The sequence below is a fragment of the Novosphingobium panipatense genome, assembly GCF_900182875.1.
GTDB lineage: Bacteria > Pseudomonadota > Alphaproteobacteria > Sphingomonadales > Sphingomonadaceae > Novosphingobium > Novosphingobium panipatense.
In genome coordinates this window covers 336878-449004 of record NZ_FXUI01000002.1, presented here as the reverse complement: position 1 = coordinate 449004, position 112127 = coordinate 336878, and the positions used below count along the sequence as shown (strand labels likewise).

Here is a 112127-nt window from a genome sequence, read left to right as displayed (position 1 = left end):
CGGACGCATGCCGCTGCCGCCGTACATCGCGGGAAAGCGTGACACGGATGAGGCGGACGCGACGGACTACCAAACCATGTTCGCGCGCGAGAAGGGCGCGGTGGCCGCTCCGACGGCGGCGCTTCACTTCACGCCCGAACTGGTCGATGCCCTTGCTGCGACCGGGATCGCGCAGGAGACGCTGACGCTCCACGTGGGTGCTGGAACCTTCCTGCCGGTCAAGGCGGACGATACGGCGGAGCACCAGATGCACGCAGAGTTCGGCCGTATCGATGCAGCGACGGCCGACCGACTGAACGCCGCCCGCGCCGCAGGCGGCCGGCTGATCGCCGTGGGCACCACCTCGCTACGCTTGCTGGAGAGCGCTACCGGCGAGGACGGCATCATACGGCCTTTCGAGGGCGATACCTCGATCTTCATTACGCCCGGTTGTCGCTTTCGCGCGATCGATGGCCTGATGACCAACTTCCATCTGCCGAAGTCAACGCTGTTCATGCTGGTGTCGGCGCTGATGGGGCTGGAACGGATGCAGGCCGTCTACCGCCATGCCATTCAAGGCGGCTACCGCTTTTACAGCTACGGGGATTCGAGTCTGCTGATACCCTGACCGGGTTTATTTATCCGACAAATAAGGTGCGCAAGGGGCTTGGAACGAAGCCGAGTTCGTACCATTCATTCAGCCATGCAGCCGATCCTCGAAATCCGTGGCCTTCAGAAGACCTATGCCAATGGCTTCACTGCGCTGAAGGGCGTTGACCTCACGATCCGCAAGGGTGAGATCTTCGCCCTTCTCGGGCCTAATGGCGCAGGCAAGACAACCCTGATCGGAGCCGTCTGCGGACTGGTGAGGCCGACCGGCGGATCGATTGCCGCCTTCGGGGAGGATATGAGCCGACACTGGCGCCGGCTAAGGGCGCGCGTCGGCCTTGTCCCTCAGGAACTTGCCACCGACATGTTCGAGCCGGTGCTGCGATCGGTCACTCATTCACGAGGCCTCTTCGGTCTCCCTCCGGCCCCGGCTCTCATTGAGGAAATTCTGCGCGCTTTGAGCTTGTGGGACAAGCGCAACGAACAGATCCGCACACTCTCCGGCGGCATGAAACGGCGCGTCCTCATCGCAAAGGCGCTGGCGCATGAGCCCGAACTGCTTTTCCTGGACGAACCTACGGCGGGCGTGGACGTGGAACTGCGGCGCGACATGTGGAAGCAGATTGCAGCGCTTCGTGAACGCGGAACGACGGTGATCCTCACCACGCACTACATCGAGGAGGCCGAGGAGATGGCGGATCGCGTCGGGATCATCCGCAAGGGAGAGATCCTGATGGTGGATGACAAGGCCGCGATGATGGACCGGCTTGGCCGTACCGAGGCCCTGATCACGTTGGCGCAGCCGCTCGCCGATCTGCCCGAGGCGATCGCCGCTTATCCCCTGTCGTTGTCAGAGGACGGGCGGGTGCTGTGCTATCGCGGCGGCGGCGGCGAAGGTGGTGGGGCTGGCACGTCCGAGGTCGCGGAGGTGACCAAGGAACTGACCCGGGCCGGCATAGACTACACCGCGATCGACATCCACGAGTCCAGCCTGGAAGATATCTTCGTGAACTTACTGGAAGGGCCCGAGGCGCCGGCGGCGGGTGACCGGGGGGAAGCTCTATGACTGTTTTCAACGCACGGTCCGCCTGGACGATTTACAAGCAGGAACTCCTTCGGGCCTTCCGGACCGCCATGCAGTCGATCCTGGCGCCGGTCTTGACCACGACCTTGTACTTCGTCGTCTTCGGCGCTGCGATCGGCAGCCAGATGAGCGGCGGCGTGGGCGGTGTGAACTACGGCGCGTTCATCGTGCCCGGGCTGCTCCTGCTCACGATCCTCGGCGAAAGTGTTTCGAACGCCAGCTTCGGCATCTACATGCCGCGGTTTACCGGCGCCATCTACGAGCTTCTTTCGGCCCCGGTCGGTGTAGCGGAAACGCTTGTAGGTTTCGTGGGAGCAGCAGCTACCAAGTCACTGATATTGGCGGCGATCATCCTTGTAACCGCGACATTCTTCGTGGACTACTCTATAGCCCATCCGTTCTACGCTTTTCTCTTTATCCTCTTGATTTCGGCAAGCTTCTCGCTCTTCGGATTCATCCTGGGGATCTGGGCGGACAGTTTTGAGAAGCTCACGATTGTACCGCTTCTCATCCTGACGCCGCTGACCTTTCTTGGCGGCACCTTCTATTCCATCCAGACCCTGCCGGAGCCCTGGCAGTCTGCCGCCATGGCAAATCCTGTGGTGTACCTCGTGAACGGCCTGCGTTGGACCTTCTACGGCACCTCCGACGTTGCGATCGGCCTGTCCCTCGGCCTCACACTTCTTTTCCTCGCCCTTTGCGTCGGCGGCATCACCTGGATCTTCCGGACCGGGTGGCGGCTGCGCACTTAACCGATACGTGGCGTTCATGACGAAGCACTGCCGGATTCTTGCTGCCCTTCCGCTCATCACGTTCGCTGTCTGCGCGCATGCGCAGGAGCCAGCGTTGGAGGTGGGGCTCGTTCCCGTTCCTCCGCCGCCTCTGGTTCTGGACCTGGCTGACTATCCCGCTTACGTCCCCTTTGTGGCGGCAGGCCCTCCGCGCCTGCCGCAGCCGGTACGCGCGATGCTCGAGGCCGGCATGAAAACCGACGACAGCGCCGCAGTCTCCGCGCTGGTGAAGTTCGCAATCCAGACCAATCCTTATGACAAGGACGAGATTCGGGATCTGCACCGCGCATACAACGACCGGCGTGCCCGCGAACTCGCAGCCATGACCGCAGCCAAGATCGCACGCATACGGGCCTCGGGGGTGCTGGAGTTGTGGGAGGGGCAGGTCGAGATGGGCGCGTTCCGCTCCACCGGCAACACCAGCAATTTCGGCGTCACCGGCGCAGCCAAGCTGGACCGCAAGGGCATCAACTGGGAGCACATGCTTCAGGCGCGCGCCGACTACCAGGAGGATCGGGGGCAAGTCACGAGGTCGCAGTACTCCGCCAGCTACCAGCCTCGGTACACGCTGGATGAAGGCTTCTTCACCTACGGGCGGGCACAGTTCGAGCGGGACAAGATCCAGGGTTTCGCCGCCCGATACAGCCTTGCTGCGGGGCTTGGTTATCGCATCCTGGATCGCCCCGGAATGACTCTGGCGCTGGAAGCCGGCCCCGCCGCACGACACGTGAACTACGTTGACGGACTGGACACGACGACATGGTCGACGCTGAGCTCGGTTGATTTCGATTGGACTCTTAACCCCACGATCAAGCTGACGCAGGACGCGAGCGCCTACGTCGGGTCCGACAACAGCACCTTCACATCGCTGACGGGGCTGGAGGCGGGGATGGCAAAAGGTCTCAAGGTAAAGTTGTCCTACTCGATCGAGCACGAAACGTCGCCGCCGCCAGGCGCACTGAAAACGGATACGATATCGCGCTTTTCATTGCTTTACGGGTTCTGAAGAGCAGATAGCGGATTTAGGCGCCGTCGGGGTTTCCACCTTTTGCCGAAATGCTTTAGTGCGCGAGGCATGAAGCCACGTTTCCAGTTCTCCGTCGAAGCAACAGACGGAAAGGCCCGCACCGGCATCATTGCGATGCGCCGGGGCGACATACGAACTCCCGCCTTCATGCCCGTGGGCACCGCGGCGACAGTGAAGGCCATGAAGCCCCAGGATGTTCGCGCCACGGGTGCGGACATTCTGCTGGGCAACACCTACCACCTGATGCTGAGGCCAGGCGCAGAACGTGTTGCCCGTCTTGGTGGCCTCCATAAGTTCATGAATTGGGACCGCCCGATCCTCACGGACAGCGGCGGTTATCAGGTGATGAGCCTGTCGGAACTGCGCAAGATCACCGAGGAAGGCGTGACCTTCGCCAGTCACATCGATGGTTCGCGGCACATGCTCAGCCCGGAACGCTCGATGGAGATCCAGCGCCTTCTGGGTTCCGATATTGTGATGTGCTTCGATGAATGTCCGAAAGTGGAGCAGCCACGCGATGTCATCGCCCGCTCCATGGAGATGTCGATGCGCTGGGCGAAGCGGAGCCGTACGGCCTTTGACATGGGCGGAGACCATGCGGCCAGTTCGGCACTCTTCGGGATTCAGCAGGGGGCGCTTGATGAAGGGCTGCGCAAGGTGAGCGCGGATGCACTTACGGCGATCGGTTTCGACGGCTATGCCATCGGCGGACTGGCTGTGGGCGAAGGGCAGGAGGCGATGTTCGCCACCCTTGATTTCGCGCCCGGCCAGTTACCCGTCGATCGTCCGCGCTATCTGATGGGTGTGGGCAAGCCGGACGACCTCGTAGGCGCCGTCGAGCGCGGCGTGGACATGTTCGATTGCGTGCTGCCAACGCGTTCGGGCCGCAATGGGCAGGCCTTTACGTGGAATGGCCCGCTCAACATGCGCAATGCCCGTCATGCCGAAGATACCGGACCAATCGACGAGCGCTGCTCCTGCCCCCCGTGCGGGACCTATACCCGCGCCTACCTGCATCATCTCATCAAGGCCGGGGAGATGCTGGGCGCCATGCTGCTGACCGAGCACAACCTGTCCTTCTACCAGCAACTCATGCAGAACATGCGCGACGCGATCGCTGGGCAACGATTTGCCGCTTTCGCATCGGACTTCCGGAGAGACTATCTTCGCACCGGCTGAGGCTTCTCACCACGCGCAGCGGGGAAAAGTCAGGCGGCGATGGCCAGCCCCGGCTTTGCCCCGTCATCGTGAGCGACCTCAAGCATCGTCTCGACATAGGCTACGAAGCGCCCTGTCATTTCATCCAGGAAACCTGCACCGATCTCGCAAGCATGGCGCTGTGCGGTCTTGAGGTCGTGGTACCATTTGCCGGTGCGGTGGGGGGTAACGAAACGGTAGCGAGTCATGATGCTTGGCTAATGCCGGAAGCTCTTTGAAGTTCCTGTGATTTGCGGCGAAGCGGCCGATTATTTCATCAACCGGATAAAGAAAAAGGGCGATCCCGAAGGACCGCCCTCTTGCTTGTTTCCCCAAGGGAAAACCGGATCAGCGCGAGTAGAACTCGACGACCAGATTCGGTTCCATCTTCACCGGGTAAGGCACTTCGTCAAGCGTCGGAACGCGAACGAAGGTCACCTTGTCGGTGCCGTCCTGTGCGACATAGTCCGGAACTTCGCGCTCGGGCAGGTTCTGCGCTTCGAGGACGAGAGCCATTTCCTTGGCCTTGTTGCCCAGGCTGATGACATCACCGACCTTTACGCGGCGCGAGGCGATGTTGCACTTCACGCCGTTGACGCGAATGTGGCCGTGCGACACAATCTGGCGAGCCGAGAAGATGGTCGGCGCGAACTTGGCGCGGTACACGACCATGTCCAGACGCTGCTCCAGCAGACCGATCAGGTTCTGGCTGGTGTCGCCCTTCATGGACGAAGCTTCTTGGTAGGTGCGCTTGAACTGCTTCTCGGTCACGTCGCCATAGTAGCCCTTCAGCTTCTGCTTGGCGCGCAGCTGGATGCCGTAGTCGGACAGCTTGCCCTTGCGGCGCTGGCCGTGCTGGCCCGGGCCGTAGCTGCGGCGGTTGACCGAGCTCTTGGGGCGACCCCAGATGTTCTCGCCCATGCGGCGGTCGAGTTTGTACTTGGCGCTTTGGCGCTTCGACATATGTCGTCCTTCAATCTGCTTGTTGCGCCGCCACCGTGGCGGTGCAATCCTTGGTTTCCCGGGGCGCACCATCCGGCCTAATACGCCGGGTGCGGCCGCCGCTTCACCGGGGTGCGGGGCCGAATGGAAAGCCTGCAAAGCAGGCGCCACGTGAAGGCGTCGCCCTTAGCCATTTGCCGCGCGGAGTCAAGGCAAAGTGCCCAATACGGGCATGAGTGGCGGATTAAGGCTGCTGCCGGGGGCGGCGCTTGCCGCCAAGTGCACTCAGAACACCGCGCATGGTGCGGATCTCAAGGCTGTTCCAGCCCGGCTTGGTGAGCATGTTGCGAAGCGTGCGCCGAGTCGCTGCGGCCCGGCTCTCGGGAAAGAAGTAATTGGTCGGCTCAAGAAGCTGCTCGAACTGGCCGATCATTCCTTCGAGTTCATCCTGTGGAGCAGGGGGAAGCAGCTCCTCCACCGTCGGCTGTGCGAGTTGAGCGCCTTTCGACCATTCGTACGCGCAGAGGATGACCGCCTGCGCGAGGTTGAGCGAGGCGAAGGCCGGATTGATCGGCACCGTCAGGATCGCGCGGGCCAGCGCCACATCATCCGTTTCCAGCCCGGATCGCTCGGGGCCAAACACGTAGGCCGAGCGACCGACCGCCTGATGAACTTCGCGGGCCGCTTCTTCCGGGGTCACGACAGGCTTGGTGACGCCCCGCTTGCGCACTGTCGTCGCGTAGACGTGAGCGCAATCGTGGACAGCATCGGCAAGTGTCTCGTAGACCTCGGCACGCTCGAGAACGTCATCGGCACCGGCGGCCGCGGGACCGGCGGCCGGGTTGGGCCAGCCATCGCGGGGAGAGACGAGGCGCATCTCGGTAAGGCCGAAGTTCAGCATGGCGCGTGCGGCCTTGCCGATGTTCTCGCCCAGCTGAGGGCGAACCAGGACGATGACGGGCTGCTGCACTTCAATTGACGCCGACATCACGCACCGTTCCTGCAAATTCTTCAAAATCCCGAGCCTCATTGAAGGCCCGGTACACACTGGCGAACCGGATGTAAGCGACGGAATCAAGCTGCCGAAGCCCCTCCATCACCAGTTCGCCGATCACGCGCGATGGAATCTCGGTTTCGCCCGATGTCTCGACCTGCCGCTGAACGCCGGAAACGAGCCTGTCGACTTTCTCGCGGTCGATACCCCGCTTTCGGCAGGCGAGCGTCACGGACTGCTCGATCTTGGCCCGATCGAACGGTTCGCGCCGCTCCTGCCCGGCCGCATCGTTGCTTTTTACTACAACGATTTCGCGCAGTTGTACGCGTTCGAAGGTGGTGAAGCGCGCGCCACAGCTGGAACACTGACGACGCCGACGGATGGCGGTGGCATCCTCGGTCGGCCGGCTGTCCTTTACCTGTGAATCGTCGTGAGCGCAAAAAGGACAGCGCATTCAGGTACTTTCTGTAGATGCCTTAATCAGGGCGTACGCGCTTGTAGAACTGGTAGCCGGCGCCCGCAGCGAGGCCGAGGCCAAGCGAGACGAAAGGCAGCAGTGCACCCGCGACCGCTCCCGCAGCGCCCCAGATCAGAACCGGCTTCGTCGACGGATGGGAAAGTCCATCCTTGAGCATGCCGGCGAGTTCCTGGCGAGCGTCGTTGACGAAGTCGCCATTCTGGTTGGGGCGCTGCGGGTCGATCATGAGCTTAGTCCTCGTAGATGGGGAAACGGTCACACAGAGCTTCAACGCGCTCACGCACATTCTGCTCCACCTGAGCGTCGCCTGCCTCGCCGTTCTTGGCAAGACCATCGAGCACGTCCGCAACCATGTTGCCGATTTCGCGAAACTCTTCGGGTCCGAAGCCGCGCGTGGTGCCGGCGGGCGAGCCGACGCGGATGCCGCTGGTCTTCATGGGCGGCAGCGGATCGAAGGGGATGCCGTTCTTGTTGCAGGTGATGCCCGCACGCTCGAGCGCCTCGTCCGCATCCTTGCCGGTGACACCGAGGGGCGAGAGATCGATCAGCGCGAGGTGCGTGTCTGTGCCGCCAGAGACGATCGCGGCGCCACGCTCGGCCAGCGTCTCGGCCAGAACCTTGGCGTTCTCGATCACCCGTGCGGCGTAATCCTTGAACTCCGGACGCAGCGCTTCGCCGAAGGCCACTGCCTTCGCGGCGACGACGTGCATCAGCGGGCCGCCCTGCAGGCCGGGGAACACCGCCGAATTGATCTTCTTGGCCAATGCCTCGTCATTGGTAAGGATCATGCCGCCGCGGGGACCCCGCAGGGTCTTGTGCGTGGTGGTGGTCGCGATGTGTGCGTGGGGGAAGGGCGAGGGGTGAAGACCTGCCGCGACAAGACCGGCGAAGTGCGCCATGTCGACCTGGAACAGCGCGCCGACGCTGTCGGCGATCTCACGCATGCGCTTGAAATCGATGACACGTGGGTAGGCGGAGCCACCTGCGATGATGAGCTTGGGCTGGTGCTCCTTGGCGAGCGCTGCAACCTCGTCGTAGTCGATCAGGTGGGTGTCCTTGGTGACACCGTACTGGACAGCGTTGAACCACTTGCCCGAAAGGGCAGCCCGGGCGCCATGCGTGAGGTGTCCGCCGGCATCGAGGCTCATGCCCATGACCGTGTCGCCGGGCTTGACGGTGGCAAGCAGCACAGCGCCGTTCGCCTGCGCGCCCGAGTGCGGCTGGACATTGGCGAAGCCGCAGTCGAACAGTTGCTTGGCGCGTTCGATCGCAAGCGTTTCCACCTCGTCCGAAGGCTCGCAGCCCTGATAGTAGCGCTTGCCGGGATAGCCTTCGGCGTACTTGTTGGTCAGGACCGAACCTTGCGCTTCAAGAACGGCCTTCGAGACGATGTTCTCGGACGCGATCAGTTCGATCTGCTTGCGTTCGCGGTTCAGTTCCTTGCGGATGGCCTTCGCGACATCGGGATCGCTCTGCGCGACCGTGTCGGTGAAGAAGCCGGGGGAACGGATGGCGGTGTCGACGGTCATGGTTCTGGACCCCTTCAGAAGGACGGGTTGGAAAGTTTCTCGACGCGGCCGGCATGGCGGCCGCCACCGAACTCGGTGGAGAGGAAGGCGTCGAGGCACGCCTTGGCCATGTCGACGCCAGTCAGGCGTGCTCCCATGGCGATGACGTTGGCATCGTTGTGTTCACGCGCGAGCGCGGCGGACAGAGGCTCGCCAACAAGGGCGCAGCGGCATGCCGGATCGCGGTTGATGGCAATAGAGATGCCGATGCCTGAGCCGCACAGCGCAACGCCGTACTGGACGGTGCCGTCCGCCACGACGGACGCCAGTTTGTAACCATAGTCGGGATAATCGACCCGATCCGCTGTGTCCGGTCCGAGGTCCGCGACCTCGTGACCGGCTTCTATGAGATACTCACGCAGTTCGGCCTTCAGTTCGACGGCGGCGTGGTCCGAGGCGATCGCGATACGCATGGCGAGGGTCATTCCTTCTCGCAGGGATTCGTTTGCGGCTCCTTAGGCGCGCCGGCGCCATATTGCCAGTCTCGCAAGCGGGGAGGCCGGCCTTCAGCGCGTGGCATGTTGCTTCGTGTTGAACAGGCGGTGCTCTGAAGAGGGCGCGCGCAACTTTTGTGGGCTTCGAGGAATTCACTCTCCGTGAGGCGCCGGGCCGGCGCCGCTGAACTGGAGGAGCGCTCCATGAGCCGCACGAACGAACAACGAGCGAAGCAGGAAACCAAGGCGGCCGTTGCCAAGGTGAAGAAGACCGGCAAGGCGGCGGGCGGCGCCCGCGGCGGGATCACCGCGCCGGTGACACCATCAGCCCAGCTGGCTGAAATCGTCGGCCCGGACAAGCTGCCTCGCAGCGAAGTGGTCAAGAAAGTCTGGGACTACATCAAAAAGAACGATCTGCAGAATCCAAAGGATCGTCGCGAGATCCTTGCCGATGGAAAGCTGGAGAAGATTTTCGGCGGTAAGAAGGCGAGCATGTTCCAGATGAACAAGCACCTGTCCAACCACCTGACTGCCTGACGCACGCTACAAAAAAGCCCCGCTGAGGCGGGGCTTTCCTGTTACTGGTCGAGGAAAGAGCGCATTTTGCGCGAGCGGCTCGGATGCTTGAGCTTGCGCAGGGCCTTCGCTTCGATCTGGCGGATGCGTTCACGGGTGACCGAGAACTGCTGGCCGACTTCCTCCAGCGTGTGATCCGTGTTCATGCCGATGCCGAAGCGCATGCGCAGCACGCGCTCCTCACGCGGGGTGAGCGAGGCAAGGACGCGGGTGACCGTCTCCTTGAGGTTCGCCTGGATAGCGGCGTCCACCGGGATGATCGCGTTCTTGTCTTCAATGAAGTCGCCCAGATGCGAGTCTTCCTCGTCGCCGATCGGCGTTTCGAGGGAGATCGGCTCCTTGGCGATCTTCATCACCTTGCGCACCTTCTCGAGCGGCATCGACAGACGCTCGGCCATTTCTTCCGGCGTGGGCTCGCGGCCCTGCTCGTGGAGGAACTGGCGGCTTGTGCGGACCAGCTTGTTGATCGTCTCGATCATATGGACCGGGATGCGGATCGTGCGAGCCTGATCGGCGATCGAGCGCGTGATCGCCTGTCTGATCCACCAGGTGGCATAGGTCGAGAACTTGTAACCGCGGCGGTACTCGAACTTGTCGACCGCCTTCATGAGGCCGATGTTGCCTTCCTGAATGAGATCGAGGAACTGCAGACCGCGGTTCGTGTACTTCTTCGCGATGGAGATCACGAGGCGCAGATTTGCCTCGACCATCTCCTTCTTCGCGATGCGCGCCTCGCGCTCCGCCTTCTGGACCATGTTGACGATGCGGCGGAACTCGGGGAGCGCCATGCCGGTGGCGGCAGCAATGTCCGAGACCTCAAGGCGGATACGCTCGACCGCGTCAGCCTCGTTCTCCGCGAAAGCGGCCCACTTCTTGTCCTTCTTCGCCGCGTCGGCAAGCCAGGTGTCGTCCAGTTCACGGCCGACATAGGACTCCAGGAAGTCCGCACGCTTCACCTTGTGACGCTCCGCAAGGCGCAGCATCTGGCCGCCCAAAGCAGTCAGGCGGCGGTTGAAGGCATAGAGGTTGTCGACAAGGTATTCGATCTTGGTCGCGTGGAACTGCACGGATTCGACCTGAGCGGTCAGGTCTTCGCGCAGCTGCTGGTAGCGGTCTTCCTTGGCGGCCGGGAAATCGATGCCGAGCGCAAGCGCTTCTAACCGTTCACGCTGCAGCTTCTCGAAGTTCTGAAACAGCTCGGTGATGAGCGCGAACTTTTCAAGCGCCTCGGGCTTGAGTGCAGCTTCCATCTGAGCCAGCGAGAGGGTGTTGTCCTCTTCCTCTTCCTCGGCCTGGCGCTTCGGGATCGGATTGCCGTCCTCGTCCACTTCCTCCGAGCTTTCGTCGTCGGAGTCATCTTCGTCCTTGAACGAAGGTCCGGCAGTCGCCTCGGAAATCTCGCCGTCGTCGCCTTCGCCGTCCTCGTTGAGGTTCTCGGGCTGCGGCTCCTTGGAAAGCATCGCGTCGAGATCGAGGATCTCGCGCAGCTGCATTTCGCCATTGTTGAGGGCTTCGGACCACTGGATGATGGCGTGGAACGTGATCGGGCTTTCGCAGAGCCCCAGGATCATCATGTCGCGGCCGGCTTCGATGCGCTTGGCGATGGCGATCTCGCCTTCGCGGCTGAGCAGCTCCACCGCGCCCATTTCGCGCAGGTACATGCGCACCGGGTCATCGGTGCGTTCGACCGTTTCCTTCTTCTTGGCCGGATCGACCATGACACGGGGCGAGACTTCGTCGCCGTCGTCGGCGTCGTTATCGTCGCTTTCGCGATCGTCGTCGCCCTGGCCGTCGGCGTCCTCATCGCTTTCAACGATGTTGATGCCCATTTCCGAGATCGCGGCCATGATGTCCTCGATCTGGTCGGTGGTCATCTGGTCCTGGGGCAGGGCCTCGTTAAGTTCGTCGACGGTGATGACGCCGCGGCGTTTGGCACGGGCGATCATCTTCTTGATCGAGCCTTCGTTGAGGTCGATCAGCGGCGCGTCCATGCCGTCGGTGTCCGCGCCGTTGGTGTCGTTCTTGCTCATTCTTCCGCCGTTATCCCGTGCCGTCGTTGTATAATTATACAATCACGACGCATGTCTGGTCGCCATTTGCCTGAGGCGGCTGTCAAATTCCAGCTTTCTCTTGAGCAAACGTTGCTGTTCCGCAAACGCGGCTTCGGAAAGTTCCGATTCGAACCGGGCCGTTGCCTGCGCCAAGGCCGCTTCAAGCACGGGTCGCTCGACCAGAAGGTCAACGGCCTGAGCCAGTTCGGCTGCGGCTTGTTCCTGTTCCGTGCCCTGGATCAGGAAGCCGAAGCGGAGGCCCGCGTACTCGGCAACCGTGGGTTCATCCAGGCCATTGTCTCGCAATATGGTAGTGAGAGCGTCGCTTTCAAGCGCAGCCGTATCGCCGCAGCATTCGACGAGGATCTCGAAGCGGGGATCGAGGCCCGGAGTGCGGGCCAGCGCCTCGGCATGGCGCGGCAGCAGGCACGGCCAGCGGATGAGGCCGGCGATGACGGCGGCGGACAGCGCGTCGCGCGATCCGCTGGCCTGTCCGTAGCGCGTGTTGAGGCGCGTGATCGATTCGGGTGACGACGGGGCGGAGAAGGAGGCTGGACCGAATCGGCTAGAGCCCGGTCGAGCCTGACGCGGCTGAAATCCGGCCGCGCCCCGCGACTGCCAGGTCTTCTCCCGGCGTGGAAAAGCGAACTCCGAATACCGGTCCTGCAATGCACGGCGGTAGAGGCTGGCGATGTCGGGATGTTGAATCGTGTCCACGTGCGCCATGAGCCGCGCTTTCAGGCCAGCCTTGTCCTCCGGCGTCACCAGCGGCGTCGCGTCGCGCTCGAACTCCCACAACACTTCGACGAGGGATTTCGCCTCACCAAGCAGTTGCTCCAGGGCGCGAGGCCCGCGCGCCTTGATGAGATCGTCGGGGTCGAGCCCTTCCGGGAGGCGGACGATCCGCAGCGAATGAGCGGGACGGAGCAGGGGCAACGCGCGGGAGATCGCCCGCATTGCCGCACGCTGGCCCGCTGCGTCACCGTCGAAACAGAGTATAGGCGTTTCCACATGCCGCCACAGCATCTCGATCTGGTGCTCGGTCAAGGCCGTGCCGAGAGGTGCGACGGCGTCGGGTATGCCTGCTGCGGCCAGCGCGATGACGTCCATGTAGCCTTCCACCACGATCATGCGGCCGGATTGGCGTGCCGCAGGCGCAGCCCGATGAAGGTTGTAGAGGGTGCGCCCCTTGTCGAAGAGCGGCGTATCGGGTGAATTCAGGTACTTGGGAGCGTCGGTCTTGCCGGCTGCGAGGATGCGCCCCCCGAATGCGATAACTCGCCCGCGAGCGTCTTCGATCGGCAGCATGAGACGACCGCGAAAACGATCGTAGGGATCGCGCTCCTCCACCGCGATCCGCAGTCCCGCCTCGATCAGCATAACTTCCGGAAAGCGGGAAAGCGCCTCCTTGAGGGCCTGACGCCCTTCGGGAGCATACCCGAAGCCGAAACGCTCCAGCGTGTGCGCGTCGAACCCGCGTGTGGCGAGATAGGCGCGGGCCTGCCCTCCCTCGGGCCCGACGAGACTTGCTTTGAACCAATCCTGCGCCGCAGCCATCACGTCATGCAGCGTGTCACGCTTTTCCGCTATTCGCGCAGCCTTCGGATCAGGCGCGGGGACATCCATCCCGGCCTCTGCCGCAAGCTCCTTCACTGCGTCCATGAAGGGAAGGCCCTGGTGATCGGTCATCCAGCGGATGGCATCGCCATGGGCACCGCAGCCGAAGCAGTGGTAGAAACCCTTCTCGTCGTTGACGGTGAAGCTGGGGGACTTCTCGTTGTGGAAGGGGCAGCAAGCCTTGTACTCGCGTCCCGCCTTCTGAAGTCGCGTGGATCGACCGATCAGCGCCGAGAGCGTGACACGAGACCGAAGTTGGTCGAGCCATTGAGGAGTCAGCACGAGGCTTGCCGCCGTTCTAGAATCTGGCGTTTAGGATCAGGAGAGGGCCGCCTTCACCCAGCCACTGGCCTTGCTCATGTCAAGGACTGTGCCGTGGCGGGCCTTGAGCTCGGCCATCACCTTGCCCATGTCCTTCATGCCGGCTGCGCCCGTCTCGGTCTTGATGGCTTCGATAGCCGCCTTCGTTTCCTCTTCGGAGAGCTGGGCGGGAAGGAAGGTTTCGATCACCTCCAGTTCGGCCTTCTCCTCCGCGGCCTTCTCCGGGCGTCCGCCCTGCTCGAACAGCTGGATCGATTCGCGGCGTTGCTTCACCATCTTCTGCAGCACGTCGATGATAAGTTCATCGTCGTCGGGCTGGGTGTCGGCTGTGCGCAGCTCGATGTCGCGGTCCTTGATCTTGGCGAGGATGAGGCGGACGGTGGCGAGGCGCTGCTTTTCGCCGGCCTTCATGGCCGAGATCTGTGCGGCCTTGATCGAATCACGAAGCATTGGTTTCCTGCAGGTCTGGAGTGGATGGAAAGCGTGTTGCATTGAAACTAGCAACCTGCGCTCCATTTTGCACGGGTGTGCCTTGACGCGATGCACAACCGTCTCTAGCGGCAGCGTCTTAGCACACAACGTCAGAAACGCCGTCAACGGAGCGACCCACCATGGCCGACGCCGCATCTTCGCTTGCGCCCAGACCCGAAGGGGCAACGGGCGTTCTCGTTCTCAGTGACGGACACGTAGTCTGGGGTCGCGGCTTTGGAGCCGTGGGCGAAGCCGTGGGTGAAGTCTGCTTCAACACGAGCATGACCGGCTACCAGGAAGTCATGACCGATCCCTCCTATGCGGGCCAGATCGTCACGTTCACCTTCCCGCATATCGGTAATGTCGGGGTGAACGACGAGGATCTGGAGTCGATGGTCGATGGTGCCGTCGGCTGCGTCGTCCGTGAGGACGTGACGCTTTCCTCGAACTTCCGCGCCGCCGGCGAATATGGGGAGTGGCTGGCAGGCAAGGGCAAGATCGGCCTATCGGGCGTCGATACCCGCGCGCTGACCCGTCGCATCCGCATGGCCGGTGCTCCCAACGCCGTGATCGCGCACGACCCGGAAGGCAACTTCGACATCCCCGCGCTCGTAAAACGTGCGCAGGAATGGCCGGGTCTCGAAGGCATGGACCTCGCGAAGATCGTCAGCCGCGAAATCCAGGAGGGTTGGGAAGGCTCGGTCTGGAAGCTCGGTGCCGGGTTTGGCTCCGGCGACGGCGACGAGCGGCCGCATGTGGTTGCGATCGATTACGGCGCGAAGGACAACATTTTCCGCAACCTCGTGAAGGCAGGCGCTCGCGTAACGGTGGTTCCGGCCGAGACGTCGCTCGAAACGATCCTGTCTCTGGAACCAGCAGGCGTGTTCCTGTCTAACGGCCCCGGCGATCCGGCAGCAACCGGCGTCTATGCTGTTCCTGTCATCAAGGCTCTGCTCGAACGCGACATTCCCGTGTTTGGCATCTGTCTGGGGCATCAGATGCTCGGCCTCGCGGCTGGTGCAAAGACAAGCAAGATGTTCCAGGGGCATCGCGGCGCCAACCATCCGGTGAAGCGCCATGCCGATGGTGTGGTGGAGATCACTTCGATGAACCACGGGTTCGCGGTGGATAATACCTGTCTGCCCGACAATGTGGAAGAGACGCATGTCTCGCTCTTCGACGGAACGAACTGCGGCATTTCGATCCGCGGCAAGCGCGCGTTCGGTGTTCAATACCACCCCGAAGCGAGCCCCGGCCCGCAGGACAGCTTCTACCTGTTCGAGAAGTTCGTGGGCATGCTGCGCTGATGGTCACTGCGGGCCGAACTTCCCGCACGGCCTTCGGGCGGTGCCCCGCATCGGCGATCATTGCCGGTGCGGCCAAGGGAGCTTTCGACCCGGCAGGGCGGATTGCTTATGGAAACGGCCTTCTGACAACCAGGAAGGTGCCTGAGCAATGACCGCAATCATCGACCATATGATCGCCTACTATGTCGCTGGTCCCGCCAACGACCTCGACATCGCGACGCGGTGGTATCCTTATGGCGAACTCGGCCTCATCATTGAGGACAAGTTCTCCATCGCGAGCCGCAAGTTCGGCCCGAAGGTCCGTAAGCACGCGAAGGAAGCCGGCAAGACATTCCTCGACACCATGATCGCCAAGGGCGCGTGGGAGACGAAGGAAAACGAGTACGGCGGCCGAATGCACCAGTTCCAGTCCGGCACGTTCAAGGACGCCCTCCGCGAGCAGCAGGAAAAAGACCCCATCATTCAAAAGGCGAAGGCAGATCCCGGCTATTGGGATAAAGCCTTCGCCGATCTGTCAGCCTAGGCTGGTAGATCTATACCAAGACACTCAGGACACCCAGGACAGCCAATGCCAAAGCGCACAGACATTTCCTCGATCCTCGTTATCGGTGCCGGCCCGATCATCATCGGACAGGCCTGCGAGTTTGACTACTCGGGGACTCAGGCGATCAAGGCGCTCAAGGAAGAGGGCTACCGGGTTGTCCTGGTGAACTCCAACCCCGCGACGATCATGACCGATCCGGACATGGCGGACGCGACATACGTCGAGCCGATCACGCCCGAAGTCGTGGCGCGCATCATCGAGAAGGAGCGCCCGGATGCGGTACTCCCCACGATGGGCGGGCAGACGGCGCTGAACTGCGCGTTGGCGCTCTTCAATGACGGCACGCTCGACAAGTTCGGGGTGAAGATGATCGGCGCCGACGCCGATGCCATCGACAAGGCGGAGGACCGTCAGCGCTTCCGCGATGCGATGGACAAGATCGGACTGGAAAGCGCGCGTTCCGGTGTGGCCCACAGCCTTGATGAGGCTTTCGAGGTGCTGGAGCGTACCGGCCTTCCTTCCATCATCCGTCCGAGCTTCACACTCGGCGGAACCGGTGGCGGCATCGCATACAACAAGGCCGAGTTCGAGGCGATCGTACGCTCGGGCCTCGACGCTTCTCCCACCACAGAGGTTCTCATCGAGGAGTCTTTGCTCGGCTGGAAGGAGTACGAGATGGAGGTCGTGCGCGACAAGCACGACAACTGCATCATCATCTGCTCCATCGAGAACGTCGATCCGATGGGTGTCCACACGGGCGACTCCATCACCGTAGCCCCTGCGCTGACGCTGACGGACAAGGAATACCAGATCATGCGCACGGCCTCGATCGAGGTCCTGCGAGAGATCGGCGTCGAGACGGGTGGTTCGAACGTGCAGTTCGCCGTCAATCCCCAGGACGGCCGCCTGATCGTGATCGAGATGAACCCGCGCGTGTCGCGTTCCTCGGCCCTCGCGTCGAAGGCAACGGGCTTCCCGATCGCCCGCGTGGCGGCCAAGCTGGCAGTGGGTTACACGCTCGACGAGATCATGAACGAGATCACCGGGGCGACTCCGGCAGCGTTCGAGCCGACCATTGACTACGTCGTGACGAAGATCCCGCGCTTCGCCTTCGAGAAGTTCAAGGGCGCCAAGAATGAACTGAGCACGGCGATGAAGTCGGTCGGCGAAGTCATGGCCATCGGACGCAATATCAAGGAGTCGATGCAGAAGGCTCTGCGCGGGCTTGAGACCGGTCTCGACGGGTTCAACCGCGTAACCGCTCTGGAAGGCGCAGGCCGGGACATGATCACGGCCGCCCTGTCCAAGCGGACGCCCGAGCGGCTGCTCAATGTCGCGCAGGCCATGCGCGAGGGCTTCACCGTGGACGAGGTCCACGCGATCACGCACTATGACAAGTGGTTCCTGCGCCACATCGAAGAGATCATCGCTGAGGAATCGAAGATCCTGGAAGCCGGTCTGCCCAATGACGCGCAGGGGCTCCGCAGGCTCAAAGCCATGGGCTTCTCGGACAAGCGTCTGGCGACGCTGGCGGTCCGCTCGGTGGGTGTGGCCGGAGGTCTAGGCGAAACTCAGGCCAAGCGGTCAGGGCTTCTTCATGACGCTCTTCGCGCGATGGCGGGTGCAACCAGCGAGAAGGAAGTCCGCCAACTGCGCCGCAAGCTCGGTGTAACGCCCGTTTTCAAGCGGATCGACTCCTGCGCGGCCGAATTCGAGGCGGTCACCCCGTACATGTACTCGACGTACGAGAGCCCGATCTTCGGCGAGCCGGAAGACGAGGCGATGCCGTCGGACCGGAAGAAGATCGTCATCCTCGGCGGTGGCCCCAACCGCATCGGTCAGGGCATCGAGTTCGACTACTGCTGCGTACACGCCTGCTTCGCTCTTGCCGAAGCCGGCTACGAAACCATCATGGTCAACTGCAACCCGGAGACGGTGTCCACCGACTATGACACGTCCGACCGTCTCTACTTCGAGCCGCTGACGGCCGAAGACGTGCTCGAAATCCTGCGTGTTGAGCAGCAGAAGGGTGAACTCGTCGGCGTCATCGTGCAGTTTGGTGGCCAGACTCCGCTGAAGCTTGCGCAGGCCCTAGAGGATGAGGGCATCCCCATCCTCGGCACCTCTCCGGACGCGATTGACCTTGCAGAGGACCGCGAGCGTTTCTCCGCCCTCGTAGACAAGCTCGGTCTCAAGCAACCGGCCAACGGTATCGCGCGCAGCCGCGACGAGGCCGTCGCTGTCGCCAACCGGATCGGTTATCCCGTGCTTATGCGCCCCAGCTACGTGCTGGGCGGCCGCGCAATGGAAATCGTCGATAGCGAGCAGCAACTCGATGACTACATCACGACGGCGGTGCAGGTCTCGGGCGACAGTCCAGTCCTCATCGACCAGTACCTGCGTGACGCCATCGAGTGCGACGTCGATGCGCTTTGCGACGGTGAGCGCGTGGTGGTGGCCGGCGTCATGCAGCACATCGAAGAGGCGGGGATTCACTCGGGCGACAGCGCCTGTACTCTTCCTCCGTACAGCCTTTCGGCAGAAGTCATAGCCGAGATGGAACGTCAGGCGGAAGCGCTCGCCTTTGGACTGGGCGTCCGTGGTTTGATGAACATCCAGTTCGCGTTGAAAGATGGGGAGGTGTACCTCATCGAAGTCAATCCTCGTGCGTCACGCACGGTGCCTTTCGTCGCCAAGGCGATCGGCCAGCCGGTGGCGAAGATCGCCGCGAGAGTCATGGCGGGCGAGAAGCTGGATGCCTTCCCGCCGTTCAAGCGGGATCTTCCCTACATGGCGGTCAAGGAGGCGGTATTCCCCTTCGCTCGGTTCCCGGGCGTCGACCCTGTCCTCAGCCCGGAAATGAAGTCCACGGGCGAAGTCATGGGTATCGATGCCAATTTCCCGTTCGCCTTCGCCAAGGCGCAGCTCGGGGCCAGCATGAAATTGCCGGTGGAAGGGACGGCCTTCGTCTCCGTAAAGGACAGCGACAAGGCAATCATTCTCCCTGCCGTTCGCACGCTGGTGGAGCAGGGCTTCCGGATTGTAGCCACGGCAGGCACGCAGAAGTACCTGGCAGAGGCCGGGTTGCCCGTCGATCTGGTCAACAAGGTTGCAGAAGGACGCCCGCACATCGTGGACAAGATCGTGGATGGCGAGATCGCGTTGATCTTCAATACCACCGAAGGCTGGCAGAGTTTGGTGGACTCCCAATCGATCCGGGCCTCGGCGCTCACCGGCAAGGTGCCGATCTTCACCACGGCGGCGGCAAGCGCGGCGGCGGCGGAAGCAATTGCGGCTATCCGCGGGAGCAAACTTGAAGTGCGCTCGTTGCAGGACTACTATAGCTGAGTTCGATCTTGCCTCCCTACATCGCTGCAGATCGCTCCGGCCGAAAGGTCGGAACAGGAGACTAGTCGCAAGACAGGTCCGGCGGCAGGGGGAGGCAACAGGAGGAAGTAGATAAGAATGGCAAGTGTCGAAAAGCTGCCGATGCTCGCGGAAGGCTACGAGAGGCTGACCGCCGATCTGAAGGCGCTGCGCGAAGAACGTCCCAAGGTCGTGGATGCGATCGAGGAAGCGCGTGCCCACGGTGATCTTTCCGAAAATGCCGAATACCACGCGGCCAAGGAACGTCAGGGCCAGATCGAAGCCACGATAGCCGATCTTGAAGACAAGATCACCCGCGCCCAGATCATCGACCCGACGTCGCTGTCCGGTGATAAGGTGATCTTCGGCGCTACCGTCACTCTGCTGGATGATGACGAGAAGCCGGTGAAGTATCAGATCGTCGGTCCCTACGAGGCTGACGCGAAGGTTGGGCGCATCAGCTATAATTCGCCGCTCGGCAAGGCCCTCATCGGGCGCAAGGTTGATGAGGAAGTCGAAGTTACCGTGCCTTCGGGGGACAAATTCTACCTGGTTCAGAAGATCGAATTCGTCTGATTTTTACGGGTCAGACTAAGAAAAAGGCCGGCTTTCGCCGGCCTTTTTTGTTTCTGGAAGCTCGATCAAGCGTCCGGCAGATCCGGTTCCAGAAGACGGTGCAGATGCACGATCACGTACTTCATTTCGGCATCGTCAACAGTGCGCTGAGCCGCCGACTTCCACGCGTCCTGGGCTGATGCGTAGTCAGGAAAAACGCCGACGAGGTCGAGCTCCTTGAGGTCCACGAACTCCAGGCTGCGCGGGTCCTTGACCCGGCCGCCCATGACGAGATGAAGCTTCTGCATGTGAAAGAGCCGCTTTCTTTATAGGGAGGATGGCGGCGATATAATTTTAGCAGGGGCAGGGGGCAAGTGCGCAACATGCATCCTGTCCGCAGAATAAGAGAACCTCGGCACCTGCCGCATCCCTTTTCAGGCCTACGTGCGCTTTTTCAAATCCTCGACGAAGTGCAGAACCTTTGCAGATCGATCGGCAGCTACGTCGCCAACGCGATGCGCGGCATCCGCAGCCGCATCACCGAAACGACTGGCACGCTTTGCCGTTGCACGGCCAAGGGTTCCGGCTGTGGCGGCCGCGGCAAGACCATACTTCTCAAGGTTATGAACGGCAACGTCGCCCGCCTTCTCGGCCGCTTCGGCGAATCTTGCCGCCTGCCGGCGGGTATCCACTCCCAGATCGTGCGCGTGCGAGCCCATTTGCCGGCCCAGCGCCACGCTCGCGGTTGCTGCTGTTTCCGCCAACCCCGTAGCCTTGTTCACAATGCGTCGGCGAACCCGACGCGGGAGGAGCGCGCTCACGGCGACACCAAGAGCTATGCCGCCGGCGACCGTCAACGCGGGGTGCTTCCTCACGAAAGCGGCAACCTTCTCGGAAGGGCGCTGCTCGGTCGGCCGTGGAGCAAGGGCTACAACGTTAGAGCCGGGAAGGGCCTCTGCACCTTCACCTGCGGGATCGGTGTTGCTCATGGAACCTCTCCTTACTTTGAGACGCGGTTCACAAGATCATGAACCAGACGCATTACGGGATCACGCACAAACCAGATCACGATAGCGACCAAGGTTCCCCCCACTGCGGCAGGGTGTTCCTCAACGACGGCGACGGCTTCATCGAAGACCGCCTGCGCCTGCTCCATCGCCTCGTCAGCGATACGGCCGCCAACGCCGCGATCGGCCAGATCCGCCTTGAAGGCCTGATAGTGGCCTTCAAACTGTGCCTTTGCCGCGTCGCGCGCGACGCGGTCTGCCATGACTTGCGCTGCCAGATTCGGCATTACCCTCGTCCCTCGTTCAGTTCCTGGTGCCGATGATGGCCATCATCCGCTTCAATCGTGCGCGCGCGTTGAAAGCACTGATGATCGCAATCGCCAGAAGCAGGCCGGTCACCACCGCCATGGCGCCCCAGGGGCCGATCAGCGGACCGAGTGCTATCACGGTTCCTACGATGAACGCCATCATCGCAAAGAACGCCACCACAGCCGCAACCACCAGCAGAAGCGCGATTGTCCGGCTTTCCGTGCCGGCATAGGCGGCACGGGATTTCTGATAGGCAAGTTCAGCCTGAGCCAGTGTTTTCGCTTCGTCTGCCAGTTGACGCAGATCCTGCGCCAACGACAGGTTATGGTGGTCTTCCGCCACGGCGGCGAGCGAGGGTACGGGCTCGTGCACGGGGTGTGTCAGGCCAGCCAATTGACGTTACTTGCCCTTGAACAAGCGAGCCAGCACGAAGCCGGTCGCCACCGCCATGCCCACTGCAAGGCCCGGGCTCTTGCGAACGAACTCGCGCGCTTCCTCACTCAGTTCGTCGAGCGACTTCTCGTCCAGCCGGGTGCCGGCATCAGCGAGTGTTTTCGAGGCGCTGCGGACGTACTCACCGTACTTGGCGCCCACCTTCTCGTCGATCAGACCGGCGTTCTCATCGATCAGGCGCGACAGGCCGACGATTGCCTGGCTTGCCTTGGCCTTGCCGTCTTCCGCATAACCGGTCGCCTTGACCTTCGCGTCGGACGCGAAAGCATTGGCCTTGTCCCGGGCATCACCGCTGCGGGTCTTGCATTCGCTGGTGAGTTCGCCGGCAAGAGCCTGTGCTCCAGCCTTGGCTTCTTCTACGGCCTTGCTGAAGTGATTCTTGGCGTTTTCGGAGCCAGTTCCGGTGGAGGTGGTGGGGTCTACCATGCGGTTATCCTTCCTATTCTGCCTCTTGCACATGCAACCGTAAGCGCAAACTTGTCCTAGGCGATGTGCGGACAGAGTAACACAACTTCTAGTCCCTGCTGCAACGCAACTTGTCACATGAAGTTCCCCTGCTAAGACCGCCTCCGGACGGAAAGCGCGCTATGCGCCCGAACGAGGAGACCTGCTTCAATGACCGCGATCATCGACATCCACGGCCGGGAAATACTGGACAGCCGCGGCAACCCCACCGTTGAAGTGGACGTGCTGCTGGAAGATGGCAGCTTTGGCCGGGCCGCGGTGCCGTCGGGCGCATCCACGGGCGCGCACGAAGCAGTCGAACTGCGGGATGGCGATCAGGCCCGGTACCTGGGCAAGGGCGTCTTGAAGGCTGTCGATGCGGTCAACACTGAGATCGCCGAAGCGCTTGTGGGCTACGATGCGGAAGACCAGCGCGACCTCGACCTGGCGATGATTGAACTCGACGGCACGGAGAACAAGGCTCGCCTCGGTGCGAACGCGATCCTCGGCACCAGTCTTGCGGTCGCAAAGGCTGCGGCGAATGCGCGGGGGCTGCCGCTCTATTCTTACATCGGCGGCGTTTCCGCGCACGTGCTGCCGGTTCCGATGATGAACATCATCAACGGCGGCGAACACGCGGACAATCCGATCGATTTCCAGGAATTCATGATCATGCCCGTTGGGGCGGATTCGCTGGCCGAAGCTGTGCGTTGGGGTGCGGAGATCTTCCATACTCTCAAGAAGGGGCTTCATGAAAAAGGCCTCGCCACCGCTGTGGGGGACGAGGGCGGTTTCGCGCCGAACCTCGCCAGCACGCGGGACGCTCTCGATTTCGTCATGGCTTCCATTGAGAAGGCCGGCTTCAAGGCGGGTACGGACATCCATCTGGCGCTCGATTGCGCATCGACCGAGTTCTTCCGGAACGGCAAGTACGAGATCAGCGGCGAAGGGCTTTCGCTGGAGCCGACGGCTTTCGCCGATTACCTGGCGGATCTTTGCGCAGCTTATCCGATCATCTCGATAGAAGACGGCATGAGCGAGGATGATTTCGAAGGTTGGAAGGCCCTGACCGACAAAGTCGGCGGCAAGGTGCAACTCGTTGGTGACGATCTCTTTGTGACAAACCCGAAGCGTCTCACCATGGGGATCGAAAAGGGGCTGGCAAACTCGCTGTTGGTGAAGGTGAACCAGATCGGTTCTCTCACCGAAACGCTCGAAGCTGTTTCGATCGCCAACCGCAACGGCTACACGGCGGTCATGTCGCACCGCTCGGGTGAAACCGAGGATGCGACCATCGCTGATCTCGCGGTCGCCACCAACTGCGGGCAGATCAAGACCGGGTCGCTTGCCCGCTCCGACCGGCTTGCCAAGTACAACCAGCTCATTCGCATCGAAGAAGAGCTGGGCAAGGCGGCGCGCTACGCAGGCCGTAGCGCTTTCGGCCGCCTGAGCATCTGAACCATCGAAGCGGGTGACCGGCGCCACGGAGCGGCCTGGTCACCTGCCACCCTCATCAGCGGTGCCCGATGCTTGCCTTTGCTGTATCGTCCAGCAGCACGACCGAGCGGGATGCTGAAGAAAAATACTCGAGCATCGCGGCATAGCCGCGTGCGCTCAGCTTGACGTAGACGCGGCGAGCGTCGGCAGGATCGGCCTCGCGGACGAGAAGCCCCTGTTTTTCGAGTATCGTAATCCAGCGCAGAGCGGTTGTGGATGGAACGGCCGAGCCGATGCACGCGCTGGTGACGGAGACGCGTCGCCGCTCCTTGGCTGCGATGAAGAGGTCCAGCAGAATATCCCAGGCCGGTTCACCAAAAAGCTCTTCGGAGCGGAAGATCTTCGTGCGTCGTCTCCGATCGTCATAGTTTTGCCGCGCAAGTTCAACCCAGATGGGATGATCCTGGCAGGCTCGCGTCCTCGCCTCTTCGGAGGCTTCGCCGTTCGCTGCGGGATGATCCAGCAGGACCGCGCGGCTTTCTCCGATTTCTAGCTCACGCGCCATGGCCAGCAGTTCGTTGGCTACCCCGATCAGGCGAATAGCCTTTGCCCGGTTGCGCATAAGCTGGTCTCTGTTCTCCATCAGTTAGGATCACCAGAAGCGGGCCACGTAAACCTTGATGCCAAGGCACGTGGCAGTTGTCCCCATGTGGCGTGAACGTCCCCAAACCGCAGCCGTCAGGCTGGCCCCTGTGATTTGTCTACTTCATCCGCCACACAGTAAGCATAGGCAAACATCCGCATGTCCGTCTTGCGCAGGCTAATCCGAACCGGAGGTTTCTGGAGGTAAATTGTACTCGCGACTCAGGGCTTCGATCGCTGCGTCTAGATGTGCGGGCGCAAAGAGGGCGCCGAGTGCCTGCATACGGTCGAGAACCGACTTCATGTCCTCGACGAGCGACTTCGCTAGTGCTTCCTTATTCACTCAAAATTCTCCAGCCGATGACTGTCTTCAGCCACCGCGCCCATTGCCATGAGCCATGATTTGCGACCGGTCAGTGAACCTGACCCTTGATTCTGACGATTTAATGTCCGTTTCAGAGTAAAAACGAAAGTGTGGTGAAGCGTTACCGCCTTCGATCCCATTGTCGAACCGGATCTGCACATCTTTCATGAAGGACGCGAGAGGGAATCAATTCGTCTCTACGCCGCTTATACTTACCGGAGCGTGTATTCATCGTTGAAAGATAGTAGGTGTATTTGCGTAGTACTCCGGTCCGCTCGCCGCTCTGCAATGGCAGTACGGCGAGCGAAGAGGCGGCGTCAGGCGCCGAATCGTTCCTTCAGTGCGTGCAATGCGATTGCGGCCTTGGCGGCTTCGCCGCCCTTGTCCTTCTGCGCGGCGTCGGCTCGTACAAGCGCCTGATCCTCATTCTCGACCGTGAGGATGCCGTTGCCGATGGCGATCCCATCCATCGTCAGTGCCATAATGCCGCGAGCGCTTTCACCGGCCACGATCTCGAAATGGTACGTCTCTCCACGGATGACCACGCCGATGGCCACGTAGCCGTCATAGTCGCCCGTGGTCTCCGCCAGCGAGATGGCGGCCGGTATCTCCAGTGCGCCCGGAACCGTGATGACGTCCGCCGTGTGACCGGCCTGCTTCAGGGCCGCCTTGGCGCCTGCGATCAAGAGGTCGTTGAGGTGGTTGTAGAAGCGGGCTTCAACGATGAGAAAACGCGCCATTCAGTTTGATCCTTCAGAAGCCGGGGCCGTGATAGCGCGCTCGCCGACGATGTTCAGGCCGTAGCCCTCCAGGGCTACCAGGGAGTGATGAGTGTTGGTCAACAGGATCATGTCATGGATGCCGAGCTCCGCAAGGATCTGGGCTCCGACACCATAATCGCGCAGCTCTTCGAGGTCCGGGTTGCCGCCGTCGCGAAATTCACGCTTGATTTCGATCGAGCGCGAGATGAGGTTGTTCATTGGCCGGCTGATTACGACGATGACGCCGGAGCCTTCTTCAGCGATCATGTTCATGGAACGCTGCAGCAATTCGGAACGGTCGCCGATATCCTCGCCAAAGATGTCGGCGAAGAAGGACAGGGTGTGCATGCGGACCATCGTCGGCTTGGTCGGATCGATGCGGCCCTTGACGAGGGCGACAGTCTCGTCCCCGGTTGCGCGGTTATAGTAGGACCGTGCGACCCAGTCCCCGCCATAACGGGAGTGAAACGCCAGCTCATTGCGCTTTTCGATCATGCGATCATGGCGGCGGCGGTAGGCGATCAGGTCGCGGATCGTTCCAATCTTGAGATCGTGCAGGCGCGCAAAGCCGATGAGGTCATCCATGCGCGCCATCGTGCCGTCCTCCTTCATGATCTCGCAGATCACGCCAGAGGGGTTGAGCCCAGCCAGGCGCGAAATGTCGACCGCGGCCTCGGTGTGCCCGGCGCGGACCAGAACGCCGCCATCGCGGGCACGCAGCGGGAACACGTGGCCCGGCGTCACGATGTCGTTCCGGGTCTTCGTGCCGTCGATCGCGACCGAAATGGTGCGCGCCCGATCGCCTGCGGAAATACCCGTCGTCACGCCTTCGCGCGCTTCAATGGAAACCGTAAAGGCCGTCTCATGACGCGTGCCGTTGTTCTGGCTCATGAGGTTGAGACCCAGTTCGTCCACGCGCTGGCTGGTGATGGCGAGGCAGATGAGGCCGCGGCCGTGGGTTGCCATGAAATTGATGGCGGAGGGCGTGGCCATCTGCGCCGGGATGATCAGGTCGCCCTCGTTCTCCCGATCCTCGTCATCGACGAGGATGAACATGCGGCCATTCCGCGCTTCGTCGATGATTTCCTCGATCGGGACGAGCACTTCGCGGTCATCGTTGGCCAGCAGAACGCGCTGGAGCTTGCCGAGAGTCTCGGCAGTCGGATTCCAGTCGGCTTCAGTGCAGTCCCGCAAGGTGTTGGCATGAAGCCCTGCCGCGCGTGCGAGGCTTGCCCGGCTCATGCCGCCATCGGTTATCAGCCGTCGCACCTGATCAATCACATCGGAAGCCATTGCAATGTCCAATCACACATTATGATGTGAGACGGCTAGGCTTTCATCACATTTTGATCAAGAGCCTTTGAACTTGGGTGACCGTTTTTCGAGGAAAGCGGCCACAGCTTCCTCGTGGTCTTCGGTCGCATGCGCAGCGGCCTGCATCGCGGATGCCATTTCCAAAAGGCTGGCGAGATCCACTCGGCGCCCCTCCCAAAGGAGGCGTTTCGTCATCCGGACGGCGTGGGGTGGATTGACGGCGATGCGGCGGGCGAGGCTTCGTGCCTCCTCCAGCAAAGTCGCGTCCGGGACGACACGACTGACGAGTCCGCAGGCCAGAGCCTCATCCGCGTCGATCGCGTCCCCGGTAAGGGCCATTTCGGCCGCTTTGGTCCATCCGATCACACGCGGCAGGAGCCACGATCCGCCATCGCCTGCGATCAGGCCCAGCTTTACGAAGCTCTCCGCAAAGCGCGCGCTCTGTCCGGCTATGCGCAGGTCGCACATGCAGGTCAGATCACAGCCTGCTCCGACGGCGGCGCCATTTACGGCTGCGATGACGGGAACTTCGAGGCGGGAAAACGCAAGAGGAAGCCGCTGGATGCCACGTTTGTAGGCAAGGCGGGTCGCCGCCGCAGTCCCCGCGTTCAGCGCGCCACCCGGCCTCATCTCCTTGATGTTGCCGCCGGAGGAGAAGCTTTTGCCTGCACCGGTGAGGATCGCGACGCGGGCACGCGAGTCGGCCTCAAGTCGCTCCAGGCTGGCGAGCAGGGCATCTATCACTTGCATATCCGAGATCGGATTACGCAGTTCAGGGCGATTCAGCGTGAGCAGGACGATCCCGTCGTCATCGCAATCGTACAATACGGCATCGGTCATTCATCGGCCTCCGCAGCGGGCAGGCTGGTCCTTTAGCATGGTGGCGCCCATGCAAAAGAGCCGGGCGGCACAGGCCACCCGGCTTTTTGGACGTCGGGATGCGAAAGCGTCAGGCGTCCTGCTTCTTCGCGCCCATCATCTTGCTGATATCCACCTGCCCTGTGGCGAGGCCACCCATGAAGCCACCATCGACCGGTAGAACCACGCCGTTCACGACGCCAGCCAGGTCGGAGTTGATGAGGATCAGCGGTCCTGCCTGCTCTTCGGGAGTCGTGTACCGGCCGAGCGGCTCTGCGGCAGCATCCACTACGTCCTTGCCGGACGTCGCGTGGAAGGTCGCCATCATCGGGGTCTGCGTGGGTGAGGGGAGGGAGCAGTTGATCCGTATGCCCTTTTTGATGAGTTGCGCGCCCATGAACTGAGTCCACACGATGACCGCCTCCTTCGAGAAAGCGTAGCCTTCGCTCACCTGGTCCGCGTTCGCTTCACACCATTCAAGTCCCGCCTGAAATCCCTGGGTCGCAAGAAGCTGCATGTGCACGGGTATGCGGCGGCTCCACCCCAGCCCGCCCGTCGACGCGATAGAGACGATGGCGCCCTTGTCACCCATGAGAGGAATGACTTGTTCGGTGAGATGGCGCGTACCCAGAAAGTTGACCTTCATCGTGTCCATCGAGGGAAACCCGCCCCCGCCGGGAAGGCCCGCGCAGTTGAACAGCGCGTCGATCTTGCCGCCTACGCCTGCGACGGCGGCTTCAAGGCTGCCGGGATCGCGCAGGTCGATCTTCGTGAAGGATGCCATTGGCACCGTGCTTTCCTTGAAATCGAAACCATGGACTTCCGCCCCCAGCTCGACGAGCAGCTTTGCGGCGGCTTCACCCATGCCGGAGAAGCAGCCGCTGACGATCACGCGCTTGCCCTTGTAGCCGAGAACATCACTCATCCTATCGATCCTCTCATTGGGGGCGGGAGTGGGCCCGACCTGCCGTTCGTGCAGGTTAGCTACGGCGGGTCAGGGCAGGGGTTCAACTGCCCGGAACGCTTATCGCGGGCACGATGCGGTGAGCCGCCGTCGCTGCCCACCGCTTCGGCCTCCGGCTTTAGGGACTGCCGTCTGCGCGTGTGCGCTCCGCGTGCGCCCGGTGGCGCTTGCGCTTGTCGAGCTGATGGATGGTGGGGACATTGTCGTCAATGACATCGGCAAGTGCCGCGCCGCGCTCTCCTGCGGGGCGAGGTGGCCCGGCCGTCGTGTCACAGAAGGTCTGTCGTTCGATCTCGGCGTTGAGCAACGCACCCAGGAGGATGCCGTAGGCGGAAAGAAACAGCCACATGAGAAAGACGACGACGGCCGAGAGCGAACCGTAGGTGGCGTTGTAGTCGCTTATGTAGGCAACGTAGAGCGAGAAGCCAAACGAAACGGCCAGCCACAGAAGCGTGGCGAGCAGCGCACCCGGGATGAGCCATCGCCACTTGGCCGGCCTGCGATCCGGGCCGTAGCGCATGATAAGGGCGAAGCCGGCGCTGCCGAGCGCGATCGCGGCAGCCCAGGTGAGCCACTTGAAGAGGAACTGCGTCGATTCTCCGAGGAAGGTCGTGGTCTGCATCTGCAGCCACGCGAACACGACACCGGACAAGCCGCCCGTGATCGCCAGGAGGATCGCCGCCAGCGTGAGCCCGCCTGTACGCATGGTCAGCGCAAAGAGGTTACGGGTTTCGCGCTCCTCGTTGATGATGTTGAGGGCACTCACCATGCCCCCCGCCGCGCGCATGCCGCCATAGATGGCGAATACAAGGGCGATGATGAGGGCAAGACCGGTCACCCCGGAATTAGTGGAGATGATGCGCAGCAACTGTTCTTCAAGGAGCCGTGCAACGTCGGGTGGCACGACATCGACGAGGCTGGCGATCTGCTTACGTACCATTCCAACGTCCGCGACAAGTCCGTAGACCATGACAGTCGCCGCGATCAGTGGGGTCAAGGCAAGGAAGGTGTAGAAGGCGAGGCCTGCCGACAGCAGGCCAAGCTCATGGAAGCCGATCATGACCCAGACTCGCTTCAGCACCCGTGCCCAGGCCGCGCGGGGCATGTTCCAAGGAGCCTGTGCGTCGCTGCCCGGGACCGGCTTTGCCCCTCCCTTTGTGTCTGCGCCTTGTATGTTATTCATGGTTCCCCTGTGTGAACAAGGGAACTTTCGTTGTACTAAGGAGATACGCAAATTCAGGAGGGGCCGTTAAAGTCGGCCTGGAGAAGGGGTAATTCGCTGCAGTGTCCATGTTCAGGCTAATCAACCACCCGCCGTATCGTTCCAATCTTCGCCGGAACGGATGCGCGGCAGGCGCGGTGGCGGTGGTACTCATGCTTGCAGCCCAGTCGGGAGCGGCGCGCGCGCAAGCCGCGCCTGCTTCCCAGCCCGAGCAGATGGCCGGAACGCAGACTGCAAACGGAACAGGTGCGACGCTGGAAGCCGGCAACGTTCCCGTTCCCCCTCCACCCGCCACCTCGGCCCTGCCCCAGGTCGAGCCAGTCATAACGGATGAGGAGTTCAATTCCTCGGTCCCCACTCTGGATGGATCCGGAGATCCCGAACTCGACAAACCGCTAGAGACGATTGAAGCGTTCGAACGGCGGTTGGCCGAACAGCAGGCCGACGCGGAGCCCACCGCCGGCCAGGCTCCTCCTGCCGGTGACCCGGCCCTTGCGGATCAGGATGCAGTGGAGGAAATCGGCGATACGCCCATTCGCGACGCCGAGCTTACTGCACCCCTGCCGCCCCTCGACCAGTTTGAGATCACGCCGGTCCAGATTGCTGAAGAAGACGGTGAAGACACCGATCTGGAAGTCCGATACCGGGTCGATCTGAAGGGGCTCGAACTCGCGGACAACGAAACCGAGGCGAGCCTGGAGGATGAATTCGAATCCCTTTCCGCTCTGAAGGAAGGTGATGGAAAGGCGACGAATACCGCCATGATCTCCGCCAGACTGACTGAGGACAGCCAGCTTCTCGAAACAGTGCTGGCGGCGGAAGGGTGGTACAGTCCGGTCATCCGCACGCGGCTCGATCCCCCGGCGCAGGAGGGCGACAATGCGCTTAACGCGGTCATCCAGGTCAACCCGGGCAAGCGTTACGTGTTTTCCGACGTCATCGTGAACGCCGATCCTACAGTACCGCCCGATCTGATTGCCTCAAATTTCCCGCTCAAGATCGGAGAGCCGATCGTGGCCGAGCGGGTGCAGGGCGCCGAGGCCCGTGTAGCCGTTGCTCTGCCGGAGAATGGCTATCCCTTCGCCACCGTGGGACAGCGCGATATCCTTCTCGATCAGGATGACGGAACGGGCGTTTACACCCTTCCGGTTACCGTCGGGCCGCGAGGCCGCTTCGGCGGTTTCACCACGGACGGTGATCTGGCGTTCGGCGCGGATCACATCCAGGTTCTTGCACGCTTCAAACGCGGAGAGCTCTACGACAGCCGGAAGGTGGATGATCTTCGCAGGGCGCTGGTGGCGACCAGCTTGTTCTCGACCGTATCCGTGGAGGCGCAGAAGACGGGTGAACCCGTTGGAGACGGCACGGAGTACGTGACGCTTCACGTCAAGCAGGAGGCCGGGCCGCCGCGCACGATCGCGGGTTCCGTCGGCTACGCTGCGGGCGAGGGTATCACCGCTCAGGCCACCTGGACGCATCGCAACATGTTCCCGCCTGAAGGCGCGCTGATCGCCCACGCCATCGCCGGCACGCGGCAGCAGGGCGCGGGCGTGACGTTCCGCCGCTCCAACGCCGGCAAGCGCGACCGCACCTTTGAAGTGGTGGCAGAGGGGTTCCACAACGATTACGATGCGTACAGCGCGTACACCGGCCGCCTGGCGGCGCGCATCGCTCGCGATTCCACGCCTATCTGGCAGAAACGCTACACGTACGCGTTCGGTGTGGAACTCCTCGCCACCGCCGAAACGGATTACGATGCCACCACTAACAGTCGCAAACGTCGGACCTATTATGTAGCGGGTCTCAATGGCCAGGTCGGCTTCGATACTTCAAATGATTTGTTGAACCCTACCAAGGGCTATCGGTTCACCGCGCTGGTGCAACCCGAAGCGACTGTGCGCGGCGGTTTCGATCCGTACGTGCGTGCGCGGCTGGATGCCTCCACTTACGTTCCGCTGGGCGACAACTTCGTGGTGGCGGGTCGGCTGCGCTTCGGCACGATCCAGGGCGCCGGCCTGTTCGATATCGCCCCATCACGTCGGCTCTATGCGGGCGGCGGCGGTTCGGTCCGCGGGTTCGCCTATCAGGCCCTTGGAGAACAGGCGCCGGACGGGAGCCCGGTCGGCGGCCGCAGTCTCAATGAAGGATCGATCGAGGCGCGTTACCGCTTCGGCAATTACGGAGTCGTCGCCTTCGTGGATGCGGGTCAGGCGTATCGGCAGACGACGCCTCGATTCAATGACCTGCGCTACGGCGTCGGCATCGGTGGGCGTTTCTATACCAACTTCGGGCCTATGCGTCTTGACGTCGCGACACCACTGAACCGCCGCCCGGGCGAATCACGCTTCAACATTTACGTGTCGATCGGGCAGGCGTTCTGATGGCTCACGAAGGGAACAGCGAGGGCATGGGGCCGAATACCGAAGCCGCAGATATCGAAGTGGTGGAAGCGCGTCCCTCGCGATGGCATCGTGTCAGGGTCCGGGCCGTCAAGACGCTGGCCTTCATCGTTCTTGGCGTCACTGCGTTCCTCGTAGCCCTCGTCCTCGGGATCAACACAGGGCCGGGGCGCCGTTTCGTAGCCGATCAGATCGCCGCGCTCGAATTCGAGAACGGGATGCGCATCTCGGTCGCGCGGATCGACGGGTCACTGTATGGCAAGATGATTCTGCGGGGCCTTTCCGTCCGCGATCCGCGCGGCGAGTTCCTCTACTCCCCCGAAATCCACGTGGACTGGCGCCCGTTCGCCTATCTCGAAAACCACGTCGACGTACGCAGCGCGACAGCGCAGCGGGTGGTTCTGCGCCGCACGCCGCACTTCCGCGAAACGCCGCCCAGCGACGCTCCCCTGTTACCCGACCTCGACATCGACATCGGTGATCTTCGCATCGATCGCTTCATCGCTGAGGCGCCGGTTTCCGGTGAACGCCGCATCATGACCGTTGCCGGGCGGGCGCACATTGCGGACGGCCGGGCGCAGGTCAACGCGAAGGGCGGAACGATAGCGATCAACGGCAAGGGCGGGGGCGATCGCTTCACGGCGGTTCTCGATGCGGTGCCGGAGCGCAACCGCCTTGACCTCGATGTCGATCTTGATGCTCCTGCAGGCGGTCTCATCGCAGGTCTTGCCGGTTTCACGCAGGCTGTGAAGCTCGACCTGAGCGGCAAGGGCGACTGGGCAGCCTGGAACGGAAGCCTCAACGCCAACCTCGGCACGGGCGAACTCGCCCGGCTGGCCCTCACCGCGCGGAACGGGACTTTCGTGATCAAGGGCGCCACGCGGGTGGCCCGGCTTTTCACCGGGCCGACCGCCAACCTGCTGGGCCCGGTCACCAACATCGATCTTACCGCTGCCTTCGAACAGCGCCGCGCGAAGCTCTCGGGGATGCTTTCGAGTGATGCCTTCAACCTGACGCCCGAAGGGGTCGTAGACCTCGGAGAGAGCCGCTTTGACGACCTGCGGCTCGCTTTCGTCCTGCTGAAGCCTTCCGCGATTGCCGAGAACCTGAGCGGTGCTGGGCTCGCCGCGAACCTGGCGCTCGACGGCGCTTTCACCACGCCTACCGTCAAGTACGAGCTTGTAGCCCGACGGATCATAATGAACGACATGGGTCTGGAGAACCTGTCTGCCAAGGGTGCCGCGAAAGTGGATGCCGAGCATATCATGATCCCGGTGGCTGCACGTGTCAGTCGGATCACCGGGCTTGATACCGTCGCCGGCGGCACTCTCGCGAATGTGACGCTGAATGGTGATCTGGCGATCGACGGCCCGCGCATCCTCTCGGACAACATGCACCTGCGTTCCGACCGCATCGATGCTGGGCTGATCCTGCTCGCTGACATGAGCAAGGGGCTCTACACCGGCGCTATCGACGGCAGGATCGACAATTATCGGCTCGACAGTGTCGGCATCTTCAACATCAGCACGAACATGGATCTCAAGACCGAGGGGCAGGGCTTCGCGCTGCAGGGCACCGTCCGTGCCCGCTCCACCCGGCTGCTGAACCAAAGCCTGCAGACCTACCTCGGCGGGAATTTCTCGGCCTCGTCCAACGTAAAGTACGGTTCGGATGGCGTCGTGCATTTCTCCGGTGTGCGCATGACTGCGCCTTTGCTGCGTGTGACCAGCGGACAGGGAAGCTGGTCACCCGACGGACGCATCGCGTTGGCGGCCAAAGGCAATTCCTCGCAGTATGGTGCGCTGGGGGTGCGCGTGACGGGGACCATCGCCAACCCGGATGCCTACGTCACCGCTGAGCGGCCGGGCCTCGGCATCGGACTTGCCAATCTCGACGCCCGGATCAAGGGTGCTCCGGGAGGCTATCGCCTGAACGCGAAGGGTGACACCGACTACGGTCCGTTGCGGGCGGATGTGACCCTTGGCCTCGGCAGGACGACATCTGTCCAGATCAACAGCGCGAACCTGTCGGGCGTAGACTTCGCGGGTCGGATCGCGCAGACGCCTAGCGGTCCGTTCGCCGGGCAGCTCACGGCCAACGGCAACGGCGTGGGCGGCCTGCTGCGGCTGGATGCCGAGGGCAAGTACCAGGCCGTGAACTTCAATCTGCGTGCGCGGAACGCCGTGTTTGATGGTCCCGCCAAGCTTGCGATAGGCTCGGCGATTATCGATGGACGAGCCATTCTGTACGACCAGCCCTATGTGGTTGCCGACGCGCAGATCGCGGGAACCAGCCTGGGCGCTGTCGATCTGGCAGCAGCCCGCGTCCTCGTGAACTATCGGGATGGGCGGGGTGCGGCAAAGGCACTTGTCGAAGGTGTGAGCGGTGTTCCGTTCCGTCTGGCTCTGAACGCGGACATGCAGCCGGAGCTCTGGCGCGTGGCCCTGCAGGGACGCGTGCGCGGCCTGGACGTACGGACATCGACGCCGGCCCGAATTATCCCCAAGGATGGCACTTACGAGCTTCTGCCGACGACGATCGCCTTCGGCGGCGGCAACGTGAAGCTGGCGGGAGAGTACGGTTCCGGTGTGAAGATCCAGAGCCGCATGGAGGGTGTTGATCTGGCCATCCTGAATGCCTTTGCTCCCGGCTACGGCATCGGTGGCAAGGTAAGCGGCAGCCTCGACTTCGAGCAGCCGACGTCGACCGCCTTCCCGCGCGCCGACGCTCGCCTCACTCTCACCAACTTCACCCGGACGAGTTCGTCGACGGTCAGCCAGGGCGTGGACGTCAACCTCGTCGGCAAACTGCTGGCCGATGGCGGCGAAGCGCGCGCCGTGTTCCGCCGGCGCGGCACGGTGATTGGACGCCTGGTCACGAGTCTTCGCCCGCTGCCTCCGGGGCAGGGCTCCTGGACTACCCGCTTGCTCGAAGCGCCTCTGGCAGGCGGCATTCGGTACAATGGTCCGGCTGAAACGCTCTTCTCCTTCGCGGGGCTTGCGGGGCAGACGCTGAATGGTCCGGTCGGTCTGGCGGCCGACTTCTCGTGCCGTGTGTCGGATCCGTGCATCAACGGCGTCGTTCAGGGCCGTGACGTGGTCTACGAAAACCAGGCTTACGGCACACGCCTTACGCGAATTGCATTCTCCGGCAAGTTCACCGGCAACTCGCTCGAACTGACATCCCTCACCGCGAGGGCGGGCGATGGCAGTGTCAGCGCAAGCGGCCGAGTGAGCCTTGCCGCCGATGCGGGCTACCCGATGGATCTGAGCGTCAAGCTAGACCGCGCCCGCCTCGCCCGCAGTGATGCCCTTTCGGCGACGGCGACAGGCGATCTTCGACTGACGAAGGCTGCAGGTGCGCCCGCACTTCTGTCAGGCGAGATCCGACTGCCCGAAACCCGCTATCAGATCGTGCGCGAGGGCGCGGCGCAGGTGCCACGCTTAACCGGCGTTCGCTTCAAGCCGCCCAAGGGGCCAAAGCGCATCACGGGTGATGAACCGGCGCCAACTGCGGCCAGCGCCTTCGGTCTCATCCGTCTTGATATTCGCCTTCGCGCCCCGGAAAAGCTGTACGTGTCCGGCATGGGCCTGGAATCGGAGTGGAGCGCGGACTTCGAGGTGACCGGTACCAGCGCAGCGCCATCGGTCGGCGGCGAGGTAGAACTGGTACGGGGCACCTTGGGCTTCGCAGGACGCTCCTTCGAGCTGACGGACGGGCAGATATCGTTCACAGGCGGCCAGACGATCGATCCGACAGTCCAGATCACCGCGACCGAGGACATTGAGGACGTGACGGTCAATGTGAACGTCACTGGGCGCGCGATGAACCCGCAGATCGACTTCTCTTCCACCCCGAGCTTGCCTGATGACGAAGTCCTGTCCCGAATTCTGTTCGGCAGTTCGATCGCCAATCTTTCGGCCCTGCAGGCAGTCCAGCTAGCGTCATCCCTCAACTCGCTGCGCGGCAGCGGAGGGGGCCTGAACCCGCTGGGTGAGCTGCGCTCTGCCGCCGGGATCGATCGGCTTCGCATCCTTGGCCCGGACGAGGCGAGCGGTCGTGGCACCGCAGTCGCGGCAGGTCAGTACCTGACGGACGACATCTACGTCGAGTTGATCACGGACGCCCGCGGCTTCACCGCCACGCAGCTTGAGGTCAGCGTGACGAAGTGGCTCTCCGTGCTCAGCCAAGCCGGCGGCTCGGGCGTCAACAGCCTCAACGTGCGCATCAGGAAGGATTACTGATGCGCCGGGCTTGGCCTCTGGCGCTTGCGCTTGCCCTGCTTGGCGGGTGTAAGCGCGAGCCTACCTTCGACGAGCGCTACGACGCAGCCAGCAAGACAATCGTGTCTCGTGCAAAGCAGATCGACGCCGAAGTCGCCGCCACGGGCGCGCCGACACAGGCAGTCGATCCCGCCGGCGAGGAACCCGTTGACGAACTCTGAAGCAGGCTTAACTTGAGAGGTGCCGCAAGGGGCATGGCCGGGGCAAAAGGGGCTTCATGATACTGGAAGGCAGCGATCACCGGCAGACGGCGCGTGGACCGGTGCTGCTTCAGGCGCGATGCCGCAAGTCCAGCTGGAGCGTCTTCCCGGTGGAGGTGGGCAACATCTCGAATGGTGGCTGCAGCATCTTCGGCAACACGGACAAGCTGGGAGTGGATGAGATGGTTCAGCTGACGTTCGCGAGTCTCAAAGGTATCGTGGCGGACGTACGTTGGTTGGGCAGCAACCAGGCGGGGATTGAATTTCGTGATCCGCTCGAAGACCACGTCGTTGAGGAGTTGCGGCGGACATACGGCCTCGTCTCCCGCTAAGGCTCAGGCAGGGCCGGCCCGATCCTCAATCACGTCATCGTGACGTGAACCTTGGTCTCCTGGTTGTCGGATCGCAGACGGTCCAATGTTCCCGGTAGATCGGCAAGGGGCACACAGTTCGTTACGATCGTCTTCGGGTCGACGTGACCTTTGTCCATCTGATCGGCTATATAGAGAAACTCCTTCATGGAGTATCCGACCAAGAACTGCAGGTTCACGCACTTGTAAGCGGCCAGCGCCGGTATCATCATGTCGGGCTTGGTGCAGAAGCCCAGCGAAACGACGCGGCCGAACGGCCCCGCGTGCAGGATGGCTTTGGCAAGCATTCCCTCCGCTCCGGCACATTCGAACACTACGTCCGCCGTTCCTCCCAACTTTTCAATGACTTCGGCCACGTCCTTGTCACCATAGGTGACGAAGTGATCAGCGCCCATCTGCAGCACGAGGGATGCGCGCCTCTCTGATCGTGAGAGCACGACGATCCGGCCGGCGCCAAGACGTCTAGCCCAATAGATCGCATAAAGCGCGACGGTGCCAGCCCCCAGCACCACCACGTTGTCTCCGGGCTGCATCCGTGCATGCCTGACGCCGTAGAGGCTTATCGCCAGAGGTTCGATCAGCGCCCCGTCCGTAAGTGAGAGCACCGAAGGCAGCTTGACCGCGAGCGATTCGGGAACCCGGGCAAACTCGGCAAAGCCGTGCATCAGACTGCCTTCGGCGGCTTGGCACAAGACGTTGTTCTGGTGTGCGCAGCCAGGGCAATGACCGCAAGCGACCGACGGGAGCACGGCTATCCGGTCGCCCACGGCAAGTCTTGAAACAGCGCGGCCGAGAGCGACGACTTCGCCAGCGTACTCGTGCCCGAACTGCGATCCGGGGGCGAAGTCCCATGCACCACCCTTCGTCATCGACAGATCGGTGCCGCAAATGCCGCAACGCGCCACCCTGATCAGCACTTCGCCCGGGCCGGGAGCAGGGTCGGGCAGACTTTCTATGAGGACGGGCGCTCCGTGTCCCGGATAGATAGCTGCCTTCATGCCTGTTCCCCCCGCTTCAATGTCACGACGGCATGGTTCTTGCCTTCGCTGCAGAGGGCCCACTGGCGGCAAACCAGCTTCACGTCCGTTCAGCGTTGACGCCTCATGATCGTCTTAGCCTAACGGAGTTCAAACTGATAGTATATACTATCTTACCGGGGGCGGTGACACGCGGTAAGGTGCCTCCTTTCAACCCCCTCGCACGGGTTTCCCTTGGGCCGGGCAAAGGCAACTTTCCCGATTTCGTCCCACTGCCTCACGGTAGAGACTGATGACGAAGCGCAGAAGGTGAGCCGAAGGTCCAGCGCGATCTGCCGAACGGTAGGTCGAGGAGCGCAGGACTATTCCCAAGGGGCAACCTGGGGCAATCCTTCCCGCTCAACCTAACGACAATTTATCGATCGGGGAAAAGGTGGTGGACGCACTTGGGCTCGAACCAAGGACCCGCTGATTAAGAGTCAGCTGCTCTACCAACTGAGCTATGCGTCCACACCGGCCTGATGCCGTGCCGGGGCTTGGTGTCGCCCGGTGAGGGCCCTCTAGATTCGACTCGCTTTTCACGCAAGGCTGGTCGAACCGCAAAGACGGATTTATCCACAGCTCGTATGGCGAAAAGGGCAGAAAGGAAGGCGCGGCGGAAATGGAATCGTGACAGAATCTGCGGATCTGAACGAATTGCTGCCGTGAAACAACAACGGGCAGTTATCACACCCGAAGGCCGCCCAGGGCGGAGACGGATATGATCCTGCTGTAGATTTCGAAGGGCGTAAAGAGGATGGTGGACGCACTTGGGCTCGAACCAAGGACCCGCTGATTAAGAGTCAGCTGCTCTACCAACTGAGCTATGCGTCCACGCTACCTGTCCTCGTAGGGCCTTGCGGCCCCGCCGATTCGGCGGCGGAGACGTCCCTATACAGAGGGTTTTTCAGTTTGGAAGCCCTAAGTGCGAAAAAAGATCACCTGAAGGATCCACGATCGCGATTCCAGCGGTGAACGGCCATGATGGTGCCCAGGCAGATCATGTTGGTGAGCATCGAAGTGCCGCCATGGCTCATGAACGGGAGGGGAATGCCCACAACGGGCGCCAGCCCCATGACCATCATCAGGTTGATCATGACGTAGAAGAACATGGTGGCCGTCATGCCGGCCGCGAGAAGGGAGGAGAAGCGATCGGGCGCCTGGCGAGCGACCCGCATGCCCCAGCCGAGAACCATTGCGAAAACGAACAGCACGAAGAGCCCGCCAGCAAGCCCCCACTCCTCCGACATCGTCGCGAACACAAAGTCGGTGTGCGGCTCAGGCAGGTACTGGAGGTGACTTTGCGTGCCGTTGCCAAAGCCTTTGCCGAAAATGCCACCCGATCCGATCGCGATCTTCGACTGGGTGATGTGGTACCCCGTTCCCAACGGATCGGCTTCCGGATCAAGAAACGTCAGGACGCGATTGCGCTGGTATTCGTGGAGCAGGGTGAAGAAGGCGATGGGAGCGATGATGACAAGTGCTCCTCCCGCGCTGAGGAACCACCATAGCGGCAGCCCGGCTAGGAACATTGTTACCACACCCCCGAAGCAGACGGCCGTTGCAGTCCCGAGATCAGGCTGAATGAGGACGAACAGGGCAGGCAGCCCGATCAGGACAGCAGCCGGCACCAGGCCACGCCAACTGGCCGTCATCGAGTGGGGGAGAGTCTCATAGAAGCGAGCAAGCACCAGCACGATCGCCGGCTTCATCAGTTCTGATGGCTGGAGCGTCATGAAGCCGAGGTTGAGCCAGCGCTGACTGCCTCCTCCAACAGCGCCGATCAGTTCAACCAGCACCAGCAGGACCAGAATAAGCGCATAGACAGGGTAGGCGGCCAGTCGGAACAGGTTCCGGCTCATGCGCGAAATGACGATAGCCATCACCATGAACACGCAGAAGCGGACCACGTGACTCAGGGCATAAGGCTGCAGCTTCCCGCCGGCTGCGGAGTAAAGGACCGCCGCGCCGAGGCCGACCAACGCAAACAGCGGGATCAGCATGGACCAGGGCTGCCGCGAAACGGCCTCGGGAACGATCGAGCGGTTCATGGCGTCTGTCCTGCAGCGGCGGGCGCCGCGGGCGGTGAGGAGGCCGGAGCCGGACTGGAAGCGGCGGCCTCGGGTTCGGGAGCGGGTGACTGCGCCTCGCTGATGGGCTGACGTGGATCGTCGCCCTGCGGCAATCCCTGAAATTTTCGCCGCTCTTCCTCTGGAGACACCTTGGGCGCGCCAACCCCGTATTCGGCCGAATAGGCGCGAAAGCGCGCGTCCAGCCGTTCCTTCGCGGTGCCGCCCCACTTCTTCTCAAGCTCGGTCAGCTTTGCCATTCCGAGTTCGCGATCGAAGATGTAGGTCAGGACGTCGCGTGCAATCGGGTAGGCTGCACCGGAGCCACCACCGTGTTCGACCACCACCGAGCAGGCATAGCGGGGATTTTCGGCGGGAGCAAAGCAGATGAAGTGCCCATGGTCGCGGTGCTTCCACAAGCCGCCCTTGCCGTTGCTGATGTGCAGCCCGACGACCTGAGCCGTGCCGGTTTTCCCCGCCAGCTTGATGTCAGGAAAAGGCAGCTTGGAGTTCGGAGCCGAACCCGGCCCGTTAGCCACGTCCGACATCGCTCGGCGTACGTACGCCAGATGCTCCTCGGGAACTCCCAGGGAGGGGACAGCATCCTGCTGATGCCCGTGGATGAGGCGGGGCATGATGATCCGGCCGCTTGCAATGCGGGACGCCTGGACCGCCTGCTGGAGGGGGTTAACCAGGAAATAGCCCTGGCCGATCGTCGCGTTGACGGTATCGAAGGTTTGCCATTCCTTCTTGTATTTCCGCAGCTTCCAGGCGGGATCTGGCACTGTGCCGTAAGACTGCCCGGCGACCGGCAACTCGAACTCCGCGCCAAGTCCAAGGCGGTGCGCCATTGCCGCGATGGGATCCATTCCGATCCGTTGTGCGAAGTGGTAGAAGTAGACGTCGCAGCTCTGATAGATGCCTTTGGCCATGTTGACCTGGCCATGGCCCCGCCGGTTCCAGCAGTGGAACACGCGATTGCCGACACGAAGTCCGCCGCCGCAGAAGACGCTTTCATCGGGATCCAGACCGGCTTCCATGAACGCAAGACCGACCATCGGCTTAACAGTGGAACCCGGCGGATACAGTCCGCGCAGAACCTTGTTCCGCAGAGGAACATGATCGTCGTCGGACAGCATCTTCCATTCGAGGCGGCCGATGCCATCGGAAAAGCTGTTGGGGTCGAAGCTCGGCATCGAGGCCATGGCGAGGAGGTCGCCGGTCCGGCAGTCCATCACGACGACGGCTGCGGACTCCGGACCGATGCGGCGGGCGGCATAGTCCTGAATGTCCGCATCGATGGTAAGCTTGATCGTCTTTCCCGGTACGTCTTCGCGGGTGTCGAGATCGCGGACAATGCGTCCTGACGCTGTGACCTCCACCCGACGGGCCCCCGGCTTGCCGCGCAGATCCTTTTCGAAGAACTTTTCGAGAGAATCCTTGCCCATCTTGTAGCCAGGCGTGATGAGAACGGGATCACGATCCTTCTCGAACTCTTCGGCCGATGCGGCGCCGACATACCCGATCAGATGGCCGACCGAAGGCCCTGTGGGATAATAGCGCGAATACCCACGCTGCGTCACCACGCCGGGAAGGTCAGGCAAGCGCACGCTGACGGCTGCGAAGCGCTCCCAGTCGAGCCGGGAGGCGACTTCGACCGCCGCAAATCCTCGTGCGCGCTCAAGCTTGTCCTCAAGATCCTGCATGGCGATCGGACCGAGCGAAAGCAGCCGGCCAAGCTCCGCGATTGTCCGGGCAGGATCCCTCATCCTTTCAGGAATGATGTCCACGCGAAAATCCGCTCTGTTCGAGGCGAGCGGGCGACCGTTGCGGTCGAGTATCCAGCCACGCCGGGGCGGTATGAGGGAAAGATTGACGCGATTGCTCTCGGCCTGAAGCTTGTACTTCTCGTTTTCGAACACCGAAAGATAAGCCATGCGGGTTGCCAGAAGGCAGCCGACGCCACCCTGGATGGCGCCCAAGACCACGGAGCGGCGATCGAAACTGTTGCGCAGGGTCCCCGCCGTAACGTGGGGGGGACGCAGCAGGCGCCGGAAATCAAACTTCATCGCATGTCCACAAAGGGCGTCAGCCGAACACGGTCCATCAGGGCCACGAAGCGCCCTACAAGCGGATAGCACATAACGGAGATGACAATCTGTGGCATGGTCGCGCGGACAGGTACGGAGGCGCCGGCAAGGTTGGAGATGCCCAGGCACAGGATGATATAGCCCACGATCAGTCCTATTGCCACCAACCACTCCGTTAGGAAGTTGCGCCAGGGGAGACGGTTCTCCACGTCATTGAGAACGATTGCAGCCAGCGACCAGAGGAGGACGGCCGTTCCATAAGGGGAGCCGGAGAAGAGATCCTCGAAGAGTCCGAGCGGGAGGCCGGCCCACATCGGCAGCAAACCGGGACGGACCTGCCGCCACGCAAGAAAGATGAGAAAACCAAGCGGCGGAAGAACCGGCGCCGAGGCGATCAGAAGCCAGTTCGGCACGAGACTTCCAAGCATGACGATGAACCAGGGCAACCCGCCCGCGATGATGCGGGAAGGCTTGCGGTTGATCCTCTGCCGCACCACCGTATCGTTGCCGGACAGCAGCGTCACGATCAGGATTCCCCGGCTTCGGTCGCAGCCGGCGGTGGTGGTGGGGCAGGGGCCCAGGCGCGTTCGACCACAACATAGTCGGTGTTGGACGGATTGCTGAGGACGCGCGCTATGGCGCCGTCCCGCAACAGTTCGGTGACGATGGCAAGCGGGGTGCCCGGACGATAGAGGCCGCCCGATCCCGAAGTCACCATCACATCGCCTTTGCGCAGAGGGTTGATCCCCAGATTGACGAGGCGGATGCGAATCGTGCCGTCACCGTTGCCCTGTGCGAAGGCCGGAACCCCGTCTTGTGAACGACGGACGGGCACCACGCTTTCGGTATCGGTGATGAGAAGCACGCGGGCGCTGGAGAGGCCAACTTCGAGCACTCGTCCTACGAGACCCATTTGCGAACGCACGGGCATGCCCTTGGCAACGCCCCTGTCGCTGCCGGCACCGAGGATCGCGAAGCGCCGGGGACTGGATCCGGTTGAACTTACCAGGCGCGAATAGGCGATTGTCTGCCCTTCGTCCTCCTGGAGATCGAGCAGTTGCTTGAGCCTCTTGTTCTCGGCTTCGGTCGCCTGGGCTTGAACCAGACGCACCTTGGCCTCCACCAGTTCGCGCCGCAGGCGGGCGTTCTCACGGCCCGACTGGAAAAATCCGCCGATTTCCTCGACGAAACTCCGGGCGGTGTGTCGGGTACCTGCTGCTGCCTGCGCCGGTGATTCGGTAAGATCCGCAGCCGCGCTGCGCAGGGTCGCAAAAGCGTCCGGATTGACGATCGAGACCACAAGCAGTCCAAGCCCCACCACCGCGCCCATCACGCCGGCCGTGTACTGGAAGAACGTCGAATACTGCGCCCTGCGCGAAAAGCCGGAGCGCCGATTTGCTGGCGGTGCCATGCGCCATGCACTCCTGTCATACTCACGCGGCGGCTTATTCTAGCGGATCCGCCGCGCTCCTCTGGAAGCAGGATCGGCGCTTGGCTCGAACCTGCTTTCGCGATCAATCAGGCGGACATCAGGACGCCGCGATAGACCGGGTCCTCCATCGCGCGGCCGGTGCCGAGCGCCACGCAAGACAGCGGATCTTCGGCGACACTGACCGGAAGTCCGGTTTCCTCGCGCAGATAATCGTCGAGGCCCTGGATCAGGGCGCCGCCGCCAGTCAGCACAATGCCCTGGTCGACGATATCGGCTGCCAGTTCAGGTGCGGTGTTCTCCAGCGCGATGCGGACGCCTTCGATGATGGCACCGATCGGCTCTGCAAGCGCTTCGGCCACATTGGCCTGGGTAATGGTGATTTCCTTGGGCACGCCGTTGACGAGGTCACGCCCCTTGATGTGGATCGTCTCGCCGATGCCGTCCGCCGGCATCACGGCAATGCCGTAGTCCTTCTTGATCCGTTCCGCCGTCGCATCGCCGATGAGCAGGTTGTGATGGCGGCGCACATAGGAGACGATCGATTCGTCCATCTTATCCCCGCCGACGCGAACCGACGTCGTGTAGGCAAGGCCGCGCAGTGAGAGCACCGCTACTTCGGTCGTTCCGCCGCCGATGTCCACCACCATCGAACCGACCGGCTCCGTGACCGGCATGTCTGCGCCGATAGCCGCCGCCATGGGCTCCAGGATCAGGTAGACCTGGCTTGCACCGGCGTTGCTGGCTGCGTCCCGGATCGCGCGGCGTTCAACGGAAGTCGAGCCCGAAGGCACGCAGATCACAATCTCGGGATAGCGGAAGAGGTTCTTCTTGCCATGCACCTTGCGGATGAAGTGCTTGATCATCTCTTCCGCGATTTCGATGTCAGCGATCACGCCGTCGCGCAGCGGGCGGATAGCTTCGATGTTATCGGGCGTCTTGCCCATCATCATCTTGGCGTCATCACCGACAGCCTTGACCTTTTTCACGCCGTTCATCGTTTCGATGGCAACGACCGACGGTTCGTTGAGTACAATTCCGCGATCCTGCACGTAGACCAGCGTATTGGCCGTGCCGAGGTCGATTGCCATGTTCTGGGAGCCGAGTTTGAAGAATCGCGAAAAAGGGCCGGCCATCTAAAATCCGTTTCTTTCCAATCGGTTGTCGAATCACCCTCGACAGCAGCGACCGGGGGTTGCGGGTGAGAGCGCTCCCCTTAGCCGATCGATTCGCGAAACGCCAAAATTTTGTTCCCGATTCCGGGGGGAAACGACGCGTGCCCGTCTCGAATAAGCGGCACTTCGTCGCTAGTCTCGGAGATCACCGCTCCAGCCGCTTTAACCGCCTGAACAAGCGATATAGCCGAGATCTCCATGCCTACGATCCGACGCCTGCCCGAACATCTGGTCAACCGCATCGCTGCCGGCGAAGTGGTCGAGCGACCGGCGTCCGCTCTCAAGGAGCTGGTGGAAAACGCCATCGATGCGGGTGCCACTGCCATCACGGTCCGCGTCGGGGGCGGAGGGCTGGACATGATTGAGGTGACGGACGACGGTTGCGGCATGCGCCCGGATGAAATCGCACTTGCTCTGGAGCGTCATGCGACGTCGAAGTTACCCGACGAAGCCATTGAACAGGTTGCAACTCTGGGTTTCCGTGGCGAGGCGCTGCCCTCGATCGGCTCGGTTGCGCGGCTCACCATCGAAAGCCGGCCGCATGGTGCAGACGAAGGCTGGAAGCGGGTAATCGATCATGGTTCTGTCGCCGGCGATGCCCCCGCAGCCTTGCCGCCCGGCACCCGCATTCGGGTGGAGGATCTCTTCGGGAAGGTGCCGGCCCGGCGCAAGTTCCTGCGTTCGCCGCGATCGGAGTATGCCGTCTGTCTCGACGTGGTGCGCCGACTGGCGATGGCGCGACCGGACGTGGGTTTCGTCATGGAGCATGACGGGCGACGGGTGCTTGCCGTCCAGCCGCGCGAGGAATTGGCCGCGCGCGTCGCGCGCCTCGTGGCCCGCGAGTTGGCCGAAGATGGGGTCGTGCTCGAGGCTGAGCGTGGGACTGCGCGTCTCACCGGCGTCGCCGGCCTTCCCACGTACAACCGCGGGGTTGCCGACCATCAGTACCTCTTCGTGAACGGTAGACCCGTGCGCGACAAGCTGCTGGTTGGCGCCGTGCGCGGGGCCTACTCGGACATGCTCGCGCGCGACCGCCATGCGGTGCTCGCCCTGTTCCTCGAACTCCCTCCCGAGGAGGTCGACGTCAACGTGCATCCGGCCAAGACCGAGGTGCGCTTCCGCGACCCGGCTTTCATACGAGGCTTCCTTGTAGGGGCGCTGCGCCATGCCCTGGAGGGAGCAGGGCAGAAGAGCGCTCAGCCGCCACAGTCGTCGGCCATGAACATGTGGCAGGTCGAGCCGGTGGCGCCGCCGCTCCGGCCCCCGCCCTCGCTAGGTTCACTGTTCACGCGTGAATACGGTGGAAGCGCAGCCGGCACCGCGGCGCCTCGCGTGGCGGAGACACCGGCGGTCTGGCGTGCCTATGAGGCCGAAGTTATGGCGCAGCCCTCCGGAAGAGCAGAGGCGGCCGTCGAGCAGACGGAGGAGGGCCTACGCTATCCGCTCGGCGTCGCGCGGGGGCAGGTGGCCGGGACATACATCGTCGCGGAGGCCGACGACGGGCTCGTGATCGTCGACCAGCACGCGGCGCACGAGCGCCTGGTGCTGGAAAAGCTGAAGGCGGCCGGGGCAGAGGAAGCGATGAACCGGTCGCAGGCGTTGCTTCTGCCCGAAGTAGTCGAACTGGAGGAAGCCGCATGCGACGCTCTGGAAGATAAGGTTGAGGCACTCGCCCGTCATGGCCTCCTGCTGGAGCGCTTTGGCCCTGCTGCCGTGCTCGTGCGGGCTGTGCCTTCCGTGCTTTCCCGGAGCGACGTGACCGCCCTGGTACGCGATGTCGCCGATGATCTCGCCCGAAACGGGGATGCCTTGCTGCTGGGAGAGAAGCTCGATCTCGTGCTGGCGACAATGGCGTGCCACGGTTCCGTCCGCGCCGGTCGCACCCTGTCAGTTGCGGAGATGAACGCGCTGCTTCGGGAAATGGAACGGACCCCCCGGTCGGGTCAATGCAACCATGGACGGCCCACATGGGTGAAATTGGCGCACAGCGATATTGAGAAGTTATTCGGTCGAAAGTGAGGCCGTTTGCCGTGGCTTCTGGCGCGCCATGGCAAACGTCTCGTTACGACCTGCGTGCGAGAGCTGCGGGGGCGCCTTGCTTGGGCAGGCGCTCGCCGCTTAACTGGCTCACATGAGAATCATAACGGGGGCGGCAGGGGCCGCAGCAGTGATCCTGACGCTCACCGGCGCGACGGACGGCACTAACTGGGCGGCCGCTCTCCGACAGGACGCCCAAGCTTTCCACGCTGACATAGCGGCAAACCATCCGGGTGTGACAGACGTCGCCAATCCGCAATTCGCCGGCCAGAATGACCGGGAACTCGCGCTTGCGATGCGGCGCGCCGACCAGACACTTGATTTTGCAGGCTATTGGTTTGCAATGCGGGCCTATGCCGCTGCTTTTGATGACGGTCATCTCGACTTTGGCGGTGCTCGGGACAAAAAGTTACCCCAGCTAATCACGCGCTGGCCAGGATTTCTGACGAGTTTCGCTTATGACGGCCGCCAGCGTGTGGTCACGCGGGCCACATCGTCACCTCTTCCACTCGGTGCTGAGCTAATTGACTGTGACGGGAAGACTGCCGACGCGCTCGCAGCGGCTAATGTTGGGGAATTCAGCGGTCGTTGGTTTTTGGCAGCCACTCGCATGCAAGAAGGCGGAAGGTTGTTTGTCGATGAAGGCAATCCGTGGGTAAGTCGTCCCGCTACGTGTACCTTCCAGGTGGGCAGCAGGAGAACGCGGGTAAAGCTTACTTGGACGCCGATTGGGCCCGCTGAGCGCGATCGTCAGTTGGCCAGGACATTCAGTAGAGCCGCCGAACCGATTGGGATGCGGACGCTCCCGGACGGCACAGTCTGGCTGACGCTCAGCGACTTCAAAGCTGACCCGCAAGGCCCCGCTGCCAAGGCACTCGTGCCGCTGATCGCGCATTTGACCGCTGCTCCGGAAGTTCTTCGCGACGCGCCCGCGATCGTGCTCGACCTGCGCGGTAATCATGGTGGTTCTTCGGACTGGAGCCGGCAACTGGCTCGTCTCGTCTGGGGCAAGGCTGCCGTGGACGCGGTCAACTTGGGCTCAGACGGGGTGGAATGGCGAGCATCGCGTGCAAACATAGCGACACTCAAGGAGTATGCCGCTGCGCTGGATGCATCCAGCACTAGCTCGCCGGAGATGCGCTCCTGGCTCCGAGAGACGATCACCGGCATGGAGTCTGCGCTGGCGGCGGGTAAGGCCATGTGGTCGAACGTCAGTGCACCCGAGGTAAGTTCCAGTCCGGCTGTCCCTGCCCCGGTTATTCGCCGGTCGGTGCTTATGATAACCGATCCCGGTTGCGGGTCGGCTTGTCTCGACGCTGCGGATCTGTGGCTCGCGCTGGGAGCCGTGCATGTCGGACAGGAGACGTCGGCAGACACGATCTACATGGACGCCCGCAAAGACGCTTTACCAAGCGGTTTCGGGAGGGCAATAGTCCCGATGAAGGTCTACCGCGGTCGCAAGCGCGGCAGCAATGTGCCTTTGATCCCAACATACGTGTTCCGGGATTCGTTGGCCGATACCCCACGTCTTGAGCGTAGGGTGCAGGCCGTAATTCACGAGATCAGGGACCGAGCTAGCTAGGCTGATCGATCGAGCTGGTCTCCTCTCGCGGATCGGAACCCCGCTCCTAGCAATGAACGGTGACCGGAACAACGCATGGCAGCAAACGCATTCCGTCACCTGAAAGCGCTCAGGAAGAAACCCACCCGTTTTCGCCATCCCGGGCGGCGAGGGCTGCGCTCTATAGCGGCCCGTCCGGTGCTCGCCGCTCGGGAAGAAAACCGGCCTGACCGAACACGCCCCTTTGCGGACATCGCTGCGGGGCACTAAGAGGTGGCTATGCCGCCCGCTAAACCACCAATGCCGTCACAGATGCCTTGTGAACTTGCCCGAGAGCAGGCTTCCTTCATTCGCGAGGCTGCACAGCGCATTTTCGGAGAGGACGCTGTAGTGCGAAATTACGGCACCTATCCTAATTCTCTTGCAATTGACGTCGAAACCAGTGGCGTCCAGCGTGATGTTTCCGACTTCATCGGCATTCTCCTGACGCGCCTCGACCATATACCGGCTGTGTCGGTCACGGAACGCGGGACTAAGGCGCAAGGCAACGCAAAGGTTGCCTACCGGCAGGGCAAAGTCCTGTAGGATTAGGTCGCAATCCACCCCCCTTTCCGCCGAAAGCCGTTCCGCGGCACGCGCCCAATTGCAGGCGTTTATGGCCCGCCGACGATTGGCCAATTTTTTGGATCATGTCCCTCGCTGCACCAACGCCCATCGGCCTTACAGAGTTCAGCCTTCTCCAAAATTGTTCTCACCCGTTCGACACTCTCGCATGGCGCATCAGGAGAAGGGTTGAGGATCAACTGTGGCATGGGGAGTAGTTCGCCAGTCCGAATGACGTAGCTTTCAAAGTCTCTGATCGAAACGGACCTTCCCGCCCATTTTATTGCGCCAGCGTGGTCAATAGTGGCTTCAACAAGGGGCGTGAGATGGCCGATTCCCTCCTTAGCAGTGCCAAATGAGGCAGGTGGCACGGAGCAATCTGCCTCGTACGTCGGTTGGGGCCCGTGACAATCGGCAAGCCCCAATAACGCCAGTACGACAATCATGAGGCGCTGCTTCATGGGCAATGCATGCCTTAGGGAAGGTGATTTTTCAATGTCAGCTTCCCACCCCTTTCCGCCGAAAGCCATTCGGCGGCACGCGCTCCAACTACGACACTCCGTGCAGCGCCATCCCACCGGAACTGAGCCCATGGGGCACGCACGGATGGGGCCAAATACTTCGAGAGATGAAGGTGCTAGCGATTAACATCCTGGTAAATATCTCCGAGTGGTATGCGAAGGCGCCCGTTCGCCCTTGCTAGTTCCTGTGCCCTTCGGGCAACGGCGTCGGACGATGACTGTGGCTGCTCGAAATAGTAGGCCGTCGAAGCTTCGGGAGGATACCCTGCGGGGATCAACGCGACCTGCCTGATCCGTTCTCCACGCTTCCACCGTTTGCGCTGAAGACTGTCATCCACGCACCCTCCAGACAGTATTACATGACCCTTCTCTGGCGGCTTGAATTCTGCTGTGGTTCTGGAAATCAGGAAGGTTCCCCCCTCCTTGTCACCAATGTAGACCTTGGTTGCTTTGATGATCTCGGGTTTGTGCTTGCGTGCATTGAAACCCTGAATCACGATGCCATCAATCACGACGCCAGAGCGCGCAATTCGTTGCGCTCGTCCTTCTTTATGAGCCTCATAATTCAGTAGCGTGCATGCTTGCGCAGGCACGTGGCTGGTGAGGAAGATCGAGAGCGATACCAGAATCTGTTTGAGCACGAGGGCAGGCCTCCACTGAGTAACGGTCTCGACGGTGTCACGTTGAGCGGCAGCTTCCCACCCATATCGGGCGTTCACGTCCACGCTTTTCGATTTGGAGCTTCCTCCTGTCCGCTGCGTTATGGTCGTGCATGGGTAAGAAGATCTGGGACTTGGGGCTATGCTTGCGGCTGCGACCTCGTCAGGCTTGCCCATCAGGATGTCGAGAAGCTTTTTGTGGGCGAAAATGATGGCGAGAATAGCGGTGGCCTTGGCGATCTGTGCCCTGTTGGCCGGATGTGGTGAGGAAGCGGCTGAGCAGAAGGCGGCGGCGGACGCCCGCGACGTGGCCATCGTGAAGCGCATGAGCCGCGAACCGTTCCAGCCCATCGAACCGACGCCGATCTCACAGGCCGATGTGACGCGCTATGGGCTTGACCGGCCCGGGTGCCGCTTCAGCAAGAATGGGCAGGATCCCATATTCATCGCTGCGCAGGATGAAGGCTTCATGCGGGTCGGAACGGACCTGAAGCGCTTTGCGGCGCGAACCGAAAGCGCGACGCTTCCCGGCGGGGCGCGTTCGACCTACGTGGGACTTGCCAGCTGGGTCGATCTCGCCCGACTACCCGATGCAGGCGGAACAGGCGATGCCAACACCTGGCCTGCGCGTCTGATCGTTCATGACGCGCAGGACCGTGTCGCCTATATGGCCGATGGCACCATCCGCTGTCGCGAAGGCTGACTGCCGGAAGGGTTGCGGCGGCCCGGATCCCCTGACCGCCGCTGGCGATCAAAGCGAAAGCCGTGCGAAAAGCGTATAGCCCCAAGGGCTTTCACCGTAAGCCTGATCGAGCGAAGCTGGCTTGATATACGCGCTGAGAGAACCGCCAAGCGCCAGCTCGAACGGCTCGATGTTCAGGCGACGGGCATAGCCCGCCTGGATCTTGGAAACGCGATAGGGCTGGTCATGGCGGGGATCGTCATGATCGGGAAACAGTTCGTCGTTCGCCACGCTTTCCGCCCGCATGAATACGGAATTCGCCGCGTCGACATCCCAGTTCGCTTCGGCAAGCCACGCCGTCAGCGTACGGCCCGGTTCGCGGTCCTTGCTGCTGAAGGCCGCCATGGCGGAGATGCCGTTCGCGTTTGCATAGTGAGCGGACGCGGTGAAGCGGCGTTCGTCCTGACCGGGATGCATCGCTTCAGGCTCGTTGATGTGGCCGTAGCTCGTCTGGAAAACCCAGTTCGGGCTGGGCGTCCAGCTAGCCCGGACTGACCAGGAGTCGAACCTGGGCGTCTCGATGTCCCAGCGTTGCTCGTCGGGTTCGGCGCCCCGGAAGGCGGATGCTTCGAGCTGCCATTCGGCGGCTGCGACGCCTGTCGTCACCACGCCATAGGTGATGTGAGTGGAATCGAACCAGTGATGGCTGATGGGCGGCTCCGGATTGTACCGGGCCGAACGCCGCATCATGAAGGCGGTCGGGCCCAGCGCGGGTTCCCCGACGGGACCGCCGTAGATGAAGGCGTTTGCCGCACCGATGTCGAAATCCACGCGGGCGGCCAGTTCCATGAAGAGGTCGTGAGGGTGCTGCCGGTCAACCAGCGGTTCGCCGCCTGCGGTCTCACCGGTTGCGAACAGGTTCGGGTAGCCGCGATTGCTCATCAGCGGGTCCAGACTGAACATGGATCGAAGTTGCAGGCTGCCGAACGCGGTCTTTCGATCCGCCGTGACCATGGCCATCGAGGGCGCATAGAGCTTGTCGGCGCCTCGCGGCCCCGAATGGTCGGTGTATTGCGCGGAAACGTAGCCGTGGGCCATGACCATCCACTCTCCCGCGTTCACGTGGAGACCGCCGTGCATGCCGTCCAGCCCAGGCAGCCGCGACGTGCCGGAACCCACGGTATAGGCGGGAGGCGTTTCAGGTGCGGTGTGATGATCTCCATGATTCATGGCCGCGTGATCGTGCCCGGTGGATGTATCGGTAACCGGGAAAGAGGGTTCGGGCTCGCTCACATGGTGATGAGCGGAATGATCCTGTGCCAGAGCAGGCACAGGCAGCGCTACCGTGCCAAGCAGCACGGGCAGAATGTGACGTCGCATGGTATTCGTGTTTCCTGATGGATTGAGACTTGCCCGCGCGTGAGGCGGACGTGAGTCAATTCCGTCAGGGGCGGGGCGGCGGTGTAGCCGGGCGCGCGGGGCGCTGGAGGCGGCCTCGGTCGTCCATCGGAAGCGTGTAAGGGGCTCGGGTGAGGGCTGTCGTCACCACGATGGGGCTGCCGAGAGGCGGCGTCGCGCAGCCGATGCAGTCGCGCTGAACTGTGCTCGGAGCACCGGCGGGCATGCGCTTCCCCTTGTTCTCATGGCAGCCGTGAGCGGACGGCGCCGCCTGCGCGGGCGTGCAATGGCCGGCGATCGCCACGCCGGGGGCGGCAAGCCCAAGGACCAGCAGAAAGAGAAGCAAGTGCCTCAGCATTGACTGTGCTTTACGCCATGATCCCCGGTTTTGCCAGTATCCACAGAGCGGTACCGATCATGAATCCGTTTTCCAGCAGGGGCATGAACCCGACGGGGACACTGGTGGTGCCGCCTGGGCAGGCGCACCTGCGTTCGCAGTTTTTCTGAGTCTGCACCGCCCGGACCACGGAAGCAGTCCCGATGGCACCGATGCCGAGGGTAATCGGCACGGAAACCCAGCGCAGGATGCCGGCTGTCATAAAAGCCCCTGCGAACCACTGCAGCAAGGGGTAGGCATAGGCGTAAGGCACCCAGCGCCGGGCCAGCAGGTCGTAGCTCAGGAACAGGGTCGAGAACGCTTCGATGTCCTGCAGCTTCAGCATGGCCAGCAACATCATGGAAATCGCGGCGAACCACTCTGCCGTCTGAAGGGTGAGGGAGGTGCCGAGCAAGGCCCAGCTGACACCACAGGCGACCGTCGCCGCCGTAATGAATACGCAGGCGACCGGCGCGTAATTTGTACGGCGATCCGGGTCGTCCAGCCCGAAGAAGCGCCGCAGATCCGCGTGGCCGCCGATCCTCTGGCCGCCGATGAACGTCTGGGGCGTTGTCTCCGTCCGGTGTCCGGCCTTGAACGCCCTCACTTCTTCCGGAGTGGTGAGCCAGTGCTCCTCCACCGTGTATCCGCGGCTTTCCAGAAGATGGCGTGACTTCAAACCGAGGGGACAGACGTGGTTGTCCGTTACTTCGCGGTACAGGATTGCCCTGCGGTTCGGATCCGCCATCACCACCGCGTCGCGGGCGTTCCGCTTGATCGGATGGACAGGGGCCTGCTCCAAACCGGAATGGTAAACGCCTGGAGCGGATGCAGGTGAGCCTGCGAGAGACTGTGTTGTCAAGCCTGGCGGAGATTCATCGACCATCAGGGTCAACTCCTCTGTTCGCCTCCCAGCACGATACGTGCAAGCCGGACGTTAGTGCTTGCAAACCGTCGCAAATAAGGCCGCCCCGGCCTTGCCAGCCGGGGCGCTTGCCGTTCAGACGTTGAACTTGAAGTGCATCACGTCGCCATCGCTGACGACGTATTCCTTGCCCTCCTGGCGAAGCTTGCCGGCTTCCTTGGCGCCGGCTTCGCCGTTGCAGGCGACGAAATCGTCGTAGGCGATCGTCTCAGCCCGGATGAAGCCGCGCTGCATGTCGGAATGTATCTCACCAGCGGCTTCGGGAGCCTTTGCGCCCTTGTGAACCGTCCAGGCGCGGGCCTCTTTCGGCCCTACGGTGAAGAAGGTCAGAAGGTCGAGAAGCTGATATCCGGCACGGATGATTCGAGCCAGACCCGCTTCGGCAAGGCCCATCTCCTCCAGGAATACCAGGCGATCCTCCGGCTCCATGCCGGTCAGTTCCGCCTCGATGGCGGCAGAGACGATCACGGCACTGGCGCCTTCGGCGGCGGCCTTTTCAAAGACGCGTGCGGAGAAAGCGTTACCCTCGGCCGCGGCTTCTTCCTCGACATTGCACACGTACAGCACGGGCTTTGCGGTCAGCAGCTGTGCCTGACTGAACACACGGGCTTCTTCGTCGTCCTTCGGTTGGGTAAGTCGAGCGGGCTTGCCGGCGCGCAGCAGTTCCAGCGCCTGACCCAGCACGGAAGCGGTGATCCTGGCTTCCTTGTCCCCACCGGTGGCCTTCTTCTGAGCCGCCGGGACACGCTTTTCGAGGCTTTCGAGGTCGGACAGGAGGAGTTCTGTTTCTACCGTCTCCGCATCGGCGATGGGGTCTACCCGGTTGTCGACGTGCTGGATGTCGTCGTTCTCGAAGCAACGCAGGACGTGAATGATCGCATCCACCTCGCGAATGTTGCCGAGAAACTGGTTGCCCAGGCCTTCACCCTTGGAGGCACCACGGACGAGGCCCGCGATGTCCACGAAAGAAAGCTGGGTGGGGATGATCTTGGCTGAACCGGCGATGGCGGCAAGCGTGTCCAGACGCGGATCGGGCACGCCGACCTGACCGACATTGGGCTCGATCGTGCAGAACGGATAGTTCGCGGCCTGCGCTGCCTGCGTCTCGGTCAGCGCGTTGAACAAGGTCGACTTGCCGACATTGGGAAGGCCCACGATCCCGCAACGAAAACCCATTTAAAACTCCGAAACATGTGTGTTGCGGGCCCATAGCCCCCTGCGCGCGACTTTACCAGTTTGCCGATAGCCCATAGGCGGGCGAAAGCCGGTTGACGAAAATTTCAGTTCTTCGGGCTAAGGCGTGGGAGAGATGAAGTCCATCGCCCGCACTCTTCTGCCGTTTACGGCGATTCTGACCCTGGCAGCGTGCGGCGAGAGCCCGGAGGCGGCGTTTGCAGAGGCGCAACGCAATTTCGCGGCCGAAAACTATCAGGAAGCCCGCGTCAGGTTGTCGGTTGCGTTACGCCAGCGGCCGGAGGACGCGAAGGTCCTCGCGCTCCTGGCGGACACGCACTTGCGGCTAGGGGACGCAGTGTCCGCAGAAGCTGCCATAGCGCGCCTTGAGCGGGCGGGGTATGGGAACACGGCACGCATGAAGGCTGAGGCCGCGTTGCTGAGGCAGGAGCCGGCACGCGCGCTGGAGCTTGTCGGCGATGCCGACGATGCCGAAAGCTGGAAAGTGAGGGCAGAGGCGCAGCTTGCGCTTGGCGACAAGGAGGCCGCCCGGCTCGCTTACGAGCGGGGTATGGCATCGCATCCCAACATCCGCCTGGCCGCCTCCCATGCGCGCTTTCTTCTGCTGGAGGAGGATCTCGCCGGCGCGGCTCGCGTGCTGCTGCGGATGCGGCGAATGGCGCCGAGATCGTTCGAGACGATGGTGTTGGGAGGTGACCTTGACGCGGCTCAGGGGCGGGAAAAGGAAGCCGCTGCGGCCTATCGCGCCGCGGTTGACGCTTTCCCCAACAGGCTTGGACCCATGCTGGCCCTCGCCAATCAGTATGATGCCATGGGCCGGCTGGATGAGGCGTTTGACCTCGTGCAACAGGCCGCGCGGTTCGCGCCCGGCGATGCGGAAGTGGAAGCGATGCGCATCCAGTTCCTGTCTCAAAAAGGCGAATGGGAGACGATCCGTCTCGCGCTGCAAGGCCGTGAAGCAGACCTCATACCCGGCTCGACACTGGCGATGACGTACGGCGAGGCCTTGCTGCATCTCGGCCATGCGGAGCAGGCGCGAGCGATCTTCCGGCGCGCGGTCCTTCACTTCCCGCACAACCTCTATGCGCAGCTGATGCTGGGACGGGCGCAGCTTGCGGCCGGCGATGCCGCATCCTCTTGGGAGACTCTTGCGCCGCTGGCGCGAAGCACACTTGCGCGGCCGGACGTTCTGGAGCCCGCGGTGCAAGCGGCGCGGGCGGCAGGCGCTCCCGAGGCCGCCGGGCTGCAGATGCGGCTGGCGCCGGCACGCGTGCGCGAAACGATGGCCTTGATCGAGAAGGGAGAGGGCGCCTTGTACACGCGGCGCTGGCGAGAGGCTATATCCGTCTACCAGCAGCTTCTGAAGCGGGGCCCCGACGCGGAAGTGCTGAAGCGGCTGGCGCTCGCCTACGATGGTCTTGGCGAGGTCGAAGCGGCGATCGCGCATGCCGATCGTGCCGTCGCCCTGAACAGAAACAATCCGAACTACCTGTACGTAGCGGGCGCCTTGCGCCTTTCAAACGATCGTGATCGCGCCGAAGCGCAGCGGCTGCTTGAAGCTGCAGCCATCCTCGACCCCGGCAACGACGCCATCGCCCGCGAACTGCGGAAGGCAAAAGCTCCCGGCCGTTGAAGGACCGGAAGCTTTTCTGGAGCGTGTTCAGGAAAAAAGCCCGGCGCCGTAGGAATGCCGGGCCTGATCGCCTTAGCGCCGGCCCTTGCGACGACGTGCGTAGGCGAGGCCGATAAGGCCGGCACCCAGCATGCCCAGCATGCCGGGCTCGGGCACCTTCGTGCCGCCCGAAGAGGTGGAGGTCGAACCACCGGACGAGGTCGAGGTGGTGCCGCCGGAAGTGGAGGTGCTACCGCCCGAGGTGGACGTGGTGGTGCCGCCCGAGGTGGACGTGGTGGTGCCGCCCGAGGTGGACGTGGTGCTGCCACCCGAGGTGGACGTCGTGGTGGTGCCGCCCGAGGTGGAGCTGCTCGTGGACGAGCTGCCGCACTGCTTCTTGCCGGCCGAGTGACCGCAGTTGCAGTAGTGCTTGTGGTACGAACCCCAGGTCGCATGCGCGGGTGCACTTATTGCGACAGTGGCGCCTGCTGCCACCGACAGCGCAAGCATGGTCTTCCGGATCATCAGTCTACCCCTAGTTACCCGTGTTAGCTTACCAGCATCAAAGCAAGTGTCGTGCCAAAGGCAGATTTCAGCCGCTTCTGGTGTTCTCGACCTGCACTGGGTGGCTAACTTGTAAGCGGTTTCGACACTTCAAGCCTGTTGGCGCAAGGCCACGTCGCTCATGAACCGCGTATCGTCGCCCGCACTCAGTCGGTCCGCTTCCCCCGCCACGGCGCCCAGCATGTCGGCAAGCGGGTCGAGTTCGGCCTTGGTGTAATTGCCGAGAACATGGCCGGTTACGCGATCCTTGTGGCCGGGGTGCCCTATGCCCAACCGAACCCGCCGGAAATCGGCGCCGAGGTGCTGATCGATCGAACGCAGCCCGTTGTGACCCGCGTGGCCGCGGCCTTGCTTCACCTTGACCTTGAAGGGGGCAAGATCGAGCTCATCGTGAAAGACGGTGAGGGCGTTCAGCTCCAGCTTGTAGAAGCGCATGGCTTCGCCGACTGATCGGCCGCTTTCGTTCATGAACGTGGCCGGTTTCAGCAGGAGGATCTTGTTGGTCCCGATCCGGCCTTCCTGCAGCCAACCCTGGAACTTCTTCTGCACCGGACCGAAGCCGTGGATCTCGGCAATGGCATCGACGGCCATGAACCCGACGTTGTGGCGGTTGAAGGCATACTGCGGACCGGGGTTGCCCAGGCCGACCCAGAGCTGCGTCGCCATGTGTGCCCTTTCGATCAGTTAACGCGGATGCGCCACCTCCCGCGTGGCGGGCCTTGAGCGGCACTTCTTCCGCAGGGGTAAATCGGCAAAAAGAAAGGCCCTCCCCGCAAGCGGGAAGGACCTGTCCTGAACCGCGAAGGAAGGCTTACTCGCCTTCAACCTTGGTCGTGTCGCCTTCTTCGCTACGCAGAGCCGAAGGAGCGGCGATCGTCGCGATGGTGAAGTCGCGATCGGTGATCGCGCTTTCCACGCCCGACGGCAGCTTTACGTGGCTGATGTGGATCGATTCGCCCACGTCGAAGCCGGTCACGTCGATGGTGATCTCGTGCGGGATCTTTTCGGCGTCGCAGACCAGTTCAAGGTCGTGGCGCACGATGTTGAGCACGCCGCCGCGCTTGAGACCCGGCGAAAGCTCTTCGTTGGCGAAGACCACCGGCACGTTCACGTGCACGGTCGCGCCCTGGGCCACCCGCAGGAAGTCGGCGTGGAGCGGACGGTCGGTGACGGGGTGGAAGGCTACGTCCTTCGGCTGCGTGCGGAGCTTCTTGCCGCCCACTTCAACTTCGACGATGGAGTTGAAGAAGTGGCCGGTCATGAGCTGACGGACCAGCTCCTTTTCCTCGACGTGGATCGCCAGGGGCTCTTCGTTGCCGCCATAGATGACGGCGGGCACGCGACCGGTACGACGCAGGGCACGGGAGGCTCCCTTGCCAGCCCGTTCGCGCGTCTCGGCCGGCAGGTTAAGCGTATCGCTCATAGGACTTGCCTTTCAAAACTGGATTAGGATGCGGCACCTTCCGCTTATTCGGAACGCACCGTCTCGCCACGCCTCCAGGGATGACCATGACGAGAAGGCGCGGCCCATACCCGCAGATTGGTGAAATGGCAAGCCGCGGCTGGCTATGCTGGCGCGCATCGGGCAGCTCTACTGCATACGCGTTACAGTAAGCCCCTGAGCCTTCAGCATGGCAGGTAGCCCGTCCCTTCCGGCCATGTGAGCCGCTCCGACGGCCACGAAAGGTCGCTGTCCCGCCCGGATCACTGTAGCAATCCTGGCAGTCCACGCCCGGTTGCGACCCGTGAACAGCACGGCCCGCAGTTCCGGGTCAGCAAGAAGGCCGGATCGCGTTTCCTTCTCGATGGCCGCCATGTCGCCGTCGCGCCAACTGGCTGCCAGGTCGCGGTCCGGCGTTGCCGCCTCAGTGACAACTGCACCCAGCAGATCGCGCTGCTCCTTCTCGGGGAGCGCGTCAAACAGGGCGAGTTGCGCGGCGGCGCCCTCCAGTTCGATGACCGGTCGCTTGCCGGCGGCCGCAACCACCGCGCGATCCACGCCGTTGCGCGCATCTGCCTCGTCGCTGCCGCCACGGGCAAGCGTCAGCGCGGCGGCCCAGGTGTCCATGGCCGCGAAGTCGCCGTCGCCATAGCCGGCAGCGTCAAGCAGGGACGCAAGGGCAGGTCGCTCGGCCGGCGCTATCCTTTGAGAAAGAGGAGGCTCTCCTTCGCTCCGCGCCAGCTGCGTGAACGTCGCCGCGACCTTGGCCTCGTCGGCGAGATTTCCCACCTCCACCATGATCGTCTCCGCGTCTTCAAGAGCTGCAGCCACGGTCGCGGAGCGCCAACGAAGGGGGCGGTCAGACGTGTGGATGGTGCCGAACAGCCACCCTTCGTGGCCATTTTCGTCGGTGACATGCCACAGCGCGGGGTTGGCCTCCTGTGGTGCCTGTGAACAGGCCGACAGCGCAAGGATGCAGAGCAGAGTGACGGCGCGGCGACGCATGGTTCACTGGACCCGCGTCGAGACTATCCCGGCGGCGGCAAGCTGATCCTGCACGCTGCCAGGTCCGGCGAGATGACCGGCGCCTACCGCGACAAAGACGCTGCCCGGTTTCGCGAGCCGCGCCTTTAGCCACCCGGCCCAATTCGCGTTGCGGTCGGTGATCAGGACCTTGCGCACGATCGGATCGCTCTCGTCCTCGTTGATCAGCCGGGCAAGATGCTCGGCGTCACCGGCCTTCCAGGCGGCGACCATGTCGTCCACATCCGCTTTCACGGTGGGGAGCGAACGGGCCACTTCGACAAGATAGCTCTGCTGTGTTTCTTCCGGCAGGGTGTCGAACAGGTCGATCTGAAACTCCGCGGTCTCAAGCGCCACGTTCGGCAGTTGGCGCACCTTCGCCTGCGCGGCGACCTGCTGGTCGATGCCGGAATCGGTGCTGTAACCTGACGCCTTGAGCGGGATGAGCGTCAGCATGAGCGCCGCGAACCAGGCGTCGTTATCGTCGAACGTCGCGAGCGGCAGGCCAAGCTTGGCCAGGGCTGCCTCATAGGTCTGGCGCTGCTCTTGCGACAGGGTGTCCCGGAGAGTGCGGCCGTCCGCGCGCCGACTCTTGCCCAGAATCGCGTCCTGCGGCTGCGCAGCCGCGTCCATGGCGATTTCCGTGACGAGTTCCTCCGACGTCGCCAGGGCCCTGGCCACGACACCCTGGTTCCACGCCACCGGTTCGGGAAGGACATGGATCGTGCCGAACAGCCAGATCGTGGTGTCGTCGTCGGCGACTTTCCAGAGGGCAGGGCGGACCGTCTCGGGCGACGTACTCTCCCTTGCCAGTACGCTCGACGCGCCAAGAGCGGTGATTGCCAGCAGGGCGGAGCCGAGGAGGGTGCGGACGCGGGTCATCGAGCGGATCATGGAATCGCCTTTGAGGGTTTCCTCCGTCTGCGTCATCGAAAATCTCTGGGCGGGGAAGATTGGGCATCTCGTGATGCGAGTTGATTTGACGGGCCTGATCCGCCAAAGGCCGGCCATTCGCATAAACGACGGAACCCTGATGACCGCCGCCAAACAGCCGCTCAGCTTCCAGGACATGATCCTGACGCTCCACAACTTCTGGAGCGCGCAGGGCTGCCTCATCCTGCAGCCTTACGACATGCGCATGGGGGCGGGCACTTTCCACCCCGCCACCACACTGCGGGCGCTTGGTCCCGAACCGTGGAAGGCGGCCTACGTGCAGCCCTCCCGCCGCCCCACGGATGGGCGCTACGGCGAGAATCCCAACCGGCTGCAGCATTACTACCAGTACCAGGTTATCCTGAAGCCGAACCCGGAGAACCTCCAAGAGCTCTACCTTCAGTCGCTTGCCGAGATCGGCGTCGATCCTCTGGCGCACGACATCCGCTTCGTCGAGGACGACTGGGAGAGCCCCACGCTGGGCGCCTGGGGGCTGGGCTGGGAAGTCTGGTGCGACGGCATGGAAGTGACGCAGTTCACTTACTTCCAACAGGTCGGCGGTTTCGACTGCAAGCCCGTGGCGGGCGAACTGACGTACGGCCTTGAGCGTCTTGCGATGTACATCCAGGGCGTGGACTGGGTCTACGATCTCAGGTTCAACAACGAAGGCGTCACCTACGGCGACGTCTTCCTTGCCAACGAACAACAGCAGTCAAAATACAACTTCGAGATTGCCGACACGGATTCGCTGTTCGCCGGCTTCAAGGCCGCCGAGGCCGAATGCATGCGCTGCATCGACGCGCAGATTCCCCTGGCGGCTTACGACCAGGCGATCGAGGCTTCGCATCTGTTCAACCTGCTCCAGGCGCGGGGCGTCATCTCTGTCCAGGAGCGTGCCAGCTACATGGCCCGCGTGCGCGACCTCGCCAAGGGATCGTGCCAGGCGTGGATCGACGTGAACAAGGAACAATGGGAAGCCAAGTTCCCGGGGTGGACCGTATGACCGACTTCCTTCTTGAACTGCGCAGCGAGGAAATACCGGCCCGCATGCAGGCCGGCGCCCGTGCTGACCTGGAGAAGCTGTTCCGCAAGGAAATGGAAGCGGCGGGTATCGCACTTGGTCAGATCACCGTGTGGTCGACCCCACGCCGCCTTGCGTTGATCGCCAACGATCTGCCGGAGACCACCGAGGCCGTTCGAGAGGAGACGAAGGGACCGGCCACAAGCGCCCCCGAGCAGGCGCTGGAAGGCTTCCTGCGCAAGACCGGGCTGGCGAAGGAGCAGCTCGAGGTCCGCGACCTCAAAGGCAAGGCCACATACTTCGCTGTCATCGAGAAGCCCGGCCGCGCCGTCAAGGACGTCCTCGCGGAAGCGATCCCGGCCATCGTGCGCGCTTTCCCTTGGCCTAAGTCGCAGCGCTGGGGCGCTGCATCCATCACGACGGAATCACTGCGCTGGGTCCGGCCGCTTTCCGGGATTGTCGCCATTTTCGGTGAGGATCTTGTCGAGTGCGAAGTCGGCGGAATCAGTTCAGCCTACGCGACCAGGGGGCACCGCTTCCACGCTCCGGGCGAAATCACGATCGGCGGCGCACACGACTACGCGCGCAAGCTATCAGCCTGCCATGTCATCGTCGATCACGTGGAGCGCCAGGATCTGATCCGCGACGAGGCGCGTAACGTCGCCGCCGCCGCCGGCCTCACGCTGGTGGAAGACGAGGGGCTCGTCGTGGAGAACGCCGGCCTTACCGAATGGCCGGTACCGCTGCTCGGCCGCTTCGACGAAGCGTTCCTCGAGGTTCCGCCGGAAGTGATCCAGCTCACCGCGCGCGTGAACCAGAAGTACTTCGTGTGCGAGACGACCACGGGCAGCCTCGCCAACGCTTTCGTCTGCACCGCGAACATCGATGCTATCGACGGGGGCGAAGGCATCGTTGCCGGCAACCGCAAGGTTCTGGCTGCACGCCTGTCCGATGCCCGCTTCTTCTGGGAACAGGACAAGAAGATTGCGCTTGCCAATCAGGCCTCGAAGCTGGAGCGGATCACCTTCCACGAGAAGCTCGGCACGGTGGCAGACAAGGTCGGGCGTGTCGCAAAGCTCGCCGAATGGTTGGCAAGTGAAGGCATCGTTCCCAACTGTGACCCGGTGCTCGCACGGCAGGCGGCGGAGCTATGCAAGGCCGACCTCGTTACCGAAATGGTGGGTGAGTTCCCGGAATTGCAAGGCCTGATGGGCGGATACTACGCCCGGGCTGAAGGCCTGCCGGCCGCCGTGGCCGACGCCATTCGCGATCATTACAAGCCGGTGGGACAGGGCGACGAGGTGCCGACGGCGCCGGTGACCGTTGCGGTCTCGCTGGCGGACAAGCTGGATACCCTGCGCAGCTTCTTCGCAATCGACGAGAAGCCGACCGGTTCGAAGGACCCCTTTGCCCTGCGCCGTGCGGCTCTGGCCATCATTCGCCTGATCACCGAGAACAACCTGCGCTTCGGTGTTGCCGAGGGCGAACTCCTCGACTTCTTTGCCGACCGCCTGAAGGTGCAGCAGAAGGAAGCGGGCATCCGGCACGATCTCATCGACGCCGTGTTTGCGCTGGGCTGTGAAGATGATCTTGTTCGCCTGCTTGCGCGTGTGCAGGCGCTTCAGGCCTTCGTGGCGACGGAGGATGGTCGCAATCTGCTTGCAGGCTACAAGCGGGCGGCCAACATCCTGAAAAAGGAAGATTGGCAGGGGCTGGAATCCGAGATTGCGCAGACCGGAGAGGAAGATCCTCTTGTCCTTGTCGAGGATCCCGACCTGGCCGCTGCGATCGCCGAAAAGATGGCGGACCGTCACGCTGCCGCGCGGGGCGAGGGCTATGAGCTAGAACCTGCAGAGAAAAATCTTCTGGAGGCGCTCGACCGTGCGGAACCTGAAGCGTCTGCTGCGGTTGCAGCAGAGGATTTCGCAGGCGCAATGACGGCGCTTGCTTCCTTGCGGGCACCGATCGACGGGTTCTTCGATCATGTGACGGTCAATGACACGAACCGCACCAAACGGACGTCACGTCTTGCGCTGCTTGATCGCTTTCGTGCTGCAGTGCACAACGTGGCGGATTTCTCGCGGATCGAGGGGTAGGAGGGTTTCCCCACGATCTGCGTCCTTGCGCAAAATCCGGAGAGTTAGCGAAGAATGACTAGGCAGGTCTATACGTTCGGCGGTGGCGTGAAGCACGATGATCCGCGTGCGAAGGACAAGGTGATCACTGGCGGCAAGGGCGCTAACCTTGCCGAAATGGCCGACATAGGCTTGCCTGTTCCGCCCGGCTTTACGATCACGACCGAGCAGTGCGTTAAGTACCTCGCCGAGGGGGGAGACTTTTCGGAGGAACTGCGCCGGGAAGTGGCAGAGGCGCTGACTCACATCGAACGGACCGTCGGCAAGACGTTCGGCGACGAGGCCGATCCGCTGCTGGTCTCGGTACGTTCGGGCGCCCGGGTCTCGATGCCGGGAATGATGGACACCGTCCTCAACCTTGGTCTGAACGACACCACCGTCGAAGGCCTTGCCAAGACCTCCGGGGACGATCGCTTCGCCTGGGACAGCTATCGCCGGTTCATCCAGATGTACTCCGACGTGGTTCTGGGGGTCGAGCATCACCTGTTCGAGGAAGCGCTGGAGATCGCCAAGGAGGACAGCGGCTACCTCAACGATGTCGAGATGACCGCCAGCGACTGGCGCAAGATCGTTTCCGAATACAAAGGCATCGTCGAGAAGGAGCTTGGTCGCGCTTTCCCGCAGGATCCGCAAGAGCAGCTCTGGGGCGCTATCCAGGCGGTCTTCGATTCCTGGGATTCCGATCGTGCCAAGGTCTACCGCCGCCTGAACGGCATCCCGGGGGATTGGGGGACGGCCGTGAACGTGCAGGCCATGGTCTTCGGCAACATGGGCGACACGTCGGCAACCGGCGTGGCGTTCACTCGCGACCCGGCGACGGGTGAAAAGGCGTACTACGGCGAATGGCTTGTGAACGCGCAGGGCGAGGACGTCGTGGCCGGCATCCGCACCCCGCAGTACCTCACCAAGGCCGCCCGTGAGCGCGCGGGCGCCAAGCCGCTTTCGATGGAAGAGGCGATGCCTCAGGCCTACGCAGAGCTGGCGGCCGTGTTCGAGCTGCTCGAGAAGCACTACCGCGACATGCAGGACATCGAGTTCACGGTGCAGCAGAACAAGCTGTGGATGCTGCAGACCCGTTCCGGCAAGCGCACCGCGAAGGCGGCGCTCAAGATGGCCGTCGACATGGTCGAAGAAGGCCTGATCGACGAGGCCACTGCGATCAAGCGCGTCGATCCGATGGCGCTCGACCAGCTCCTGCACCCCACGCTAGACCCGAAGGCAGCCCGCGACATTCTGGGCAAGGGTCTTCCGGCCTCGCCGGGTGCGGCCTCTGGTGCGATCGTCCTGGACGCCGACACGGCAGAGAAGCGTGCCGAGAGAGGTGAAGCCGTCGTTCTGGTCCGCGTCGAAACGTCGCCCGAGGACATCCACGGCATGCACGCGGCCAAGGGCATCCTGACCGCGCGCGGCGGCATGACCAGTCACGCGGCCGTGGTGGCGCGCGGCATGGGCAGGCCTTGCGTCTCTGGCGCATCGGGCTTGTCCATCGATATGAAGACCCGCACGCTGCGCATGGGCAACCGTGATCTGAAAGAGGGCGATCTCATCACCCTCGATGGCGCGACCGGTGACATCATGGCAGGGGAAGTTCCCACGATCGAGCCGGAACTCGCCGGCGATTTCGCGACCCTCATGGAATGGGCGGACAAGCACCGGCGTATGAAGGTGCGCACCAACGCCGAGACTCCTGCCGATTGCAGGATGGCGCGGCAGTTCGGCGCGGAAGGCATCGGCCTTTGCCGCACCGAGCACATGTTCTTTGACGCAAGCCGCATCTCGGCCGTGCGCCAGATGATCCTTGCCGAGGACGAGCGTGGGCGCCGCGCGGCTTTGGCGAAGCTCCTTCCCGAACAGCGTGCCGACTTCCAGGCCATCTTCGAAGTCATGGCGGGTCTGCCCGTTACCATCCGCCTTCTTGATCCGCCGCTCCATGAATTCCTGCCGCACAGCGATTCCGAATTCGCCGAACTGTCGCAAGCCATCGGCATCGGGGTGGAAACCCTCAAGCGCCGAGCGGACGAGTTGCACGAATTCAATCCCATGCTGGGTCATCGCGGTTGCCGCCTAGGCATCACGTTCCCTGAAATCTACGAAATTCAGGCGCGTGCCATCTTCGAGGCGGCCTGTGATGTGGCGGCGGCTTCAGGCGAAGCCATCGTGCCGGAAGTGATGATCCCGCTCGTCGCTACGAAGCGGGAGCTGCAGATCCTCAGAAAGCTCGTCGACGAGACGGCTGCCAAGGTCTTCGCCGAGAAAGGCCGTACTCTCGAGTATCTGGTCGGCACGATGATCGAGCTGCCACGCGCTGCGCTGATGGCCGGCGAGATCGCGGAGGAGGCGAAGTTCTTCTCCTTCGGTACGAATGACCTCACTCAGACGACGCTCGGCGTGTCGCGCGATGATGCTGCGCGGTTCCTGAGCCCCTATGTTGAAAAGGGCATCTATCCGCGCGATCCGTTCGTCAGCCTTGACGTCGAAGGTGTCGGCCAACTCGTGCAGCTCGGTGCCGAGCGTGGCCGCGCCACTTACGCGGACCTCAAGCTGGGCATCTGCGGCGAACATGGCGGCGATCCGGCGTCAATCGCCTTTTGCGAGAAGGTCGGCCTGGACTATGTGTCGGCCTCGCCATACCGCGTGCCGATCGCTCGACTGGCGGCAGCGCAGGCCGCGCTGGCCTGACGAGGTGAAGGGGACGGGAAGGTCGCCGGCTTTCCCGTCCTTGAGCGTGGACGCACGGGATACGATTCAGCGCTTCCAGCCTGACAGTGTCAGTATTTCGAAACGCTCTGCTGTGCGGCCGTCCTCTCCGGCTTCGGCGAAAGCGCGCTTTGCCCTTTCGAGTGCCGACTTTCCGAGGGGCGGTCCAGGATCGGCCAGCACGTTCGAGATGCCCTGGGCACGGAGATCCGCAACGAGCCGCGCGAAGCTGCGAAACGCCACGTTGACGGGCCGCTGGTCGACCACCGGGTCGGCGTAGAGCGTTCTTTGCAGAAGCTGCGCCCCGGAGCGCACGTCCACCATTGGATGGAGGCGGGGGGCGGGGCGCTCACCGTCGGCCGCCAGCATGACCTCCCGGGTGGTCGGAAGCGTGCCCGATGACAGGAAGCTCGCGATCAACATGCCCCCGGGCGCCAGCGCCTTGCGGGCGTGGACCAGCGCTCCTGGAAGGTCGTTAAGCGTGTCCAGCGTGCCCAGACTGGCGATAAGATCCACCTGCTCGAACGGCCAGGGCTTCTCTTCCTCGAAACCGAAAGCGGGTTCCGCTTCGGCGACGCTGACGCCAAGAGCTCCCAATGAAGGGGCCAGAGTGCCGGAATAGTCTCCGATGACGAGGGCTGTCCGGGGTTCGAAACGGAGGAAGGAAAGCCTGTCCAGCACATCCTCGACCATGTCGTCGATCAGGTATCGCGGTGCGTCGGGCTGCTGCTGCAGCGCCAACATGCGGCGGCGGAGCGCGCTGCGGCGGGACGGGGAGAAGATGCGGGGGGGAACCTTGTTTTCCATGCGATCATCCCTGCCGTTTCAGTGAAATCCTTGCAATGGTGCTGACAATCGCTTGCCTGGGAAAGGGTCGCGGTTAGCGTCACGCAATGGCGTTGCGACACGTGCTTGCCCCTTTGATAGACTTCGTCTTTCCGCCGCGCTGCCCGCTTTGCGGGGCGGCGATCGGTTCGGCTTCCGGGCTGTGCATGGAGTGCTGGAGCACGCTCGTCATTCCCGGCGAGCCATCCTGCGACCGATGCCAGCGGCCTTTCGGAGACGCCCTGCCTGCAGGAGGAACCTGCGCGCCCTGCCTCGCTGTTCCTCCCCGCCACAGCGGCATCGCGGCTGCCACGTTGTACAATGAGCCTTCGCGCAAGCTCGTGCTTGCCTTCAAGCATGGCAATCGCATCGCGCTTGCACCTCTGATGGCGGGGCTGATGCTTCCAAAACTGCCGCACATCGGAGAGGGGTGGCTGCTGGTGCCCGTGCCATTGCACCGCTGGCGGTTATGGAAGCGCGGCTACAACCAGGCCGCGGAGCTGGCCCGTCAGATCGCGCGGGGAACGGGGGCGAGGCTCTGCGTCGATGGGCTCGAACGGCACAAGCGGACCCCCTCGCTGGGGAGCCTCGGCAAACTGGCGCGCAAGCGGGTGCTTTCGGGCGCCATAAGGGCAAATCCGCGACGGAAGGTTTGCCTGAAGGGTGCCAGCGTCGTGCTGGTGGACGACGTGCTGACGAGCGGCGCCACCAGCGATGCGTGCGTCTCCGCGTTGAAGCGCGCCGGTGTGGAGCGGGTGGTTATCGCCTGCTTTTCCCGCGTACTGGATGAAGCGCTCACCGTCTGACAGCTTGCCACGCGAAAACGCCCGGAATCTTGCGAGCCCGGGCGTCCTCGTGACGAAACTTTTGAACCCTGCTTGCGCAGTTCAGCGGTGCCCCTTTACCGCCTGGCCCGGTCCCTCATCATGCATTTCCCTGAACCGTGGCCTGCTTTCGATATCAGGCCCGTGGTTCCTTTTGAACACTTGCCTGCGAGCGACCTGTGGGTCAGAAGCAGCCCCCCAGCTGCACATGCAGAATTCCCCGAATCGTGCTTTTTGGGAAGAGGCTTCGCCGATGATGAGGGATTTTGATCCACTGCTGTGGCTAGGTTGCAACATTCCTTCGCCGGGTTGCGGCAAGAAAGAAACCGGTAAAGATGACTGAGATAACAGCTACCGAACGGGAAATGGGAACAGCGTTTCTTCCGCGCTTCGATGCGCAGGGATTGCTCATCGCGATTGCTGTCGATTCCCGCACGCGGGAGATACTGATGGTCGCCTACATGGATGAGGCGGCACTGGCCAAGACGCGCGAGACCGGCTTGGCGCACTTTCATTCGCGTTCGCGCGGGAAGCTGTGGCTGAAGGGGGAGACATCCGGTCACTTCCTGCGGGTTGAGGAGATCCGGGTTGATTGCGACCAGGATGCGCTGGAGTTGCGGGTCAGGCCGGAAGGCCCGGCCTGCCATACGGGTGCGACCAGCTGCTTTTACCGTCGCCTGGAAGGCGATGGACTGGAGCGGGTGGAGGCCTGAGAAAGCCCTCCACCCTGAGCTTCAGGCATTCTGACTGAGGATCTCGTCGAAAAACGACAGCATGGAGTTCCACGACTGGCGATCGGCGCTGGCGTTGTAGTCGAGGAAATCCTTTCCCTTGGTGTTGCTGTCGGGATCGGTGAAGCCATGCTTGACCCTGGCGTAGGAGTGGAAGTGCCAGTTGGCCTCAGCGGCATCCAGCTCTTCCCACAAGGCCAGCACATGTTCGCGCGGGGCGAGCGGGTCGGCGTCGCCGTGGCAGATCAGGATACGCGGCCTGATGCCGCCGGGCCGGGCGGGTGCGGTCGTGGGGAAGACGCCATGGAAGCTGACGATTCCGGCGAGGTCCTCACCGGCGCGCGCAGCTTCGAGGACGGCCTGCCCGCCCATGCAGTGGCCAATTGCGAAGAGGGTGAGACCATTGGCGATTTCCCGAAGAGCATCGAGGCCGGCAATGATCCGGGCGCGGTAGTATGCGTTGTCAGCGCGCACCTTCTCGGCGAAGGGAAACGATGCTTCGAAGCTTTCGATCGGTTCGCCGTAGAAGTCGGTGATCATCACCAGGTAGCCTTCGCCGGCCAGCCTGCGCGCCCGATCTTCCATCAGAGGAATGACATTGGCGATGGTGGGGAACAAAGCCACGGCGGCGCGCGGGGTGCCGGCAGGGCGCGCGAGCCATCCGGTGAGAGCGACCCCGGCGTGGGAATAGGGGATCGGCTCGAGCGTCGGTTGATAGGCCGTCATGCTGTCTCGCTTGTTGTGCACCGGAAGAACGGGGTCATTCGGGAAGGAAGTCAGGCACTGAAAGGTAGCGCTCGCCGGTATCATAGTTGAAGCCCAGGATCCTGCTTCCGGCAGGCAGCTCCTTCAGCTTCTGCGCGATAGCGGCGAGAGTGGCGCCCGAACTGATGCCGACCAGCATGCCCTCCGCCGTCGCGGAGCGGCGTGCCCACTCCTTCGCGTCTGCGGGATCGACCTGAATGGCACCGTCGATGGACTGGGTATGGAGATTGCCCGGAATGAAGCCCGCGCCGATACCCTGGATCGGATGAGGGCCCGGTTGACCACCGGAGATGACCGGGGACAGCGTCGGTTCGACGGCATAAGCCTTCATCTGCGGCCACTGCGCCTTCAGCGTTTCGGCGCAGCCGGTGAGATGGCCGCCGGTGCCCACCCCCGTGATAAGCACATCGAACGGTTCGTCGGCGAAATCCTTCAGGATCTCCTGCGCCGTGGTGTTCACATGGACATCGACATTAGCCGGATTGTCGAACTGCTGCGGCATCCACGATCCGGGTGTGGCGTCGATCAGTTCCTTGGCACGTTCGATGGCGCCTTTCATGCCCTTTTCGCGAGGCGTGAGGTCGAACTTCGCGCCGTAGGCCAGCATGAGGCGGCGGCGTTCCACGGACATCGACTCCGGCATCACGAGAATCAGGGTGTACCCCTTGACGGCGGCGGCCATGGCAAGACCGATGCCTGTGTTGCCGGAGGTCGGCTCGATGATGGTGCCACCGGGCTTGAGGCTGCCGTCGGCCTCGGCCGCCTCGATCATGGCAAGACCGATGCGGTCCTTGATGGAGCCGCCGGGATTGGCCCGCTCCGCCTTGATCCACACCTCATGGTCAGGGAACAGGCGCGAGAGACGGATGTGCGGCGTATCGCCGATGGTGGCGAGTATACTGTCGGCCTTCATACATTTTGCTCCCAACGGGGTTCGAATGTGCGGGCGCGGCGAAGTTCGGGGAACAGCCAGGCCCAGGCAAGTGTGATGACTATGGCAGCGCTGCCGCCGAAGACAACTGCTCCGGTCGCGCCGAGCAACGCCGCGGCAAAACCGGACTGCAACTCGCCAAGTTCGTTGGAGGCGGAGATGGCGAGACCTGAGATGGCGGACACCCGGCCACGGACCGCGTCCGGCGTGCGAAGCTGGACGAGCGAGCTGCGGATGAAGACGGAGATCATGTCCGCCGCGCCCAGAAGCGCCAGGAAGAGTAGCGAAAGGAGGAAGTGCCGCGACAGCCCGAAGCCGATAGTCATGGCGCCGTAGCCTACAACTGCGGTGAGCATCTTTACGCCCACGTTGAACCGCAGGGGGCGGAAGGAGAGCCAGAAGGCGACGACCGCTGCGCCCGCGGCCGTGGCCGCCCGCATCTGCCCGAGGCCTTCAGGGCCGACGTGAAGAATGTCGCGGGCAAACACCGGCATAAGCGCGGTGGCGCCGCCGAGAAGAACCGCAAAGAGGTCAAGGGTTATGCAGCCGAACAGAAAACGCTCGCGCCAGACGAAGTGAAAACCTTCGACGATCTGCCGGAGCGGATGGGGCCTGGAAGCGTCGTGAGCAGGGGGCGGCAGGTTGCGAATAGACTGGATCGCAATCGACGCGCCCAGTGTGAAGACGGTGGAACACCAGTATGGCAGGGCGTGATCCGCGGCGAAAAGGAAACCGTAGGCTGCCGGGCCGATGATGGTGCCTGCCTGCATGGCGATCGAGTTGAAGCCGATCGCGCGCGGAATGAGCTGCGGCGGCACGATGTTGGGCGCAATGGCCGCCATGGAGGGGCTGATGAACACGCGGACCATGCCATGCAAGACCGCGAAGGCGTAAAGAACCGGCAGGTTCCGGATCTCCAGCGCGGTTGTTATGCCAAGGCCCAGTGCGACGCAGGCATCGAGCATCGCGGCGACCCCGGCGACACGCCGGCGGTCGAACCTGTCAGCTATGACGCCGGCTACCGGCGTCAGCAGGAACACAGGCAGGAATTGCGCAAAACCCAGCAGGCCCAGCTGCAGGGAAGCCTGGGTTATCGACATGCCATAGTCCGTCCGTGCAACATCGTACAACTGGTAGCCGATGATGACGACGGTTCCGGTCGTAGCCAGAACGGCGAGGAAGCGGGCCAGCCAGAACTTTCGATAGTCGGCGATCTGCAGCGGGGAGGTGGGGACGGGGAGACTCACCTGCGCTGCATGGCAGCGCGCTCTCCCCTTGCCAAGATGCCCCTGACTTGATGAACTAATAGGTGAACTTGGCGGTCAGCCGGACGTCGCGGCCGGCAATGGGTACGAAGTCGCTCGTGAACGATGCGGCGCGTCGTCCGATCACGTCGAACAGATTGTCGGCCGAAAGCATCAGCGTGACCGGACCGTCCTCTCCCATGGGATGCCAGTCCGCGCTGACATTAACCACGGTGAAGGCCGCCGTCGCATTTTCGAAGGGGCCGACGCGGTTCTGCCGAGCGTTCCACTCCAGTTCGCCGCGGAGCCGAACGGTGTCGAAGGTGGCTGTCGCTCCACCGCGAAGCCGCAGGGGCGGGATGCGGGGCACGGGACCATGTCCCTTTATCTGCGCGTGAGTGTAGTCAGCTAATGCGTCCAGCCGCAACTCGCCACCATCCCAACGGGTCGCCCGGACACTGCCCGAGGCTTCGAAGCCCCTGAATCGAGCACCCACGCCCGTGTACCGGTAGACGGGCTGGCCTTGCTCTTCCTCACCTGTGGCGAGGGGGGTGATGTAGTTGTCGAAGTCGCTCAGGTAACCGGTCAGCGAGACTTCGAACGATGGCTGCCTGTAACGCACATAGGCTTCGAACGCATCGCTACGTTCTTTGTCGAGGGCACGGTCGCCAACTTCGTAGGCTTGCGTGGCCACGTGCAATCCATCGCTCAGCAGTTCCTCGGGCGACGGGGCGCGTTCGCCATGCACGAAGTTCGCGCCCACGCTGAAACCCTTTCCGGACCGCCAGCTGGCACCGGCCGCGGCGGACGCCAGATCGTAGGACCGGGAAAAGTCGCCACTGCGGGAGGTGGCCCGGGAACTGTCGTATCGACCGGAAGCATCCACCGTGAACCCTGCGCCCAGGTCCAGAGACTGGAGGGTGAACACGCCGACACGGTCGATGCGGTAATCTGGAACCACAGCCTCAGGCCCAGTCGTGACCAGGCTGCGCGAGAGATACTGGACGCCGCTTCGGCCACGCCAGCCGTTCCTGGTGGCCTGAATCAGGTCAAGACGGGTCTCGATGCCTTCGCCCTCAAAAACCGTACCGACTTCGGACCCTTCGAACTCGGTATGCCGATAGTCGGCATAGGCGCCGCGAACCTGCAGGCTTTCAAGGAAGCCGGACAACCGAACCTCTCCACGAAGATCGAAGCGATCCTGCTTCAGACCGATGGAGACGGGTCCTTCCCCGTGGTCGTGTCCTTCCTCATGATCCTCCTCATGACCATGGCCGGTTTCGGGACGGGAGGGGACACCGTAGCGCGTATCGTAGTGTTGGTACGAGATGCCCAGGTTGCCATCAGCGTCGATGAACGCGAGACCGGCTCCGAGCGTCAGCGTGCGCGCGGCCGAATCCGTCAGGCGGCCAGAACGAACGGTCTGCGCCTCCAATGCGGTGGCTTCGCCCTCTTCACCCTCCTCCCGAAGATGCTCGGCCGCATGACGCATGTCCTCCCGCAGGGCGGGCGAATAGATCTTGCCGCCGACACGCAGGTCATCAGCCTTGCGCCAGGACGCATCGGCATGCGCGACAAACCTGTCGCCGAGCGGAGCCTCGATGGCGCCGCTGAGCGAGCGTTCGTCAGCCGCCGTGCCATATCCGCCGATGCCGGTAGCCGTTATCCGGTCCGGAACCTGCCGTGGGATGCGCTTGTCGATGGCGTTAACGGCGCCCCCGATGGCATTGCCGCCGTAAAGCAGAACCGATGGGCCGTGGAACACGTCGACATGGTCGATCGTCAGCGGGTCGAAGACAACCGCATGGTCGACGGATATATTCGATGCGTCCAGCGAGCCGATGCCATCGATCATGACGCTCACGCGGTCGCCACTGAAGCCACGGAGCACGGGCCGCGAGGCGCCGGGAGCGAAAGCGGTGGACGACACGCCCGGAAGCGACGAGAGCGTTTCGCCGATCTGCCCACGGATGCGGGTCAGTAGCGCGTCTCCTGCGAGACTCGCTGTGGCAGAGAGCAGCCCGAAATCCGTCGGTGGGTGGCCCACCACGACGATGTCCCTGCCGGGTGCGGAGTCTTGAACGGGGGGTTCGCGGTCGGGATGAGGGACTTCGTGAACGTCAGGAGGAGGCGGTGCCTTTCGCGGTTCCACTTCCTGCGCGCTGGCCTGGCTGGGCAGCACGGAGGTGACAGAACCCAGGCTGGCGCATGCGAGCAGGGCGGCTTTGAACAGACGGTAACGCATGCGGCCTTTTTATATGTTATGATATAATATCAAGAGGAGAATGCGTGTTCGTGGCGAAACGAGCGGCACCTACGATCAACCGCCCCGCAGATCAGCGCTTCGGGCGAAGACGCGGGTTCGGTTGGAGTGTCTCGACGAGCTTCAGGAAATCGGTCGTGCGTATGATACGCTCGAACTGGAAGCCCGCTCGCCCCTCGTGCGTCCAGATCAGGTGTGCCTCGATGCGCCCAACCACGGGAAGGCGGATCACTAGGCGCTCTCCGCGCTCGATCGCAGGCTCGCCCTGGATCATGAAGCCCTGGCCGGAAATGTTGACGATGTGCAGTTCCAGCTCGCCGAGTTGGCGATGCTCAGCCAACACTGTGTAATCGACCGTGTGGCGCGTTGCCCGCCGCTTGTCGGTTACAGAGAGCTGCGCTCCTGCACTCATCGTTCCCATGCCTCTGCTCGTGATCCGGAACGGAACCTTAGCCTCTTAATGGCAAACAACCGGTTAATTTTGAACCGGCCCCACGCTGTGGGGAACCGGTGTTGACCGATCAGATGCCCTTGAGCACGCCATGCTTCTTCTTGCCGACACTAAGCTTTCGGCTTTCGCCGGATGCGACCGTAACGAGCAGAGCCGGGTCGTCCATGGGCGTGTCGTCCAGCCGCACCGCACCTTCAGCGATCTTGCGCTTCGCTTCGCCGTTGGAGCCGACGAAACCCAGCGCAGTGCAAGCCGCTCCGAGCCGAATGCCTTCTGCCCCGACTTCGAGTACAGGCAGGTCGTCACCAAGACCGCCTGCAGCGAAGGTCGCCTGCGCCGTGGCCTCGGCCGCCTTCGAGGCGTCGTCGCCCCGGCACAGCCGCGTGGCTTCATTGGCCAGGACGATCTTCGCGGCGTTGATCTCGCTTCCTTGCAGTGCTTCGAGTTTCTCGATCTCTTCGAGGGGAAGATCGGTGAACAGGCGCAGTCGCTTGCCGACGTCGCGATCGTCGGTGTTGCGCCAGAACTGCCAGTAGTCGAAGTGCGGCAGTTGATCCTCGTTCAACCAGACGGCGCCGCCCACGGTCTTGCCCATCTTGGTGCCGTCCGCATTGGTGAGGAGGGGAGTCGTCAGTCCGAACACCTGCGTGCCATCGACGCGGCGTGACAGTTCGACGCCGTTAACGATGTTGCCCCACTGGTCCGATCCACCCATCTGCAGGCGGCAACCGGCCCGGCGCGAGAGTTCCAGGAAGTCGTAAGCCTGCAGGATCATGTAGTTGAATTCGAGGAAGCTCAGCGATTGCTCCCGGTCCAGGCGCAGCTTCACGGAATCGAAGCTGAGCATGCGGTTGATGGAGAAATGCTGCCCGATGTCCCGCAGGAACGGGATGTACTCGAGCGTGTCGAGCCACTCCGCGTTATCGACCAGGATGGCGTCGCTGGGGCCGTCTCCGAAGGTCAGGAAGCGCTCGAAGACGCGGCGGATCGAGGCCACGTTTTCGGCGATGGTGTCCTCGGTCAGCAGCTTGCGTGCTTCGTCCTTGAAGCTCGGATCGCCGATCTTGCCGGTCCCGCCTCCCATGACGACGATGGGCTTGTGACCGGCCCGCTGCAGTTGCCGCAGCATCATAATGGAGACGAGATGCCCGACGTGCAGCGAAGGAGCCGTCGGATCGAAGCCGATATACCCCGGCACCACCTGCTTCGCGGCAAGGGCGTCGAGGCCCTCGGCGTCGGTAAGCTGGTGAATGTAGCCGCGCTCATCGAGCAGGCGGAGCAGGGAGGAGGTGTAGGTCATCGCTTCCGTTTCGTGTGATAAGGAAGCGGCGCGCGTAGCACGGCGCCTCCGTGAAACAAAGTCGTCGGCGCGCAGCGAATTCGCGTTTGCCCTATAACGGCAAGGAAGCGTACGGCGTCGGGCATCATGCAGCTTGTATTCCATCCCGCCCATCTACCGCTGGCGGTACGTAGCCTCGAAGCGCGCATCATCGGGTTCGATGCCGACTGGCTGCGGGCCCGGTGGAAGATCATGGGTGCTGGCAGTCTCGTCGTCCCGCCGTTCGCCGGCAAGGGCCGAGCGGACGGTCTGTGGCAGACCACGTGCTTCGAACTCTTCCTGCAACCCGGGGGAGGGCCGCAGTACACCGAGATCAACCTGTCCCCGTCGGAACGCTGGAACGTCTATGACTTCGAGAGCCGAAGGAAGGGCGTGACGGAGCGCCCGATGCCGCGCGAACCGCGATGCGCGGCGCGGCTGGGCACGGACATGGCGATCTTCGATGCTGCCATACCGACTGCTGGTCTGCCCGCCGCGCCTTGGCGTTGCGGCTTTACCGCTGTCATCGAGGAGAGCGGGGGGCACAAAAGCTACTGGTCGCTTGTTCACGGTTCGGATGCGCCCGATTTCCACGATCCGGCTTGCTTCATCGCCGAGGTTGCTGCACCCAGCGGCGCATGAAGTTCGGTATCGATCGCCTGCTGGCGGACCCCGCCCTGCGTGCCCCTCTCGAAGGCCGCCGTGTTGCTCTTGTCGCGCACCCGGCGTCCGTCACGGAAGATCTTGTCCATTCGCTCGACGCTCTGATCGCGGCGGGCGTGAACGTCACCAGCGCGTTCGGCCCCCAGCACGGCCTGAAAGGCGACAAGCAGGACAACATGGTGGAGACGGCGGACGAAGTGGATCCGCTCTACGGAATCCCGGTCTACAGTCTCTACGGCGAGGTACGCCGCCCGACGCCGGCGATGATGGACAGCGCCGACGTGTTCCTGTTCGACCTGCAGGATCTGGGCTGCCGTATCTACACGTTCGTGACGACGCTGCTTTACCTGCTTCAGGAAGCGGCGGAGCAGGGCAAGAGCGTCTGGGTGCTCGATCGGCCGAACCCGGCGGGCCGTCCAGTTGAGGGATCGACTTTGGTGCCGGGACACGAGAGCTTCGTCGGCGCCGGGCCGATGCCGATGCGCCATGGCCTGACGCTTGGGGAGATGGGCCACTGGTTCATTCGCCACTTCGGCCTGAATGTCGATTACCGCGTCGTCGCCATGGACGGCTGGCGTCCGCACGAGGGGCCGGGCTTTGGTTGGCCGGAGAGCCGGATCTGGATCAACCCCAGCCCGAACGCCGCCAATCTCAACATGGCGCGTGCCTACGCAGGTACGGTGATGATCGAAGGGGCGACCCTGTCCGAGGGCCGGGGGACGACGCGCCCGCTGGAGGTTCTCTTCGGCGCGCCGGATCTCGATGCCAGGGCGGTGCTTGCTGAAATGCACGGCTACGCGCCGGAGTGGATGGCGGGCTGCGCCCTTCGTGAATGCTGGTTCGAACCGACCTTTCACAAGCACGCAAGAACCTTGTGTAACGGCTTGATGATTCACGCAGAAGGCCGGTTCTACGATCACAACATCTTTCGCCCGTGGCGGCTTCAGGCCCTGGCATTCAAGGCGATCCGGCGGCTCTATCCGGACTACCCGATCTGGCGTGATTTCCCCTACGAGTACGAATTCGACCGTCTTGCCATCGACGTTATCAACGGTGGCCCGACGCTGCGCGAATGGGTCGATGATCCGTCTGCGGCGGCGGGGGATCTTGAGAGCGTCGCCAGCCGGGACGAACAGGCCTGGACCACGGAGGTCCGCGACTTGCTCCTTTACCCCTAGCCCTTCTTGCGGGTCAGTTCCCGCATCGCTGCGTCAAGCCCCTCCAGCGTGAGCGCGTACATCGCCCCACCCATGATCTCGCGGATCATGCGGGTGGAACTGGAGTAGTTCCATTGCCGTTCCGGCGTCGGATTGAGCCACACCGTGGCCGGATAGGTCTGGACCACGCGGTTCAACCAGATGGCTCCGGCTTCCTCGTTCATGTGTTCGACCGAACCGCCGGGATGGCTGATTTCGTAGGGGCTCATCGCGGCGTCGCCCACGAAAATGACCTTGTAGTCATGGCCGTACTTGTGGAGAATATCCCAGGTCGGCGTGCGCTGCGACCAGCGCCGCTTGTTGTCTTTCCATACGCCTTCGTAGAGGCAGTTGTGGAAGTAGAAGAACTCCATGTTCTTGAACTCGGCGGTCGCGGCGCTGAACAGTTCCTCCACCAGCCGAATGAAGGGGTCCATGGAGCCGCCCACGTCGAGGAAAAGCAGAACCTTCACCGCGTTATGCCGTTCGGGCCGCATCACGACATCGAGCCAGCCCTGCTTGGCGGTGCCGGCAATCGTGGCATCAAGATCCAGTTCCTCGGCCGCGCCTTCACGGGCGAAGCGGCGCAGGCGGCGTAGCGCCACCTTGATGTTGCGCGTGCCCAGTTCGCGCGTGTTGTCGAGGTTGGCGAATTCGCGCTTTTCCCAGACCTTGATCGCGCGGCCCTGTTTGCCTTCGCCGCCGATGCGCACGCCTTCCGGGTTGTAGCCGGAATGCCCGAAGGGTGACGTGCCGTTCGTACCGATCCACTTGTTGCCGCCCTGATGGCGTTTCTGCTGCTCCTCCAACCGCTCCTTGAGCGTATTCATGATCTCGTCCCAGGAGCCGAGAGACTTTACCGCCTCCATCTCTTCCGGCGAGAAGTAGCGCTCTGCCAGCTTCTTCAGCCAGTCTTCCGGAATGTCCACCGGCTGCTGCCCGTAGTCGCTCATCACCCCGGCGAAAACCTTCTGGAAAACCTGGTCGAACCGGTCAAGCAGACCCTCGTCCTTCACGAAGGTGGCGCGACTGAGGTAATAGAATGCCTCTGGCGTCTGCTCGATCACGTCCTTGTCGAGCGCTTCGAGCAGCACGAGGTGCTCCTTGAGCGATGCCGGGATTCCGGCGGCCCGCAGTTCGTCGATAAAGTTCAGGAACATGATGGATTGTCCCGTGTGCCGTTCTTCCAAGCGGAACAGCAATGAAGTATATCTCGCAAGATGCTGCCTTTTGTAGGCTTCTATGCGCTTTTCGATCTGTCAGGCCGTGGACGCTGGCGGCGGGGGCTGCTGTGGCCATCGTTCCATCTGTGGATCGATCGTCGCCCATTCGGGCGCCTCTTCGGTCCAGATCGCCATGCCGGGACGCAGCCCGTGGGCTTCGTCGAGGAGGCCCAGACGGATTGTACGGAACTGCGGCCGCGCACTCGAGCGGCCCAGGACGCCGCTTCCGCAGACGGTGCAGAACTCCTGCGTGAGCGTGTTGCCGCTGCTCGCGACATAAGCGTATTCGCCGCGCTCGCCGGTCACCGTCACCGCGTCAGTGCGAAACATGGCATTGTTGGTTGGACCGCCCGCTGCGATTTTCTGGCACTGGCGGCACCAGCACTGTCGCGTTGCCGCTGGTTCAGCGGTGATCGTGACGGTCACCGCACCACAGTTGCACCGTCCCTGGTAGGGCGCGCTCATCAGCGACCTCCGCGCGCCATGAACGCGAGACGTTCAAACATCATCACGTCCGCCTCGTTCTTGAGCAGCGCGCCGTGGAGCGGGGGAATGGCCTTGCCCGGATCCTTGTTCTGCAGGACTTCGAGCGGCATGTCCTCGTTCATCAGGAGCTTGAGCCAGTCCAGCAGCTCACTCGTCGAAGGCTTCTTCTTCAGTCCGGGCACTTCGCGCAGTTCGTAGAAGATTTCCATGGCCTTGCGGACCAGCGTCTTCTGGATGCCGGGAAAGTGCACATCGACGATGGCTTCCATCGTCTCCCGATCCGGGAATTTGATGTAATGGAAGAAGCAGCGGCGCAGGAATGCATCCGGCAGGTCCTTCTCATTGTTCGAGGTGATGACGACGATCGGCCGCTCGACAGCGGCGACATGCTCGCCGGTTTCGTAGACGTCGAAGGCCATCCGATCGAGCTCGGCGAGAAGGTCGTTCGGGAACTCGATGTCCGCCTTGTCGATCTCGTCGATAAGGAGGACGGGCAACTGTGGTGAGGTGAAGGCCTCCCAAAGCTTGCCCTTCCGAATGTAGTTTGAAATGTCATGAACGCGCTCGTCGCCAAGCTGGCCGTCGCGAAGGCGGGCCACGGCATCATACTCGTAGAGACCTTGATGCGCCTTCGTGGTGGACTTCACGTTCCAAGTAATGAGCGGTGCGTCGAGAGCTTCGGCGATCTGCTCGGCCAGGACCGTCTTGCCGGTCCCGGGCTCGCCTTTGACGAGGAGCGGGCGCCGGAGCAGGACCGCTGCGTTCACTGCCACCTTCAAGTCATCGGTGGCAACGTAGTTGCTGGTGCCTTCGAAACGCTGCATCGGCTCATCCTGCTCTTAACTGTTCGGTTAAATCCTATGTTGTGCGCCGCAGCAAGGCAACAGCGACCATCGACCGGCGCATAACCGCGCCGTGGCGTTGCGATCGGTGATCCGAACCTTCCACGGCGGGAAGAAACGCGACCGGTCAGGCGTCGATCAGTTCGCGGTCCACTTCGCCCGCGCGGTTCTGGATGAACTGGAAGCGATGTTCGGGGTTACGGCCCATCAGGCGGTCAACCAGATCCTTCACTGCGAAACGGCCTTCGCTTTCCTGCGGTAGAGTGATGCGGATCAGCGAACGCGTCTCCGGGCTCATCGTCGTTTCGCGCAACTGCTGCGGGTTCATCTCGCCCAGGCCCTTGAAGCGGCCCACTTCTACCTTCTTGCCCTTGAACTTGGTGGCTTCCAGTTCGGCCTTGTGCGCGTCGTCGCGGGCATAGGCGGAGACTGCGCCCGAGGTCAGGCGGTAAAGCGGTGGCTGGGCAAGGTAGAGGTGCCCGCGCTTCACGATTTCCGGCATCTCCTGGAAGAAGAACGTCATCAGCAGCGTGGCGATGTGCGCGCCGTCGACATCGGCGTCCGTCATGATGACGATGCGGTCGTAACGCAGGTTGTCGGGATTGCAGTCCTTGCGGGTCCCGCAGCCGAGCGCCAGGCCGAGGTCGGCGATTTCCTGGTTGGCGCGGATCTTGTCCGCCGTCGCACTGGCGACGTTGAGAATCTTGCCGCGGATGGGCAGGATGGCTTGCGTCTTGCGGTCCCGCGCCTGCTTGGCGGAGCCGCCCGCAGAATCGCCTTCGACGATGAACAGTTCGGTCTCGCCCGATCCTTCGCCCGAGCAATCCGTGAGCTTGCCGGGCAGGCGCAGCTTGCGGGCGTTCGTGGCCGTCTTGCGCTTTACCTCACGCTCCGCCTTGCGACGCAGGCGCTCGTCCATGCGCTCCATGATGGAGGCGAGCAGGGCCTTGCCGCGATCGAGGTTGTCCGTAAGGAAGTGGTCGAAGTGGTCGCGCACGGCAGCCTCGACCATGCGGGCGGCTTCCGGGCTGGTGAGGCGGTCCTTCGTCTGGCTCTGAAACTGGGGGTCGCGGATGAACACCGAAAGCATGATTTCGCTGCCAGTGACAACGTCATCCGGAGTGATGTCCTTCGCCTTCTTCGCCTGACCGACAAGATCGGCAAAGGCGCGGATGCCCTTGGTGAGAGCAGCGCGCAGGCCCTGCTCGTGAGTACCGCCGTCAGGCGTCGGGATGGTGTTGCAATACCAGGAGTAGCTGCCGTCCGAGTAGAGCGGCCAGGCTATCGCCCATTCCACCCGTCCCTGCTCGGATCCATCCTCGCCCTGCGGAAAGTCCTGCCGCCCGGCGAAGGGTTGGGTGGTCACGCACTCGCGTTTGCCGATCTGTTCTGCAAGGTGATCGGCCAAGCCGCCGGGGAACTGAAACGTTGCCTCGGCCGGCACGCCGTCGACGAGGAGCGAAGGCGCGCATTTCCAGCGGATCTCAACGCCTGCGAAAAGGTAGGCCTTGGAACGGACCAGCTTGAAGAGCCGCGACGGCTTGAACGTCTGGTCCCCGAAAATCTCCGTGTCGGGCGTGAAGGTGACGGAGGTGCCGCGCCGGTTGGGCGCCGCGCCGACGCGCTGGATGGGGCCGAGCGTCACGCCGCGCGAAAACTCCTGCGCGAAGAGCTCCTTGTTGCGCGCAACCTCCACGCGGGTGCGGATTGAGAGCGCGTTGACGACCGAGATGCCGACGCCGTGCAGACCGCCCGAGGTCGCATAGGCCTTGCCTGAAAACTTGCCGCCCGAGTGCAGGGTGGAGAGGATGACCTCAAGCGCGGACTTGCCGGGATACTTGGGGTGTTCATCCACCGGGATGCCGCGGCCGTTGTCAGTGATCGTGATGCGGCCCGCGGTTCCGGGTTCATCCTCCAGCACGACCTCGATCCGGTTGGCGTGGCCGGCGACAGCTTCGTCCATTGCATTGTCGAGCACTTCGGCGACAAGGTGATGGAGGGCCCGCTCGTCCGTCCCGCCGATGTACATGCCCGGACGGCGACGGACAGGCTCCAGCCCTTCCAGCACTTCGATCGCGGAACCATCGTAGGACTCACCGGCAGCGGTGGGGAGCTTGTCGAAGAGATCGTCGGACATGGATGATCTATAGGGCTCGCGGAATCATCGGGGCAAGGACGTGTTCGTTCTTTTCCGCAAATGGAGGAGGATGCCGTCCCGGCCGGGGCGCGGGACGGCATACGGTCATTCGCCGAACTTAGCCGGTGCCGGGCTGATCACCTTCACCGTCCCGGGGGCCACTTCGCGAACCTCAAGGGCCCGTTCGACCAACCCGTTGCGGGTAAACCGGAAGGCCCCGTCGACGCCGAGGAAGGCCTTGGTGTCGCGCAGAGTATCCACAGGGAAGCGCGTGCCCGGCTTCCAGTCGCGCGCAACGCGCAGGGTGAGGAGGACCGCGTCGTAGCCGAGCGTCGCGATGCGGAACGGTTGGCCGCCAAAGCGTGCACGGTAGCTGCTGGAGAACTGGGCAAAGCGCTTATCTGAAACGGTCGAGTACCAGGCACCGGCAAGAGCGGGAGAGGAGGTCACCTCGCGCTCACCGCTCCAGAGTTCCGTGCCGAGCAGTCTGGTGCCCGCGGACTTCGAATTGCCCTTGAACGCGTTCGCCGCGCGCGCAGAGAGCGAGCCGCTGTCCGCGATCAGCAACGCCTCGAAACCGCCCTTTGCCTTCACCCGCTGCGCCGCCGCGCTGATCGAGGAGGCGCTGCGATCATAAGGCTCCAGCGCCACGACCGAGCCTCCGCCGGCGCGCACCGCCGAAAGGAGCGCGCCGCTGGTCCGGTCTCCATAGTCCCCGCGTGGAACGAGCGCCGCGAAGGTGGAGATGCCCTGCGCCCTCGCGTACTCTACGGTTCGCGTGACGGACTGTCCCGGAAGGTTGCCCATAATGAATACGTCGCGGCTTGCCGCCTTCTCGTCGTTGGAGAACGAGATGACAGGGATGCGGGCGCTCTTGGCGATTGCCGAGACAGCCGGAATGTCGTCGGAAAGCAGCGGCCCGAGGATCAGCTGGTTGCCCTCGGCGACAGCGCGGCGCGCGGCTTCGGCCGGGTTGCCGCTGGTGTCGTAGGTCGTCACGCGCAGGTTCTTGGCCGAGGTATCGAGAAGCGCCATGTTGGCGGCATTGGCGATGGCCTGACCGACACCGGCATTCTGCCCGGTCACCGGAACGAGCAGCGCCACGCGGTGCCGCTCGGTGTCGACGGGAATGTTCCCCGGTGAGGGTTCGGGAGTGGGTGCGGGGGGCGGAGCCGGCTGAGGTGCTTTTGGCACTACCGCACAGCCGGCAACGAGCGCCATGGCCGCCGCGGCGAGAAGATTGCGCCGGTTCAGGGCCCTGATCCCCCATTTGTCGAACATTGCTTGCCGCTCCCTTGGTCTATGGGCCATGAGTCAGGCCATATGGAACACACTCTTTCACCGGGCCTGTACATAGTCGCAACCCCCATTGGCAACCTGGGCGATATAACGCTGCGAGCCGTGGACACCCTGCGCGGAGTCTCCGCCGTGGCCTGCGAGGACACACGCGTGACCGGCAAGCTGCTGCATCACCTGGGGCTGAAGAAGCGGCTGATCCGCTACGACGATCATGCCGGAGAGGGGGATCGCGAACGGCTCCTGACGCTTATGGAAGCCGAGCCCGTGGCGCTTGTCAGCGATGCCGGCACGCCGCTGATCTCAGACCCGGGATACAGGCTGGTGCGCACGGCGCGGGAGCGCGGCATCGTCGTGACCAGCCTACCAGGGCCGAACGCGGCGGTGGTGGCGATGACGCTTTCCGGCCTTCCTAACGACCGCTTCCTCTTCGCAGGCTTTCTGCCCAACAAGGCGAAGGCCCGCGAGGATGTGCTGGGTGAACTCAGAAACATCCCGGCAACGTTGATCTTCTACGAGACGGCGCCGCGCCTCGATGCCGCGCTTGCGGCGATCGACAAGGTGCTGCCCGGCCGCGAAGTGGCGGTAGCACGCGAACTGACGAAGAAGTTCGAGGAATGCCGCAGCGGTTCTCCACAGGAACTGGCGCAGCACTATGCAGCACACCCCCCGAAGGGCGAGATCGTTCTTGTGATCGCACCGCCGGGGAGCGCGAGCGTCGAAGACCTCGACGTGGACGCACTGCTGCGCGAAGCGCTCTCCGAAGCGAAGGCGTCGCAGGCTGCCGCTGCCGTTGCAAGAGCGACGGGGCTGGACCGCAAGACCCTTTACGCCAGAGCGCTCGAACTGAAGTGAGCGAGCGGCGGCAGAAGGCCGAACAGGACGGGCGTCGCGGCGAGAGGCTGGCGGCGCTTTACCTTGCGCTGACCGGCTGGCGCGTGGTGGGGCGACGGGTGAAGACGCGCATGGGCGAGGTCGACCTGGTTGCGCGAAGGGGCCGCACCGTCTGTTTCGTGGAGGTGAAATGGCGGGCGAGGAGGGAAGACCTGGCCACCGCCATAGACGCTCGCCGGTTGCAGCGGGTGGCCGACGCCGCACGGTTGCTGGCACCGCGCTACGCCCGCTTCGGGGAGGATCAGCGGATCGATGTCATCCTGCTCGCACCCCGTACATGGCCGCGTCGGATCGTCAACGCCTGGCAACCCCATGGCTGAGAGGGGATTGTAATCCGCAATAAAGGTCGCACCTTCGCCGGAACGCGGCTAGACCGCCACTCCTGATTTCACCTTAGAGGGCCTCTTCCCGCCATGACCCTGCGCGTCGCCGTCCAGATGGATCCGCTTGAAACGATCAAGATCGGGGGCGATTCCAGCTTCGCCCTGATGCTGGCTGCGCAGGCAAGGGGGCATGTCCTGTACCACTACGACGTCAAGACCCTGGCTTACGACACCGCCCATGGTGCGGGCGGTCGGCTGACCTGCTGGGCGGCGCCGGTTACGGTGCAGCGCGTGGAGGGCAATCACTTTACGCGTGGCGAGTACCGGTTGCTCGATCTCGTCGAGGATGTCGACGTGGTGCTGATGCGGCAGGATCCGCCGTTCGACCTGGGCTACATCACTGCCACGCACCTGCTCGAGCGGCTCGCCGGGCAGACGCTGGTTGTCAACGACCCCGCTTCGGTGCGCAATGCGCCCGAGAAGGTCTTTGTGCTGGATTTCGCGCGCTTCATGCCGCCGACCTTCATCGCGCGCCGTATCGAGGATGTGCGCGCCTTCAATCAGCGTCATCCGGGTGACCTCGTCATCAAGCCACTCCATGGCAACGGCGGCAAGGCCGTGTTCCGCGTACCCGCAGATGGCTCGAACCTAGGCGCTCTGATCGAGATGTTCGAGAACGCGTGGGTCGAACCCTTCATGGTCCAGCCCTTTCTCCCCGATGTGGCGGAAGGCGACAAGCGCATCGTGCTGGTCGACGGCGAGTTTGCCGGGGCCATCAACCGGAAGCCGGGCGAGGGCGAGTTCCGTTCCAACCTTGCAGTGGGTGGATCGGCAGAGGCGTGCGGGCTCACTTCGGCGGAGGAGGAAATCTGCGCGGCGCTTGGCCCGGAACTGAAGGCGCGGGGGCTGGTTTTCGTCGGCATAGACGTGATCGGCGGAAAATGGCTGACAGAAATCAATGTGACATCGCCCACCGGCATCGTGGCGATCGACCGGTTCAACGGCACGGATACCGGTGCCCGCATTTGGGACGCCATCGAAAGACGCCACGCAGCCATGTAAGGGCGGTGGCTGTGATCGAGGCGAGGCTGTTCCATGGCTGAGTGGGTCTACGAAATCGTCCGGCAGGGCGGCTATCTCGGCATCATGTTCCTGATGGCGCTGGAGAACATCATCCCTCCAGTGCCGTCAGAGCTCATCATGGGCCTTGGCGGCATTGCCGTGGCTCGTGGCCATATGCAGTTCTGGCCGCTGCTGGGCTGGGGCACTCTTGGCGCCGTCATGGGCAATTACGTCCTGTTCCTCGTCGCGGACCGCCTGGGTTATGAGCGGCTCAGGCCCTTCATCGATCGGTGGGGGCGCTGGCTCACGCTGGAATGGCACGATATCGAGGTCGCCGGCCGGTTCCTGCGCAAGCATGGGCATTGGGTGGTCTTCTTCTTCCGTTTCATGCCGATGTTCCGTACCGTCATCTCGATTCCGGCAGGGCTGGCACACATGAACCATGCCAAGTTCCTGGGCTTCACCTTCGTGGGCGCCGCAATCTGGAACGCGGGGCTGATCCTGGGCGGCAAATGGCTCGGCAGGCGGCTGGCCGAGGCGGAGCAATGGCTGGGCTATGCCACGCTTGCTGTCGCGGTCATCACCATCGTGTTCTACCTCTGGCGCGTGCTGCACTGGAAGCCGCGGGAGGACCGGGCCTAGCCCTGCTCCCGCGGGTGCGCGCTCCGGTAGACGTCGAGCAGCGTCGCCGCGTCGACTTTCGTGTAGATTTGCGTGGAACTGAGCGAGGCGTGCCCCAGCAGCTCCTGAAGCGAGCGCAGATCGGCCCCTGCACCGAGCAGGTGCGTGGCGAAACTGTGGCGCAGCGCGTGTGGCGTCGCGCTTGAGGGCAGCCCAAGAACCGTTCGTGCGCGCGCAACCGCCTTCTGCACCATCCCCTGCGACAGCGGGCCTCCTTTCGCCCCACGGAACAGCGCGTGATCCGCTTCGAGGGGCCAGGGCGACTTGGCGAGGTAATCGGAAACGGCATCGCGCACGATCGGCAGGAGCGGGACGACGCGCTGCTTGCTTCCCTTTCCGGTGACGATCAGTGTCTCGCCAAGCGGGACGGCCGATCCCTTGATCGACAGCGCCTCGGCAATGCGCAGACCCGCACCGTAGAGTAGAAGCAGGACGGCGCGATCGCGCGCTCCGATCCAGGGCTGGTTCGCGTCTTCCTCAACGCCTGCCGCCAGGTTGACGGCTTCGTCCGGCGTGATCGGCCGCGGCAGGCCCTTCTTGATGCGCGGCCCCTTTATTCGGGGCGGAGTGGCCTGTTGGTCACCGGCCCTGGTCCGCGCGAAAGTAAGGAAGGCTTTGAGAGCCGAAAGCTCTCGCGCTGCGGAAACGTTGCCGATGCCATCCTGCCGGCGCGCGGCGAGGTGTGTCCGCAGGGTGGCTCCGTCGACGCGGGCCAGTGTATTCCAGTCCGCCGCTTCCACATGGTCCAGAAGCCGCGCGGCGGTGGCGATGTAGGCGCGAACGGTGTGCGGGCTTCGGCGGCGACCTTGTGCCAGATGCGTGCCCCACGCTTCCAGTACCTCCCCCTTATCGTGCATCAGCCTTCGACCAGTTGCTCGGGAACGAGTTCCCCCAGCAGGGTGTCGAGGAGGACCATGCCCTGCTCAGTAACGCCGAGGCGCGAGCCTTGGCGCCAGACAAAGCCCTGTTGTTCGTAGAAGCGGGCCTTGGCCGCGTTGCAGAGCTGCGCCTCGGCCATCCCGAACCGGGATGCCATCTCGCCGAGGTCCACGCCTTCGCGCAGGCGCAGGCCCATCAACATCGCTTCGCTGGCCTGCTCCGCCGCGCCAAGAACGCGCTCTTCCGCGATGCCGTGCCTCGCACGCTCAAGGCTGCCGAGCCAATTCTCGGGCTTGCGATGGCGAACCGTGGCCACGCCCGAACGCCGTCCATGCGCGCCCGGGCCAATGCCGCAATAGTCCTGGTAGCGCCAATAGGTCAGGTTATGTCGGCTTTCCTCGCCAAGCCGGGCGTGATTGCTGATCTCGTAGGCAGGGAGGCCGGCCGCGCTGGTCATCGCACGGGTGAGGGCGAACATGTCAGCGCAGGCGTCCTCATCGAGCGGCGTGAAGTCGCCCTTGCGGACCATCGTCTCGAACCGGGTGCCGGGCTCGATCGTAAGCTGGTACAGCGACAGGTGCCCCGTGCCGAAGGAAAGCGCGCGCTCGAGTTCGCGTCTCCAGCTTGCCAGCGTCTGGCCGGGGCGCGCGTAGATCAGATCGAAGCTGACGCGCTGGAAATGCTGCTGCGCTACCTCCAGCGCCTTGAGGCCTTCCTGCGCATCGTGCAGCCGGCCCAGGAAGCGCAAGGTATCATCGTCCAGCGCCTGCAGGCCGAGCGAGACCCGGTTCACGCCCGCCGCCGCGAGGGCGGCATAATTGGCGGCTTCGACGGACGAGGGGTTCCCCTCAAGCGTGATCTCGATACCCGGCGCAAAGCCCCAGAGCGCAGCCGCCTCCTGCAGCAGCCGCGCAACGAGGGCAGGCGGCATGAGCGAAGGCGTGCCGCCGCCGAAGAAGATGGAATCCAGCGGTTCTCCACCGGCTACGGCGTGCTCATGCCGCATGTCGGCAAGAAGGCCCTCTTGCCAGAGAGCGTGGTCGACCTGATCCCGAACGTGGCTGTTGAAGTCGCAGTAGGGACACTTCGCCAGGCAAAACGGCCAATGGATGTAAAGAGCGCGGGCCATGGGCCTCTTGTATCAGTCGCTGAACTGCTCGGCGACAAGCTTTCTGAAGGCATCGGCGCGGTGGCTGATGGCGTGCTTTTCTTCCGGCGCGATCTGAGCGAAGGCTTCGCTGCGGCCATTCGGCACGAAGACCGGATCGTAGCCGAAGCCCATGGTACCGCGAGGCGGCCAGGAGAACGTGCCGTCGACGCGCCCTTCGTAGACGGCTTCGTCGCCCTCCGGCCAGGCGATCGCAAGGGTGCAGGAAAACCAGCACGAGCGGTCGACCTCCGGTCCCTGCTGGCAGAGCAGGCCTTCGACCTTGCCCATGGCCATGTACCAGTCGCGGCCGGGTTCGCCTTCGAACCACTGCCGCTCCGCCCAGTCCGCGGTGTAGACGCCGGGCCTTCCGCCCAGCGCCGTCACGGAAAGGCCGCTGTCGTCGGCAAGGGCCGGCAGCCCGGCCGCCTGCGCGGCGGCGCGGGCTTTGAGCAGCGCGTTCTCGACGAAGGTCGTCCCGGTTTCTTCCGGCTCGGGAAGGCCGAGCTCTTCGGCGGAGACGCAATCCACGCCGTAGGGCGCCAGCAGCGCCGAAATCTCGCGGAGCTTGCCCGCATTGTGCGTGGCGATGACCAGACGGCCTCGGTCGAGCTTGCGGGTCATCAGCGACCCACGGCCTTTGCCTGTGCGGCGAAGATGCGGTCGCAGCCTATGCGGGCAAGGCGCAGCAGGCGCAGCAGGCCTTCCTCGTCGTACGTAGCCCCCTCGGCGGTGGCCTGCGCTTCGGCGATCAGGCCGCCTTCGATCAGGACGAAGTTGGCGTCGGCATCGGCCGCGCTGTCCTCGATGTAGTCGAGGTCGAGAACCGGCGTGCCCTGGTGGATGCCGCAGGAAACGGCGGCGACGCGGGCGGTGATCGGGTCTTCCTTGATCTTGCCCTCCGCCATCAGCTTGTCGACCGCGAGGCGAAGCGCCACCCAGGCACCGGAGATCGATGCCGTGCGGGTGCCGCCATCGGCCTGGAGCACGTCGCAGTCGAGCACGATCTGCCGTTCGCCCAGCTTCTTCATGTCGACGACAGCACGCAGGCTGCGACCGATGAGGCGCTGGATCTCCTGGGTACGACCGGACTGCTTGCCCTTCGCCGCTTCACGGCTGCCGCGCGTGTGGGTGGCACGGGGGAGCATCGAATACTCTGCCGTGACCCAGCCTTCGCCCTTTCCGCGCAGGAAGGGGGGAACCTTCTCCTCGACCGAGGCGGTCACGAGTACGCGGGTGTCTCCGAAGGAAACGAGAACTGAACCCTCCGCATGCTTGGTGAAGCCGGTCTGGATGTCGATGGCACGCATTTCGTCAGGCGCACGGCCGGAAGGTCGCATTCGGGAATCCTTGTCTTTGGCGTGTGGGCCGTGGAATACCGTTTCGCCCTTGGCGCAATGGGGTTTACGGTTCAAGAGCATTGCCTAAATTGGACGTTGAGATGCCGACGCCGCCGATCACCGAACTGACGACCCGCGCCCGCGAAATCTTCCGCCTCGTTGTGGAGGGGTATCTTGAGACCGGAACGCCGGTGGGATCCAAGGCGCTGGCGGGCTCGGGAGGGATGAACCTTTCGTCTGCGTCGATCCGCTCGGTGCTTGCCGATCTTGAGAATCAGGGGCTGCTCGCCGCGCCGCACACCAGCGCCGGTCGCCTGCCGACCGAGGCAGGCCTTCGCCTCTTCGTCGACGGCATCATGCAGGTTGCGGAGCCCACGGTGGAGGAGCGCCAGGCCATCGAGCGTCGGATTTCGGCTCCAGGTCCCATAGAGGCCGCGCTGGAAGCGACGAGCGCGTTGTTGTCCAGCCTGTCCTCCGGCGCCGGGGTGGTCATGGTTCCTCATCGCGAACCCCGGCTGATGCATCTGCAACTGGTTCCCCTTTCCCCGGGGCGCGCTCTCGCAGTGCTTGTGGGAGAGGATGGCGCGGTCGAGAACCGCGTGCTGAAGCTGCCCATGAGCCTGCCGCCCGGCGCGTTGGAAGAGGCGTCGAACTACATCTCCGCGCATCTGGGAGGGCGGACCCTTGCGGAGGCGGCGCGGGCCATGCGCGGTGAGATCGCATCGGGCAAATCGGCGCTGGATGCGGCGAGTCGTGAGCTTGTGGAGCGCGGGCTGGCGGTCTGGAGCGAGGACGCGATGGCACGGCCGGTGCTTATCGTACGCGGGCAGGCGAACCTGCTGGACGAAGCCGCGCTGATGGATCTGGAACGTGTTCGTTCGCTGCTCGACGACCTGGAAAACAAGCAATCTGTCGCCGACCTCCTGGAAACTGCGCGCGAGGCCGAGGCGACGCGCATCTTCATCGGATCGGAAAATCGCCTTTTCGCGCTTTCGGGTTCGGCAGTGATCGCCTCTCCCTACCGCGACCGCGATGGAAAGGTGGTGGGCGTGGTGGGGGTTATCGGGCCGACCCGGTTGAATTATGCGCGCGTCGTCCCCATGGTGGACTTCACCGCCCAGAGCCTGGGCAAGCTCATCGGATAGCTGGAACAGATACTGAAATGACCGACGACAAGACGCAGTCGCCCGCCATCGATCCTGCCGGGGCCGAAGAACTTCAAGGGGTGCCGGAGGACTTCGTGGACACGACCGGAAAGAACGAGGAAGTCACCTCCCTGCGCGAGAAGCTGGCAACGGCTGAGCAGGACGTGCTGTACGCCCGCGCGGAAACGCAGAACGTGCGCCGCCGGCTGGAGAAGGACATCGCGGACACGCGCGCCTACGCCGCCACCGGCTTTGCCCGGGACATTCTCTCGGTGTCGGACAACCTGTCGCGCGCGCTTTCCGCCATTCCGGCCGACCTGCGCGAGGACGAGAAGCTCAAGAGCCTCGTTACCGGCATTGAAGCGACGGCCCGCGAAATCGACAAGGTCTTTGCCAGCCACGGCATCAGCCGCATTGCCGCCATGGGGCTACCGCTCGATCCCAACCAGCACCAGGCCATGATCGAAGTGCCGTCGGACGATGCGGAGCCGGGCACCGTGGTTCAGGAACTTCAGGCGGGCTACATGATCAAGGACCGCCTGCTGCGCCCGGCGATGGTGGCGGTGGCCAAGAAGCCGGACTGATAAGACTTTTCGCAACTGCTTCAGTTCTTACGTGGCGGCCTGCCCCGGGATAACCGGGCGCAGGCCGTCGCTGCGTTGAGACTCTGTGCGGAACCACTTGCGTTCACTACCGTTCACTTCAGTAGAGCTGACAAGCTGGTCCAAGACTTTCGGAGATCATCGATGCGCAAATTCATCCTCCCCATTTTAGCTGCCGGTGCGTTCAGCATGGCAGGCTGTGCAAGCAATTACGGCGGTGAAGGCGCGCTCGCAGGTGGCGCGCTGGGCGCTGGCGTCGGAGCGATTGCCGGCGACGTCGGCACGGGCGCGGCTGTCGGCGCGGCTGCAGGCGCCATTGTCGGCTCTCAGAAAGAAAAGAACAACGAACGCGGCTGCTACCGTTATGACCGCAACGGTGATCGCTACTGGGATCGCGACTGCTGATCAAACGGCTGATTGGCTTGCAACGCGTAAGCCGAACAGGGAAGGGCGCGGGCGCGATGGCGTTCTGCGCCCTTTGTGTTCAGGCAGGGTCACGCCACCGCAGCGGCGCTTGACGTTCCAGGGGTGAAGGGCAGAATGCCCCGATACTGCTCCAGATCAGGCGCTCCCGCGAAGTGCAGGCCCTTGCGCAGCAGAAAGACGTGCCGCACGATTTCGGCCTGTTGCTCGATACCATAGCGGTCGAGAGTCCACCCCGGCCTTAGCGCATAGTCATACCGGCAAAAGGGATGCCGCATGAAGGGAAGGTAGAAGCGTCCCTTGCGCTGGCTTTGCCAGACATGCGTCATCTCGTGGATGAACAGGCCCTGCAGGTGTGAGGGCGCCGCTGCGAAGTCCTCATGGTAGAGGTCGGTGCGCGGATGGAAGTGCAGGTGCCCGCACGGCGCCATGACGGTGTTGCGTGGCTGGAACGGAAACCACCGTCTCAGCCGGATGCGCACTGGATTGCAGTTGATCGCCTCCCCGAAGATCGAGTGGACGAGGTGTACCTCGCCCGCGGTCAGTGAACGCTCGGAAGGGGAAAGCTGTGTCAGTGCTGCATTCCCTCCATGCCGTGCGTGTCCCCGCCCATCGTCGTCAGTTCAAGCGGCATGGAGATCTTGTCGCCATCGGAAAAGGTGACGGTCAGTTCGCCCCGGCTGCCCGTTTTCAGGTCCGGCGAAAGATTGAAGGCCATCACGTGCAGGCCGCCGGGCGCGAAGACCATCGAAGCGCCCGACTCAAGAGGGAGACTGTCCACCTTGCGCATGGTTCCCCCCTTAGTCTCGTGCATCTCGGCGTTTTCGGCCCCGGCGACGTGAACGCCGGCAATGGTCACTGGCTCGGCCGCGTTGTTGCGTATCGTGAAATAGACCGCAGCCGGGCGACCGGCGATCACGGGGAGCACCATGCGGGCATCGCTCGCCGCGATTCCCGGCTTCGCATTGGGCCCAAGAGCGGTCGCCTCGTTGTTTTCGGTGGGGCTGTCAGGCTCCTTGCCGCATCCGGTGATGCTCAGAACTAAGGCAAAGGAGGCAATCAGCGATAGAGGAAGGGCGCGTTTCATCTCAGGCATTTCCTTGTCATCAAGCCCCTTTGAAAAATCGCCTGTCTAATGCCATCGGCACAGGCTTGTTCCAAGCGAAACGTCACCTATATCCGGGCTCGACGACTTGGAACGTCACCGAGCCGCCAAGCCGCCTTGCCTTGTGTGAGGGAGGCGATCCGTGCGGTGTCATCCACTGACGTGAGGAATGGGGATAATGGCAAAAGTAATTGGTATCGACCTCGGCACCACCAACAGCTGCGTTGCCGTCATGGACGGCGGCAAACCGAAGGTCATCGAGAATTCCGAAGGCGCGCGCACCACGCCCTCGATCGTCGCTTTTACCAAGGATGGTGAGCGCCTGATCGGGCAGCCTGCGAAGCGCCAGGCCGTGACTAACGGCGACAACACGATTTTCGCGGTGAAGCGCCTCATCGGCCGCCGCTTCGACGATCCGGTGACCAAGAAGGACACCGAGCTGGTCCCGTACCACATCGTCAAGGGCAAGAACGGCGACGCTTGGGTCCAGGCGGGTGGCGAGGATTATAGCCCCTCGCAGATTTCGGCCTTCACTCTGCAGAAGATGAAGGAAACGGCCGAATCCTATCTGGGCGAGACCGTCACTCAGGCCGTCATCACCGTTCCTGCATACTTCAACGACGCGCAGCGCCAGGCGACCAAGGACGCCGGCCAGATCGCGGGCCTCGAAGTGCTGCGCATCATCAACGAGCCGACCGCGGCTGCGCTGGCCTATGGCCTCGACAAGCAGGACGGCAAGACCATCGCGGTTTATGACCTTGGCGGCGGCACCTTCGACGTCTCGATCCTCGAGATCGGCGACGGCGTGTTCGAGGTGAAGTCGACCAATGGCGACACGTTCCTGGGCGGTGAGGACTTCGACACCAAGGTCGTTGAATGGCTGGCCGACAAGTTCAAGGCCAAGGAAGCCATGGACCTGCGGACCGACAAGCTCGCCCTGCAGCGCCTGAAGGAAGCGGCCGAGAAGGCGAAGATCGAGCTGTCGTCGACTGCCACGACCGAAGTCAACCTGCCCTTCATCACCGCGCGCATGGAAGGTGGCGCCACCACTCCGCTGCACCTCGTCGAGACGATCACTCGTTCGGACCTTGAAAAGATGGTTGCCGACCTGATCCAGCGCACCCTCGAGCCCTGCCGCAAGGCTCTCGCTGACGCGGGCGTCTCGGCAAAGGACATCGACGATGTGGTGCTCGTGGGCGGCATGACCCGCATGCCCAAGGTCCGCGAAGTCGTGAAGGATTTCTTCGGCAAGGACCCTCACACCGGCGTGAACCCGGACGAGGTCGTGGCCATGGGCGCCGCGATCCAGGCCGGCGTCCTCCAGGGCGACGTCAAGGACGTGCTGCTGCTCGACGTGACCCCGCTGTCGCTGGGCATTGAGACGCTGGGCGGCATCATGACCAAGATGATCGATCGCAACACGACGATCCCGACCAAGAAGAGCCAGGTCTACTCGACCGCCGAGGACAACCAGCAGGCGGTGACGATCCGCGTGTTCCAGGGCGAGCGCGAGATGGCGCAGGACAACAAGCTGCTGGGCCAGTTCGACCTCGTCGGTATCCCTGCGGCGCGTCGCGGCGTTCCGCAGATCGAGGTGACCTTCGACATCGACGCGAACGGCATCGTGAACGTCTCTGCCAAGGACAAGGGCACCGGCAAGGAGCAACAGATCCGCATCCAGGCTTCGGGCGGCCTTTCCGAGTCCGACATCGACCAGATGGTCAAGGACGCCGAGAAGTTTGCCGAAGAGGACAAGAAGCGCCGCGAATCGGCCGAGGCCCGCAACCAGGCGGACAGCCTCGTCCATGCGACGGAGCAGCAGCTCACGGAGCATGGCGATAAGATCGACGCGACTCTGAAGAGCGAAGTTGAGGCCGCGATTGCGGCTACCAAGACCGCTCTCGAAGGCGACGATGCCGCCGAAATCAACGCCAAGGCTCAGGAACTGACCCAGGTGGCGATGAAGGTCGGGCAGGCGATCTACGAGAAGGAGCAGGCTTCGGCCGCTTCGCCGAATGCGGCTCCGGCAGGCGACGACGATGTGGTCGACGCCGAGTTCTCGGAAGTGGACGAAAACAAGGGCTGACAAGTCCTGATGAAAACCGCGACCGCCACCGGTGCAATCCGCGCCGGTGGCGGTTAAGGTATTCCGACGGGGAAATATCACGTGTCAGCAACAGAGATCGACTACTACGAACTGCTCGAATGCGAGCGCACCGCCGATGACAAGGTGCTCAAGTCGGCCTACCGCCGCCTGGCCATGCGCTATCACCCGGACAAGAACCCGGGTGACAAGGAAGCCGAGGCTCGGTTCAAGCAGATCAGCGAGGCGTACGACTGCCTCAAGGACCCGCAGAAGCGGGCCGCTTACGACCGTTATGGTCACGCCGCGTTCCAGCAGGGAATGGGCGGTGGCCAGGGCGGGGGCGACTTCGGCGACATCGGCGACATTTTCGAATCGATCTTCGGCAGCGCTTTTGGTGGCGGTGGTCGTCAGCAGCAGCGCCGCGGAGCGGACTTGCGCTACGACATGGAAGTGTCGCTGGACGACGCCTTCCGCGGCAAGCAGACGGACATCACCATCGAGGTGTCGCAGACCTGCGAGCCTTGCCATGGCAGCGGGGCGGAGCCGGGCACCGGCAAGCGCGGATGTTCCATGTGCGGCGGGCACGGCAAGGTGCGCGCGCAACAGGGCTTCTTCGTGGTCGAGCGCACGTGCCCGACCTGCCAGGGTCGGGGTGAGGTCATTGAAAAGCCTTGCCGCTCCTGTGGCGGTGAAGGCCGCGTGGACAAGCCGCAGACGCTGCAGGTGGAAATTCCGCCGGGCGTCGACTCCGGCACGCGCATCCGGCTTTCGGGTAAGGGCGAGGCAGGCCCGTTCGGCTCCCCGCCGGGCGACCTCTACATTTTCCTTCACGTCAAGCGTCACCGCGTGTTCGAGCGTGACGGCACGACGCTCATCACGCGGGTGCCCATCACTTTCACGACAGCGGCTCTGGGGGGCACGATCGAGATACCGGGCATTGATGGCGAAGCCATCACGCTCGATATCCCTGCGGGCATCCAGTCCGGCAAGCAGCTTCGCAAGCGGGGCGCCGGCATGCCGGTGCTGCAGGGCCGGGGCCGCGGCGATCTCGTAATTGAGATTGCGGTGGAAACTCCCACCAAACTGACGGCCCGCCAGAAGGAACTCCTGCGCGAACTCCAGGGCACCGAGACGGGTGACGAATGCCCCAATTCCAAGGGCTTCTTCGACCGGATCAAGGAAGCCTGGACGGATCTGACGGACTGATGGCCGTGAACGACGTTGCGGCACCTAACGCCGGAACGTCGTTCAGCCTCTCCAACGCTCGCGGATCCAGTCGGGTACGCCGTCGGCGTTCAGGATGCCCTTTCTGATACGCGGTACCAGGTCGGCATCGGCGGTGAGCCGGGGTGCTTCCTCGTCGAGAATTGCCAGGAACGCCTGCCGCTTGAAGGCGAGCAGTTCCCCGGATGACATTGCCTTCTCCGGCGGCAAGGTGGAGGCGATGAGGTCCATCATGCGCTCGGCGCCGTGGAGACGCCCCCACAGGTAATCGTTTTCCCGATACGTTCGGCTGAAGAAGGCGCCGAAGTTGAAGAACTCGGTACCGCGCAGGAACTGCTGCGTGCCTTCGCGCGTGATCCCTTCGCAGTCTTCCGGCGAAATCCTGTCCACCAGCACCGGATCGAACTCGTTCAGGCCCTCGCCCCTCAGCAGAGGAAGAGTGACGGTGTCGTAGAAGGGAAAACCCAGATAGGCGAGCAGGACCCGTCGCCGAAGCGCCTGCGGCATGGCGGCAAGAGCTTCGGCGAGGCGTTCGTCCACCGCCGTATCCGTCTCCATCAGTTGGCGGGCTGTGGCCATATGATCGATCACCGCATGGGGATCCTCGAAGAAGCGGGCGGCAAGTGCCGGAAATTCCGGTCCCAATGCGCTGGAGGGCTCCCGCTCCAGATAAAGGGTCAGCGCCTCGTAAATCGCTACCCGGGCGGCATCCCGGTGCTGTTCCGTGACGCCCTGCTCCCCGTCCCACTCCTGCGTCAGCCGCCGCGCCAGCAGGCGCAGCCGCCGGATCCGGAAAGCGATATCGTGATTGCGGAAGAACGTGATCATGGCCGGCGAACGGGCATCCCTCAATGCCTCCCCCCGGTCTAGGCCGCCGGCGGCAAGTTCCGCGATCAGCCGTTCACGTACGGGTTCGGGCGAGTGCAGATCGAGCTCCGGGGCGCTTTCCACTACCATGCGCGCCATGGTCGTGATGACGCCGCTGAACTTCACCTGCGCATAGCCGTGATAGGCGAAGCCCGCCTGCTCCAGGGCGGCTGTCTGCGCTTTGGCGCGCCAGGCCGCAAGACGCTTCGACGTCGGCCGATCGAGGAAGAAGGTGCCGCCGAAAAGCTTGTCTACCGCGTCTTCGATCTCCGGGCGCAAGGCGCGCACGATTTCCCGCAGGGACGCTGTCTCCTGCGAACGCTCCTGGAGGGCTTCGAGATTGTCGCGGATGGGCTGTTCGCGCGGAATCGCAGACAGGGAGCCGAAGATCACCGGAAAGAAGCTGGGCAGGCTGTCGTCCCGTCGCATCTCCGCTCCGAGCCGATCGGGTGTCGGATCGATGTAGACGAAGCGCCGGTCGACTTCACGGGTGGCCGGGCGATCCCTCAGCGCCGCCCGGGCGTCCGCAAACGGGGCATTCACCAGCACCGAGCCGTCGATCAGGGCCACGCAATCGAGTTCACCCCTTCGGGCGTGCTCAGGCATGATGCGCGCGAGGAAAGCGTCTCGCGTTGGCCAGGACTCTTCCGCCTCCGAGACCAGTCGGTCGATCTCCTTGATCTGGAGAGGAGGGAAGGCCCCCGGGAAGCTCGCCGATGCACGCGCGGCCATGACCAGCTCCGGAATCGCCGCAAGGGGCGTGCCTTCGGCCTGCGCCCGGGCGTGGAAGCTGAACGTCAGGCGATGCTCGCTTTCGAGGACGACCGCAGGCGAGTGCAGCCGCAGCGTCTCCAGATGGCCCTTGAAGTCTGTTGCTGTCACGAAGAGATCGAGCGGGTGGCCAGGTGGAAGCAGAGGCGGGCCGACGGGCGTCTCCGCCATTGCCGCAAGGGCACCATGCAGCAGGCGCGAGAAGCCGATCCCGCCGAACGGGGGCTCGAACCAGCGCGAGCGGACGAGGCGGGAAACCTTCTCCCGCACTTCACTGCGCGTCTCGGGCGCCACGGTTTCGCTGACGGCGTTGTCCGGACGATGGAGGAGATAGCCGACGAGTGGCTTGGTCCAGAACTTCGCTGCGCGCGACCAGGACTTCGCCTCGGGATCGAGCAGCACGTCTACATCGGCGTTCTGGAGCCACAGGTCGGTAAGTGGTTCCAGCGATTGTCCCGAGTGGATCGCCTGTGCAAGGAAGACCGAGTTGATCCCGCCGGCGCTTGCTCCGGCCACGATGTCCGCCAGCACGCGCAGCCTGAGGTTGCCTTCCGTCTCCAGGCGCTCGAGCAACTTGCGGTACACGGCGGCGCTTCCCTCAACCGCTCGCTCATCTCCCGTGTGAGCACGGCTCGCCTGCAGAGCCTTCCAGAGCTCCTTGGTGACGCCATGCATGTAGACCGCGAGGCTTACTCCCCCGTAGCAGACCAGAGCGATCCGCAATTCTTTTTGCTGCATCAGGGCACTGTGGCGTGCGGTGAGAGGATTGGCAATTGCGTTCTCATTTCGTTCCGGCTACGTGGGCGCGATGGCGAAACCAAAACGTCGATATGTGTGCCAGGCCTGCGGGGGCGTTTCATCGCGATGGCAGGGGCAATGCGCCGATTGTGGCGAATGGAACAGCCTGTCGGAAGAAACGCCCCAGACGGTTTTTTCCGCCAAGCATGATCTTTCATCAGGCGGGCGGCCAATCCAGTTCACGCCCCTGGATGCTCCCGGCGAAGTGCCCCGGCGGCAGAAGACCGGGATATCTGAATTCGATCGTGCCCTCGGCGGCGGCCTGGTTCCCGGGTCGGCGATCCTGATGGGCGGCGATCCGGGCATCGGCAAATCGACGCTGCTGCTTCAGGTCTCGGCAAACGTCGCGAACGGAGGCGGGCTTTCCGTCTACGTCAGCGGAGAAGAGGCGGCGGGTCAGGTACGGCTGCGGGCGGAACGCCTCGGTCTGTCCAAGTCTCCGATTCAGCTCGCTGCGGCAACCTCCGTTCGGGACATCCTGACGACGCTCGGCATGATGGACCCACCCTCGCTGCTGGTCATCGATTCGATCCAGACGATGCACTCCGATCAGATCGAAGGTGCGCCGGGCACGGTCAGCCAGGTGCGCGGCTGTGCCTTCGAGCTCATCCGCTATGCCAAGGAAAACGGAGTGACGCTGGTTCTGGTGGGGCACGTCACCAAGGACGGCAATATTGCGGGGCCGCGGGTGCTCGAGCACATGGTCGACGTAGTCATGAGCTTCGAGGGGGAGCGCAGCCACCAGTACCGCATCCTGCGCTCGCTCAAGAACCGTTTTGGCCCGGTGGACGAGATCGGCGTGTTCGCGATGGAAGGCGATGGGCTTGCCGAAGTGGGCAATCCCTCGATGCTGTTCCTGTCGGGCCGGGAAGAACCGATGGCCGGAAGCGCCGTGTTCCCGGCGATGGAAGGCACGCGCCCGGTGCTGGTGGAGATACAGGCGCTTATCGTTCGGCTTCAAAGCGGGGCGACCCCACGTCGTGCCGTGGTGGGCTGGGATTCAGGGCGCATGGCCATGCTCCTCGCCGTGCTCGAGGCGCGCTGCGGCCTCAGCTTCTCCAGCGCCGAGGTCTATCTGAACGTGGCGGGCGGGTATCGGTTGAGTGACCCGGCAGCGGACCTCGCGGTCGCGGCGGCGCTCGTCTCCGCCCTTGGCGATAAGCCCTTGCCGACTGATGCCGTCTGGTTCGGCGAAGTGTCCCTCGCCGGAGAGATCCGTCCGGTCGCGCACTCCTCCATACGCCAGCGGGAATCCGCCAAGCTGGGATTCACAAAAGCGCTTGGCCCGTCCAATGGGCCGCCGCCGGAAAAGGGCCTGAACTTCCATGGGCTGACCATGCTGCCCAACCTCGTTGACCGCATCCTGTCCGATGCCTAACTCAGGGCGGATATGACTGGCTTCGACATCGCCGTCCTGCTCCTGGTCGGGCTTGGCGCACTTTTCGGCTTCATTCGCGGCTTCGTGCAGGAGATACTTGCCTTGTCCGCGTGGGTTTTCGCGGTCTTCGCCATTCGCCTTTTCCACACGCCGGCAACCGAGTGGCTTGCGGGCCATGTGGGTTCCGAATCAGGAGCCGGCGTTCTCGCCTTCGCGCTCCTGCTCGGCGTGCCGTTCGCTGCGGTAAAGCTGGTTGCCGGTTGGGCCGGATCAAAGAGCCGCGCCTCAGTGCTGGGGCCGGTGGATCGGGTCCTCGGGCTCGGCTTCGGCGCGGTGAAGGGCGTCATCGTGATCGTGCTGGCGTTCTCCGTGCTCGTACTCGGCTACGATACCATCTGGGGCATCGGCGGTCGCCCGGAATGGATCACCAGCGCGCGGACCTTTCCCTTCATCAATGCAAGCAGCGAAGCGCTCGTACAGATGATTGCCGAACGGCGTGCCGAAGTCCGTGCCGCTGAAGCGGCACAGGGCGCGGAGTAGCCGCGTGTCAGCCGTTCTTTACACGCCGGAGATCCTTGGCCTTGCCATTGAACTGGCCGGTCACCCGCTTGACGGTGACCTGCCTGTTCGCGCTGAGGCCCGCTCCCGCAGTTGCGGCAGTACCATTGTCCTCGGCCTCTTCCTTGACCGCGAAGGCCGCATAGTGCGTCTCGGAATGCGCAGCCATGCCTGCGCCATCGGTCAGGCCTCTGCCGCCATTTTCGCGCGCGGCGCTGCCGGAAGGGACGTGCGGGAGGTGACCGAAGCGCGAGATGCGGTCGCCCGCTGGCTTGCGGGTGACGGCGATCTGCCGCAGTGGCCCGGTCTGGAGATAATAGGACCGGCGCGCGCCTACGCGGCGCGGCACGGTGCGGTGCTCCTGCCGTGGGACGCAGCGGTGCGCGCCTTTGCCGAGCGTGAGTTGCCCTCCCGCGCCTGATGGCGCTATGGGCCCGGCGTGACCAGGACCATGAACCGCCCGACCGCCCCTTCGCCTGCGCTCCGGCTGGAGTTCGACGCGGAGGCGCTGCAATCGAACTGGCGGGCGCTTGACCGTCTGTCCGGGCGCGCACGGGCAGGGGCTGCGGTCAAGGCGAACAGCTACGGCGTTGGCGCGGTGCGTGCCGTGCCCGTCCTTCACCAAGCCGGCTGCCGCGACTTTTTCGTGGCTCACTGGGCCGAAGCGGCCGAAATCCTCGACGTCATGGGTGACGCCTCGCTGTCGGTCCTGCACGGCCCCTGCTCGGAGGAGGACGCCGCCTACGCCCGCGCCGTGGGGATCAAGCCCGTCATCAATTCGCTGCGACAGGCCCGGCTTTGGCAGGATGCCGGCGGTGGGGCGTGCGATCTCATGGTGGACACGGGCATGAATCGCCTCGGCGTCTCGCTTCATGAGCTTGGCGAACCGGTGCTGGCGGAGCTGGAGGTGGATACGTTGCTGTCGCATCTCGTCTCAGCCGAGGAGGACGTGGCGCTGAACGAACGCCAGCGTCAGGGCTGGCGCGAGGCCTGCGCGGCGCTGCCTCACCAGCGCGCCAGCCTTGCAAACAGCGCCGGAATCGCCCTTGGTGAGGCCTTCCATGGTGACCTTACCCGGCCGGGTATTGCACTTTACGGGGGCGTGCCACGACCTGAAATGGCAGCGGATCTGCACCCGGTGATCCGTCCGCAGGCGGCCCTTCTGCAGGTGCGGCAAGTTCAGCCCGGCGAGACGATCGGCTATAACGCGACCTTCACTGCCACGCGTGCCATGCGTGTGGGCACGATCGGCCTGGGTTATGCGGACGGATACCTTCGCTGCTGGTCTGGAAAGGGGCATTTCACGGCGGGCGGGCACGTGCTCCCCGTGCTCGGTCGCATCAGCATGGACCTCACGGTCGTCGATCTGAGCCAGGCCGGCCAAGTCGGCGAGGGCGACTGGATCACAGCCGAGTACGCCTTGCCGGAAGCGGCTGCGCAAACCGGCCTTTCGCAATACGAACTGCTCACGCTGATGGGGCGCCGGTTCAACCGCTGAGCCGCGGCTGCAGCCTTCTCGCACGCTTTTGCTGCGCAGCAATTTGTGTTGCAATGCGACAAGCGGCGATGATATTCTTTGCCCGAGGTAGATGGGGAGAGGACATGGCTGCAGCAGCATCGGGCGACGATGAAACCGTCGTCATCAAGAAATACGCAAACCGGCGGCTCTACAACACGCGCTCGTCGAGCTACATCACGCTCGACCATCTCGCGAAGATGACGCGTGAGGGCATCAACTACAAGGTGCTGGACGCCAAGTCCGGTGCGGACATCACGCATACGATCCTCACCCAGATCATCATGGAGGAGGAATCCAACGGCGAGCAGATGCTGCCTGTGAACTTCCTGCGCGAACTGATCAGCATGTACGGCAACCAGATGCAGTCGCTGATCCCGCATTACCTCGAAGCGTCGATGGAAAACTTCCGCGCCAACCAGGCGAAGCTGGCCAAGGCTTTCGAAGACAGCCTCGGCAACAATCCGCTTGCGAAGCTGGCCGAACAGAACATGGCGATGTTCCGCGCTGCATCCGCCGCATTCATGCCGGGGGCCGAGAAGCCGACCGAGAGCAAGGCGCCGCCGGCGGCTTCGGCTCCCGATGCTGGGGATCTTTCCGCCCTGCGCGACCAAATGGCCGAAATCCAGAAGCGGCTCGACGCTCTCGGCAAGTGACGGCGCGGCAGATGACGGGGGCACGGCGGCAATGAGCCGGGTTGCTCGACCTGCGGCTCGTATCGTCCTGCAGGACGGCGCTGGTCGTGTGCTGCTCTTCCGGTTCGATCCGCCGGATCGTGCGCCGTTCTGGTGTACACCGGGGGGTGCCGTCGATCCGGGGGAGAGCTACGAAGAAGCGGCACGACGGGAACTTCTGGAGGAAACGGGCATCACCGCCGAACCGGGCACGGCTTTCGCGCGGCGAACGGTCGATTTCGTCACCATCGAAGGCGAGCCGGTCACCGCGGACGAGCGTTACTTCCACATACGCGTGCCGGCGGGGATAAGCCCGGATGCCATCGATACCAGCGGCCATACCGACCTTGAACGCTCCGTGATGCGTAGCTGGTGCTGGTTCGACAGGGCAGCCCTGCTCGCGCTCGAGGAGCCATATTTCCCCGAAGACCTTTGGGCGATGGTCGAGGGTTTGAGCACTGCGAACGGAGACCGGATCGAGTGACGTTTGAACCTTGGCGCAAGTGCGGCTAACAGCGCAGCATGAATCAGAAGACCGCCATTCGCCACGCCCTTTCCGTCAAGCGGGAAGACGATTTCGCCCAGTGGTACCAGGAAGTCGTTTCCGAAGCCGAAATGGCCGAGGAATCCGGCGTTCGCGGGTGCATGGTCATCAAGCCATGGGGCTATGGCGTGTGGGAGCGGATCCAGCGTCTGATGGATGATCGCATCAAGGCCGCCGGTATCCAGAACTGCTACTTTCCGCTGTTCATCCCGCTGTCCTACTTCTCCAAGGAGGCCGAGCACGTCGAAGGCTTCGCCAAGGAGATGGCCGTCGTCACGCATCACCGTCTGGTGAGCGACGGCAAGGGCGGGCTTGTCCCGGACCCGGAGGCGAAGCTTGAGGAGCCGCTGATCGTCCGCCCGACGTCCGAAACGGTGATCGGTTCGGCGATGGCGCGCTGGGTCCAATCGTGGCGCGATCTCCCGCTCATGGTGAACCAGTGGGCGAACGTCGTGCGTTGGGAGATGCGCACGCGAATGTTCCTGCGCACGAGCGAGTTCCTCTGGCAGGAAGGCCACACCGCGCACGCCGACCGCGATGATGCCATGGCCGAGACGCTGCGCGCTCTCGAAATGTACCGCGACTTTGCGGAAACCGAGCTGGCCATGCCGGTGATCGCCGGTGAGAAGCCCGAGAACGAGCGGTTCCCCGGCGCGGTGGCGACCTATTCCATCGAAGCGATGATGCAGGACGGCAAGGCGCTGCAGGCGGGCACCTCCCACTATCTTGGCACCGGCTTCGCGCATGCGGCGGGCATCACCTTCCAGGATCGCGAAGGTACGCAGCAGTACGCGCACACGACGAGTTGGGGCACGTCGACGCGCATGATCGGCGGCCTGATCATGACTCATGGCGACGACGACGGCCTGCGTGTCCCGCCGGCGGTTGCGCCGTACCAGATCGTCGTTCTGCCGATGCTGCGCGACGGACCGGAAGATGACGCACTGCTCGCGTACTGCGAGGAGCTGCGCAAGGCGCTCGCCACTCAATCCGCACTGGGTGAACCGGTGCGCGTTCTGCTGGACAAGCGCCCCGGCAAGGCCACGCAGAAGCGCTGGGCCTGGGTGAAGCGCGGCGTTCCGCTCATCCTCGAGATCGGCGGCCGGGATGCTGCGGGCGGACAGGTCTCCATGCTGCGCCGCGACAGGCTCTGGAACGAGGCGGCTAAGGCCAACTTCGTGGGCATGGCCAAGGAGGACTTCCTCTCCCGCGCGGTAGCCGAGATCGAGGACATCCAGGCATCGCTGTACGCCGAAGCCAAGGCCAAGCGTGACGCCAACATCTCCCGGGCTGCAAGTTTTGATGAACTCGCGACCTTCTTCGCCGAAGACAAGCGCTACCCCGGCTGGGTCGAGGTAGAATGGGCGCGTCCGACCGGCGACGAGCTCGACGCGATCGTGCAGAAGCTCAAGGCGCTGAAGCTGACCATGCGCAACTCGCCGCTCGACGGAGAGCCCGCGAACGGCACCTGCATCTTCACCGGACGACCCGCGGCCGAGAAGATCTACATCGCGCGTTCCTACTGAGTAAGCCGCGCCACCAAGGGGAGGCCGCAATGATCGCTGCGATAAGGTACAACCTCTCGAACCTTGCGAACTTTCGCGGGCGGCAGAGCCGTTCGCCCTTCTGGTTCTACGTGCTGTTCCTGGCGATCATTCAAGTGGTGATCTCCTTCGTGATCTCTATCGGCCTGACGGGGCCGATGACGGCAGATGTCTTTTCTTCCGTCCAGCAGGGATTGGGCGAGGCGGAAATCCAGGCGCGGCTGTTTGAGCGCCTTGCGGGCATGATGCGCACCTCGGTCTGGGTATCGGTCGTGACAACGCTCATCATGGCCGGCTTGCTGGTGGCGGCCTTCACGCGCCGCCTTCATGACGCGAACAAGTCCGGCTGGATCGCGGTGTTCGCCGTTGTAATCCAGCTTGCGGCGCTCGCCCTGCAAGTTGCGTCGGTCGATGCCGTCGCGCAGCTCATGGTCATCGCGCAGACCGGGGACGTCGCAAGACTGCAGGAAGCTCAGGGGCAGCTGATGGTAAACGGCATGATCGCCTGGGTACCGCTGCTTGTCATCGTGGTTTTCGGGGTGTGGCCTTCCAGTGCTGGCGCCAACCGTTATGGGCTCCGGCCGGAGGCTTACTGACCCGCTTGCGGTCGTTACCGCCTTCACCATTGCATTGCGGATCAGTTAGCCCCATTTGCGAGTGATGCCCGCAAAGAACCGGCCCGCCCCCGGCTTGCCCACGCGCAAGCAGATTCTCGACTTCATACAGAACTCTCCTGTGCCTGCCGGAAAGCGCGAAATCTCTCGCGAGTTCGGTCTCAAGGGGAACGAAAAGATACAGCTGAAGGCGCTTTTGAAGGACATGGCCGAAGAAGGCCTGATCGACGGAAAGCGCACGGCCTTCCACAAAATGGGTGGCCTGCCCAAGGTCACGGTGCTGCGCGTCATCGACATCGACGAGGGAGAGGCGATCGCCGTCCCGGACACGTGGCAGCCGGACGATGCAACGCCGCCTCCGCGTATCAGGCTGGTGGAGAAGGGCCGGGGCTCAGCGCTGCGAAAAGGGGATCGGGTGCTTTCGCGCACCGAAGAAACCGGCACAGGCTGGCGCGCCTACCCGATGAAGAAGCTTGAGCTCCGGGCCGACCAGATCCTCGGCGTGGTCGAGGTTGATGGCAGCGGCAAGCCATGGCTCGCACCCGTGGACAAGCGGATCCGCAACTCCTCCCCGATCTCCGACATCGGCGAAGCCAAGGTGGGTGAACTCGTCTTGGGTGTTCCGATCGGTCGTTCGGCGCGCCCGTCCATCAAGGTTACGGAAGTGCTTGGCGAACCGTTGGCGCCCAAGGCGTTCAGCCTGATCGCCATCCACAAGCATGGCATCCCGAATCATTTCGGGGAGGAGCTCCTGGCCGAGGCTGAGGCGGTCGCGCGCATGCCGCTCAGTCCTGATCACCGGGAGGATCTGCGCCACCTGCCGATCGTTGCCATCGACCCCTCCGATGCGCGTGACCATGACGACGCCATCTGGGCGCAGCCCGACGGCGCGGGCGGGTTCGATGCGCTGGTCGCGATCGCGGATGTGTCGTTCTACGTGCGACCCGGCAGCGAAATCGACCGCGAGGCACGGCGGCGCGGCAATTCGGTGTACTTCCCGGACCGCGTCGTTCCGATGCTGCCCGAAGTGCTGAGCGCGGACGTCTGTTCCCTGAGATCGGGAGAGGACCGCGCGGCGATGGCCTGCCATCTCAAGATCGATGCACAGGGCAAGGTCGTCGACTGGCGCTTCACGCGTGCGCTTGTCCGGATCCATGAAGTGGTCGCCTACGAGGAGGCGCAGGCGCGAATCGACGAAGGCAGGGCCGAGGAGCATCTGCAAAGTCTGTGGGCCGCATGGCGCCTCCTTGCGAAGGCACGCGATGCTCGCGATCCGCTGGAACTTGAGTTGCCGGAACGCCGTGTCAAACTGGACGACGAGGGACGCATCACCGAAATCGCCATTCGGGAGCGGCTTGACGCGCACCGCGTGGTCGAGGACTTCATGATCGCCGCCAACGTCGCTGCAGCAAAGGCGCTGGAAGCGAAAGTCGCGCCTGTCGTGTACCGCATCCACGAAACGCCGAGCCGCGAAAAGCTGATGGCGCTCAAGGATTACCTCGCCACCTTCGGCAAGAAGCTGGCGATGGGGCAGGTGATCACGCCCGGCCTGTTCAACCGCATGCTGAAGGACATCGCGGACGAGACCGAGAAGGCGCTCATCATGGAAGCGGTCCTGCGCAGCCAGACTCAGGCTTACTACGGGCCGAGCAACGCGGGCCACTTCGGCCTCGCCCTCGCGTCCTATGCGCACTTCACGTCTCCGATCCGCCGCTACGCTGACTTGCTCGTTCACCGCGCCCTTGTCGACGGTTACGGGCTGGAACAGCCCAAGCCGAAGGGAAGCATCCCGGCACACTCCGGTCTGTCCGAGCGCGACCGGGAGGATCTCGGCCGCATCAGCGACGCGATCAGCCAGGCCGAGCGCCGGGCAATGGAGGCGGAGCGGGAGACGATCGACCGCTATGTGGCCGCCTGGCTCGCGAGCCGTGTGGGCGAGGTCTTCGAAACGCGCATCACCGGCGTGCAGAAGTTCGGGTTCTTCGCCACCATCATCGGGCTCGGCGGCGATGGGCTCGTTCCCGTCTCGACACTGGGCGATGAGCGCTTCGCGTACGACGACAAGGCGCAGATGCTCATCGGCGAACAGACCGGGACTACTTACGCCATCGGGCAGATCCTGAAGCTACGCCTTGCCGAAGCCAACCCGCTGACCGGGGCTCTCAAGTACGAGCTTGAGGAAGGCGCGGGCCGAATCGAGCCGCGAGGGGCTCCGCAGCCTCTCAAGAAGCGCGGCAAGCATCTTGTGGGTCACCGCGGGCGGCCGAAGAACATCCGGCATCAGGGGCGAGGGCGGCGCTGATCGCGCTGCGGAAGGGGCGGCGGGCCGGGGCGCCCGCCAATCAGAGCCGGCGTAGTCTCCGTTAGCTGAGACGTTCGATGGCCTCGGCGTCAAGACCGCCGGGGATCACGAAAACCGGGCAGGTCATGTGCGCCATGCCTGCGCCGGTGAAGTGAGCGACGAGCGGTCCCGGACCACCCTCCCTTGCCGCGCCCAGAACCAGTGCCGACACCTCGGGGTGCTCCTCGAGGTACTTGCGCACCACCTTGATGTCCTCCCCGACCCGCACGGAGATCGCCGGCATCTTTTCACCCTGAGACAGAAGGTTGCCGGCCGCAGCGGTGACCAGTGTTTCCGCACGGGCACGCGCTTCCTCTTCGATCGTGGCCTGCACGCCGCCGAAGGCATTGAACGGCTGGGGCGGGACCACGGCAAGAAGGTGCAGCGCGCCTTCCGTCTTCGCGGCGCGACGGGCTGCGTATTGCAGGGCAACGAGGGCTTCTTCGCTCTCGTCGATGATGACCAGGTATATGCGCATGATTTCCTCTCGCTCCGGCTTATCGGGCCGATAGCAGCGCTGCGCAAGCCATGTTCATTGCGAAAAACGCGCGCCAAGGCGCTTGTGCGCAAGGCGCAATTTGTCCAAGGAAGGGCGAAATCCGTAACGACCTCCCCCGGACCATAAGGAACGCAGAGTTTCCATGCCCATCGAGATCAAGATGCCCGCCCTGTCCCCCACCATGGAAGAGGGCAAGCTGGCCAAATGGCTGGTGAAGGAAGGCGACACCGTCTCTTCCGGTGACATCATGGCCGAGATCGAGACTGACAAGGCGACCATGGAATTCGAAGCCGTGGACGAAGGCGTGGTCGGCAAGATCACCGTTCCGGAAGGGACCGAGGGCGTCAAGGTCGGGACCGTGATCGCCGTGCTGGCCGGGGAGGACGAGGATGCGTCCGCCATCGAAGCGCCCAAGGCTGCTGCATCCGGGGCTCCCAAGGCGTCTGCCGACAAGGCTCCCGCAGCGGCCGCGCCGAAGGAGGCGAAGGCCGCCGCTCAGCCGAGGCCGGCCGCCGCTGCGAAGGTGGCTTCTTCGGGCGACCGCGTCGTCGCCTCGCCGCTCGCGAAGCGCATTGCCGAAGCGAAGGGTGTGGACCTCGGCAGCGTCACCGGCTCGGGGCCCAACGGCCGCATCGTGAAAGCCGACGTTGAAGCGGCGGAGGGCGGCACCTCGAAGCCTGTTTCGGCAGCGCAGGCGAACACGCCGGCCACTGCGCCCGAAGCGACCCAGGCCCCTGCGGGATCGTCTGTCGAAATGGCGGACACCACCCGGGCCCTGCTTGACGCGCGTGTTCCGCATACGGTGGAAAAGCTTTCGGGCATGCGCAAGACCATCGCCCGTCGCCTTGCCCAGTCCATGCAGGAAGCGCCGCATATCTACCTCACGGTGGACGTGAAGCTCGACAAGTTGCTGGCCCTCCGGTCGGAGATCAACACCACGCTCGAAAAGCAGGGTGTGAAGGTTTCGGTCAACGACATGCTCGTGAAAGCCCTGGGCATGGCTCTGATCGCAGTGCCGGAGTGCAACGTGACCTTCGCCGGAAGCGAGCTTATCAAGTACGAGCGGGCGGACGTCTCGGTGGCGGTTTCCATTCCCAACGGCCTCATCACGCCGATCGTGCAGGGTGCGAACGAGAAGTCGTTCTCGGCCATCGCCAAGGCGACCAAGGATCTTGGCGCACGCGCCAAGGAAGGCAAGCTGAAGCCGGAAGAGTATCAGGGCGGCACCGCCTCCATTTCCAACATGGGCATGATGGGCATCAAGCAGTTCACGGCCGTCATCAATCCGCCGCAGTCGACGATCCTCGCCATAGGCGCCGGCGACAAGCGGCCGTGGGTCATGCCGGACGGATCGCTGGGCGTCGCAACGATCATGACTGCCACCGGCAGCTTCGATCATCGCGCGATCGACGGTGCAGACGGCGCGCGCCTGATGGCCGCGTTCCGCGAGTTCGTCGAAAACCCGCTGGCGATGATTGCCTGAAGGACCGTTCACGATGGAGAACGAGGCCGGAGATCTGGTCATTCGCGTCACCGCGATGCCGACCGACCTCAACCCCTATGGCGGTGTCTTCGGGGGCTGGCTGATGAGCCAACTCGCCCTGGGCGCCGCCTCCCTTGTGACCCGGCGGACAGGGCACAAGGCCGTCGTGGTGGGGGCCACGGACTTCACCTTTCCGGGTGCCATGGTCGTTGGTGACGAACTCAACGTCTATGCCCGTGTGGAGCGAACCGGCCGGACATCGATGACCGTGGTCACGCGGGGCCTGGGCCGCGCACGGGCGAGCGAGGACGAAGTGGAGGTTGCAAGGGGCACCTTCACGTTCGTCACGCTCGATGAGCACGATCGTCCCCGGCCGATAGAGGAAGCCGCCGTGCCGGCTCGCGCGAAAGCTTGAATTTGATGGACGATTTTCGCGATCCCGTCATCCGCGTCACGGCTATGCCGGCGGATACCAATGCATACGGCGACATCTTCGGTGGCTGGCTCCTGAGCCTGATGGACTCCGGTGCCGGCCTTGTAGCGGCACGCTATTCCCGCGGCCGCGCCGTCACTATCGCGCTGGACGGTATGAAGTTTCACAAGCCCGTGAAGGTCGGGGACGAAGTCTCCGTCTACGGTGCGATCAGGAAGGTGGGCCGGACCTCGATGACCATCGGCATCGAAGCCTATCGGCGTCACCGTGCAGAAGAAGAGCGTGTGAAGGTGACGGAAGCCATCTTCACCTTCGTCGCAATCGACGATGCGGGCTTGCCCCGCGTTATCGAACAGGAGGATTGAAAGTGGCAGAATCTTACGACGTCATCGTTCTGGGTTCGGGCCCGGGCGGCTACGTAGCGGCAATCCGCAGCGCGCAACTCGGCCTCAAGACCGCGATCGTGGAGCGGGAGCTGCTGGGCGGGATCTGCCTCAACTGGGGCTGTATCCCGACGAAGGCTCTGTTGCGCTCGGCCGAGATCATGCACCACATGAAGCACGCGAAGGACTACGGGCTGGCGGCGGAAAACATAACCGCTGACCTTGACGCCATCGTCAAACGCTCGCGCGGTGTGGCCAAGCAGCTCAACCAGGGCGTCACGCACCTGATGAAGAAGAACAAGATCACTGTCCACATGGGCACCGGCAAGCTCGTCGCGCCGGGCAAGCTGGAAGTGACCGGGGAGAAGGGCACCGAGACCCTTTCGGCCAAGCACATCATCATCGCCACCGGTGCGCGTGCGCGCGAACTGCCGGGTGCCAAGTCGGACGGCAACCGCATCTGGACCTATCGCCATGCGATGACCCCCAAGGAAATGCCCACGAAGCTGCTGGTCCTCGGTTCCGGCGCGATCGGCATCGAGTTCGCCAGCTTCTACAACGATATGGGCGTCGACGTGACGGTCGTTGAGATGATGGACCGCATCGTACCGGTCGAAGACAAGGACGTCTCCGCGTTCCTGGAAAAGGCGCTGACCAAGCAGGGCATGAAGATCCTGACCGGAGCCAAGGCGAGCGACGTCAAGGCAACGGACAAGGGTGTTTCGGTCAAGATCACCCCCAAGGGCGGCAAGGAAGAGACCCAGGAATTCAGCCACGTCATCGTCGCCATCGGTATCGTGCCCAACGTCGAAAATATCGGCCTCGAAGAGCTCAAGATCGAGCCGGACGAGAAGTTCTTCGTCAAGGTGGACGATTATGGCCGCACCAATGTGCCGGGCATCTGGGCCATCGGAGACTGCGTGAAGGGCCCCTGGCTGGCGCACAAGGCGAGCCATGAAGGGGTTACGACGGCGGAATCGATTGCCAAGGAGCTCGGCAACAAGGACGTCCACCCGCACCCGCTCGATCGCAACAACATTCCGGGCTGCACCTACTGCCACCCGCAGATCGCATCGGTCGGCATGACCGAGGCGAAGGCGAAGGAAGCGGGCTACGAGGTGAAGGCCGGTACGTTCCCGTTCATCGGCAACGGCAAGGCGATCGCTCTGGGCGAACCCGAAGGCTTCGTGAAGACCGTGTTCGATGCAAAGACCGGCGAACTGCTTGGTGCCCACATGATCGGTGCGGAAGTGACCGAGATGATCCAGGGCTACGTCGTGGGCAAGACGCTGGAAACGACTGAGATCGAGCTGATGAATACCGTGTTCCCGCACCCGACGATCTCGGAAACGATGCACGAGGCGACGCTGGCCGCTTACGGACGTGCGATCCACATCTGAGCCACCTGAGCTGGATCGGGAACGGGGGCGGGCCGCAGGCTCGCCCCTTTTTTGTTGCCCTCAGGCGGCGATCAGGCTGCCAGCCTCACGATATGTTCGAAAACCGCAACGTGGAGCG

Annotated in this window: 108 protein-coding genes and 2 tRNA genes (2 of these 110 running past the window's edge); 49 read left to right on the top strand and 61 right to left on the bottom strand. The window is 63.3% G+C overall.

Going from position 1 to position 112127, the window contains the following annotated elements; translation table 11 throughout:
* The 5 genes from queA to tgt all read left to right on the top strand — a co-directional run.
* Positions 1–607, top strand: partial view of a tRNA preQ1(34) S-adenosylmethionine ribosyltransferase-isomerase QueA gene (queA, locus tag QOL62_RS05050; protein ID WP_283405417.1) — the 3' portion only. The gene continues 422 nt to the left of window position 1, outside the view; only the last 607 of its 1029 coding nucleotides appear in the window; its start codon lies off the left edge, out of view; the stop codon is at positions 605–607.
* A 75-nt stretch (positions 608–682) separates the two neighbouring features.
* Positions 683–1654, top strand: coding sequence for an ABC transporter ATP-binding protein (locus QOL62_RS05045; RefSeq protein WP_283405416.1), 972 nt, complete (start codon positions 683–685; stop codon positions 1652–1654).
* Positions 1651–2424: an ABC transporter permease gene (locus QOL62_RS05040; protein ID WP_103729853.1), complete on the top strand. Its 774-nt coding sequence runs from the start codon at positions 1651–1653 to the stop codon at positions 2422–2424. Before QOL62_RS05045 ends, QOL62_RS05040 begins: the two co-directional genes overlap by 4 nt.
* A gap of 16 nt (positions 2425–2440) precedes the next feature.
* Complete coding sequence (locus QOL62_RS05035) at positions 2441–3469, top strand: DUF481 domain-containing protein (RefSeq protein WP_283405415.1); 1029 nt, start codon at positions 2441–2443, stop codon at positions 3467–3469.
* 69 nt (positions 3470–3538) lie between these two features.
* Positions 3539–4669 (top strand): tRNA guanosine(34) transglycosylase Tgt, encoded by a 1131-nt coding sequence (gene tgt, locus QOL62_RS05030; protein ID WP_283405414.1) that lies wholly within the window; start codon positions 3539–3541, stop codon positions 4667–4669.
* Positions 4670–4698: 29 nt separating this feature from the next.
* Here the strand turns inward: tgt and QOL62_RS05025 are convergent, their stop codons facing one another.
* From QOL62_RS05025 to rpiB, 7 genes are all read right to left on the bottom strand, one after another.
* Positions 4699–4896, bottom strand: a complete 198-nt coding sequence (locus QOL62_RS05025; protein ID WP_103729850.1) for a hypothetical protein — start codon at positions 4894–4896, stop codon at positions 4699–4701.
* A gap of 139 nt (positions 4897–5035) precedes the next feature.
* Positions 5036–5650, bottom strand: coding sequence for a 30S ribosomal protein S4 (gene rpsD, locus QOL62_RS05020; protein WP_103094611.1), 615 nt, complete (start codon positions 5648–5650; stop codon positions 5036–5038).
* 223 nt (positions 5651–5873) lie between these two features.
* Positions 5874–6617 carry an RNA methyltransferase gene (locus tag QOL62_RS05015; RefSeq protein ID WP_283405413.1) on the bottom strand — a complete coding sequence of 248 codons (744 nt, stop codon included), beginning with the start codon at positions 6615–6617 and terminating at the stop codon, positions 5874–5876.
* Entirely contained in the window at positions 6601–7077 is a 477-nt protein-coding gene (gene nrdR, locus QOL62_RS05010; protein ID WP_283405412.1) for a transcriptional regulator NrdR, read from the bottom strand. The genes QOL62_RS05015 and nrdR overlap by 17 nt, the downstream gene beginning before the upstream one ends.
* A 22-nt stretch (positions 7078–7099) precedes the next feature.
* On the bottom strand, positions 7100–7327 hold the full coding sequence (locus tag QOL62_RS05005) for a hypothetical protein (RefSeq protein WP_103729848.1): 228 nt from the start codon (positions 7325–7327) through the stop codon (positions 7100–7102).
* A 4-nt stretch (positions 7328–7331) separates the two neighbouring features.
* Entirely contained in the window at positions 7332–8630 is a 1299-nt protein-coding gene (gene glyA, locus QOL62_RS05000; RefSeq protein WP_283405411.1) for a serine hydroxymethyltransferase, read from the bottom strand.
* Positions 8631–8644: 14 nt separating this feature from the next.
* Positions 8645–9082: a ribose 5-phosphate isomerase B gene (gene rpiB / locus QOL62_RS04995; RefSeq protein WP_283405410.1), complete on the bottom strand. Its 438-nt coding sequence runs from the start codon at positions 9080–9082 to the stop codon at positions 8645–8647.
* Between the two features lie 225 nt (positions 9083–9307).
* Here rpiB and QOL62_RS04990 point away from each other — a divergent pair, with 225 nt between their 5' ends.
* The gene (locus tag QOL62_RS04990; RefSeq protein WP_103729846.1) at positions 9308–9640 is read left to right on the top strand and encodes an SWIB/MDM2 domain-containing protein; all 333 of its coding nucleotides are present in this window, start codon (positions 9308–9310) and stop codon (positions 9638–9640) included.
* Positions 9641–9681: 41 nt separating this feature from the next.
* Here the strand turns inward: QOL62_RS04990 and rpoD are convergent, their stop codons facing one another.
* The 3 genes from rpoD to QOL62_RS04975 are packed head-to-tail and all read right to left on the bottom strand — an operon-like array spanning position 9682 to position 14118.
* Positions 9682–11709 (bottom strand): RNA polymerase sigma factor RpoD, encoded by a 2028-nt coding sequence (rpoD, locus tag QOL62_RS04985; RefSeq protein WP_103729845.1) that lies wholly within the window; start codon positions 11707–11709, stop codon positions 9682–9684.
* 42 nt (positions 11710–11751) lie between these two features.
* Positions 11752–13629, bottom strand: coding sequence for a DNA primase (gene dnaG / locus QOL62_RS04980; RefSeq protein WP_283405409.1), 1878 nt, complete (start codon positions 13627–13629; stop codon positions 11752–11754).
* Positions 13630–13665: 36 nt separating this feature from the next.
* The gene (locus QOL62_RS04975) at positions 13666–14118 is read right to left on the bottom strand and encodes a GatB/YqeY domain-containing protein (protein WP_283405408.1); all 453 of its coding nucleotides are present in this window, start codon (positions 14116–14118) and stop codon (positions 13666–13668) included.
* A 161-nt stretch (positions 14119–14279) separates the two neighbouring features.
* Here QOL62_RS04975 and carA point away from each other — a divergent pair, with 161 nt between their 5' ends.
* From carA to greA, 4 genes are all read left to right on the top strand, one after another.
* Positions 14280–15446 (top strand): glutamine-hydrolyzing carbamoyl-phosphate synthase small subunit, encoded by a 1167-nt coding sequence (gene carA / locus QOL62_RS04970; RefSeq protein WP_283405407.1) that lies wholly within the window; start codon positions 14280–14282, stop codon positions 15444–15446.
* A gap of 148 nt (positions 15447–15594) precedes the next feature.
* On the top strand, positions 15595–15969 hold the full coding sequence (locus QOL62_RS04965; protein WP_283405406.1) for a hypothetical protein: 375 nt from the start codon (positions 15595–15597) through the stop codon (positions 15967–15969).
* A 45-nt stretch (positions 15970–16014) separates the two neighbouring features.
* On the top strand, positions 16015–19338 hold the full coding sequence (gene carB / locus QOL62_RS04960; protein WP_283405405.1) for a carbamoyl-phosphate synthase large subunit: 3324 nt from the start codon (positions 16015–16017) through the stop codon (positions 19336–19338).
* Positions 19339–19455: 117 nt separating this feature from the next.
* Entirely contained in the window at positions 19456–19932 is a 477-nt protein-coding gene (gene greA, locus QOL62_RS04955; RefSeq protein ID WP_103729839.1) for a transcription elongation factor GreA, read from the top strand.
* A 65-nt stretch (positions 19933–19997) separates the two neighbouring features.
* On the opposite strand, the gene QOL62_RS04950 is transcribed toward greA, so the two are convergent.
* The 5 genes from QOL62_RS04950 to QOL62_RS04930 form a co-directional block, all read right to left on the bottom strand.
* Complete coding sequence (locus tag QOL62_RS04950; RefSeq protein ID WP_103729838.1) at positions 19998–20219, bottom strand: DUF4170 domain-containing protein; 222 nt, start codon at positions 20217–20219, stop codon at positions 19998–20000.
* Positions 20220–20351: 132 nt separating this feature from the next.
* Positions 20352–20900 carry a hypothetical protein gene (locus QOL62_RS04945; RefSeq protein WP_103729837.1) on the bottom strand — a complete coding sequence of 183 codons (549 nt, stop codon included), beginning with the start codon at positions 20898–20900 and terminating at the stop codon, positions 20352–20354.
* A gap of 11 nt (positions 20901–20911) precedes the next feature.
* Positions 20912–21205, bottom strand: coding sequence for a hypothetical protein (locus tag QOL62_RS04940; RefSeq protein WP_103729836.1), 294 nt, complete (start codon positions 21203–21205; stop codon positions 20912–20914).
* Positions 21206–21221: 16 nt separating this feature from the next.
* Positions 21222–21599: a phage holin family protein gene (locus tag QOL62_RS04935; protein ID WP_283405404.1), complete on the bottom strand. Its 378-nt coding sequence runs from the start codon at positions 21597–21599 to the stop codon at positions 21222–21224.
* A 27-nt stretch (positions 21600–21626) separates the two neighbouring features.
* Positions 21627–22106 (bottom strand): hypothetical protein, encoded by a 480-nt coding sequence (locus tag QOL62_RS04930; RefSeq protein WP_103729835.1) that lies wholly within the window; start codon positions 22104–22106, stop codon positions 21627–21629.
* Positions 22107–22295: 189 nt separating this feature from the next.
* Between QOL62_RS04930 and eno the strand changes: the two genes are divergently transcribed.
* Positions 22296–23582, top strand: a complete 1287-nt coding sequence (eno, locus tag QOL62_RS04925; RefSeq protein ID WP_283405403.1) for a phosphopyruvate hydratase — start codon at positions 22296–22298, stop codon at positions 23580–23582.
* 55 nt (positions 23583–23637) lie between these two features.
* On the opposite strand, the gene QOL62_RS04920 is transcribed toward eno, so the two are convergent.
* The 7 genes from QOL62_RS04920 to QOL62_RS04890 form a co-directional block, all read right to left on the bottom strand.
* Positions 23638–24204, bottom strand: a complete 567-nt coding sequence (locus QOL62_RS04920) for a helix-turn-helix domain-containing protein (protein WP_103729833.1) — start codon at positions 24202–24204, stop codon at positions 23638–23640.
* Between the two features lie 177 nt (positions 24205–24381).
* The gene (locus tag QOL62_RS04915; RefSeq protein WP_158250674.1) at positions 24382–24546 is read right to left on the bottom strand and encodes a hypothetical protein; all 165 of its coding nucleotides are present in this window, start codon (positions 24544–24546) and stop codon (positions 24382–24384) included.
* 338 nt (positions 24547–24884) lie between these two features.
* Positions 24885–25307: a 6,7-dimethyl-8-ribityllumazine synthase gene (gene ribH / locus QOL62_RS04910; RefSeq protein ID WP_103729832.1), complete on the bottom strand. Its 423-nt coding sequence runs from the start codon at positions 25305–25307 to the stop codon at positions 24885–24887.
* Complete coding sequence (gene ribB, locus QOL62_RS04905) at positions 25308–26621, bottom strand: 3,4-dihydroxy-2-butanone-4-phosphate synthase (protein WP_103729887.1); 1314 nt, start codon at positions 26619–26621, stop codon at positions 25308–25310.
* 57 nt (positions 26622–26678) lie between these two features.
* Positions 26679–27482: a crotonase/enoyl-CoA hydratase family protein gene (locus QOL62_RS04900; RefSeq protein ID WP_283405402.1), complete on the bottom strand. Its 804-nt coding sequence runs from the start codon at positions 27480–27482 to the stop codon at positions 26679–26681.
* Between the two features lie 109 nt (positions 27483–27591).
* A complete protein-coding gene (locus QOL62_RS04895; protein WP_283405401.1) occupies positions 27592–28425 on the bottom strand; it encodes a coniferyl-alcohol dehydrogenase in 834 nt (277 codons plus the stop codon).
* Positions 28426–28582: 157 nt separating this feature from the next.
* A complete protein-coding gene (locus QOL62_RS04890; protein WP_233203995.1) occupies positions 28583–29569 on the bottom strand; it encodes a YihY/virulence factor BrkB family protein in 987 nt (328 codons plus the stop codon).
* Between the two features lie 269 nt (positions 29570–29838).
* Here QOL62_RS04890 and QOL62_RS04885 point away from each other — a divergent pair, with 269 nt between their 5' ends.
* From QOL62_RS04885 to QOL62_RS04870, 4 genes are read left to right on the top strand one after another with little or no spacing between them, the layout of a single operon-like run.
* Complete coding sequence (locus QOL62_RS04885) at positions 29839–32067, top strand: autotransporter assembly complex protein TamA (protein ID WP_283405479.1); 2229 nt, start codon at positions 29839–29841, stop codon at positions 32065–32067.
* Positions 32068–32093: 26 nt separating this feature from the next.
* Positions 32094–36329: a translocation/assembly module TamB domain-containing protein gene (locus tag QOL62_RS04880; RefSeq protein ID WP_430438268.1), complete on the top strand. Its 4236-nt coding sequence runs from the start codon at positions 32094–32096 to the stop codon at positions 36327–36329.
* Entirely contained in the window at positions 36329–36529 is a 201-nt protein-coding gene (locus QOL62_RS04875) for a hypothetical protein (RefSeq protein ID WP_103729827.1), read from the top strand. The genes QOL62_RS04880 and QOL62_RS04875 overlap by 1 nt, the downstream gene beginning before the upstream one ends.
* A gap of 56 nt (positions 36530–36585) precedes the next feature.
* A complete protein-coding gene (locus QOL62_RS04870) occupies positions 36586–36900 on the top strand; it encodes a PilZ domain-containing protein (protein ID WP_283405399.1) in 315 nt (104 codons plus the stop codon).
* Positions 36901–36929: 29 nt separating this feature from the next.
* On the opposite strand, the gene QOL62_RS04865 is transcribed toward QOL62_RS04870, so the two are convergent.
* From QOL62_RS04865 to QOL62_RS04830, 8 genes are all read right to left on the bottom strand, one after another.
* Complete coding sequence (locus QOL62_RS04865; RefSeq protein ID WP_283405398.1) at positions 36930–37937, bottom strand: alcohol dehydrogenase catalytic domain-containing protein; 1008 nt, start codon at positions 37935–37937, stop codon at positions 36930–36932.
* Between the two features lie 413 nt (positions 37938–38350).
* Positions 38351–38426 (bottom strand) — tRNA-Lys (locus QOL62_RS04860).
* A gap of 287 nt (positions 38427–38713) precedes the next feature.
* A tRNA-Lys gene (locus QOL62_RS04855) sits at positions 38714–38789 on the bottom strand.
* Positions 38790–38893: 104 nt separating this feature from the next.
* Positions 38894–40006, bottom strand: coding sequence for a rod shape-determining protein RodA (gene rodA, locus QOL62_RS04850; protein ID WP_103729824.1), 1113 nt, complete (start codon positions 40004–40006; stop codon positions 38894–38896).
* Positions 40003–42093 (bottom strand): penicillin-binding protein 2, encoded by a 2091-nt coding sequence (mrdA, locus tag QOL62_RS04845; RefSeq protein WP_283405397.1) that lies wholly within the window; start codon positions 42091–42093, stop codon positions 40003–40005. The genes rodA and mrdA overlap by 4 nt, the downstream gene beginning before the upstream one ends.
* A complete protein-coding gene (gene mreD / locus QOL62_RS04840) occupies positions 42090–42638 on the bottom strand; it encodes a rod shape-determining protein MreD (protein ID WP_283405396.1) in 549 nt (182 codons plus the stop codon). Before mreD ends, mrdA begins: the two co-directional genes overlap by 4 nt.
* Before the next feature lie 2 nt (positions 42639–42640).
* On the bottom strand, positions 42641–43525 hold the full coding sequence (locus tag QOL62_RS04835) for a rod shape-determining protein MreC (protein ID WP_283405395.1): 885 nt from the start codon (positions 43523–43525) through the stop codon (positions 42641–42643).
* Between the two features lie 107 nt (positions 43526–43632).
* Positions 43633–44679, bottom strand: coding sequence for a rod shape-determining protein (locus QOL62_RS04830; RefSeq protein ID WP_103094580.1), 1047 nt, complete (start codon positions 44677–44679; stop codon positions 43633–43635).
* A 237-nt stretch (positions 44680–44916) separates the two neighbouring features.
* Between QOL62_RS04830 and mutL the strand changes: the two genes are divergently transcribed.
* The 3 genes from mutL (at position 44917) to QOL62_RS04815 (ending at position 48901) form a co-directional block, all read left to right on the top strand.
* Positions 44917–46737: a DNA mismatch repair endonuclease MutL gene (gene mutL / locus QOL62_RS04825; protein ID WP_283405394.1), complete on the top strand. Its 1821-nt coding sequence runs from the start codon at positions 44917–44919 to the stop codon at positions 46735–46737.
* A gap of 148 nt (positions 46738–46885) precedes the next feature.
* On the top strand, positions 46886–48337 hold the full coding sequence (locus tag QOL62_RS04820) for a S41 family peptidase (protein WP_283405393.1): 1452 nt from the start codon (positions 46886–46888) through the stop codon (positions 48335–48337).
* 258 nt (positions 48338–48595) lie between these two features.
* Positions 48596–48901 carry a hypothetical protein gene (locus QOL62_RS04815; RefSeq protein ID WP_283405392.1) on the top strand — a complete coding sequence of 102 codons (306 nt, stop codon included), beginning with the start codon at positions 48596–48598 and terminating at the stop codon, positions 48899–48901.
* A gap of 655 nt (positions 48902–49556) precedes the next feature.
* Here the strand turns inward: QOL62_RS04815 and QOL62_RS04810 are convergent.
* The gene (locus QOL62_RS04810; protein ID WP_283405391.1) at positions 49557–50081 is read right to left on the bottom strand and encodes a hypothetical protein; all 525 of its coding nucleotides are present in this window, start codon (positions 50079–50081) and stop codon (positions 49557–49559) included.
* A gap of 229 nt (positions 50082–50310) precedes the next feature.
* Between QOL62_RS04810 and QOL62_RS04805 the strand changes: the two genes are divergently transcribed.
* Complete coding sequence (locus tag QOL62_RS04805; protein ID WP_283405390.1) at positions 50311–50802, top strand: hypothetical protein; 492 nt, start codon at positions 50311–50313, stop codon at positions 50800–50802.
* A 48-nt stretch (positions 50803–50850) separates the two neighbouring features.
* Here QOL62_RS04805 and QOL62_RS04800 read toward each other — a convergent pair whose 3' ends face one another.
* The 4 genes from QOL62_RS04800 to ychF form a co-directional block, all read right to left on the bottom strand.
* Positions 50851–52161 (bottom strand): hypothetical protein, encoded by a 1311-nt coding sequence (locus tag QOL62_RS04800; protein ID WP_283405389.1) that lies wholly within the window; start codon positions 52159–52161, stop codon positions 50851–50853.
* A gap of 64 nt (positions 52162–52225) precedes the next feature.
* Positions 52226–52537, bottom strand: coding sequence for a hypothetical protein (locus tag QOL62_RS04795; protein ID WP_283405388.1), 312 nt, complete (start codon positions 52535–52537; stop codon positions 52226–52228).
* 10 nt (positions 52538–52547) lie between these two features.
* A complete protein-coding gene (locus tag QOL62_RS04790; RefSeq protein WP_283405387.1) occupies positions 52548–53303 on the bottom strand; it encodes a MauE/DoxX family redox-associated membrane protein in 756 nt (251 codons plus the stop codon).
* Positions 53304–53555: 252 nt separating this feature from the next.
* Complete coding sequence (gene ychF / locus QOL62_RS04785; protein WP_103729815.1) at positions 53556–54656, bottom strand: redox-regulated ATPase YchF; 1101 nt, start codon at positions 54654–54656, stop codon at positions 53556–53558.
* A 133-nt stretch (positions 54657–54789) separates the two neighbouring features.
* Between ychF and QOL62_RS04780 the strand changes: the two genes are divergently transcribed.
* The gene (locus tag QOL62_RS04780; protein WP_283405386.1) at positions 54790–56307 is read left to right on the top strand and encodes a tetratricopeptide repeat protein; all 1518 of its coding nucleotides are present in this window, start codon (positions 54790–54792) and stop codon (positions 56305–56307) included.
* Positions 56308–56379: 72 nt separating this feature from the next.
* Here QOL62_RS04780 and QOL62_RS04775 read toward each other — a convergent pair whose 3' ends face one another.
* The 5 genes from QOL62_RS04775 to QOL62_RS04755 all read right to left on the bottom strand — a co-directional run bounded on the left by QOL62_RS04775 (position 56380) and on the right by QOL62_RS04755 (position 60244).
* Positions 56380–56811, bottom strand: a complete 432-nt coding sequence (locus QOL62_RS04775) for a PEP-CTERM sorting domain-containing protein (RefSeq protein ID WP_283405385.1) — start codon at positions 56809–56811, stop codon at positions 56380–56382.
* Positions 56812–56940: 129 nt separating this feature from the next.
* Complete coding sequence (gene pth, locus QOL62_RS04770) at positions 56941–57516, bottom strand: aminoacyl-tRNA hydrolase (protein WP_283405384.1); 576 nt, start codon at positions 57514–57516, stop codon at positions 56941–56943.
* 145 nt (positions 57517–57661) lie between these two features.
* Positions 57662–58273, bottom strand: coding sequence for a 50S ribosomal protein L25/general stress protein Ctc (locus tag QOL62_RS04765; protein WP_103729811.1), 612 nt, complete (start codon positions 58271–58273; stop codon positions 57662–57664).
* A 168-nt stretch (positions 58274–58441) separates the two neighbouring features.
* Positions 58442–59296 (bottom strand): TraB/GumN family protein, encoded by an 855-nt coding sequence (locus tag QOL62_RS04760; RefSeq protein WP_283405383.1) that lies wholly within the window; start codon positions 59294–59296, stop codon positions 58442–58444.
* A gap of 3 nt (positions 59297–59299) precedes the next feature.
* Positions 59300–60244, bottom strand: coding sequence for a TraB/GumN family protein (locus QOL62_RS04755; RefSeq protein WP_283405382.1), 945 nt, complete (start codon positions 60242–60244; stop codon positions 59300–59302).
* Between the two features lie 103 nt (positions 60245–60347).
* Here QOL62_RS04755 and QOL62_RS04750 point away from each other — a divergent pair, with 103 nt between their 5' ends.
* Genes QOL62_RS04750 through ppdK form a run of 3 tightly spaced genes read left to right on the top strand, consistent with a single transcriptional unit; the run spans position 60348 to position 66082 of the window.
* Entirely contained in the window at positions 60348–61250 is a 903-nt protein-coding gene (locus QOL62_RS04750; RefSeq protein ID WP_283405381.1) for a glycine--tRNA ligase subunit alpha, read from the top strand.
* Complete coding sequence (glyS, locus tag QOL62_RS04745) at positions 61247–63364, top strand: glycine--tRNA ligase subunit beta (RefSeq protein ID WP_283405380.1); 2118 nt, start codon at positions 61247–61249, stop codon at positions 63362–63364. Before QOL62_RS04750 ends, glyS begins: the two co-directional genes overlap by 4 nt.
* 54 nt (positions 63365–63418) lie before the next feature.
* The gene (gene ppdK / locus QOL62_RS04740; protein ID WP_283405379.1) at positions 63419–66082 is read left to right on the top strand and encodes a pyruvate, phosphate dikinase; all 2664 of its coding nucleotides are present in this window, start codon (positions 63419–63421) and stop codon (positions 66080–66082) included.
* A 66-nt stretch (positions 66083–66148) separates the two neighbouring features.
* Here ppdK and QOL62_RS04735 read toward each other — a convergent pair whose 3' ends face one another.
* Positions 66149–66907: a class I SAM-dependent methyltransferase gene (locus tag QOL62_RS04735; RefSeq protein ID WP_283405378.1), complete on the bottom strand. Its 759-nt coding sequence runs from the start codon at positions 66905–66907 to the stop codon at positions 66149–66151.
* Between the two features lie 86 nt (positions 66908–66993).
* Between QOL62_RS04735 and QOL62_RS04730 the strand changes: the two genes are divergently transcribed.
* Together QOL62_RS04730 and hisI are read left to right on the top strand one after the other, a co-directional pair.
* A complete protein-coding gene (locus QOL62_RS04730) occupies positions 66994–67731 on the top strand; it encodes a ComF family protein (protein WP_283405377.1) in 738 nt (245 codons plus the stop codon).
* Between the two features lie 353 nt (positions 67732–68084).
* Positions 68085–68462: a phosphoribosyl-AMP cyclohydrolase gene (hisI, locus tag QOL62_RS04725; protein WP_103729805.1), complete on the top strand. Its 378-nt coding sequence runs from the start codon at positions 68085–68087 to the stop codon at positions 68460–68462.
* 21 nt (positions 68463–68483) lie between these two features.
* Here the strand turns inward: hisI and QOL62_RS04720 are convergent, their stop codons facing one another.
* The 6 genes from QOL62_RS04720 to tyrS all read right to left on the bottom strand — a co-directional run bounded on the left by QOL62_RS04720 (position 68484) and on the right by tyrS (position 75434).
* Positions 68484–69206: a dienelactone hydrolase family protein gene (locus tag QOL62_RS04720; RefSeq protein WP_283405376.1), complete on the bottom strand. Its 723-nt coding sequence runs from the start codon at positions 69204–69206 to the stop codon at positions 68484–68486.
* A 34-nt stretch (positions 69207–69240) separates the two neighbouring features.
* A complete protein-coding gene (cysK, locus tag QOL62_RS04715; RefSeq protein WP_283405375.1) occupies positions 69241–70158 on the bottom strand; it encodes a cysteine synthase A in 918 nt (305 codons plus the stop codon).
* The gene (locus QOL62_RS04710) at positions 70155–71423 is read right to left on the bottom strand and encodes an MFS transporter (RefSeq protein WP_283405374.1); all 1269 of its coding nucleotides are present in this window, start codon (positions 71421–71423) and stop codon (positions 70155–70157) included. Before QOL62_RS04710 ends, cysK begins: the two co-directional genes overlap by 4 nt.
* Before the next feature lie 55 nt (positions 71424–71478).
* Entirely contained in the window at positions 71479–73665 is a 2187-nt protein-coding gene (locus tag QOL62_RS04705; RefSeq protein ID WP_283405373.1) for a TonB-dependent receptor, read from the bottom strand.
* Between the two features lie 91 nt (positions 73666–73756).
* Positions 73757–74095: a PilZ domain-containing protein gene (locus QOL62_RS04700; RefSeq protein WP_103729883.1), complete on the bottom strand. Its 339-nt coding sequence runs from the start codon at positions 74093–74095 to the stop codon at positions 73757–73759.
* 109 nt (positions 74096–74204) lie between these two features.
* A complete protein-coding gene (gene tyrS, locus QOL62_RS04695) occupies positions 74205–75434 on the bottom strand; it encodes a tyrosine--tRNA ligase (protein WP_283405372.1) in 1230 nt (409 codons plus the stop codon).
* Between the two features lie 126 nt (positions 75435–75560).
* On the opposite strand from tyrS, the gene QOL62_RS04690 reads away from it, so the two are divergent.
* Together QOL62_RS04690 and QOL62_RS04685 are read left to right on the top strand one after the other, a co-directional pair.
* Complete coding sequence (locus tag QOL62_RS04690; RefSeq protein WP_283405371.1) at positions 75561–76094, top strand: DOMON-like domain-containing protein; 534 nt, start codon at positions 75561–75563, stop codon at positions 76092–76094.
* Complete coding sequence (locus tag QOL62_RS04685; protein WP_283405370.1) at positions 76091–77293, top strand: exo-beta-N-acetylmuramidase NamZ family protein; 1203 nt, start codon at positions 76091–76093, stop codon at positions 77291–77293. The genes QOL62_RS04690 and QOL62_RS04685 overlap by 4 nt, the downstream gene beginning before the upstream one ends.
* On the opposite strand, the gene QOL62_RS04680 is transcribed toward QOL62_RS04685, so the two are convergent.
* The 5 genes from QOL62_RS04680 to QOL62_RS04660 form a co-directional block, all read right to left on the bottom strand.
* Positions 77290–78471, bottom strand: a complete 1182-nt coding sequence (locus QOL62_RS04680) for a vWA domain-containing protein (protein ID WP_283405369.1) — start codon at positions 78469–78471, stop codon at positions 77290–77292. The two genes, QOL62_RS04685 and QOL62_RS04680, sit on opposite strands and share 4 nt — an antisense overlap.
* 99 nt (positions 78472–78570) lie before the next feature.
* Positions 78571–78999, bottom strand: a complete 429-nt coding sequence (locus QOL62_RS04675) for a GFA family protein (protein ID WP_283405368.1) — start codon at positions 78997–78999, stop codon at positions 78571–78573.
* Positions 78999–79844, bottom strand: coding sequence for an AAA family ATPase (locus QOL62_RS04670; RefSeq protein ID WP_103729796.1), 846 nt, complete (start codon positions 79842–79844; stop codon positions 78999–79001). Before QOL62_RS04670 ends, QOL62_RS04675 begins: the two co-directional genes overlap by 1 nt.
* Positions 79845–79989: 145 nt before the next feature.
* On the bottom strand, positions 79990–81999 hold the full coding sequence (gene parE, locus QOL62_RS04665) for a DNA topoisomerase IV subunit B (RefSeq protein ID WP_283405367.1): 2010 nt from the start codon (positions 81997–81999) through the stop codon (positions 79990–79992).
* Between the two features lie 105 nt (positions 82000–82104).
* Positions 82105–83280 (bottom strand): penicillin-binding protein activator, encoded by a 1176-nt coding sequence (locus tag QOL62_RS04660; RefSeq protein WP_283405366.1) that lies wholly within the window; start codon positions 83278–83280, stop codon positions 82105–82107.
* A gap of 42 nt (positions 83281–83322) precedes the next feature.
* Between QOL62_RS04660 and rsmI the strand changes: the two genes are divergently transcribed.
* From rsmI to QOL62_RS04640, 4 genes are all read left to right on the top strand, one after another.
* A complete protein-coding gene (gene rsmI, locus QOL62_RS04655) occupies positions 83323–84150 on the top strand; it encodes a 16S rRNA (cytidine(1402)-2'-O)-methyltransferase (RefSeq protein ID WP_283405365.1) in 828 nt (275 codons plus the stop codon).
* Positions 84147–84509, top strand: a complete 363-nt coding sequence (locus QOL62_RS04650) for a YraN family protein (RefSeq protein ID WP_283405364.1) — start codon at positions 84147–84149, stop codon at positions 84507–84509. The genes rsmI and QOL62_RS04650 overlap by 4 nt, the downstream gene beginning before the upstream one ends.
* Positions 84510–84602: 93 nt before the next feature.
* A complete protein-coding gene (gene gshB / locus QOL62_RS04645) occupies positions 84603–85574 on the top strand; it encodes a glutathione synthase (protein WP_103729791.1) in 972 nt (323 codons plus the stop codon).
* A 33-nt stretch (positions 85575–85607) separates the two neighbouring features.
* A complete protein-coding gene (locus QOL62_RS04640) occupies positions 85608–86216 on the top strand; it encodes a DedA family protein (RefSeq protein WP_283405363.1) in 609 nt (202 codons plus the stop codon).
* Here the strand turns inward: QOL62_RS04640 and QOL62_RS04635 are convergent.
* Genes QOL62_RS04635 through rph form a run of 4 tightly spaced genes read right to left on the bottom strand, consistent with a single transcriptional unit; the run spans position 86213 to position 89621 of the window.
* Positions 86213–87112 (bottom strand): tyrosine recombinase XerC, encoded by a 900-nt coding sequence (locus QOL62_RS04635; RefSeq protein WP_283405362.1) that lies wholly within the window; start codon positions 87110–87112, stop codon positions 86213–86215. The genes QOL62_RS04640 and QOL62_RS04635 overlap by 4 nt on opposite strands.
* A complete protein-coding gene (gene hemW, locus QOL62_RS04630) occupies positions 87112–88263 on the bottom strand; it encodes a radical SAM family heme chaperone HemW (protein WP_283405361.1) in 1152 nt (383 codons plus the stop codon). Before hemW ends, QOL62_RS04635 begins: the two co-directional genes overlap by 1 nt.
* Before the next feature lie 12 nt (positions 88264–88275).
* Positions 88276–88905 carry an RdgB/HAM1 family non-canonical purine NTP pyrophosphatase gene (gene rdgB / locus QOL62_RS04625; protein WP_283405360.1) on the bottom strand — a complete coding sequence of 210 codons (630 nt, stop codon included), beginning with the start codon at positions 88903–88905 and terminating at the stop codon, positions 88276–88278.
* Positions 88905–89621 (bottom strand): ribonuclease PH, encoded by a 717-nt coding sequence (gene rph, locus QOL62_RS04620; RefSeq protein WP_103729786.1) that lies wholly within the window; start codon positions 89619–89621, stop codon positions 88905–88907. Before rph ends, rdgB begins: the two co-directional genes overlap by 1 nt.
* A 101-nt stretch (positions 89622–89722) precedes the next feature.
* Between rph and hrcA the strand changes: the two genes are divergently transcribed.
* From hrcA to QOL62_RS04605, 3 genes are all read left to right on the top strand, one after another.
* Positions 89723–90766 carry a heat-inducible transcriptional repressor HrcA gene (gene hrcA, locus QOL62_RS04615; RefSeq protein ID WP_283405359.1) on the top strand — a complete coding sequence of 348 codons (1044 nt, stop codon included), beginning with the start codon at positions 89723–89725 and terminating at the stop codon, positions 90764–90766.
* A 17-nt stretch (positions 90767–90783) separates the two neighbouring features.
* Complete coding sequence (gene grpE / locus QOL62_RS04610) at positions 90784–91350, top strand: nucleotide exchange factor GrpE (RefSeq protein WP_103729785.1); 567 nt, start codon at positions 90784–90786, stop codon at positions 91348–91350.
* Positions 91351–91512: 162 nt separating this feature from the next.
* Entirely contained in the window at positions 91513–91773 is a 261-nt protein-coding gene (locus QOL62_RS04605; protein ID WP_283405358.1) for a YMGG-like glycine zipper-containing protein, read from the top strand.
* Between the two features lie 89 nt (positions 91774–91862).
* On the opposite strand, the gene QOL62_RS04600 is transcribed toward QOL62_RS04605, so the two are convergent.
* Together QOL62_RS04600 and QOL62_RS04595 are read right to left on the bottom strand one after the other, a co-directional pair.
* Complete coding sequence (locus tag QOL62_RS04600) at positions 91863–92366, bottom strand: vgr related protein (RefSeq protein WP_283405478.1); 504 nt, start codon at positions 92364–92366, stop codon at positions 91863–91865.
* Positions 92363–92878, bottom strand: coding sequence for a copper chaperone PCu(A)C (locus QOL62_RS04595; RefSeq protein WP_283405357.1), 516 nt, complete (start codon positions 92876–92878; stop codon positions 92363–92365). The genes QOL62_RS04600 and QOL62_RS04595 overlap by 4 nt, the downstream gene beginning before the upstream one ends.
* 196 nt (positions 92879–93074) lie before the next feature.
* Here QOL62_RS04595 and dnaK point away from each other — a divergent pair, with 196 nt between their 5' ends.
* Together dnaK and dnaJ are read left to right on the top strand one after the other, a co-directional pair.
* A complete protein-coding gene (dnaK, locus tag QOL62_RS04590; protein ID WP_103729769.1) occupies positions 93075–94982 on the top strand; it encodes a molecular chaperone DnaK in 1908 nt (635 codons plus the stop codon).
* A gap of 81 nt (positions 94983–95063) precedes the next feature.
* The gene (gene dnaJ / locus QOL62_RS04585; RefSeq protein ID WP_103729768.1) at positions 95064–96188 is read left to right on the top strand and encodes a molecular chaperone DnaJ; all 1125 of its coding nucleotides are present in this window, start codon (positions 95064–95066) and stop codon (positions 96186–96188) included.
* A 42-nt stretch (positions 96189–96230) separates the two neighbouring features.
* On the opposite strand, the gene QOL62_RS04580 is transcribed toward dnaJ, so the two are convergent.
* Positions 96231–98582, bottom strand: coding sequence for a patatin-like protein (locus QOL62_RS04580; protein ID WP_283405356.1), 2352 nt, complete (start codon positions 98580–98582; stop codon positions 96231–96233).
* Positions 98583–98652: 70 nt separating this feature from the next.
* Here QOL62_RS04580 and radA point away from each other — a divergent pair, with 70 nt between their 5' ends.
* From radA to rnr, 9 genes are all read left to right on the top strand, one after another.
* Complete coding sequence (gene radA, locus QOL62_RS04575; RefSeq protein WP_283405355.1) at positions 98653–100020, top strand: DNA repair protein RadA; 1368 nt, start codon at positions 98653–98655, stop codon at positions 100018–100020.
* Between the two features lie 12 nt (positions 100021–100032).
* Positions 100033–100560, top strand: a complete 528-nt coding sequence (locus tag QOL62_RS04570) for a CvpA family protein (protein WP_103729766.1) — start codon at positions 100033–100035, stop codon at positions 100558–100560.
* 4 nt (positions 100561–100564) lie between these two features.
* Positions 100565–100999 carry an iron-sulfur cluster assembly scaffold protein gene (locus QOL62_RS04565; protein ID WP_199183834.1) on the top strand — a complete coding sequence of 145 codons (435 nt, stop codon included), beginning with the start codon at positions 100565–100567 and terminating at the stop codon, positions 100997–100999.
* Positions 101000–101029: 30 nt separating this feature from the next.
* Positions 101030–102076, top strand: coding sequence for an alanine racemase (alr, locus tag QOL62_RS04560; protein WP_283405477.1), 1047 nt, complete (start codon positions 101030–101032; stop codon positions 102074–102076).
* 104 nt (positions 102077–102180) lie between these two features.
* Positions 102181–102750: a polyhydroxyalkanoate synthesis repressor PhaR gene (gene phaR, locus QOL62_RS04555; RefSeq protein WP_103729764.1), complete on the top strand. Its 570-nt coding sequence runs from the start codon at positions 102181–102183 to the stop codon at positions 102748–102750.
* Positions 102751–102781: 31 nt separating this feature from the next.
* Positions 102782–103252: an NUDIX hydrolase gene (locus tag QOL62_RS04550; RefSeq protein WP_283405354.1), complete on the top strand. Its 471-nt coding sequence runs from the start codon at positions 102782–102784 to the stop codon at positions 103250–103252.
* A 38-nt stretch (positions 103253–103290) separates the two neighbouring features.
* Positions 103291–104838: a proline--tRNA ligase gene (gene proS / locus QOL62_RS04545; RefSeq protein WP_283405353.1), complete on the top strand. Its 1548-nt coding sequence runs from the start codon at positions 103291–103293 to the stop codon at positions 104836–104838.
* Positions 104839–104867: 29 nt separating this feature from the next.
* Positions 104868–105452 (top strand): DUF805 domain-containing protein, encoded by a 585-nt coding sequence (locus QOL62_RS04540; RefSeq protein WP_283405352.1) that lies wholly within the window; start codon positions 104868–104870, stop codon positions 105450–105452.
* Positions 105453–105516: 64 nt separating this feature from the next.
* Positions 105517–107772, top strand: coding sequence for a ribonuclease R (rnr, locus tag QOL62_RS04535; RefSeq protein WP_283405351.1), 2256 nt, complete (start codon positions 105517–105519; stop codon positions 107770–107772).
* A 61-nt stretch (positions 107773–107833) separates the two neighbouring features.
* On the opposite strand, the gene QOL62_RS04530 is transcribed toward rnr, so the two are convergent.
* On the bottom strand, positions 107834–108289 hold the full coding sequence (locus tag QOL62_RS04530) for a universal stress protein (RefSeq protein WP_103729759.1): 456 nt from the start codon (positions 108287–108289) through the stop codon (positions 107834–107836).
* A gap of 163 nt (positions 108290–108452) precedes the next feature.
* Between QOL62_RS04530 and QOL62_RS04525 the strand changes: the two genes are divergently transcribed.
* The 4 genes from QOL62_RS04525 to lpdA are packed head-to-tail and all read left to right on the top strand — an operon-like array spanning position 108453 to position 112009.
* Positions 108453–109793, top strand: coding sequence for a pyruvate dehydrogenase complex dihydrolipoamide acetyltransferase (locus QOL62_RS04525; RefSeq protein ID WP_283405350.1), 1341 nt, complete (start codon positions 108453–108455; stop codon positions 109791–109793).
* A gap of 13 nt (positions 109794–109806) precedes the next feature.
* Positions 109807–110208, top strand: coding sequence for an acyl-CoA thioesterase (locus QOL62_RS04520; protein WP_283405349.1), 402 nt, complete (start codon positions 109807–109809; stop codon positions 110206–110208).
* A 5-nt stretch (positions 110209–110213) separates the two neighbouring features.
* A complete protein-coding gene (locus QOL62_RS04515; RefSeq protein ID WP_103729756.1) occupies positions 110214–110591 on the top strand; it encodes an acyl-CoA thioesterase in 378 nt (125 codons plus the stop codon).
* Between the two features lie 2 nt (positions 110592–110593).
* The gene (lpdA, locus tag QOL62_RS04510) at positions 110594–112009 is read left to right on the top strand and encodes a dihydrolipoyl dehydrogenase (RefSeq protein ID WP_283405348.1); all 1416 of its coding nucleotides are present in this window, start codon (positions 110594–110596) and stop codon (positions 112007–112009) included.
* 71 nt (positions 112010–112080) lie between these two features.
* Here lpdA and QOL62_RS04505 read toward each other — a convergent pair whose 3' ends face one another.
* Positions 112081–112127: the final stretch of a PilZ domain-containing protein gene (locus QOL62_RS04505; protein WP_103729754.1), read on the bottom strand. Its footprint extends 271 nt past the window's final position; the window shows 47 of its 318 coding nt (coding positions 272–318); its start codon lies off the right edge, out of view; its stop codon occupies positions 112081–112083.

Bases quoted from the DNA above. Each gene is read 5' to 3' on its own strand.
- QOL62_RS05045 (WP_283405416.1), top strand. From the start codon at position 683: ATGCAGCCGATCCTCGAAATCCGTGGCCTTCAGAAGACCTATGCCAAT.
- QOL62_RS05040 (WP_103729853.1), top strand. From the start codon at position 1,651: ATGACTGTTTTCAACGCACGGTCCGCCTGGACGATTTACAAGCAGGAA.
- QOL62_RS05035 (WP_283405415.1), top strand. From the start codon at position 2,441: ATGACGAAGCACTGCCGGATTCTTGCTGCCCTTCCGCTCATCACGTTC.
- tgt (WP_283405414.1), top strand. From the start codon at position 3,539: ATGAAGCCACGTTTCCAGTTCTCCGTCGAAGCAACAGACGGAAAGGCC.
- QOL62_RS05025 (WP_103729850.1), bottom strand. From the start codon at position 4,896: ATGACTCGCTACCGTTTCGTTACCCCCCACCGCACCGGCAAATGGTAC.
- rpsD (WP_103094611.1), bottom strand. From the start codon at position 5,650: ATGTCGAAGCGCCAAAGCGCCAAGTACAAACTCGACCGCCGCATGGGC.
- QOL62_RS05015 (WP_283405413.1), bottom strand. From the start codon at position 6,617: ATGTCGGCGTCAATTGAAGTGCAGCAGCCCGTCATCGTCCTGGTTCGC.
- nrdR (WP_283405412.1), bottom strand. From the start codon at position 7,077: ATGCGCTGTCCTTTTTGCGCTCACGACGATTCACAGGTAAAGGACAGC.
- QOL62_RS05005 (WP_103729848.1), bottom strand. From the start codon at position 7,327: ATGATCGACCCGCAGCGCCCCAACCAGAATGGCGACTTCGTCAACGAC.
- glyA (WP_283405411.1), bottom strand. From the start codon at position 8,630: ATGACCGTCGACACCGCCATCCGTTCCCCCGGCTTCTTCACCGACACG.
- rpiB (WP_283405410.1), bottom strand. From the start codon at position 9,082: ATGCGTATCGCGATCGCCTCGGACCACGCCGCCGTCGAACTGAAGGCC.
- QOL62_RS04990 (WP_103729846.1), top strand. From the start codon at position 9,308: ATGAGCCGCACGAACGAACAACGAGCGAAGCAGGAAACCAAGGCGGCC.
- rpoD (WP_103729845.1), bottom strand. From the start codon at position 11,709: ATGAGCAAGAACGACACCAACGGCGCGGACACCGACGGCATGGACGCG.
- QOL62_RS04975 (WP_283405408.1), bottom strand. From the start codon at position 14,118: ATGCTTCGTGATTCGATCAAGGCCGCACAGATCTCGGCCATGAAGGCC.
- carA (WP_283405407.1), top strand. From the start codon at position 14,280: ATGGCCGACGCCGCATCTTCGCTTGCGCCCAGACCCGAAGGGGCAACG.
- QOL62_RS04965 (WP_283405406.1), top strand. From the start codon at position 15,595: ATGACCGCAATCATCGACCATATGATCGCCTACTATGTCGCTGGTCCC.
- carB (WP_283405405.1), top strand. From the start codon at position 16,015: ATGCCAAAGCGCACAGACATTTCCTCGATCCTCGTTATCGGTGCCGGC.
- greA (WP_103729839.1), top strand. From the start codon at position 19,456: ATGGCAAGTGTCGAAAAGCTGCCGATGCTCGCGGAAGGCTACGAGAGG.
- QOL62_RS04950 (WP_103729838.1), bottom strand. From the start codon at position 20,219: ATGCAGAAGCTTCATCTCGTCATGGGCGGCCGGGTCAAGGACCCGCGC.
- QOL62_RS04945 (WP_103729837.1), bottom strand. From the start codon at position 20,900: ATGAGCAACACCGATCCCGCAGGTGAAGGTGCAGAGGCCCTTCCCGGC.
- QOL62_RS04940 (WP_103729836.1), bottom strand. From the start codon at position 21,205: ATGCCGAATCTGGCAGCGCAAGTCATGGCAGACCGCGTCGCGCGCGAC.
- QOL62_RS04930 (WP_103729835.1), bottom strand. From the start codon at position 22,106: ATGGTAGACCCCACCACCTCCACCGGAACTGGCTCCGAAAACGCCAAG.
- eno (WP_283405403.1), top strand. From the start codon at position 22,296: ATGACCGCGATCATCGACATCCACGGCCGGGAAATACTGGACAGCCGC.
- QOL62_RS04920 (WP_103729833.1), bottom strand. From the start codon at position 24,204: ATGGAGAACAGAGACCAGCTTATGCGCAACCGGGCAAAGGCTATTCGC.
- ribH (WP_103729832.1), bottom strand. From the start codon at position 25,307: ATGGCGCGTTTTCTCATCGTTGAAGCCCGCTTCTACAACCACCTCAAC.
- ribB (WP_103729887.1), bottom strand. From the start codon at position 26,621: ATGGCTTCCGATGTGATTGATCAGGTGCGACGGCTGATAACCGATGGC.
- QOL62_RS04900 (WP_283405402.1), bottom strand. From the start codon at position 27,482: ATGACCGATGCCGTATTGTACGATTGCGATGACGACGGGATCGTCCTG.
- QOL62_RS04895 (WP_283405401.1), bottom strand. From the start codon at position 28,425: ATGAGTGATGTTCTCGGCTACAAGGGCAAGCGCGTGATCGTCAGCGGC.
- QOL62_RS04890 (WP_233203995.1), bottom strand. From the start codon at position 29,569: ATGCCCCGCGCGGCCTGGGCACGGGTGCTGAAGCGAGTCTGGGTCATG.
- QOL62_RS04885 (WP_283405479.1), top strand. From the start codon at position 29,839: ATGCTTGCAGCCCAGTCGGGAGCGGCGCGCGCGCAAGCCGCGCCTGCT.
- QOL62_RS04880 (WP_430438268.1), top strand. From the start codon at position 32,094: ATGGGGCCGAATACCGAAGCCGCAGATATCGAAGTGGTGGAAGCGCGT.
- QOL62_RS04875 (WP_103729827.1), top strand. From the start codon at position 36,329: ATGCGCCGGGCTTGGCCTCTGGCGCTTGCGCTTGCCCTGCTTGGCGGG.
- QOL62_RS04870 (WP_283405399.1), top strand. From the start codon at position 36,586: ATGATACTGGAAGGCAGCGATCACCGGCAGACGGCGCGTGGACCGGTG.
- QOL62_RS04865 (WP_283405398.1), bottom strand. From the start codon at position 37,937: ATGAAGGCAGCTATCTATCCGGGACACGGAGCGCCCGTCCTCATAGAA.
- rodA (WP_103729824.1), bottom strand. From the start codon at position 40,006: ATGAACCGCTCGATCGTTCCCGAGGCCGTTTCGCGGCAGCCCTGGTCC.
- mrdA (WP_283405397.1), bottom strand. From the start codon at position 42,093: ATGAAGTTTGATTTCCGGCGCCTGCTGCGTCCCCCCCACGTTACGGCG.
- QOL62_RS04835 (WP_283405395.1), bottom strand. From the start codon at position 43,525: ATGGCACCGCCAGCAAATCGGCGCTCCGGCTTTTCGCGCAGGGCGCAG.
- QOL62_RS04830 (WP_103094580.1), bottom strand. From the start codon at position 44,679: ATGGCCGGCCCTTTTTCGCGATTCTTCAAACTCGGCTCCCAGAACATG.
- mutL (WP_283405394.1), top strand. From the start codon at position 44,917: ATGCCTACGATCCGACGCCTGCCCGAACATCTGGTCAACCGCATCGCT.
- QOL62_RS04815 (WP_283405392.1), top strand. From the start codon at position 48,596: ATGCCGCCCGCTAAACCACCAATGCCGTCACAGATGCCTTGTGAACTT.
- QOL62_RS04805 (WP_283405390.1), top strand. From the start codon at position 50,311: ATGGCGAGAATAGCGGTGGCCTTGGCGATCTGTGCCCTGTTGGCCGGA.
- QOL62_RS04800 (WP_283405389.1), bottom strand. From the start codon at position 52,161: ATGCGACGTCACATTCTGCCCGTGCTGCTTGGCACGGTAGCGCTGCCT.
- QOL62_RS04795 (WP_283405388.1), bottom strand. From the start codon at position 52,537: ATGCTGAGGCACTTGCTTCTCTTTCTGCTGGTCCTTGGGCTTGCCGCC.
- QOL62_RS04790 (WP_283405387.1), bottom strand. From the start codon at position 53,303: ATGGCGGATCCGAACCGCAGGGCAATCCTGTACCGCGAAGTAACGGAC.
- ychF (WP_103729815.1), bottom strand. From the start codon at position 54,656: ATGGGTTTTCGTTGCGGGATCGTGGGCCTTCCCAATGTCGGCAAGTCG.
- QOL62_RS04780 (WP_283405386.1), top strand. From the start codon at position 54,790: ATGAAGTCCATCGCCCGCACTCTTCTGCCGTTTACGGCGATTCTGACC.
- QOL62_RS04775 (WP_283405385.1), bottom strand. From the start codon at position 56,811: ATGATCCGGAAGACCATGCTTGCGCTGTCGGTGGCAGCAGGCGCCACT.
- pth (WP_283405384.1), bottom strand. From the start codon at position 57,516: ATGGCGACGCAGCTCTGGGTCGGCCTGGGCAACCCCGGTCCGCAGTAT.
- QOL62_RS04765 (WP_103729811.1), bottom strand. From the start codon at position 58,273: ATGAGCGATACGCTTAACCTGCCGGCCGAGACGCGCGAACGGGCTGGC.
- QOL62_RS04760 (WP_283405383.1), bottom strand. From the start codon at position 59,296: ATGCGTCGCCGCGCCGTCACTCTGCTCTGCATCCTTGCGCTGTCGGCC.
- QOL62_RS04755 (WP_283405382.1), bottom strand. From the start codon at position 60,244: ATGACGCAGACGGAGGAAACCCTCAAAGGCGATTCCATGATCCGCTCG.
- QOL62_RS04750 (WP_283405381.1), top strand. From the start codon at position 60,348: ATGACCGCCGCCAAACAGCCGCTCAGCTTCCAGGACATGATCCTGACG.
- glyS (WP_283405380.1), top strand. From the start codon at position 61,247: ATGACCGACTTCCTTCTTGAACTGCGCAGCGAGGAAATACCGGCCCGC.
- ppdK (WP_283405379.1), top strand. From the start codon at position 63,419: ATGACTAGGCAGGTCTATACGTTCGGCGGTGGCGTGAAGCACGATGAT.
- QOL62_RS04735 (WP_283405378.1), bottom strand. From the start codon at position 66,907: ATGGAAAACAAGGTTCCCCCCCGCATCTTCTCCCCGTCCCGCCGCAGC.
- QOL62_RS04730 (WP_283405377.1), top strand. From the start codon at position 66,994: ATGGCGTTGCGACACGTGCTTGCCCCTTTGATAGACTTCGTCTTTCCG.
- hisI (WP_103729805.1), top strand. From the start codon at position 68,085: ATGACTGAGATAACAGCTACCGAACGGGAAATGGGAACAGCGTTTCTT.
- QOL62_RS04720 (WP_283405376.1), bottom strand. From the start codon at position 69,206: ATGACGGCCTATCAACCGACGCTCGAGCCGATCCCCTATTCCCACGCC.
- cysK (WP_283405375.1), bottom strand. From the start codon at position 70,158: ATGAAGGCCGACAGTATACTCGCCACCATCGGCGATACGCCGCACATC.
- QOL62_RS04705 (WP_283405373.1), bottom strand. From the start codon at position 73,665: ATGCGTTACCGTCTGTTCAAAGCCGCCCTGCTCGCATGCGCCAGCCTG.
- QOL62_RS04700 (WP_103729883.1), bottom strand. From the start codon at position 74,095: ATGAGTGCAGGAGCGCAGCTCTCTGTAACCGACAAGCGGCGGGCAACG.
- tyrS (WP_283405372.1), bottom strand. From the start codon at position 75,434: ATGACCTACACCTCCTCCCTGCTCCGCCTGCTCGATGAGCGCGGCTAC.
- QOL62_RS04690 (WP_283405371.1), top strand. From the start codon at position 75,561: ATGCAGCTTGTATTCCATCCCGCCCATCTACCGCTGGCGGTACGTAGC.
- QOL62_RS04685 (WP_283405370.1), top strand. From the start codon at position 76,091: ATGAAGTTCGGTATCGATCGCCTGCTGGCGGACCCCGCCCTGCGTGCC.
- QOL62_RS04680 (WP_283405369.1), bottom strand. From the start codon at position 78,471: ATGTTCCTGAACTTTATCGACGAACTGCGGGCCGCCGGAATCCCGGCA.
- QOL62_RS04675 (WP_283405368.1), bottom strand. From the start codon at position 78,999: ATGAGCGCGCCCTACCAGGGACGGTGCAACTGTGGTGCGGTGACCGTC.
- QOL62_RS04670 (WP_103729796.1), bottom strand. From the start codon at position 79,844: ATGCAGCGTTTCGAAGGCACCAGCAACTACGTTGCCACCGATGACTTG.
- parE (WP_283405367.1), bottom strand. From the start codon at position 81,999: ATGTCCGACGATCTCTTCGACAAGCTCCCCACCGCTGCCGGTGAGTCC.
- QOL62_RS04660 (WP_283405366.1), bottom strand. From the start codon at position 83,280: ATGTTCGACAAATGGGGGATCAGGGCCCTGAACCGGCGCAATCTTCTC.
- rsmI (WP_283405365.1), top strand. From the start codon at position 83,323: ATGGAACACACTCTTTCACCGGGCCTGTACATAGTCGCAACCCCCATT.
- gshB (WP_103729791.1), top strand. From the start codon at position 84,603: ATGACCCTGCGCGTCGCCGTCCAGATGGATCCGCTTGAAACGATCAAG.
- QOL62_RS04640 (WP_283405363.1), top strand. From the start codon at position 85,608: ATGGCTGAGTGGGTCTACGAAATCGTCCGGCAGGGCGGCTATCTCGGC.
- QOL62_RS04635 (WP_283405362.1), bottom strand. From the start codon at position 87,112: ATGCACGATAAGGGGGAGGTACTGGAAGCGTGGGGCACGCATCTGGCA.
- hemW (WP_283405361.1), bottom strand. From the start codon at position 88,263: ATGGCCCGCGCTCTTTACATCCATTGGCCGTTTTGCCTGGCGAAGTGT.
- rdgB (WP_283405360.1), bottom strand. From the start codon at position 88,905: ATGACCCGCAAGCTCGACCGAGGCCGTCTGGTCATCGCCACGCACAAT.
- rph (WP_103729786.1), bottom strand. From the start codon at position 89,621: ATGCGACCTTCCGGCCGTGCGCCTGACGAAATGCGTGCCATCGACATC.
- hrcA (WP_283405359.1), top strand. From the start codon at position 89,723: ATGCCGACGCCGCCGATCACCGAACTGACGACCCGCGCCCGCGAAATC.
- grpE (WP_103729785.1), top strand. From the start codon at position 90,784: ATGACCGACGACAAGACGCAGTCGCCCGCCATCGATCCTGCCGGGGCC.
- QOL62_RS04605 (WP_283405358.1), top strand. From the start codon at position 91,513: ATGCGCAAATTCATCCTCCCCATTTTAGCTGCCGGTGCGTTCAGCATG.
- QOL62_RS04595 (WP_283405357.1), bottom strand. From the start codon at position 92,878: ATGAAACGCGCCCTTCCTCTATCGCTGATTGCCTCCTTTGCCTTAGTT.
- dnaK (WP_103729769.1), top strand. From the start codon at position 93,075: ATGGCAAAAGTAATTGGTATCGACCTCGGCACCACCAACAGCTGCGTT.
- QOL62_RS04580 (WP_283405356.1), bottom strand. From the start codon at position 98,582: ATGCAGCAAAAAGAATTGCGGATCGCTCTGGTCTGCTACGGGGGAGTA.
- radA (WP_283405355.1), top strand. From the start codon at position 98,653: ATGGCGAAACCAAAACGTCGATATGTGTGCCAGGCCTGCGGGGGCGTT.
- QOL62_RS04570 (WP_103729766.1), top strand. From the start codon at position 100,033: ATGACTGGCTTCGACATCGCCGTCCTGCTCCTGGTCGGGCTTGGCGCA.
- alr (WP_283405477.1), top strand. From the start codon at position 101,030: ATGAACCGCCCGACCGCCCCTTCGCCTGCGCTCCGGCTGGAGTTCGAC.
- phaR (WP_103729764.1), top strand. From the start codon at position 102,181: ATGGCTGCAGCAGCATCGGGCGACGATGAAACCGTCGTCATCAAGAAA.
- QOL62_RS04550 (WP_283405354.1), top strand. From the start codon at position 102,782: ATGAGCCGGGTTGCTCGACCTGCGGCTCGTATCGTCCTGCAGGACGGC.
- proS (WP_283405353.1), top strand. From the start codon at position 103,291: ATGAATCAGAAGACCGCCATTCGCCACGCCCTTTCCGTCAAGCGGGAA.
- QOL62_RS04540 (WP_283405352.1), top strand. From the start codon at position 104,868: ATGATCGCTGCGATAAGGTACAACCTCTCGAACCTTGCGAACTTTCGC.
- rnr (WP_283405351.1), top strand. From the start codon at position 105,517: ATGCCCGCAAAGAACCGGCCCGCCCCCGGCTTGCCCACGCGCAAGCAG.
- QOL62_RS04530 (WP_103729759.1), bottom strand. From the start codon at position 108,289: ATGCGCATATACCTGGTCATCATCGACGAGAGCGAAGAAGCCCTCGTT.
- QOL62_RS04525 (WP_283405350.1), top strand. From the start codon at position 108,453: ATGCCCATCGAGATCAAGATGCCCGCCCTGTCCCCCACCATGGAAGAG.
- QOL62_RS04520 (WP_283405349.1), top strand. From the start codon at position 109,807: ATGGAGAACGAGGCCGGAGATCTGGTCATTCGCGTCACCGCGATGCCG.
- QOL62_RS04515 (WP_103729756.1), top strand. From the start codon at position 110,214: ATGGACGATTTTCGCGATCCCGTCATCCGCGTCACGGCTATGCCGGCG.